At 68.1% G+C, this 112,326-nt stretch carries 122 protein-coding genes and 1 tRNA gene (2 of these 123 only partly in view); 58 read left to right on the top strand and 65 right to left on the bottom strand.

Features of this window, described 5'->3' with window-relative positions:
* From SK854_RS27610 to SK854_RS27640, 7 genes are all read right to left on the bottom strand, one after another.
* A protein-coding gene (locus SK854_RS27610) for an alpha/beta fold hydrolase (protein WP_319978025.1) crosses the window boundary here: on the bottom strand, positions 1–597 show its 5' portion. It extends 228 nt beyond the left edge of the window; 597 of the gene's 825 nt are visible here — the first part of the coding sequence; the start codon lies at positions 595–597; the stop codon falls past the left edge of the window.
* Positions 598–606: 9 nt separating this feature from the next.
* A complete protein-coding gene (locus SK854_RS27615) occupies positions 607–1,938 on the bottom strand; it encodes an FAD-binding oxidoreductase (protein ID WP_319978026.1) in 1,332 nt (443 codons plus the stop codon).
* The gene (locus SK854_RS27620; protein WP_319978027.1) at positions 1,935–2,513 is read right to left on the bottom strand and encodes a TetR/AcrR family transcriptional regulator; all 579 of its coding nucleotides are present in this window, start codon (positions 2,511–2,513) and stop codon (positions 1,935–1,937) included. Before SK854_RS27620 ends, SK854_RS27615 begins: the two co-directional genes overlap by 4 nt.
* A gap of 70 nt (positions 2,514–2,583) precedes the next feature.
* Complete coding sequence (locus SK854_RS27625) at positions 2,584–3,660, bottom strand: aminotransferase-like domain-containing protein (protein ID WP_319978028.1); 1,077 nt, start codon at positions 3,658–3,660, stop codon at positions 2,584–2,586.
* A gap of 30 nt (positions 3,661–3,690) precedes the next feature.
* The gene (locus tag SK854_RS27630; protein WP_319978029.1) at positions 3,691–4,887 is read right to left on the bottom strand and encodes a PI-PLC domain-containing protein; all 1,197 of its coding nucleotides are present in this window, start codon (positions 4,885–4,887) and stop codon (positions 3,691–3,693) included.
* Between the two features lie 317 nt (positions 4,888–5,204).
* Entirely contained in the window at positions 5,205–5,447 is a 243-nt protein-coding gene (locus SK854_RS27635) for a hypothetical protein (protein WP_319978030.1), read from the bottom strand.
* 511 nt (positions 5,448–5,958) lie between these two features.
* Complete coding sequence (locus SK854_RS27640) at positions 5,959–6,162, bottom strand: cold-shock protein (RefSeq protein WP_030479286.1); 204 nt, start codon at positions 6,160–6,162, stop codon at positions 5,959–5,961.
* A gap of 139 nt (positions 6,163–6,301) precedes the next feature.
* Here SK854_RS27640 and SK854_RS27645 point away from each other — a divergent pair, with 139 nt between their 5' ends.
* From SK854_RS27645 to SK854_RS27675, 7 genes are all read left to right on the top strand, one after another.
* Entirely contained in the window at positions 6,302–7,402 is a 1,101-nt protein-coding gene (locus SK854_RS27645; RefSeq protein ID WP_319978031.1) for an acyl-CoA dehydrogenase family protein, read from the top strand.
* Entirely contained in the window at positions 7,402–8,403 is a 1,002-nt protein-coding gene (locus SK854_RS27650) for a s-methyl-5-thioribose-1-phosphate isomerase (RefSeq protein ID WP_319978032.1), read from the top strand. Before SK854_RS27645 ends, SK854_RS27650 begins: the two co-directional genes overlap by 1 nt.
* Positions 8,400–9,056, top strand: coding sequence for an acireductone synthase (mtnC, locus tag SK854_RS27655; RefSeq protein ID WP_319978033.1), 657 nt, complete (start codon positions 8,400–8,402; stop codon positions 9,054–9,056). The genes SK854_RS27650 and mtnC overlap by 4 nt, the downstream gene beginning before the upstream one ends.
* On the top strand, positions 9,053–9,649 hold the full coding sequence (gene mtnB, locus SK854_RS27660; RefSeq protein ID WP_319978034.1) for a methylthioribulose 1-phosphate dehydratase: 597 nt from the start codon (positions 9,053–9,055) through the stop codon (positions 9,647–9,649). The genes mtnC and mtnB overlap by 4 nt, the downstream gene beginning before the upstream one ends.
* Positions 9,646–10,209, top strand: coding sequence for a 1,2-dihydroxy-3-keto-5-methylthiopentene dioxygenase (locus tag SK854_RS27665; RefSeq protein ID WP_319978035.1), 564 nt, complete (start codon positions 9,646–9,648; stop codon positions 10,207–10,209). The genes mtnB and SK854_RS27665 overlap by 4 nt, the downstream gene beginning before the upstream one ends.
* A gap of 111 nt (positions 10,210–10,320) precedes the next feature.
* Positions 10,321–10,998 carry a polysaccharide lyase family 7 protein gene (locus tag SK854_RS27670; protein WP_319978036.1) on the top strand — a complete coding sequence of 226 codons (678 nt, stop codon included), beginning with the start codon at positions 10,321–10,323 and terminating at the stop codon, positions 10,996–10,998.
* A 30-nt stretch (positions 10,999–11,028) separates the two neighbouring features.
* Positions 11,029–11,964, top strand: a complete 936-nt coding sequence (locus tag SK854_RS27675) for an asparaginase (protein ID WP_319978037.1) — start codon at positions 11,029–11,031, stop codon at positions 11,962–11,964.
* 124 nt (positions 11,965–12,088) lie between these two features.
* Here SK854_RS27675 and SK854_RS27680 read toward each other — a convergent pair whose 3' ends face one another.
* Complete coding sequence (locus tag SK854_RS27680; protein WP_319978038.1) at positions 12,089–13,267, bottom strand: HNH endonuclease signature motif containing protein; 1,179 nt, start codon at positions 13,265–13,267, stop codon at positions 12,089–12,091.
* A gap of 167 nt (positions 13,268–13,434) precedes the next feature.
* On the opposite strand from SK854_RS27680, the gene SK854_RS27685 reads away from it, so the two are divergent.
* Positions 13,435–14,280 (top strand): helix-turn-helix domain-containing protein, encoded by an 846-nt coding sequence (locus tag SK854_RS27685; protein ID WP_406601838.1) that lies wholly within the window; start codon positions 13,435–13,437, stop codon positions 14,278–14,280.
* Positions 14,255–14,428, top strand: coding sequence for a DUF397 domain-containing protein (locus SK854_RS27690; protein WP_319978040.1), 174 nt, complete (start codon positions 14,255–14,257; stop codon positions 14,426–14,428). Before SK854_RS27685 ends, SK854_RS27690 begins: the two co-directional genes overlap by 26 nt.
* On the opposite strand, the gene SK854_RS27695 is transcribed toward SK854_RS27690, so the two are convergent.
* From SK854_RS27695 to SK854_RS27760, 14 genes are all read right to left on the bottom strand, one after another.
* Positions 14,415–14,960 carry a radical SAM protein gene (locus SK854_RS27695; protein ID WP_319978041.1) on the bottom strand — a complete coding sequence of 182 codons (546 nt, stop codon included), beginning with the start codon at positions 14,958–14,960 and terminating at the stop codon, positions 14,415–14,417. The genes SK854_RS27690 and SK854_RS27695 overlap by 14 nt on opposite strands.
* Before the next feature lie 77 nt (positions 14,961–15,037).
* A complete protein-coding gene (locus tag SK854_RS27700) occupies positions 15,038–15,682 on the bottom strand; it encodes a response regulator transcription factor (RefSeq protein WP_319978042.1) in 645 nt (214 codons plus the stop codon).
* Positions 15,679–17,553 carry a sensor histidine kinase gene (locus tag SK854_RS27705; RefSeq protein ID WP_319978043.1) on the bottom strand — a complete coding sequence of 625 codons (1,875 nt, stop codon included), beginning with the start codon at positions 17,551–17,553 and terminating at the stop codon, positions 15,679–15,681. The genes SK854_RS27700 and SK854_RS27705 overlap by 4 nt, the downstream gene beginning before the upstream one ends.
* Complete coding sequence (locus SK854_RS27710) at positions 17,532–17,804, bottom strand: hypothetical protein (protein WP_319978044.1); 273 nt, start codon at positions 17,802–17,804, stop codon at positions 17,532–17,534. The genes SK854_RS27705 and SK854_RS27710 overlap by 22 nt, the downstream gene beginning before the upstream one ends.
* A 74-nt stretch (positions 17,805–17,878) precedes the next feature.
* On the bottom strand, positions 17,879–18,868 hold the full coding sequence (locus SK854_RS27715) for a zinc-dependent alcohol dehydrogenase family protein (protein ID WP_319978045.1): 990 nt from the start codon (positions 18,866–18,868) through the stop codon (positions 17,879–17,881).
* On the bottom strand, positions 18,865–19,665 hold the full coding sequence (locus SK854_RS27720; RefSeq protein WP_319978046.1) for a carbohydrate ABC transporter permease: 801 nt from the start codon (positions 19,663–19,665) through the stop codon (positions 18,865–18,867). Before SK854_RS27720 ends, SK854_RS27715 begins: the two co-directional genes overlap by 4 nt.
* Positions 19,662–20,591, bottom strand: coding sequence for a carbohydrate ABC transporter permease (locus SK854_RS27725; RefSeq protein ID WP_319978047.1), 930 nt, complete (start codon positions 20,589–20,591; stop codon positions 19,662–19,664). The genes SK854_RS27720 and SK854_RS27725 overlap by 4 nt, the downstream gene beginning before the upstream one ends.
* Position 20,592: 1 nt before the next feature.
* Positions 20,593–21,939, bottom strand: coding sequence for an ABC transporter substrate-binding protein (locus SK854_RS27730; protein ID WP_319978048.1), 1,347 nt, complete (start codon positions 21,937–21,939; stop codon positions 20,593–20,595).
* Between the two features lie 69 nt (positions 21,940–22,008).
* Positions 22,009–22,770, bottom strand: coding sequence for a DeoR/GlpR family DNA-binding transcription regulator (locus SK854_RS27735; protein ID WP_093598618.1), 762 nt, complete (start codon positions 22,768–22,770; stop codon positions 22,009–22,011).
* Between the two features lie 272 nt (positions 22,771–23,042).
* Complete coding sequence (locus SK854_RS27740) at positions 23,043–24,524, bottom strand: glycoside hydrolase family 13 protein (protein WP_319978049.1); 1,482 nt, start codon at positions 24,522–24,524, stop codon at positions 23,043–23,045.
* 11 nt (positions 24,525–24,535) lie between these two features.
* Positions 24,536–25,369 carry a carbohydrate ABC transporter permease gene (locus SK854_RS27745; protein WP_319978050.1) on the bottom strand — a complete coding sequence of 278 codons (834 nt, stop codon included), beginning with the start codon at positions 25,367–25,369 and terminating at the stop codon, positions 24,536–24,538.
* A complete protein-coding gene (locus SK854_RS27750) occupies positions 25,366–26,223 on the bottom strand; it encodes a carbohydrate ABC transporter permease (protein WP_319978051.1) in 858 nt (285 codons plus the stop codon). The genes SK854_RS27745 and SK854_RS27750 overlap by 4 nt, the downstream gene beginning before the upstream one ends.
* Positions 26,224–27,561 carry an ABC transporter substrate-binding protein gene (locus tag SK854_RS27755; protein WP_319978052.1) on the bottom strand — a complete coding sequence of 446 codons (1,338 nt, stop codon included), beginning with the start codon at positions 27,559–27,561 and terminating at the stop codon, positions 26,224–26,226.
* A 109-nt stretch (positions 27,562–27,670) separates the two neighbouring features.
* On the bottom strand, positions 27,671–28,654 hold the full coding sequence (locus tag SK854_RS27760) for a LacI family DNA-binding transcriptional regulator (protein WP_319978053.1): 984 nt from the start codon (positions 28,652–28,654) through the stop codon (positions 27,671–27,673).
* A gap of 121 nt (positions 28,655–28,775) precedes the next feature.
* Between SK854_RS27760 and SK854_RS27765 the strand changes: the two genes are divergently transcribed.
* Entirely contained in the window at positions 28,776–28,934 is a 159-nt protein-coding gene (locus SK854_RS27765; protein WP_319978054.1) for a hypothetical protein, read from the top strand.
* 26 nt (positions 28,935–28,960) lie between these two features.
* Here SK854_RS27765 and SK854_RS27770 read toward each other — a convergent pair whose 3' ends face one another.
* A complete protein-coding gene (locus SK854_RS27770; protein WP_319978055.1) occupies positions 28,961–30,067 on the bottom strand; it encodes a hypothetical protein in 1,107 nt (368 codons plus the stop codon).
* Between the two features lie 130 nt (positions 30,068–30,197).
* The gene (locus SK854_RS27775; RefSeq protein ID WP_319978056.1) at positions 30,198–30,995 is read right to left on the bottom strand and encodes a FadR/GntR family transcriptional regulator; all 798 of its coding nucleotides are present in this window, start codon (positions 30,993–30,995) and stop codon (positions 30,198–30,200) included.
* Between the two features lie 157 nt (positions 30,996–31,152).
* Between SK854_RS27775 and SK854_RS27780 the strand changes: the two genes are divergently transcribed.
* From SK854_RS27780 to SK854_RS27810, 7 genes are all read left to right on the top strand, one after another.
* On the top strand, positions 31,153–31,305 hold the full coding sequence (locus SK854_RS27780) for a hypothetical protein (RefSeq protein WP_189158876.1): 153 nt from the start codon (positions 31,153–31,155) through the stop codon (positions 31,303–31,305).
* A 175-nt stretch (positions 31,306–31,480) separates the two neighbouring features.
* The gene (locus tag SK854_RS27785; protein WP_319978057.1) at positions 31,481–32,710 is read left to right on the top strand and encodes an aKG-HExxH-type peptide beta-hydroxylase; all 1,230 of its coding nucleotides are present in this window, start codon (positions 31,481–31,483) and stop codon (positions 32,708–32,710) included.
* Between the two features lie 23 nt (positions 32,711–32,733).
* Positions 32,734–32,907 carry a hypothetical protein gene (locus tag SK854_RS27790; RefSeq protein ID WP_319978058.1) on the top strand — a complete coding sequence of 58 codons (174 nt, stop codon included), beginning with the start codon at positions 32,734–32,736 and terminating at the stop codon, positions 32,905–32,907.
* 451 nt (positions 32,908–33,358) lie between these two features.
* Positions 33,359–33,532 (top strand): hypothetical protein, encoded by a 174-nt coding sequence (locus tag SK854_RS27795; protein WP_319978059.1) that lies wholly within the window; start codon positions 33,359–33,361, stop codon positions 33,530–33,532.
* Positions 33,533–34,039: 507 nt separating this feature from the next.
* Positions 34,040–34,228 (top strand): hypothetical protein, encoded by a 189-nt coding sequence (locus SK854_RS27800; RefSeq protein ID WP_319978060.1) that lies wholly within the window; start codon positions 34,040–34,042, stop codon positions 34,226–34,228.
* Between the two features lie 198 nt (positions 34,229–34,426).
* A complete protein-coding gene (locus SK854_RS27805) occupies positions 34,427–35,146 on the top strand; it encodes an LPXTG cell wall anchor domain-containing protein (RefSeq protein WP_319978061.1) in 720 nt (239 codons plus the stop codon).
* Positions 35,147–35,333: 187 nt separating this feature from the next.
* Positions 35,334–36,041: an LPXTG cell wall anchor domain-containing protein gene (locus tag SK854_RS27810; RefSeq protein WP_319978062.1), complete on the top strand. Its 708-nt coding sequence runs from the start codon at positions 35,334–35,336 to the stop codon at positions 36,039–36,041.
* Here SK854_RS27810 and SK854_RS27815 read toward each other — a convergent pair.
* Together SK854_RS27815 and SK854_RS27820 are read right to left on the bottom strand one after the other, a co-directional pair.
* Positions 36,038–36,832 (bottom strand): phosphotransferase, encoded by a 795-nt coding sequence (locus SK854_RS27815; protein WP_319978063.1) that lies wholly within the window; start codon positions 36,830–36,832, stop codon positions 36,038–36,040. The genes SK854_RS27810 and SK854_RS27815 overlap by 4 nt on opposite strands.
* A gap of 15 nt (positions 36,833–36,847) precedes the next feature.
* Positions 36,848–37,363 carry a DUF305 domain-containing protein gene (locus SK854_RS27820; protein ID WP_319978064.1) on the bottom strand — a complete coding sequence of 172 codons (516 nt, stop codon included), beginning with the start codon at positions 37,361–37,363 and terminating at the stop codon, positions 36,848–36,850.
* A gap of 135 nt (positions 37,364–37,498) precedes the next feature.
* Here SK854_RS27820 and ctaD point away from each other — a divergent pair, with 135 nt between their 5' ends.
* The 8 genes from ctaD (at position 37,499) to SK854_RS27860 (ending at position 44,522) form a co-directional block, all read left to right on the top strand.
* Positions 37,499–39,289 (top strand): aa3-type cytochrome oxidase subunit I, encoded by a 1,791-nt coding sequence (gene ctaD, locus SK854_RS27825; protein WP_319978065.1) that lies wholly within the window; start codon positions 37,499–37,501, stop codon positions 39,287–39,289.
* 81 nt (positions 39,290–39,370) lie between these two features.
* Entirely contained in the window at positions 39,371–40,585 is a 1,215-nt protein-coding gene (gene serB, locus SK854_RS27830) for a phosphoserine phosphatase SerB (RefSeq protein ID WP_319978066.1), read from the top strand.
* Complete coding sequence (locus SK854_RS27835) at positions 40,585–41,262, top strand: peptidyl-tRNA hydrolase (protein WP_319978067.1); 678 nt, start codon at positions 40,585–40,587, stop codon at positions 41,260–41,262. The genes serB and SK854_RS27835 overlap by 1 nt, the downstream gene beginning before the upstream one ends.
* 28 nt (positions 41,263–41,290) lie before the next feature.
* Entirely contained in the window at positions 41,291–42,670 is a 1,380-nt protein-coding gene (locus SK854_RS27840; protein ID WP_319978068.1) for a phospholipase D-like domain-containing protein, read from the top strand.
* A gap of 22 nt (positions 42,671–42,692) precedes the next feature.
* A complete protein-coding gene (locus SK854_RS27845; protein ID WP_319978069.1) occupies positions 42,693–43,265 on the top strand; it encodes a bleomycin resistance protein in 573 nt (190 codons plus the stop codon).
* A 10-nt stretch (positions 43,266–43,275) separates the two neighbouring features.
* Positions 43,276–43,581, top strand: coding sequence for a helix-turn-helix transcriptional regulator (locus tag SK854_RS27850; protein WP_319978070.1), 306 nt, complete (start codon positions 43,276–43,278; stop codon positions 43,579–43,581).
* Positions 43,578–43,877: a hypothetical protein gene (locus tag SK854_RS27855; RefSeq protein WP_319978071.1), complete on the top strand. Its 300-nt coding sequence runs from the start codon at positions 43,578–43,580 to the stop codon at positions 43,875–43,877. Before SK854_RS27850 ends, SK854_RS27855 begins: the two co-directional genes overlap by 4 nt.
* Before the next feature lie 48 nt (positions 43,878–43,925).
* The gene (locus SK854_RS27860) at positions 43,926–44,522 is read left to right on the top strand and encodes a VOC family protein (RefSeq protein WP_319978072.1); all 597 of its coding nucleotides are present in this window, start codon (positions 43,926–43,928) and stop codon (positions 44,520–44,522) included.
* Here SK854_RS27860 and SK854_RS27865 read toward each other — a convergent pair.
* From SK854_RS27865 to xrtP, 7 genes are all read right to left on the bottom strand, one after another.
* Positions 44,491–46,410, bottom strand: a complete 1,920-nt coding sequence (locus SK854_RS27865) for an ATP-dependent DNA helicase (protein WP_319978199.1) — start codon at positions 46,408–46,410, stop codon at positions 44,491–44,493. The genes SK854_RS27860 and SK854_RS27865 overlap by 32 nt on opposite strands.
* Positions 46,411–46,530: 120 nt before the next feature.
* On the bottom strand, positions 46,531–46,902 hold the full coding sequence (locus tag SK854_RS27870; protein WP_319978073.1) for a hypothetical protein: 372 nt from the start codon (positions 46,900–46,902) through the stop codon (positions 46,531–46,533).
* 39 nt (positions 46,903–46,941) lie between these two features.
* Positions 46,942–47,727, bottom strand: a complete 786-nt coding sequence (locus SK854_RS27875; RefSeq protein ID WP_319978074.1) for a TIGR04222 domain-containing membrane protein — start codon at positions 47,725–47,727, stop codon at positions 46,942–46,944.
* A 22-nt stretch (positions 47,728–47,749) separates the two neighbouring features.
* Complete coding sequence (locus tag SK854_RS27880; protein WP_319978075.1) at positions 47,750–48,391, bottom strand: hypothetical protein; 642 nt, start codon at positions 48,389–48,391, stop codon at positions 47,750–47,752.
* Between the two features lie 10 nt (positions 48,392–48,401).
* Positions 48,402–48,902 carry a biotin transporter BioY gene (locus tag SK854_RS27885; protein ID WP_319978200.1) on the bottom strand — a complete coding sequence of 167 codons (501 nt, stop codon included), beginning with the start codon at positions 48,900–48,902 and terminating at the stop codon, positions 48,402–48,404.
* A gap of 157 nt (positions 48,903–49,059) precedes the next feature.
* The gene (locus SK854_RS27890; RefSeq protein WP_319978201.1) at positions 49,060–50,382 is read right to left on the bottom strand and encodes a glycosyltransferase; all 1,323 of its coding nucleotides are present in this window, start codon (positions 50,380–50,382) and stop codon (positions 49,060–49,062) included.
* Positions 50,383–50,426: 44 nt separating this feature from the next.
* Positions 50,427–50,945: an exosortase P gene (xrtP, locus tag SK854_RS27895; RefSeq protein WP_406601839.1), complete on the bottom strand. Its 519-nt coding sequence runs from the start codon at positions 50,943–50,945 to the stop codon at positions 50,427–50,429.
* Positions 50,946–51,240: 295 nt separating this feature from the next.
* Between xrtP and SK854_RS27900 the strand changes: the two genes are divergently transcribed.
* From SK854_RS27900 to SK854_RS27915, 4 genes are all read left to right on the top strand, one after another.
* Positions 51,241–52,005, top strand: a complete 765-nt coding sequence (locus SK854_RS27900) for a choice-of-anchor P family protein (RefSeq protein WP_319978076.1) — start codon at positions 51,241–51,243, stop codon at positions 52,003–52,005.
* A 16-nt stretch (positions 52,006–52,021) separates the two neighbouring features.
* Positions 52,022–52,213 carry an LPXTG cell wall anchor domain-containing protein gene (locus tag SK854_RS27905; protein ID WP_319978077.1) on the top strand — a complete coding sequence of 64 codons (192 nt, stop codon included), beginning with the start codon at positions 52,022–52,024 and terminating at the stop codon, positions 52,211–52,213.
* A gap of 68 nt (positions 52,214–52,281) precedes the next feature.
* On the top strand, positions 52,282–53,454 hold the full coding sequence (gene wecB / locus SK854_RS27910) for a non-hydrolyzing UDP-N-acetylglucosamine 2-epimerase (RefSeq protein ID WP_319978078.1): 1,173 nt from the start codon (positions 52,282–52,284) through the stop codon (positions 53,452–53,454).
* Between the two features lie 124 nt (positions 53,455–53,578).
* Entirely contained in the window at positions 53,579–54,247 is a 669-nt protein-coding gene (locus tag SK854_RS27915; RefSeq protein WP_319978079.1) for a hypothetical protein, read from the top strand.
* Between the two features lie 5 nt (positions 54,248–54,252).
* On the opposite strand, the gene SK854_RS27920 is transcribed toward SK854_RS27915, so the two are convergent.
* Positions 54,253–54,792, bottom strand: coding sequence for an isochorismatase family protein (locus SK854_RS27920; RefSeq protein ID WP_319978080.1), 540 nt, complete (start codon positions 54,790–54,792; stop codon positions 54,253–54,255).
* A gap of 1 nt (position 54,793) precedes the next feature.
* Complete coding sequence (locus SK854_RS27925; RefSeq protein WP_319978203.1) at positions 54,794–56,077, bottom strand: nicotinate phosphoribosyltransferase; 1,284 nt, start codon at positions 56,075–56,077, stop codon at positions 54,794–54,796.
* 79 nt (positions 56,078–56,156) lie between these two features.
* On the opposite strand from SK854_RS27925, the gene clpS reads away from it, so the two are divergent.
* From clpS to SK854_RS27960, 7 genes are read left to right on the top strand one after another with little or no spacing between them, the layout of a single operon-like run.
* Entirely contained in the window at positions 56,157–56,456 is a 300-nt protein-coding gene (gene clpS / locus SK854_RS27930) for an ATP-dependent Clp protease adapter ClpS (RefSeq protein WP_093598701.1), read from the top strand.
* A complete protein-coding gene (locus SK854_RS27935; protein ID WP_319978081.1) occupies positions 56,453–57,010 on the top strand; it encodes a DUF2017 domain-containing protein in 558 nt (185 codons plus the stop codon). Before clpS ends, SK854_RS27935 begins: the two co-directional genes overlap by 4 nt.
* Positions 57,007–57,918, top strand: coding sequence for a P1 family peptidase (locus SK854_RS27940; RefSeq protein ID WP_319978082.1), 912 nt, complete (start codon positions 57,007–57,009; stop codon positions 57,916–57,918). The genes SK854_RS27935 and SK854_RS27940 overlap by 4 nt, the downstream gene beginning before the upstream one ends.
* A gap of 38 nt (positions 57,919–57,956) precedes the next feature.
* Entirely contained in the window at positions 57,957–58,238 is a 282-nt protein-coding gene (locus tag SK854_RS27945) for a hypothetical protein (RefSeq protein ID WP_319978083.1), read from the top strand.
* Between the two features lie 53 nt (positions 58,239–58,291).
* A complete protein-coding gene (locus SK854_RS27950; RefSeq protein WP_030479226.1) occupies positions 58,292–58,702 on the top strand; it encodes a Mov34/MPN/PAD-1 family protein in 411 nt (136 codons plus the stop codon).
* 31 nt (positions 58,703–58,733) lie between these two features.
* On the top strand, positions 58,734–59,006 hold the full coding sequence (locus tag SK854_RS27955) for a MoaD/ThiS family protein (RefSeq protein ID WP_030479225.1): 273 nt from the start codon (positions 58,734–58,736) through the stop codon (positions 59,004–59,006).
* Positions 59,007–59,014: 8 nt separating this feature from the next.
* A complete protein-coding gene (locus SK854_RS27960) occupies positions 59,015–59,965 on the top strand; it encodes a PLP-dependent cysteine synthase family protein (protein ID WP_093598711.1) in 951 nt (316 codons plus the stop codon).
* A 159-nt stretch (positions 59,966–60,124) separates the two neighbouring features.
* Here SK854_RS27960 and SK854_RS27965 read toward each other — a convergent pair whose 3' ends face one another.
* Together SK854_RS27965 and SK854_RS27970 are read right to left on the bottom strand one after the other, a co-directional pair.
* On the bottom strand, positions 60,125–62,218 hold the full coding sequence (locus tag SK854_RS27965) for a helix-turn-helix transcriptional regulator (protein WP_319978084.1): 2,094 nt from the start codon (positions 62,216–62,218) through the stop codon (positions 60,125–60,127).
* The gene (locus SK854_RS27970) at positions 62,219–63,079 is read right to left on the bottom strand and encodes an SMP-30/gluconolactonase/LRE family protein (RefSeq protein WP_319978085.1); all 861 of its coding nucleotides are present in this window, start codon (positions 63,077–63,079) and stop codon (positions 62,219–62,221) included.
* 33 nt (positions 63,080–63,112) lie between these two features.
* On the opposite strand from SK854_RS27970, the gene SK854_RS27975 reads away from it, so the two are divergent.
* The 4 genes from SK854_RS27975 to SK854_RS27990 are packed head-to-tail and all read left to right on the top strand — an operon-like array spanning position 63,113 to position 65,667.
* Positions 63,113–63,724 carry a rhomboid family intramembrane serine protease gene (locus tag SK854_RS27975; protein WP_319978086.1) on the top strand — a complete coding sequence of 204 codons (612 nt, stop codon included), beginning with the start codon at positions 63,113–63,115 and terminating at the stop codon, positions 63,722–63,724.
* Positions 63,725–63,735: 11 nt separating this feature from the next.
* Positions 63,736–64,485 (top strand): glutamate racemase, encoded by a 750-nt coding sequence (gene murI, locus SK854_RS27980; RefSeq protein ID WP_319978204.1) that lies wholly within the window; start codon positions 63,736–63,738, stop codon positions 64,483–64,485.
* Position 64,486: 1 nt separating this feature from the next.
* Complete coding sequence (locus SK854_RS27985; RefSeq protein ID WP_319978087.1) at positions 64,487–65,254, top strand: MBL fold metallo-hydrolase; 768 nt, start codon at positions 64,487–64,489, stop codon at positions 65,252–65,254.
* On the top strand, positions 65,251–65,667 hold the full coding sequence (locus tag SK854_RS27990; RefSeq protein ID WP_319978088.1) for an OsmC family protein: 417 nt from the start codon (positions 65,251–65,253) through the stop codon (positions 65,665–65,667). The genes SK854_RS27985 and SK854_RS27990 overlap by 4 nt, the downstream gene beginning before the upstream one ends.
* Here SK854_RS27990 and SK854_RS27995 read toward each other — a convergent pair.
* Positions 65,625–66,119: a DUF2231 domain-containing protein gene (locus tag SK854_RS27995; protein ID WP_319978089.1), complete on the bottom strand. Its 495-nt coding sequence runs from the start codon at positions 66,117–66,119 to the stop codon at positions 65,625–65,627. The two genes, SK854_RS27990 and SK854_RS27995, sit on opposite strands and share 43 nt — an antisense overlap.
* 49 nt (positions 66,120–66,168) lie before the next feature.
* Here SK854_RS27995 and rph point away from each other — a divergent pair, with 49 nt between their 5' ends.
* Positions 66,169–66,933: a ribonuclease PH gene (gene rph, locus SK854_RS28000; protein WP_319978090.1), complete on the top strand. Its 765-nt coding sequence runs from the start codon at positions 66,169–66,171 to the stop codon at positions 66,931–66,933.
* Positions 66,930–67,529 carry an RdgB/HAM1 family non-canonical purine NTP pyrophosphatase gene (rdgB, locus tag SK854_RS28005; protein WP_319978091.1) on the top strand — a complete coding sequence of 200 codons (600 nt, stop codon included), beginning with the start codon at positions 66,930–66,932 and terminating at the stop codon, positions 67,527–67,529. Before rph ends, rdgB begins: the two co-directional genes overlap by 4 nt.
* Here rdgB and SK854_RS28010 read toward each other — a convergent pair.
* From SK854_RS28010 to SK854_RS28035, 6 genes are all read right to left on the bottom strand, one after another.
* Entirely contained in the window at positions 67,526–70,390 is a 2,865-nt protein-coding gene (locus SK854_RS28010) for an NACHT domain-containing protein (RefSeq protein ID WP_319978092.1), read from the bottom strand. The genes rdgB and SK854_RS28010 overlap by 4 nt on opposite strands.
* A 10-nt stretch (positions 70,391–70,400) precedes the next feature.
* A complete protein-coding gene (locus SK854_RS28015; protein WP_319978093.1) occupies positions 70,401–70,739 on the bottom strand; it encodes a DMT family transporter in 339 nt (112 codons plus the stop codon).
* 282 nt (positions 70,740–71,021) lie between these two features.
* Positions 71,022–71,489, bottom strand: a complete 468-nt coding sequence (gene bcp / locus SK854_RS28020; protein ID WP_319978094.1) for a thioredoxin-dependent thiol peroxidase — start codon at positions 71,487–71,489, stop codon at positions 71,022–71,024.
* Positions 71,490–71,510: 21 nt separating this feature from the next.
* Positions 71,511–72,038: a hypothetical protein gene (locus tag SK854_RS28025; protein ID WP_319978095.1), complete on the bottom strand. Its 528-nt coding sequence runs from the start codon at positions 72,036–72,038 to the stop codon at positions 71,511–71,513.
* Between the two features lie 338 nt (positions 72,039–72,376).
* A complete protein-coding gene (locus SK854_RS28030) occupies positions 72,377–73,405 on the bottom strand; it encodes an LLM class flavin-dependent oxidoreductase (protein ID WP_319978096.1) in 1,029 nt (342 codons plus the stop codon).
* A gap of 7 nt (positions 73,406–73,412) precedes the next feature.
* Complete coding sequence (locus SK854_RS28035) at positions 73,413–74,147, bottom strand: hypothetical protein (RefSeq protein WP_319978097.1); 735 nt, start codon at positions 74,145–74,147, stop codon at positions 73,413–73,415.
* 94 nt (positions 74,148–74,241) lie between these two features.
* Between SK854_RS28035 and SK854_RS28040 the strand changes: the two genes are divergently transcribed.
* Entirely contained in the window at positions 74,242–75,288 is a 1,047-nt protein-coding gene (locus tag SK854_RS28040; protein ID WP_319978098.1) for an FAD-dependent oxidoreductase, read from the top strand.
* Positions 75,289–75,470: 182 nt separating this feature from the next.
* On the opposite strand, the gene SK854_RS28045 is transcribed toward SK854_RS28040, so the two are convergent.
* A complete protein-coding gene (locus tag SK854_RS28045; RefSeq protein WP_319978099.1) occupies positions 75,471–76,085 on the bottom strand; it encodes a DedA family protein in 615 nt (204 codons plus the stop codon).
* Between the two features lie 95 nt (positions 76,086–76,180).
* Positions 76,181–78,793, bottom strand: a complete 2,613-nt coding sequence (locus SK854_RS28050; RefSeq protein WP_319978100.1) for a glycoside hydrolase family 97 catalytic domain-containing protein — start codon at positions 78,791–78,793, stop codon at positions 76,181–76,183.
* A 127-nt stretch (positions 78,794–78,920) separates the two neighbouring features.
* Here SK854_RS28050 and SK854_RS28055 point away from each other — a divergent pair, with 127 nt between their 5' ends.
* Positions 78,921–80,039, top strand: coding sequence for an ATP-binding protein (locus SK854_RS28055; protein ID WP_319978101.1), 1,119 nt, complete (start codon positions 78,921–78,923; stop codon positions 80,037–80,039).
* A 14-nt stretch (positions 80,040–80,053) separates the two neighbouring features.
* Here SK854_RS28055 and SK854_RS28060 read toward each other — a convergent pair.
* Positions 80,054–80,127, bottom strand: a tRNA-Leu gene (locus tag SK854_RS28060).
* A 109-nt stretch (positions 80,128–80,236) separates the two neighbouring features.
* On the opposite strand from SK854_RS28060, the gene SK854_RS28065 reads away from it, so the two are divergent.
* Complete coding sequence (locus tag SK854_RS28065; RefSeq protein ID WP_093598761.1) at positions 80,237–80,458, top strand: DUF3618 domain-containing protein; 222 nt, start codon at positions 80,237–80,239, stop codon at positions 80,456–80,458.
* On the opposite strand, the gene SK854_RS28070 is transcribed toward SK854_RS28065, so the two are convergent.
* Positions 80,455–81,099, bottom strand: a complete 645-nt coding sequence (locus SK854_RS28070; RefSeq protein WP_245822135.1) for a TetR/AcrR family transcriptional regulator — start codon at positions 81,097–81,099, stop codon at positions 80,455–80,457. The genes SK854_RS28065 and SK854_RS28070 overlap by 4 nt on opposite strands.
* Before the next feature lie 208 nt (positions 81,100–81,307).
* Between SK854_RS28070 and SK854_RS28075 the strand changes: the two genes are divergently transcribed.
* Together SK854_RS28075 and SK854_RS28080 are read left to right on the top strand one after the other, a co-directional pair.
* On the top strand, positions 81,308–83,584 hold the full coding sequence (locus tag SK854_RS28075) for a glycosyl hydrolase family 95 catalytic domain-containing protein (RefSeq protein ID WP_319978102.1): 2,277 nt from the start codon (positions 81,308–81,310) through the stop codon (positions 83,582–83,584).
* A gap of 20 nt (positions 83,585–83,604) precedes the next feature.
* Positions 83,605–85,239 (top strand): NPCBM/NEW2 domain-containing protein, encoded by a 1,635-nt coding sequence (locus tag SK854_RS28080; protein WP_319978103.1) that lies wholly within the window; start codon positions 83,605–83,607, stop codon positions 85,237–85,239.
* Here SK854_RS28080 and SK854_RS28085 read toward each other — a convergent pair.
* Both SK854_RS28085 and SK854_RS28090 read right to left on the bottom strand, forming a co-directional pair.
* The gene (locus tag SK854_RS28085) at positions 85,226–85,966 is read right to left on the bottom strand and encodes a class I SAM-dependent methyltransferase (RefSeq protein ID WP_319978104.1); all 741 of its coding nucleotides are present in this window, start codon (positions 85,964–85,966) and stop codon (positions 85,226–85,228) included. The genes SK854_RS28080 and SK854_RS28085 overlap by 14 nt on opposite strands.
* A complete protein-coding gene (locus SK854_RS28090) occupies positions 85,963–87,102 on the bottom strand; it encodes a carboxylesterase family protein (RefSeq protein WP_319978105.1) in 1,140 nt (379 codons plus the stop codon). Before SK854_RS28090 ends, SK854_RS28085 begins: the two co-directional genes overlap by 4 nt.
* Before the next feature lie 112 nt (positions 87,103–87,214).
* On the opposite strand from SK854_RS28090, the gene SK854_RS28095 reads away from it, so the two are divergent.
* Positions 87,215–88,252, top strand: a complete 1,038-nt coding sequence (locus SK854_RS28095; protein ID WP_319978205.1) for a zinc-dependent alcohol dehydrogenase family protein — start codon at positions 87,215–87,217, stop codon at positions 88,250–88,252.
* Here SK854_RS28095 and SK854_RS28100 read toward each other — a convergent pair.
* Positions 88,233–89,705 (bottom strand): flavin-containing monooxygenase, encoded by a 1,473-nt coding sequence (locus SK854_RS28100; RefSeq protein ID WP_319978106.1) that lies wholly within the window; start codon positions 89,703–89,705, stop codon positions 88,233–88,235. The two genes, SK854_RS28095 and SK854_RS28100, sit on opposite strands and share 20 nt — an antisense overlap.
* Positions 89,706–89,822: 117 nt before the next feature.
* Here SK854_RS28100 and SK854_RS28105 point away from each other — a divergent pair, with 117 nt between their 5' ends.
* Positions 89,823–90,407: a TetR/AcrR family transcriptional regulator gene (locus SK854_RS28105; RefSeq protein ID WP_319978206.1), complete on the top strand. Its 585-nt coding sequence runs from the start codon at positions 89,823–89,825 to the stop codon at positions 90,405–90,407.
* Here the strand turns inward: SK854_RS28105 and SK854_RS28110 are convergent.
* From SK854_RS28110 to SK854_RS28125, 4 genes are all read right to left on the bottom strand, one after another.
* Complete coding sequence (locus SK854_RS28110; RefSeq protein WP_319978107.1) at positions 90,373–91,080, bottom strand: type 1 glutamine amidotransferase; 708 nt, start codon at positions 91,078–91,080, stop codon at positions 90,373–90,375. The two genes, SK854_RS28105 and SK854_RS28110, sit on opposite strands and share 35 nt — an antisense overlap.
* A complete protein-coding gene (locus SK854_RS28115; protein WP_319978108.1) occupies positions 91,073–92,320 on the bottom strand; it encodes a MurT ligase domain-containing protein in 1,248 nt (415 codons plus the stop codon). Before SK854_RS28115 ends, SK854_RS28110 begins: the two co-directional genes overlap by 8 nt.
* A gap of 76 nt (positions 92,321–92,396) precedes the next feature.
* Complete coding sequence (locus tag SK854_RS28120) at positions 92,397–92,882, bottom strand: helix-turn-helix domain-containing protein (RefSeq protein ID WP_319978109.1); 486 nt, start codon at positions 92,880–92,882, stop codon at positions 92,397–92,399.
* 116 nt (positions 92,883–92,998) lie between these two features.
* Positions 92,999–94,420, bottom strand: a complete 1,422-nt coding sequence (locus SK854_RS28125) for an LCP family protein (protein WP_319978110.1) — start codon at positions 94,418–94,420, stop codon at positions 92,999–93,001.
* Here SK854_RS28125 and SK854_RS28130 point away from each other — a divergent pair.
* Together SK854_RS28130 and SK854_RS28135 are read left to right on the top strand one after the other, a co-directional pair.
* On the top strand, positions 94,419–94,826 hold the full coding sequence (locus SK854_RS28130) for a hypothetical protein (RefSeq protein ID WP_319978111.1): 408 nt from the start codon (positions 94,419–94,421) through the stop codon (positions 94,824–94,826). The two genes, SK854_RS28125 and SK854_RS28130, sit on opposite strands and share 2 nt — an antisense overlap.
* Positions 94,827–95,058: 232 nt before the next feature.
* Complete coding sequence (locus SK854_RS28135; RefSeq protein ID WP_319978207.1) at positions 95,059–97,989, top strand: glycine--tRNA ligase; 2,931 nt, start codon at positions 95,059–95,061, stop codon at positions 97,987–97,989.
* Positions 97,990–98,045: 56 nt separating this feature from the next.
* Here SK854_RS28135 and SK854_RS28140 read toward each other — a convergent pair whose 3' ends face one another.
* The 6 genes from SK854_RS28140 to SK854_RS28165 all read right to left on the bottom strand — a co-directional run bounded on the left by SK854_RS28140 (position 98,046) and on the right by SK854_RS28165 (position 104,946).
* Complete coding sequence (locus SK854_RS28140) at positions 98,046–98,834, bottom strand: chitosanase (protein ID WP_319978112.1); 789 nt, start codon at positions 98,832–98,834, stop codon at positions 98,046–98,048.
* A 146-nt stretch (positions 98,835–98,980) separates the two neighbouring features.
* On the bottom strand, positions 98,981–99,769 hold the full coding sequence (locus tag SK854_RS28145; RefSeq protein ID WP_319978113.1) for a chitosanase: 789 nt from the start codon (positions 99,767–99,769) through the stop codon (positions 98,981–98,983).
* Between the two features lie 175 nt (positions 99,770–99,944).
* Entirely contained in the window at positions 99,945–100,730 is a 786-nt protein-coding gene (locus SK854_RS28150; RefSeq protein ID WP_319978114.1) for a chitosanase, read from the bottom strand.
* 110 nt (positions 100,731–100,840) lie between these two features.
* Positions 100,841–102,301 carry an alpha/beta hydrolase gene (locus SK854_RS28155; RefSeq protein WP_319978115.1) on the bottom strand — a complete coding sequence of 487 codons (1,461 nt, stop codon included), beginning with the start codon at positions 102,299–102,301 and terminating at the stop codon, positions 100,841–100,843.
* Positions 102,302–102,356: 55 nt separating this feature from the next.
* Positions 102,357–103,073: a MerR family transcriptional regulator gene (locus SK854_RS28160; protein WP_319978116.1), complete on the bottom strand. Its 717-nt coding sequence runs from the start codon at positions 103,071–103,073 to the stop codon at positions 102,357–102,359.
* A gap of 172 nt (positions 103,074–103,245) precedes the next feature.
* On the bottom strand, positions 103,246–104,946 hold the full coding sequence (locus tag SK854_RS28165) for a S8 family serine peptidase (protein WP_319978208.1): 1,701 nt from the start codon (positions 104,944–104,946) through the stop codon (positions 103,246–103,248).
* Between the two features lie 244 nt (positions 104,947–105,190).
* Between SK854_RS28165 and SK854_RS28170 the strand changes: the two genes are divergently transcribed.
* Positions 105,191–106,279 (top strand): sugar ABC transporter substrate-binding protein, encoded by a 1,089-nt coding sequence (locus tag SK854_RS28170; protein ID WP_319978117.1) that lies wholly within the window; start codon positions 105,191–105,193, stop codon positions 106,277–106,279.
* Positions 106,280–106,289: 10 nt separating this feature from the next.
* Here SK854_RS28170 and SK854_RS28175 read toward each other — a convergent pair whose 3' ends face one another.
* Both SK854_RS28175 and SK854_RS28180 read right to left on the bottom strand, forming a co-directional pair.
* On the bottom strand, positions 106,290–106,994 hold the full coding sequence (locus SK854_RS28175) for a hypothetical protein (protein WP_319978118.1): 705 nt from the start codon (positions 106,992–106,994) through the stop codon (positions 106,290–106,292).
* 74 nt (positions 106,995–107,068) lie between these two features.
* Positions 107,069–107,296 (bottom strand): hypothetical protein, encoded by a 228-nt coding sequence (locus tag SK854_RS28180; RefSeq protein ID WP_319978119.1) that lies wholly within the window; start codon positions 107,294–107,296, stop codon positions 107,069–107,071.
* A 238-nt stretch (positions 107,297–107,534) separates the two neighbouring features.
* Between SK854_RS28180 and SK854_RS28185 the strand changes: the two genes are divergently transcribed.
* The 5 genes from SK854_RS28185 to SK854_RS28205 all read left to right on the top strand — a co-directional run bounded on the left by SK854_RS28185 (position 107,535) and on the right by SK854_RS28205 (position 110,992).
* Positions 107,535–107,741 carry a cold-shock protein gene (locus SK854_RS28185; protein ID WP_030468404.1) on the top strand — a complete coding sequence of 69 codons (207 nt, stop codon included), beginning with the start codon at positions 107,535–107,537 and terminating at the stop codon, positions 107,739–107,741.
* Positions 107,742–107,855: 114 nt separating this feature from the next.
* Complete coding sequence (locus SK854_RS28190) at positions 107,856–108,734, top strand: glutamate ABC transporter substrate-binding protein (protein WP_319978120.1); 879 nt, start codon at positions 107,856–107,858, stop codon at positions 108,732–108,734.
* Positions 108,731–109,345: an amino acid ABC transporter permease gene (locus SK854_RS28195; protein WP_319978121.1), complete on the top strand. Its 615-nt coding sequence runs from the start codon at positions 108,731–108,733 to the stop codon at positions 109,343–109,345. The genes SK854_RS28190 and SK854_RS28195 overlap by 4 nt, the downstream gene beginning before the upstream one ends.
* Positions 109,345–110,112 carry an amino acid ABC transporter permease gene (locus SK854_RS28200; RefSeq protein WP_319978122.1) on the top strand — a complete coding sequence of 256 codons (768 nt, stop codon included), beginning with the start codon at positions 109,345–109,347 and terminating at the stop codon, positions 110,110–110,112. Before SK854_RS28195 ends, SK854_RS28200 begins: the two co-directional genes overlap by 1 nt.
* Entirely contained in the window at positions 110,093–110,992 is a 900-nt protein-coding gene (locus tag SK854_RS28205; RefSeq protein ID WP_319978123.1) for an asparaginase, read from the top strand. The genes SK854_RS28200 and SK854_RS28205 overlap by 20 nt, the downstream gene beginning before the upstream one ends.
* On the opposite strand, the gene SK854_RS28210 is transcribed toward SK854_RS28205, so the two are convergent.
* Positions 110,989–111,429, bottom strand: coding sequence for an ester cyclase (locus SK854_RS28210; protein ID WP_319978124.1), 441 nt, complete (start codon positions 111,427–111,429; stop codon positions 110,989–110,991). The genes SK854_RS28205 and SK854_RS28210 overlap by 4 nt on opposite strands.
* A 68-nt stretch (positions 111,430–111,497) precedes the next feature.
* Here SK854_RS28210 and SK854_RS28215 point away from each other — a divergent pair, with 68 nt between their 5' ends.
* Positions 111,498–112,130 (top strand): TetR/AcrR family transcriptional regulator C-terminal domain-containing protein, encoded by a 633-nt coding sequence (locus SK854_RS28215; RefSeq protein WP_319978125.1) that lies wholly within the window; start codon positions 111,498–111,500, stop codon positions 112,128–112,130.
* Here the strand turns inward: SK854_RS28215 and SK854_RS28220 are convergent.
* Positions 112,127–112,326 carry the final stretch of an NPCBM/NEW2 domain-containing protein gene (locus tag SK854_RS28220; RefSeq protein WP_319978126.1) on the bottom strand. 1,810 nt of this gene lie beyond the right edge of the window, so only the last 200 of its 2,010 coding nucleotides appear in the window; its start codon lies beyond the right edge, outside the window; its stop codon occupies positions 112,127–112,129. The two genes, SK854_RS28215 and SK854_RS28220, sit on opposite strands and share 4 nt — an antisense overlap.

Below are 112,326 nucleotides of genomic sequence, written 5' to 3' on the forward strand. Positions count from 1 at the left end.
CTTGCCGAAGATGACGTCGGTGGCGTCGGCGACCAGGGTGTCGGCCGGGAGCCTCAGGTGGCCGTCGGAGGTCAGGTCGTGGGCGAAGTAGTCGCGGATCAGTGGGTCGGTGGCGTCGATCAGCGGGTTCACCATGGCCTGGACGGCGAGGTACTCGTCGACGGTCCAGGTGCGTTCGCGCGCGGCCAACTGCGGGGCGAACGCGGCTGAGAGCAGTTCCTCGGTCATCTGGGCGTGGGCGGGCATCGGGAAGCCGCCGTCCACGAGCACGAGCGTGCGCACGCGGTCCGGATGACGCACGGCCAGATCGGCGGCCACGTACGCGCCCATGGACATGCCGCAGACCGTCACGGTCTGGAGGTCGAGGGCGTCGAGCACGCGGACCATGTCGTCGGCGTGCTGACCGATGCCCGCGCCGGGGACCTCGGAGCTGTCGCCGCGGCCGCGCAGGTCCGGTGCGATGAGGGAGAAGTGGTGGGCGGCCACCCAGTTCCAGAGCTTGCGGCTGCCGCTGACGCCGTGGATCGCCAGCACGGGCGGAGTGTCGCCGTCGTGGATCTCGACGGCCAGGTCGCCACCGTCTACCGGAACGAACATGCGGACTCCTTAGGCCTTGCCGGGATTGAAGAGGTTCAGCGGGTCGAGCGTGTGCTTGATGGCCTGCTGCACGGCGTGCGCGCCGGGGCCGAGTTCGCGGATCATGCCGTCGCGCTTCAGAAGGCCGACGCCGTGCTCGCCGGTGACGGTGCCGCCCAGCGCCAGGGCCTGGTCGATGATGTCCTCGAACGCCGCCTGCGCCGCGATCCTGGCGTTGTCGTCGCCCGGCGGGGTGATCAGCAACGGGTGCAGGTTGCCGTCGCCGGCGTGGGCGATGGTCGCGATCCGGACCTGGTGGCGCGCACCGATCTCCTCGATGTGCGCGAGCATCGCGGGGACCGCGGACCGGGGCACGCAGACGTCCTCGGTGAGCAGCGGGCCCAGGCGTTCGAGCGCCGGGTAGGTGAGGCGGCGGGCGGCGAAGAGGGCCTCGGCCTCGGTCGAGTCGGTGGACCGCTCCGTCCAGACGGCGCCCGCGTCGGTGAAGGCCGCGACCAGCCCGTCGGCGTCGTCGGGCGTCTCGGCGCGGGCCAGCAGCATCGCCTCGGTGTCCGGTTCGATGCCGAGATGCTTCCAGTCCTCGACGGCCTGCAGGCACGCGCGGTCGATCAGTTCGAGCGCGGCGGGTTGCAGGCCTCGGCTGGTGCTCAGCGCAACGGCCTGACCTGCGGCGACGAGGCTGTCGAACGCGCCGACGACGGTGCCGGCGGGCCGTGGGGCCGGGCGGAGGCGGACGGTGATCTCGGTGACGACGCCGAGCGTGCCCTCGGATCCGACGAGCAGGCTGGTCAGGTCGTAGCCGGCGACGCCCTTGGTGGTGCGCCTGCCCAGGCGCACCGCGGTGCCGTAGGGGACAGGGCCGCCCAGCACGGCTTCCAGGCCGAGCACGTAGTCGCGCGTCACGCCGTACTTCAGGCAGCACAGGCCGCCCGCGTTCGTGGCGACGTTGCCGCTGATCGTCGACCACGGTGAGCTGGCCGGATCCGGCGGGTACCAGAGTCCTTGCGCGGCAACGGCTTTCTTGAGGTCGTCGTTGACGACGCCCGGTTGCACGACGGCGAGCAGGTTGTCCCGGTCGATCTCGAGGATCCGGTTCATCCGGCTCAGATCGAGGACCAGGCAGCCGTCCGTCGCGTTGGCGCCGCCGGACAGGCCCGTGCCCGCACCTCGCGGCACGATCGGGACGTTGTGCTCGGCGCAGGCTTTCACGGCCTGCTGGACGTCCTCTGTGGACTGCGGTCGGAGCGCCGCGTACGGCGTGCCCGCCGGTGCCCACTCGGCCTCGTCGTGACTGAGGCCGGCCAGCGTGTTCGGGTCGGTGATGAGGTTCGGCAGCTTCATGATCGCTCCAACGCGCCGTGCGCGGCCTTGTGCGTGACACGTTCCAGTGCCGCGCCCCATTCGGCGGGCGTGGTGTCGGCGTGGATGGGGACCGCGCCCATGCCCGCCACCGCGAACCGGGCGAAGAGCACCAGGTCGAAGGCCTGGTCGGGGGAGGCGAGCGGTGGGGTCAGGATCGTCGCGATCCGCGCGGCGCCCGTGTTGAGCTCCTGCGTGCCGGTCGCGATGAGGTCCGGTTCCTTGACGATCACCGCGCGGCGGCCGAGTTCCAGCGCCCACTGTTCGGGGGTGATCGTGTCGATGGCCGTGCGCACGGCCGTCGTGAGCGCCGCGACGGGATCCGGGTCCGGGGCGAGGGCACGGACGACGCGGCTGAGGAACGCGTCGTACCAGAAGATCGCGGCCTTGGTGCCGAACGTGCGGAACAGCGTGCGTTCGGAGACGCCCGCGCGATCGGCGATGGCCTTGGTCGACGTGGCGGCGAAGCCCTGGTCGAGGCACAGGGCGATGGCCGCCTCCTGGATCGCGAGGCGGGTGCGCAGGTCCTTCGCGGCGCGCGTGGTCAAGGTGTCCACGTCGCCACGGTAGCGCGAAGCGTCAGTTACTGCCAGAAGTTCTGGCAGTAACTGACGCTTTTTGGTGCTCTTAGAGCGCGCGAACGGCCGCGCCGAGGCGCGTGATGCCCTCGTCGATCTGCTCCGGCGTCACGCCCGAGAACGCGAGACGGAGGGCGTTGTCGCCGCCCTCCAGCAGGAAGTCGGAGCCCTTCACGAACTCGACGCCGTGCTCCTTGGCGACCGGCACCAGCTTGTCGATCGACACGCCCGGCAGCTCGACCCACATGAAGTAGCCGCCCTGCGGCGCGGTGAAGACGGCCTCCGGCAGCTCACGCTGAAGCGCCGCCACGAGAGCGTCCCTGCGCGCACGCAGCGCCGTGCGGACGTTCACGACCGACTCGTCGAGACGGCCGGAGCGGCAGTACGAGTTCACGATCGACTGCGCCACCATGTTCGGCGAGATGTACGTGGTGGTGGCGATGTCCTGGACGCTCTTGATGACGGCCTTCGGGCCCACCAGGTAACCGCAGCGGATGCCGGGCGCCATGGTCTTCGAGAACGACGACGCGTAGACGACCTTCTCGTTCTTGTCCTGCGAGAGCATCGTCGGCAGCGGCTCGCCCTCGAAGCGCACCTTGACGTACGGGTCGTCCTCGAACAGCACGAAGTCGTACTTGGCCGCGAGGTCGAGCAGACGCGCGCGCTTCGCCTCGGACAGCGTGTAGCCGGCCGGGTTGTGGAAGTTCGGGATGATGTGCGCGAGCTTCGGGCGCACACCGCTCTCCAGCAGCTTCTCGAGCGCGTCGACGTTGATGCCGTCGGTCTCCAGCTCGATCGCGTGGATCTTGGCGCCGCGGTGGCGCAGGTTCAGCAGCGTGCGGTCGTAGGTCGGAGCCTCGACCACCACGTCGTCGCCCTGCTGGACGAGCAGTTCGAACAGGAACGCGTCGGCCTGCATCGAGCCGTTGGTGACGAGCACCTGCTCCGGCGCGACGCCGTGCTGCTCCGCGAGCCAGGTGCGCAGCGGGACGTAGCCGACGCTCGTGCCGTACGCGAAGGTGCCGCCGGGGTCGTCCGTGAAGGCTTTCTGCGCTGCTTCGCGCAGGCCTTCCTGGTCGATGATGTCGAGAGAGGGCGCTCCGCGCGTGAACAGGATCGAGGCCATGCGCGGAGCGTACAACTCCCACAATCTGGGCTACGGCCTATATGCGTATGAGTTGAGCAGGCTCACCGCCGCCTGGGCATTGCCCAGGTGATAAAGATCGACTGCCAGGAAGTTCGGCTTCTTCCGCGCCGCTGGCTGGCAGAACTGCTGCGCCCGGTTCGCGAGCTTGCCGTTGTCCGTCGTGGCCGTGCTCGTGAACGGAACGTCCCGGAAGTGGTTCATCACGAACAAAGGCTGGAAGCTGCCCGTCGCCGTGAGCGGTTTTTCATCCCATCGGCTGTAACAGGACCAGTCGGAACTGCCCAGACCCGAACCCATCGACCAGTAGTTCTCGACCGTCCAGTCCTTCTGGTAGAGCACGCCGCTGTCCTCGCGCCCGTCCTTGCCGTGGTCGGTGAAGATGATCAGCCGCTTGTTGCTGCCCTGCAGCTGGCTGCGCGTGGGCCACCCGTTCTGCTGCACGCCTTCCGCCCGGTACAGGACGTCGTTCAGCCCCTGCACCTTGCGAAGCTCGGCGCGCAGCGTGTTCGCGTCGACGTAGTCCTCCAGGAAGACCGTGATGATCTCGCTGCGGTTGTTCTTGAGGAAGTCCACGATCCGCTGGACGTCCACGTTGAGCGCCACCGGCTTGCTGACGAGCGTGCAACTGTTGTGGCACAGGATCGCGCCGTCCGGGGTCTGGTGAATGTCGAGCATGAAGCCCCGCACGCCGTCGTTCAGCTGCTGCACGATGCCGCGCGTCTGGTTCTTGGCGAGGTTGACGAACGGCGGCGCGAACCCGCCGTCCACCCCGTTCGCATAGGCGTTGTGGGCGGTCAGGAACGTCATCTGGTCGAGCCGCGGATCCGCCGGCATCGGCTCGGTCTGACCGCTGACCGGCGTCAGGTACCAGCGCGACTCGCCATTCAGGCTGAAGAATTCCCATTGATCACCGAACTGACGGGGCTCGTGAACCGTATCCCCTTGTGAACACGAACCCATGGTGAGCTGACGGGTGATGCACTGACCCGGCGAGTCGGTGTTCTCGAACCTCCCGTCGCTCAGCCGCCACTGCTGGCGGTCCTCGTTGCCCTTGGGGCGGTGCAGCGCCAGTCCACTGCCGCTCTGGGCGACGTTGAGTCCGGTCCTGACACTGGTGACGTAGAACGTGCCCGCGGGAGCCGCGTCGGCGGTGGCGGGTACCAGGGGAAGTAGCAGCAGGGCTGCGATGGCAGGGAGGTATCGCATGGTGACCAGAGTCATGCACCGGGGTGAAACATGAAACGCTTTCAAGGGTGTGAACCTTTAACACTCTGGGTATCCCCAGCATCGTGAATCGCTCTTGACGAGCAGGGGAACCAGTACGTCGCAGGACAACTCCACGGCAGCCGTCGCCCAACCGAAGGGTTAGGGCCGGTACTCGGGCGCCGCCTTCACAAGCCGCGCAGGGTTCGACTCCCTCGGTTGCCACTTGCTCCGGGCACGTCCCGAGAGCGCACGTCGTCGACATCCCGCGGCGGCAAGTACAGGCGTCGTGGTCGACGGACCGCGGCGCCTGTGTCGTCTCAGAACGGCGGATCGCCGCTGAACGTCGTGCCGGCATCGTGGTCACGCGGCCTGGTGCTGGATCTGCCCAGGGCTCGCAGCTGATCGCCGACGTATCTCAGGCCCTCACGCAGCTGTTCCTTGCTCGCCTCGGCGCGGCGGTCGACCCCCATGACGCCGTTCAGCTCGCTGTTGACCGCGCCGGGATGGCGGCCGGAGTCGGTCGCCAGCAGGAAAGCGGCCTTGTTGAGGGACTTCCGCATGCTGTGCGAGATGGTGATCCCAGGCGCGTAACGGCGGGGTGGCCACGCTAGCGGCGCGGCCTGGCGCTGGGGGAGTGGAGCCGGAGCGGCGTGGTCCTGAGGCCGCGGGGCTCGGCGGTCGCGGTTCGCACGGCAGGTCGTGCGTTCGGCCGGTGTCAGGTGAGCCCAGCACGCCACGGGGTTCGCGGCGGGGTCGGCAGCATCGGGTGCGCCCCAGTCCGCCGCCCGGGCCTCGCAGCGACGGCCGTCCTCGCGCTGCCGGACGCACTGCGGCGCCGTCACCGCGCTGCCGGACCCGGCAGGCGACCGTGGAGTCCGGAGTGGAGTGAGGGGGCGGAATGCATGGCGGTACCAGGCCTTTCGATCATCGTGGCTCTCCGAACGAGCTGATGTGACCACGATGACAGACGGGTCTGACACTCCCGGGAAGTCCAGCTCAGCGCCCGTTTTGGAGGTATGGGCACAAAAGAAGCCCGCCCGGTGCGAAACCGAGCGGGCCCCAAGAGCTGAATCAGATGGCGCGGACGTCCTGCGCCTGCGGCCCCTTCTGACCCTGGCCGATCTCGAACTCCACGCGCTGCTGCTCTTCCAGCGACTTGAAGCCCGAGCCGGAGATCTGCGAGTAGTGCACGAACACGTCCGGACCGCCGCCGTCCTGCGCGATGAATCCGAAGCCCTTCTCGCCGTTGAACCACTTCACGGTGCCCTGCGCCATACCGAATGCTCCCTAGATGTTGGTCCCTCGCCAAAGCGAGGTGCGCGGGCAGTCTGCCAGTCGACGGTCTCTCTCACATCGTGGTTAGCCCGGTGGTGTGACGAAGTAAGTTGAACGTGGTACCCCGAGAGGAGCAGGAATGACGAACTGGCTGGACGTCGCGCACGAGGTGGCGGCGACGCTCAGGTCCGACGCGGCGGACAGGGACCGGGCGAACCAGCCACCCGCCAAAGAGGTGGAACTGCTCAGGCAGAGCGGCTTGCTGAACGTCGGCGACTGGACGCAGCAGCAGCGGATCGGCCGGATCATCGGGGCCGCCGACGCCAACATCGGGCACCTCCTCGGGTACCACTACCTGCAGATCTGGCGCAGCGGCCTGTTCGACGCGCCGTTCAGCGTCCGGCCCGACCAGTTCTGGGCAGGCGTCAGCAACCCGCTCGACGCGGCGCTCGAACTCAGCCCCGCCGAAGATGGTTTCGTCCTCAACGGTCGCAAGACGTTCGCCACCGGAGCCGCCGTCGCCGACCGTCTTGTGGTCAGTGCGACGCGCACGGACAACGGCGAGAAACTCACCTTCCTGCTCGACGGAAAAGCCGGCGGAATCACCTACTTGGACGATTGGGACAACATCGGCCAGCGCCTCACCGCGTCCGGTGGCGTGAACTTCGAGAACGTCGCGGTCACCGAGATCCTCGGCGTCCAGCCCGCGAACGAGGACCCGCGCATCAGCCTCGCCGCGATCGGCTTCCAGCTCGTGCTCGCCCAGCTCTACGTGGCCATCGCGGAAGGCGCGCTCGCCGAGGCCGCCGACTACACCCGGACGAAGACCCGCCCGTGGTTCGTCAGCGGCGTCGAAACGGCCACCGAGGATCCGTACATCGTCGCGGCCTACGGCGAGATGGTGTCCCAGACCAGGGCCGCCGGGCTGCTCGCGGACGAAGCCGCGCGGCAGCTCTGGGAGGCGACCGAGCTCGGCAGGCACCTGACCCCCGCCAGGCGCGGCGAGGTCGCGGTCACGATCTCCGAGGCCAAGGTCGTCAGCACCAAGCTCGTCAACGAGGTCACCAGCCGCATCTTCGAGCAGGTCGGCGCGCGCGGCACGGCGGCCAAGTACGGCGTGGACCGCTTCTGGCGCAACGCCCGCACGCTCACGCTGCACGATCCGGTCGTCTACAAGGCACGCGAGGTCGGCGAGCACTTCCTCACCGGCGCGCGCCCCGCGCACACCGGGTACAGCTGATGCAGCCGGTCCTCGCCGACTCGGTGAAGCTCACCGAGAACGGCGTCCTGATCCTCGACCGGCGGCAGTTCCCGTTCGAACGGAACTGGGTGCTCTGCCGCACGGCCGAGGAGGTCGCGCGGGCCATCGAGGACATGGTCACCCAGTCCTCCGGCCCGTACTTCGCGGTGCTGTTCGCCATGGTGCTCAAGGCGCGCACCCTCGAAGGCCTGCCGTTCGAGAACGCCCGCGCACAGCTCGCCGAAACCGCCCGGATGCTTGAGAACACCAGACGCACCAACAACGCCCTGCGCAAGGCGACCAAGATCGTCCTCGAACACGTGGACGCCGCGCAGGACATCACGCACGCGTTGTACGGCGCCGAGGAAGGCGATCGCAGGTACCGGGCCAAGAGCCAGGCACTGGGGGAGCACACGGCGAACCTGCTGCCCGCCGACGCCACGGTCATGACCCACTGCTGGGCGGATCTGTACCTCACCGAAACGGTCAAAGCCGCGCAGGCACAAGGCAAACAGCTCAAGTTCTTCTGCACCGAGACCAGGCCCTACCTGCAGGGAGCCCGGCTCACCGCGGAGACGTTGATCGAGATGGGCGTCGACACCACGCTCATCACGGACGGCATGGGCGCCGCGGTCCTGCAGAGCGGACAGGTCGACGCGTTGGTCACGGCGGCCGATCGCGTCACCATGGACGGGCACGTCGTCAACAAGGTCGGCACACTGGGGCTGGCCGTGGCGGCGCACGCGTTCGGAGTACCGTTCCACGCCCAAGTGCAGGCACCCGATCTGCAGGCGCCGACGACGGACCACGTCGAGATCGAGTACCGCGACGGCTCGGAAGTGTTGCAGGTCCTCGGCAGGCCCAGTGCCACGCCGAGGGTGAAAGGGCACTACCCGGCGTTCGACGTGACACCGCCGCGCTTCGTCACGACCGTGGTGACGGACCGGGGTGTCTACGCCGCCGGCGCGCTGGACGAGTACTACGAGGGAGAACAGCGGTGAGCAAGTGGGTCGTGCTCGACATCGAGGGCACGCTGAGCGCGACGGACCAGGTGCTGGTCGTCCTCTACGACTACGCCCGCCCCCGGCTCGGGCCGTGGATCGAGCAGCACGGTGACGACCCGGTGGTCGCCGGCGCCGTCAAGCAGATCAAGGAACTGAGCGGGCACGACGACGTTGTCAAAGCGCTGCACGACTGGATGGACGCAGACCAGAAGGTCACGCCTCTCAAGACGTTGCAGGGCCTCATCTGGCAGCAGGGCTACGCGCAGGGCGACCTGGTGGCGGAGTTCTTCCCGGACGTCGTCCCCGCGATCCGCAAGTGGCACGGCGACGGCGTGAAGCTCGCGATCTTCAGCTCCGGCTCGGTCGCGGGCCAGGTCGCGTTCTTCCAGCACACCACCGACGGCGACCTGACCCCGTTGCTGGAGCAACACTTCGACACGGTCAACGCCGGCCCGAAGCGCGAAGCCGCGTCGTACCACAAGATCGCGGAGACGCTCCAGAGCGACGACATCACCTTCTACAGCGACGTTCCGGCCGAGCTGCACGCCGCGCAGGAGGCGGGCTGGAAGACGGTCGGCGTCGCGCGTGCCGGTGAGCCGTACGGCAACGCCGACTTCACGCCGCACCCCACGGTCTGGGAGCTGTCGTGACGGCAGAGCTCGCCCGCGAGTGCGTCCGCTACGCCCAGATGGGCTGGATGCGCGGCACGAGCGGCAACCTCTCCGTTGTCCTGCAACGTGATCCGCTCCGGCTCGCGGTCACGGTCAGCGGCGTCGACAAGGGCGAGATCACCGCGGACGACAGCGTGATCATCGACGTCGACGGCAACGCGGTCGACTCACCGAAGGTCCCGTCCGCCGAAGCGGGCCTGCACGCCAGGATCGCCCACGTCTCGGGCGCCGGAGCCGTCGTGCACGTCCACGCGCTGGCCACCGTCGTCGCGGCGGAACACTGGCCCGACGGCGTGGTCCTCAAGGACCTGGAGATGCTCAAGGGTTTCGGCCGGTACGACCACGAAGAGGTCGTGATCCCGGTCGTGCGCAACTCGCAGGACATGCTGGAACTGGGCGACGCCTTCGAGAAGGGCTTCGACCCGAAGGTCCCGGCGCTGCTCGTCGCACGGCACGGCGTGTACGTGTGGGGCGAGGACCTGATGCAGGCACGGCACCGCCTGGAATGCCTGGAGTGGTTGCTGCGCTTCAAGGTGGAGACGCGAGACATCTTTACGGGGAGGCACTCATGACGCTGTTGACCGTGTGGCCGGAATCCGGCCCCGAGGAGACCGTCCTGCGCACCGCGGACGCCGAGGAGATCGCCACCGCGCTCAAGGAGCACGGCGTGCGCTTCAGCCGTTGGTCCGTTGTGGACGGTGTCACCGCCGAGAACGCCCTGGAGATCTTCAAGGACGACATCGCCCGCGTCAGTGAGACGGAGGGCTACGGCTACGTCGACGCGATGGAGATGACGCCGGCCGACACCGACGAGTACCGCACGAAGGCCGTCGAGTTCCGGAACAAGTTCCTCGCCGAGCACACCCACGACGACGACGAGGACCGCTACTTCGCCCGTGGTGCAGGGGTTTTCTACCTGCACATCGGCGACAAGGTCTACGCGGTGTTCTGCACGGCGGGCGACCTGCTGAGCGTTCCGGCGAACACCACGCACTGGTTCGACATGGGCACGACGCCGGACTACGTGTCGGTCAGGTTCTTCCACGACGACGACGGCTGGATCGGAAACTTCACCGGCAGCGACATCGCGAAGAAGTTCCCGACCTTCGACGAGCTCAGTTCAGGAACGTGAAAAGTTCGCCTATCTGAACATTGTTCCGGAATTTGAACGAACTATTGATTCCCTCCGCCCTCTGACCTCACAGTGGTACAGACCACTTATCGAAGGTCGGAGGGATTCAACGTGGAAACCCCTGCTCTCCACACACGACGATCCGTGCTCGCCCTCGCGTTGACCGCGCCCCTGCTCGTGGCCCCGGCGGCTCAGGCCCTCGCTCAGCCGCCGTCCGCGCAGTGGGTCTCGGCGCCGTACACCTACACCGTCCAGAAGCCGTACAACCTGGCGCTGAGCAGCCGTTACAAGCTCGAAGGCGGCGTCCACACGATGTGGGTGTACGACTACGACCAGCCGCACACCCAGGGCAGCCCGACGGATCCGCGCACCGAGATGCGCTTCAACCAGGAGTACTCCAGCGGGTCGCGCGCCTGGGAGGGCGAGATCTACATCCCGGCCGGCGTCAGCGGCCCGACCGTCGTGCAGATCCTGCGCGGCAGCCGCCCGGACGGCACCCGCGCCACCGACGTGATGCTCAACGTCGCCAACATCAACGGCGGCACCCTGCGCAAGGACAGCAACCAGGTCATCGCGACCGGCATTTACAACAAATGGTTCAAGATCCGCGTCGAACACACCGCCGTCGCGGGTGGCCGGGGCACCGTGAAGACCTACTACAACGGCGCTCTCAAACTCACCCACCAGGACGAGGGCCCGGCGACGCGCTATTTCAAGAACGGCGTCTACCACCACGGCAGCGGCCGCGCGGAGGCCCGTTTCCGCAACATCACCTACTGGCGCCAGTAATCCCTTCTTCCGGGACCCTAGAGTGAGGGCATGAGCTCACAGGTGGCGGTGGCATCGCTCGGCGGCACGATCACGATGACGGGCTCCGGTGCGGTGTCACCGACCCTGGGCGCCAAAGACCTGGTCCAGGGGCTGGAAGTGGGCGAGATCGCCACCCTCGCCACGATCCCAGGCGCCTCGCTGACGTTCACCACGCTGCTGGACGCCTTCGACTGGGCCGACAAGCAGGTTTCCCAAGGCGCACAAGGCGTCGTCGTCATCCAGGGCACCGACACCCTCGAAGAGACCGCGTACTTCTTCGACTGCCTGTGGCCGCACGACGAACCGATCGTCGTCACCGGCGCGATGCGGCACCCCGGACTCCCCGGCGCGGACGGCCCCGCCAACCTCGCCGCAGCAGTTTCCGTTGCGGCCGCCCAGAACTCACGCGGACGCGGCGCACTGCTCGTGCTGAACGACGAGATCCACGCCGCCCGCTGGGTCCGCAAGACGCACAGCAGCCTGCTGAACGCCTTCACATCGTTCCCCGGCCCGCTCGGACTCGTCGTCGAAGGCGCACCTCAGTACTTCCACCCCGCGCACCGGCTTCCGGCGTTGCCGCGACCTCTCGACGCACCGGCGGTTCCGCTGATCGAGGCCACTTTGGACGATGACGGTTCCGTCCTCGACTGGCTCAACGTCAAGGGCGCCGTCGTCGCGGCCGCGGGCGTCGGGCACGTGTCGACTGGTATGGCCGAGGCGATCTCGCGGGCCCAGTTCCCGGTCGTGGTCGCGACGCGGACGGGTGCTGGGACGACGTTCCGCGACACCTACGGCTTCACCGGATCCGAGTCGGACCTGATCCAGCGCGGGGTCGTGATGGCCGGGTGGTTGTGCCCGCGCAAGGCACGCGTGCTCCTCCGCCTCGCGCTCGGCTCGGAGAGTCCGATCGAGGACGTGTTCACGGCCCGCGGGGGCGTTTTCTGAGCTGCTGCTCGCCTGCGGGTTCTTCGACAGGCGGGCGCTGCTCGCTGAGGTCCTGATCTCGTTGTCCGGCAACGAGATCAGGACCACCGATCGCATCCTCTTCGACAGCGGCGACCGCGAGACGCTAGGCGACGTGGATCGCATTGGTCCTCGGTCTTCGGAGTGGGTCGATGTACGCGGGTGGGCGGAACGCGGGGAGGCCACCGAGCATCTGGATCTGCCACTCCGAGTGGTGGGCCAGGTCGTGGTGGCGGCGGCAGAGCAGGACGAGGTTGGCCGCGTTGGTCTCGCCGCCGTCGGACCAGAACCTGATGTGGTGCGCTTCGCAGTGCTTGGGCGGTCTGGTGCAGCCGGGGAAGGCGCAGCCCTTGTCACGGGCCACGAGGACACGGCGCAGCCCGGCGTTGATAGTCCGGGTCTTGCGGCCCACGTCGTAGATCTGGGAACGGCTGCCCAGCAGGGCGGGGATGATGCCCGCGTCGCAGGCGATCTTGCGGACCTGGCTCATCGGGAGGTGATCGCCGTTGTCCAGGAGAGCGCTGCCGATGCCCTTGCGGAGCCGGTCGTAATCGACCGTGACCGTCAGTTGGACGCGTTCGCCGCTGTAGATCCTGTCGCCGCTGGAGCGCAGGGCCAGGTCGACCACCTCGCACAGGGCGTCGCCCTCGCGTTCTGGTGCGAACCTCATGTCGTGGGGCTCGGGCTTGGCCAGTGGGGCGATCAGCGCGTCCAGCTTCGCGCCCGTCTCGGCGTCCAGGTCGGCGGACAGCAAGTACCGGCCCGCCCTCCACTGGCGCCGCAGGGAGTTCTTCGGCTGGACGGGCTCCGGCTCCTTGGGCTCCGGACCGTCCTGGTCGAGCCGGTAGGCCAGCTCCTTGCAGAACGCCTTTGCCGAGCGGGGTTCGTGCTGGAGCGCGTAACCGACGACGTGCTCCTCCGCCACGGAGGGCAGGCCGGCCATCGCCTCGGCCAGAACCTCCACGTGGTCCTCGGACAGCTCGCCCTCGGCCATCGCGGCTGCGACACCGGGCAGGGCTGGGCCGATTCTGGAACCCGTGGGCGTGATCGTGGGGCACAAGGCCTGCGCCTGCTTGATCTTGCGGCGCGAGACCTTGGGGTCCCACCGCAGTGTGTGCTTGAAGACCTCGATCAGATCCTTGTACCCCAGCGTTTCCGCCGCACCCTGCTGGTCCAGCGCGCCGATGATCTCGAGGACCTGGAACTGAAGCTGGTGCAGCGCACGGACTTTCCGCTTGAGCTCGTCGAGGAGCTCAAGCGGAGAGGCGAGTCCGAGTGCTGTCATGCGTTCATCGTGGCATGAACAGGTGTTCGAATTCCATTCCACGATCCGGTGAACGTGCAGGTCAGGCCCTATGACGCCGTGCGTGCTGCACGGCGCCATAGGTCATCACGTTTTCACCCGAACGAGCCCGTGGCATGGTTCAAATCCAAGCCATACCGTCACTGAGCATGACTGCGATCATTTCCACCCCGTACAGCCGGGATCTCGGCGACGAGCTGCGCCGTCTGAGGGAGACCTGCACCCAGTTCCACGGCCGTGCAATGGCCGTCCAGCTCGGCTGGGACCCGAGCAAGGTGTCCGACATCGAACTCGGCAAGGTGCGAGCGAGCGAGATCGACCTCGTCCAGTACCTGACGAGTTGTGGCAAGGACATCGACTTCATCGATGCGTTCCGCGGCCGCTACTACAACGCGTTCGACCTGTTCTTCGCACAGCTGCCGGACGACCTGCGCACACTCGCCATGGCCGAAGCGATCGCTACGAAGATCATCAGTCTCGACATCATGACGGTGCCCGGTCTCGTGCAGGTGGAGGACTACGCGCGGGAGCTGTTCGTCGATTCCCACATCGAGGCGCCGGAGGACATCGAGAAGTTCGTCCAAGCGCGCATGGAGCGGCAGGCGATCATGAGGCGACCGAGTCGCCCGGAGTGCTTGTTCTACGTACACGAGTTGGCACTTCGGATGCAGCTGGGCAGTGCTGCGGTCCGGGAAGATCAGTACCTGCGTCTCCTCTTCAACACCCACATCCTTCGGGTGGTGCCGGCGCACATCACGGCTTTCCGCTCGCCATGCGTGCTGTACGAGTTCGAGAAGGCATCACCGGTCGTGTACTGCGAAACCGACATGGCAAAGGTGTTCGCGCAGGACAAGACCGCCGTCGCGCGGGCGAGGAGGCTCTTTCAGCGGCTGGATGCCGTTGCCCTGGATGAGGAACAATCGCGGAGCAAGCTGATGGAGTACGTCAGCGGCCTGCGAGAGGACTCGGATGTTCCAGGAACGGACTTGGCGTAAGAGCAGCCACAGCGGTGGCAGCGGCTCGGGCAACTGCGTGGAGGTCTCTCTCGCCCAAGACGCGCTGGTGCGGGACACGAAGAACGCGAGCGGTCCGGTACTCGCGTTCTCCACCCCTGCCTGGCGCGCCCTGATCAACTCGCTCTGACCACCGACGTGTTCGCGGTCTCGACCGTCACCCGGACGGTCTGAGGCGCGAGCGACTGCAGGTACTGCGCGTGGTCCGAGCCGATCGTGTCGCTGAACGCGATGAACGCCAGGCGCGGCAGTTCGAACGCGGTCGTGGCGCAGAACTCCTCCAGGCGGTCGAACCCGCGCCGGATCCCGGTGGCGTCGAGGCCGAACACGGCGTGCCGGTCGAGCTTGGCGGCACCGACGTCGAGCAGGTGCAACGCGTGCATGGCGTGCGTGAACGCCATCGCGCACACCTCGACGCGCGAGCACGACATCAGCAGCGTCCGCACCATCGACGGGTGCAGCGACTTGCCGGACGTGCGCAGGACGACGTCGATTCCGGCGGCGCGGAACAGTTCGACGATCTCGAACAGGCCGGGGACTCCCAGCGGTTCCCCGCCTCCCAGCGTGACGGTCTCGGGGCGCATCGAGATGAGCGCCTGTGCGATGTGCAGCATTCGGTCGTGGCTGAGCCGCGCGTGTGCGACGTCCCAGGTGATGTCCATGCGATCGGGCCCCCTTCGGCGGATACGCCGATCCAAACGAGGGCGAAGTCCCTTCGTCAGGTGACCGGTGTCCCTACTTAGGAGGGACTTCCCAGCCCGGCCTCTCGGGCCCGCACGATGGCCTGTGCGCGATCGGCCACCTGGAGCTTGGTGAAGATCGCGGAGACCCGGTTGCGCACGGTCTTGCCCGACAGGCTCAGCTTGTACGCGATCGACGGGTTGTCGAGCCCGGACGCCATCAGCTCCAGCACGTCCCGTTCGCGGTCGGTGAGCTGCGGGAACAGCACGGCCTTGGACGACGAGATCGCGGTGAAGTAGCCCATCATGCGCTGGGCGATGGTGGCGCTGAAGATCGCCTCTCCGGCTCCTATCGCCTGCACCGCGCGCACGATCTCGTCGTCGTCGGTCGTCTTGACCAGGTAGCCGCGGGCTCCGGCCTTCATCGCCGCGAACACGAGTTCGTCGTCCTCGTGCATGGTCAGCACGAGGACACCGATGTCCGGCAACACCTCACGGATCTGCTTCGCGGCCTCGACCCCGCCCAGCACGGGCATGTGCAGGTCCATCACGACGACGTCCGGTTCCAGGTCGAGGACGACCTTGACGGCCTCCTGCCCGTCGGCGGCGTCACCGACGACTTCGAGGCCGTCCTCCCCGTCCAGCAACGCTTTCAGCCCGCGCCGGAACACCGGGTGGTCGTCCGCGATCACCACGCGCGTCACTGGGCCTCCAACGGGATCCGCGCCACCACCCGAGTGCCGTGTGGTTCCGCGGGTCCTACTGTGCACGATCCACCCAGCTCCGCGCACCGTTCCCGCATCGAGTCGAGGCCCACTCCCGGCTTGGAATCGGCCGCGACGCCGCGCCCGTCGTCCACGATCTCGACGATCAGGTCGCCGTCGGCCCGCACCGTGATCACGCACGTCGACGCGCCCGAGTGGCGGGCGGTGTTGGTCAGGGCCTCCGCGACGATCCGATAGGCCGCGACTTCCACGGCCGCGGACAGCCCCTCGATCTCCTCGGCCTCCACCTGAACCCGCAGGTCGCCGTTGAAGCGTGCGGCCTCATCGCGCACGGCCAATGCCAGGCCCTGGTCGAGGATCGGCGGCCGCAGCCCGTCCACGAGGCTGCGCACCTCGCCGGCCGTCGAGTCGACGTCGCCCAGCACCGGGTCCAGCACGTCGCCCAGCGAGCGGCGCAACGCCTTGAGCTGCAACCGGATCCCGACCAGCGCCGGTCCGACGCCGTCGTGCAGGTCGCGCCGCAACCGCAACCGTTCCTCTTCGCGGGCGCGCACGAGCCGTTCGCGGGCGAGTTGGAGGTCGGCGGTCAGCTTGATCGACTGCGCGGCCGGGGCGGTGGAGCGGGCGAGGTCGACGAGCAGACTCAGTTCCTGGTCGCTCAGCCGTTCGTCCGGCGCCCGCGGCTCGACGACGAGATCGCCGACGGAAGAACCCCGGTACGTCATGGGAAAGCGCAGCTGCGGCCATCCGCGACTGCGTCCGTGCTCGGCCAGCACCGACCCACCGCGAATCGCCACGTACGGCAATTTCAACGACTCCGCGACGGTCTGCGCGACCGTCGGCAGCACGTCCTGCGAGCGTTCGAGCTTCTCGCTCAACGTGGACAGGGTCGCGTAAGGATCGGAGCGCTGGCCGTACAGCCACTGGTCGAGCTTGCGCTGCACCCAGCTGCGAATCGGCGCGAACGCGAGCCCCGCCGCGACCACGCCGATCACCTCGGCGTCGTTCGTGAACAGCTGGCCCGCGCCGACCATCACACCGAGGTAGACGAGCAGCAGCACCACGGTCAACGTGCCGTAGAGCAACGACCGGTGGATCAGCAGGCTGATGTCGTACAGGCCGTACCGCACGATCGCGATGACCGCGGCGGCCGGAAACGCAAGTACACCAACGATCCACGCGATGTGCCCGTCCGTCGTCTCGACCACGGTCGCCACTCCGGCCAGCGTCAGCAGCGCGAACGCCCACACGAGCAACCGGCGTTCGTCCCCTTCGGCCCTCCGCCACCGCAGTGCCAGGGAGACCACGGCCGCCAGCACGGAGACCCCGGCCGCGAGCACGGCGACGAGCGTGATCGTCTTCGCGAGCCCACCGCCGCTGCTCTGCCAGAACGAGGCGGGATCGCCCCACGACGCCCAGGCGATCCCGATCGTGCCGGCGACAGCGCTGAACAGCGACGCGCCGATGGCGATCCACCAGCGGTTGCTCAACGGCCTGCCGTTGGGGAAGACCAGTGCCACAGCGGGCAACAACGCGTACGTGGGCCACCAGACCCACGCCTCGACCCATCGGGCGGGATGGTCTTCGGGCTGACCCGCGACCGCGATGGCGACGGCGCCGAACACGCCCATGGCCAGCAGCAACCACCCGACGGACGACCTGCGGACGTGGCCGATCACCCGCACCCCGAGCAGGGTGCAGGCGAAGGCGACCAGCCAGTTCCGCGGATGCGAGACCGCGCCGGTGACCGCTGTGTGCACGACGGCGAAGAGCACACAGGCGGCCACCAACGCGCCAACGACTCGGGCGAGGGTGACCTCGCGCCGAGTCAGTCGCTGAGCCAGTGCCACAGGTTGTGGAACGGAGAACCGGCGTCGAGGGTGGAGAGCCCACCCGGCCAGCCCTGGAACGTCATGATCCGGTGGCGGAGCTCTTCGACGGTCACCGGCTTGGCCGGCTGGTGAGAGTGATCGAAATCGACGTCCCCAGGCGGCGCGTTCATCGCGCGCGCCTGAAGCTCCGCGTACCAGGCGAGGAGCTCTTCGTCGGACATGTGCGAGAAGTACGGCGGTACTTCCACGTTCTGCCGGGGTTTCGACATGCCTGGAAGGAGTCATGGGCACTCGTCTGGATACACGAGTGCCCACGAACTTCTGAGAACTTTCTCGGATCAGCTCACGGCAGGACCTGGATCTTGCGGCCCTTACCGGCCTTGAACTGGTCCAACGCCCCGGCGTAGTCGGCCAGCGGCACCCTGTCACTGATGAAGATCTCGGGGTCCAGTACTCCGGTCGCGAAGAGGTCTGCCGCCCGTTCGAACGAGTGCAGCACCGCCATCGAGCCGGTGATGGTGATCTCCTGGTTGTAGATCTTGTACGGCTCGATGGTCACGCGGGCCGAGTAGTCCGAGACTCCGAACTGGAGGAACGTGCCGCCCTTGGCGACCCGCCCGATCCCGTCCTGGATGGCCTTCTCGTTGCCGGTGGCGTCGATGACGACGTCCCAGCCCTGCGGCCGGTCCAGCTCGTCCGCGTTCGCCGCGACAGCCGTGACGCCGAGCTGACGGGCCGTTTCGAGGCGTTCCGCGTTCAGGTCCACGACCTCGATCGACGACGCGCCGGTCAGCTTGCCGAGCTGCAGCATCATCAGGCCCATCGTGCCCGAGCCGTAGATCAGCACCCGCGACGCCATCTGCGACCGCAGCACGTCGTAGCCGCGCACCGCGCACGACAGCGGCTCGATCAGCGCCGCGTCCTCGGTTCGCACGTGGTCCGGCAGCTTCACGCAGTTGGCCACGGGCGCCTTCGCGAACTCCGCCGCGCCACCGGACGTCGTGACGCCGATGGCCGCCCAGCGCTCGCACAGGTTGTTCTTGCCGGAACGGCACATCCGGCACTCGTGGCAGTAGAGCGACGGGTCGACGGCCACGCGGTCGCCGACCTTCAGCTCGTTGACCTGCGAACCGATCTCGACGATCGTGCCGGCGAACTCGTGGCCCGGCACGACCGGCAGGGTGGGAGCGAACTCGCCCTGCAGGATGTGCAGGTCCGTGCCGCACAACCCGCAGGCCGCCACGTCGACGACCACTTCGCGGGGACCGCAGGTGGGATCGTCCACAGTGGTCACTTCGACGGACCCGACGCCGGTGATCACTGCTGCTTTCACTTGACTGCTCCCAACGAGAGGCCCTGGACGAGCTTGTCCTGAGCGGCGAACCCGGCGATGAGCACCGGTAGGGAGACCACGACCGCCGCGGCGCAGACCTTGGCCAGGAAGAGGCCCTGCGACGTGACGAACCCGGTCAGGTACACAGGCGCGGTACCGGCGACGACACCGGTGAGCACCCGTGCGAAGAGCAGCTCGTTCCAGCTGAAGATGAAGCAGATCAACGCCGTCGCGGCGATGCCGGGCATCGCGATCGGTGCCACCACCCGGCGCAGGGTCGTGATCAGCCCGGCGCCGTCGATCGAGGCCGCTTCGAGGATCTCCTTGGGGACCTCGGCGAGGAACGACCGCATGAGCCACACCGCGATCGGCAGGTTCATCGAGCAGTACAGCAGCGTGAGGAACGAGATGTTGTCGAGCATCCCGGAGAACTGCGCGATCAGGTAGATCGGCAGCAGCGCCGCGACGACCGGCATCATCTTGGTGGACAGGAAGAAGAACAGGACGTCCGTCCACTTCTCCACCGGCTTGATCGACAACGCGTACGCGGCCGGGATCGCCAGCAACAGCACGATGATCGTCGATCCGATCGAGGCGCTGAACGAGTTGATCAGCGGCGGCCACGCACCGGCGTCGAAGAACTCCGCGTACCCGTCCAGCGTCAGCGGCGCCGCGATGGACGGCGGGTTCGTCGCCGCGTCCGACTCGCTGTGCAGCGAGGTCAGGAACATCCAGGCCACCGGAGCGAAGAACACGATGCCGGCGAACCAGGCGAGCACACCCCAGATCCTGCTCATCGCTTCTCCTCCTTGAACAGCGAGGACACCGTGCGCAGCGCGAACGTCGCGATCAGGATCGACCCCGCCACCACGATGACGCCGGCCGCGGAGGCCTCGCCGTACTCGTGGGCCTGGTAGAAGGTCTGGTAGATCATGTACGGCAGGTTCGCCGTGCCCAGACCACCGGACGTGATCGTGAAGACCGCGTCGAAGTTCTGCACGATGTAGATCGACCCGAGCAGCCCGCCGAGCTCCAGGTACTGGCGCAGGTGCGGGAACGTCAGGTACCGGAAGATCTGGAACGACGACGCGCCGTCGATCGTGGCCGCCTCGACGGGTTCGATGGGCTTGCTCTGCAGGCCCGCCAGCAGGATCAGCATCATGAACGGCGTCCACTGCCACACCAGCGACAGCACGACGGCGCTCATCGGCATGGTGCTGATCCAGTCCGGCTGGGCGTCGAAGCCCAGCCAGTTCAGGATTCCGTTGAACAGGCCGTACTCCGGGTTGTAGAGCACGTGCTTCCAGATCAGCGCCGCCGCCACCGGGACCACGAGGAACGGCGCGATGAGCATGGTGCGCACGAACCCGCGGCCCTTGAACTTCTTGTCCAGCAACAACGCCAGCCCGAGTCCGAGGACCAGGCTGATCAGCACCACCGACGCGGTGAGCACGATCGTGTTGACGACCGAGGACCGCAGATCGGGGTCGGTGAAGACGTTGACGTAGTTGTCGAAACCGGCGAACCCGCGGCTGCTCGGGTCGAGCGAGTTCCACTTCATGAACGAGATGACCAGCGTCGCCACGAACGGCAGCTGCGTCACGATGATCAGGAAGATGAGCGCGGGCAGCAACGGCGCCCGCCGCGCCCACTTCGGATAGCTCCTGCGGGGGGCGGGAGGCGGCCGGTCCACCACCGGCCGCTCCCGCTCTATGACCGCCATGTCACTGTCCCTTGTACTTCGCGGCGACCTTCTCGGCGAGTCCTTGCCCGTTGTTCAGCGCGTCGTCCACCGTCACCGCGCCCGCGATCGCCGAGCTGATCTGCTGCGACACCTGGGTTCCCAGGTCAGTGAACTCGGGGATGCCGACGAACTGGATGCCGGGCGCGGGGCGTTCCTGCACACCGGGGTTGAGCGGCTTCGCACCCTTGATCGCGGTCTCGGCGGCTGCGGCGAACGAACCGGAGGACTGCTTGTACTCGGGACGCTGGTAGGTCGACGAACGCTTGCCGTCCGGCACCTTCGCCCAGCCGACGTTCTTGCCGACCAGTTCCTCGTAGCCCTTGCCGGACGCCCAGGAGATGAACTTCCAGGCAGCGTCCTGCTTCTTCGAGGCCTTCTGGATGCCGAACGCCCAGGTGTAGAGCCAGCCGGAGGTGTCGGTCTTCACGACCGGCGCCTGGGCGAAGCCGAGCTTGCCCTTGATCGGCGAGTCGTCGGCTTCGAGCAGACCGGCGGCGACCGTGGCGTCGTACCACATCGCGACCTTGCCCTGCGTCATGTTGTTGAGGCACTCGGCGAACCCGGCCTGCGGAGCGCCCGACTCACCGTAGTTGCGGACGAGGTCCACGTAGAACTTGGTGGCCTCCTTGAACTCCGGCGCGTTGACCTGCGCCTGCCAGTCCTTGGTGAACCACGTGCCGCCGTAGGTGTTCACGACCGTCGTGAGCGGGGCCATGACCTGGCCCCAGCCCGGCTGGCCGCGCAGGCAGATGCCGCGAACCTCCGGAGTGGAGACCTTCTGGGCGGCCTCGGCGACCTGCGCCCAGGTCGGCTTCTCCGGCATCGTGATGCCCTTGGCCTCGAAGAGGTCCTTGCGGTACATGAGGAACGACGACTCGCCGTAGAACGGCTGCGCGTACACCTTGCCGTCGGCCGCGGTGAGCGACTGCTTGATCGGCTCCAGGATGTCGGCCTGGTCGAAGCCGCTGTCCTTGGACACGAAGTCGTCCATCGGCGCGAGCCAGCCGTTCTTGGCGTACATCGGCGTCTCGTAGTTGGAGATCGTCGCGACGTCGTACTGGCCCGCCTGGCTGGAGAAGTCCTGGCTGATCTTGTCGCGGACGTCGTTCTCCGGCAGCACGGTGAAGTTCACCTTGATGCCCGTGTCCTTGGTGAAGTTGTCCGCGGTGAGCTTCTGCAGGTCCTGCATCTGCGGGTTGTTCACCATCAGGACGTTCACCGAGTTCTCACCACCAGCCCCGCCACCGGCACCCGAACAGGCGGACGCGAGCAGCAACACGGCGGTGGCGGCCCCGAATGTGCGAAGTGGTGTGCGAATCGACGGCATCGTCGGTTCCTTTCAAGGGTTTTTGGGCGCGCTGAAGAAGGGGGATGTCGCGCCCAAATTCGAGGGCGTTCAGGCTCTGATGACCTTGGGGCCTAGCAACGTGTAGCGGTGGGCCTCGTGCGCGCTGAGGCCGCTGTCCGTGACGACCGCCTCCAGATCGGAGACCTCGGCGAACCGGTGGAAGCTGGAGACGCCGAACTTCGTGTGCGTCCCGACGAAGATCTTGCGCCGGGAAGCGTTGAGCGCCTTGGCCTTCACCGCGCCGACCGCCGGGTCGGGCGTGGTCAGGCCGTGCTCGCGGGAGATGCCGTTCGCGCCGATGTACGCGAGGTCGATGACCATCTCGCCGAGCATCCTGGTGGTCCAGTGGTCCACAGTGGCCAGTGTGTGGCCCCTGACGCGGCCGCCCAGCAGCAGGACGGTGCACGACGGGTGCTCGGACATCGCCGCCGCGGTCGGCAGCGACGCGGTGATGATCGTGAGCGGGTTGGTCGTGGGCAACGCCTCCGCGACGAGTTGCGGCGTGTAGCCCTCGTCGATGAAGACCGTTTCGGCGTCGTCGAGCCGTTCGGCGGCGGCCTTCGCGATCCGCCGCTTCTCCGGGACGTGCGACCCGGCGCGGAACCGGAGTCCTGTCTCGAAGCCGGCGCTCTCGACGGGGACACCGCCACCGTGCGTGCGGCGCACGAGGCCGTGTTCGTCCAGTACGCGCAGGTCACGCCGGACCGTCTCGGGTGCGACGCGCAGTTCCTGCGCCATCTCCACCACGTCGACGCGGCCGTCGGCGCGGGCCCTGGCCAGGATGCGCCGCTTGCGTTCCTCGGCTCGCATGTCACCTGCCCACTCGGCTCTTGGGTTGCCCGTTCGGGCCGTGCATAGATGAAACACCCTCGAAACATTGTGGTGAGTGCCACAACTGGGTGAGATCCTGCCCGATTTATGCCCGGTTCGCAGTGCGTGACGGTGTGTTCACGCAGGTCGATCAGAGCGGGCATGCCCGAGTCCCGGTGCCGTTCTGCCCGCAATGCCCCCATGTGGGCAAAACGAGTGAGCGGTCGTGGTCACAGTTCGACCACAACCGCTCACTGTCTCTCAGTTCGTTCCTAGCTCAGCCAGGCGGCCGCGTCCCTCGGGAGCCTGCCGTCCTCCAGCGGGACGCTTGACAACGTTGGCACGCCCGGCAGATCGATCGGCGCGTCCGACAGGTTGACGACGCACGTGTGGTCGCCGCGCTTGAACGCCAGCACGTTCTCGCCGAGGTCGAGCCACTCCAGGTCGCCGTCGATGCCGCGACGCTGCGCGAACACCTGGCGGTACAGGGCGAGCATCGAGTCGGGGTCGTCCGTCTGGACGGCGACCGAGAAGTCCTGCCAGTTCTCCGGCTGGGGCAACCAGCTCGGACCGTCCTCAGCGGACCAGGGGAGCGGCACGCGGCAGCCGTCGCGGCCCCGGTCGGTGAAGCCGGAGCGGTGCCACACCGGGTCCTCGCGCAGCTCGTCCGGCAGGTCCTCGACCTCCCAGAGTCCGAGTTCCTCGCCCTGGTAGACGTACACACCGCCGGGCAGCGCGGCCGTGAGCATGATCGCCGCACGGGCGCGACGGGTGCCGAGCTCGAAGTCGGTCGGGGCGCCGTGCTGCCTGTCCGCGAAGGAGAACCCCGTCTTCTCGCGGCCGTAGCGGGTCACGTGCCTCGTGACGTCGTGATTGGACAGCACCCAGGTCGGTGGTGCGCCAACGGGTTCATGCGCGGCGAGCGTGCTGTCGACGACGCTGCGCAGTTCGTCCGCGTTCCACGGGCAGCAGAGGAAGTCGAAGTTGAACGCGCTGTGCATCTCGTCCTGCCGGAGGTACCGGGCGAACCGGACCGGGTCCGGCAGCCACATCTCGCCGACGAGGATGCGGTCGCCGTCGTACTCGTCGACGATCTGCCGCCACCTGCGGTAGATCTCGTGCACGCCGTCCTGGTCGGAGTAGGGGAGATCCACGTCGGGCTTGCTGAAGTCCTTGACCAGGCCGTCCGCCACGTCGATGCGGAAGCCGTCGACACCGCGGTCGAGCCAGAACCGCAGGATGTCCTCGAACTCGTCGTGGACGACCGGGTTCTCCCAGTTGAAGTCCGGCTGCTCGGCGGCGTAGAGGTGCAGGTACCAGCGGCCGTCCGGAAGCTTGCTCCACGCGGGGCCGCCGAAGCGCGACTGCCAGTCGTTCGGGATCTCCTCGGTGTCGCGGACGTGGAAGCGATCCCACAGTCCGTCCTTGAACCACGGGTGCTGGTCGCTGCTGTGGTTCGGGACGAGGTCGATGATGATCCGGATGCCGAGCCCGTGCGCGTCCGCGATGAGCTTCTCGGCGTCGGTGAGTGATCCGAACACCGGCTCGATGTCGCGGTAGTCCGCTACGTCGTAGCCGCCGTCGGCCAGCGGGCTCGGGTACCACGGGTTGAGCCAGATCGCGTCGAAGCCGAGGCTCGCGATGTGCTGGAGCTTGGCGCGGAGGCCGGCCAGGTCGCCGATGCCGTCTCCGTTGCCGTCCGCGAAGCTGCGCAGGTAGACCTGGTAGATGGATGCGTTGCGCCACCAACTCATCTGGTGTCCTTTCAGCCTTTTACGCCGCCCGCGGTGAGCCCCGCGAGGATGTGCCGCTGGAACGCCAGGAACAGCGCCACCATCGGCAGGCTCGCCAGCACGAGGCCCGCGAGCAGGAGGTTGATCGGGGTGTCCGGAGCGAAGCGTTGAAGCGCGACACTGAGCGTCTGCTTCGCCGGATCGGGGAACACGAGCAGCGGCCAGATGAAGTCCTTCCACGCCGCCACGACCGCGAAGATCGAGACGACGGCGAGGATGGGGCGAGAGATCGGCAGCACGATGCGGACGAGGGTCGTCCACGTTCCCGCGCCGTCGATCCTGGCCGCTTCGAGGAGCTCTTCCGGGATCTGGTCGAAGAAGCGCTTGAGCAGGTACACGTTCAGCGCGTTCGCCGCGGCCGGCAACCAGATGCCCGCCGGGTTGTTCAGCAGATCGAGGTCGGTCAGCGTGAGGTACACGGGGACCAGCACGGCCGTCGACGGCAGCATCAGCGTCGCCAGCATCAGGCCCATGATCGCGTTGCCGAAGATCGGGCGGAGTTTGCTGAGCGCGTAGGCCGCGGGCACGATCACGGCCATCTGCACGGCCCACGCGCCGATCGCGACGACGAACGTGTTGAGGAAGAACCGGCCGAGGTCCATGTAGTTCCAGGCGTCGACGTACGCGCCAGGCTCCCAGGTCTCCGGCAGGATCGTCGGCGGTTGCTGCGCCAGTTCCGCCGGCGGTTTGAACGCGCCGATCAGCACCCAGACCAGCGGGAGCAGGAACGCCGCGGTGAACAGGACCAGCGTGCCGGCGAGGACGATCCAGTACGCCGGGCCCGTTCCCCTCGTGAGAGTCCTCATGCGTCGGCCTTCTTCGTGATCTTGAGGTAGAGGAAGGAGAAGACGCCCAGCACCGCGAAGAGGATGAGGCTCAGCGCGCTCGCGGTGCCGAAGTCGTTGTAGTAGAAGGCGTAGCGGTACAGCAGCAGGAGCACGGTGACCGTGGACTCCTCCGGGCCGCCGCCGGTCATGATGAACGGCTCGGTGAAGATCTGCATCGTCGCCACGACCTGGAGCAGCAACAGCATCAGGATCACGAACTTGGTCTGCGGGATCGTGACGTGCCAGACCTTCCTGACGATCCCCGCGCCGTCCAGGTCGGCGGCCTCGTACAGCTCACCGGGGATGGTCTGCAGCGCGGCCAGGTAGATCAGCGTGGCCGAGCCCATGTTCGCCCACGTGATCACCAGGACGAGGCTGATCATGCTGGTGTCGGCGGAGTCGAGCCACTGGGACGTCGGCAGCCCGAGTCCTCGGAGGACGGAGTTGAACAGGCCGGGTCCCGGGTCGTAGAACCACTTCCACAGCAGGGCCGTGACGACCGGCGGCAACATCACCGGCAGGTAGACCAGCAACCGGAAGTAGCCCTTGGCGTGCCGCAGCTCGTTGAGCACCACGGCCGTCAGGAACGGGACGCCGAAACCGAGAACCAGCGCCAGAAGCGTGAAGTACAGCGTGTTGCGCCACGCCACCCCGAACAGCGGGTCCGCGAAGAGTCGCTCGAAGTTCTCCCAGCCCACCCAGTCGGGACTCGTGACGAAGTTGACCTGCTGGAAGCTCAGGACCACCCCGCGCACGATGGGGTACCAGGAGAACACCGCGAAGACGACCAGCGCGGCACTCAGGAAGCCGTACGCGGTGACGTGGCGCCGCACTTACTTCACCTGCGCCAGAACGGCGTTGACCTTGGTCTCGGCGTCTTTCAGCAGAGCCGCGTGGTCAGCGTCCTTGTTCGTCAGCACGGCCTGCACGACGGAGTCGAGAATCGCGTAGACCTGCTGCGCCTGCGGCGGTTCGAGCGAGCCCTTCGTGGACTCCGAACCGTCCACATAGGCCTGGAAGTTCTTCACCGGCATGGTGGCGTACTTGGCCTTCAGGTCTTCCTGCTGCTTGCGCGGCTCACCGGTCCAGATGTCCGCGATCGGCGGGATCGGCAGGCCCACGGGCTGACCGCGGTCCTTGTACTTCTGCAGGTTGCCCTCGAGGCGGTCCGGGTTCAGGTACTTCCACTGGATCCACTTCAGGCCCGCCTTGATCTTCTCCGGCGTGGCCTTCGGGTTGATCATGTAACCCTCGCCGCCGAGCAGGGTTCCCTTCTGCTCCGGGATCGCGGCCAGGCCGTAGTCGTCGTACTTGCCCTTGAACTGGTTGACGATCGCGGCGACGTTGTCCGGCGCGGCCAGGTACATGCCGAGCTGCCCGGCGCCCATCATGTTCTGCACGTCGCCGATCTCCAGGAGCTGCTTCTCGCCCATGGAGTTGTCGTCCCAGCGCATCTCCTTGAGCCTGCGCAGGACTTCCTTGCCCTTGTCGTTGTTGAAGTCGGCCTTGTAGGTGTCGCCGTCCTTGCGGGCGATGTCACCGCCGACGGACTTCATCCAGGTGGTGAAGTGCCAGCCGCCCTGGTTGCTCTTGCTGTACTCGGCGAACCCGGTGACACCGGCGTCCTTGAGCTTCTTGGCGGCGGCGCGAACCTCGTCCCACGTCTTCGGTGGCTGATCGGGGTTCAGGCCGGCCTTGGTGAAGTTGGTGCGGCTGTAGAGCAGGCCCATCGTGTAGTTCGCGGTGGGCAGCCCGTAGACCTTGCCGTCGACCGTGAATACGTCCTTCAGCTCCTGCTTGAGGTCGCCGTAGTGCGGGACGTCCTTGACGTAGTCGGTGAGGTCGGCGGCCTGTTTTCTGGCGATGAGCGCGGCGGGATCGGTGAAGTAGACGTAGAAGACGTCTTCGAGCTGACCGCCGGCGAGCTTGGCGGAGAACGTCTTCGGGTCCATGAACCCCTCGTGCGGCACGAGGTCGATGTCCTGGTTCTGCTTCTCGAACTCCGCGACGTCCTCGTCGAAGACCTTGCGGTCGAACGCCTGAGTCTGCGGCGGCTGACCATTGATGTTGATCGTGACCTTGCCGCCGGGCTCAGTCGTGGAACCGCTCCCACAGGCGGCGGTGCTCAGAACGAGGACACCGCCTAGCAGCACGGCAGCGGACTTCTTCATGGTGGGGCCGCCCTTCTCGCGAGCGCGTCGATGTGACGGCGACCATAAGTCCCCGTTACATCTGAACGCAATATCCAGACGAAAACTCGCAAGAAGACGACTGTGCTCGTTACCTCACCGGCGCACTGGACGCCCGCACCACCAACTCCGGCTCGAACAGCAACTCGTCCGGCGCCACCGCGTTGCCGGAGATCTGGTTGGCCAGCAGCTCGACGGCCGCCCGCCCCATCGCCTCAATGGGCTGCCGCACCGTCGTAAGAGGCGGATCAGTGCAGGTCATGAACGCCGAATCGTCGTACCCGATGATCGACACGTCCTTGGGCACGTCCAATCCGGCCCGCCGCACGGCCCTGATGGCGCCGAGCGCGAGCGGGTCGCTGGCGCAGATGATCGCCGTGACCCCGCGCTGCACGAGCTTCATCGCCGCAGCCTGCCCACCTTCAAGGCTGAACATGGCGTGCTCGACGTCCGCGCCACCGCACTTGTCGATGGCCTGCATCTTCCGCTGGCTGGGCACGTGATCCGGCGGCCCGAGCACCGCCCCGATCCGCTTGTGCCCGAGCGACGTGAGGTGCCCGTACGCCTGCTCGACGGCCACCGCGTCATCACACGACACCCGCGGAAACGCCAGGTCGTCTATAGCGGCGTTGACCAGCACCGCAGGCAACTTCCGCGACATCATCTGCTGGTAGTGCCCATGGCTCGCGTCCTTCTGCGCGTACAGCCCGCCGGCGAACACGATCCCGCTGACGTGCTGCTCCAGCAGCAGCTCCAGGTACTCCGCCTCCGTCACCCCGCCGGCCGTCCGCGTGCACAACACGGGCGTGAACCCCCGTTGCGCCAGCGCGTTCCCGACCACGTCCGCGAACGCGGGGAAGATCGGGTTCTGCAGCTCGGGCAACACCAGCCCGACGAGCCGCGCCCGTTCGCCTCGCAGCTGCGTCGGCCTCTCGTAACCCAGCACGTCAAGTGCCGTGAGCACGGCACTCCGCGTGGCGTCCGAGACACCCGGCTTGCCGTTCAGCACCCGGCTGACGGTGGCCTCGCTGACCCCGACCTTGGCCGCGACCTCGGCCAGCCTCCGTTGCGTCATGGCGCAAGTGTACGCAATTTCTTGCGCTCGCTTGCAGCACCACGCTCACCCTCCGGGCAGGCGCCCGCAGGGGCACGTCGTGGCTAGGCTCCAAGGCCATCCGCAGGTGAGGGAGACCGAGATGGCCACCGACCCGCTCAAACCCGTTCCCGCCCCGGTTCCGCAGGATCCCGAACGCTCCTGCTGGCCGCTGAAGCCGGTGAAGCCGGTCCGCGGAGTCGACTGGTTCCTGCGCATGCCCAACGGCGGCGGCACGGTGTACGCGAGGCCGATTGACTGAGCTTCACGTGGTCGCGATCTGGTGACTCAGCCCATCGCCTCGCGCCACAGCAACGCCACCCCGTGCCCCGGCAGCAACCACGACCGCACGTCCAGGTCGACCAGGTCGGTCGCCTCCAGCCATTGGGCGGCAGCGGTCGCCGACTTGAACGTGAACGGCATGACCCGGAACTCGTGCCTGGGGGACTGGTCGACCGCCAGTTGCGTCGCGTCGAAGCTGATGGTGTCCACAAAGGACGGATAGGGTGACTGCCAGTAGCAGAATCCGTCGTTGGTGCGTTGCAGGGTGCGCGACGAGATGGTGAGTCTGCGGATCGCGCGGACCACGTGGTCGTCGGCGATGCCGTTGAGATCGCACTCGAAGATCCGCAGATCACCCAGGTGGTCGTGCGGGCTGAGCTTTCCCAGCGGGGCCATGGGCTGCCGGAAGAACCTCAGGTAGTTGGCCCACTGGTCGAATCTCACCTCGACCGGCGGGATCTGGCTGGGTTGCACCGAACGGGGCTGGTCCTCGTGGTCGAGGTAGTCGATGTCGATCTTGGTGGAGTCGAGCAGGTCGTCGACGGATTCGAGGAACAGCGACGGGTCCGGGATGAAGTACAGCTCGAACAACGGGTAGCGGCAGGCGGCGCTGATCGTGTCGCGCAGGGTGGCGTTCGACGTCGCGAAGATGACGAAGCGATCAGTGGGGACGTCCCTGCGGAACTGGTACCGCTGGGTCGTCATCAGGTGGTAGGTCTTGGTGTCGATGCCCTGCAGTCGCAGCTTCACCGTGGTGCCGGTGCTGATCGTCAGGTCGCCGCCGTGCGGACGTACGCCCTCGCCGCCGAGAACACCCGCCACCACGTCGTCGTTGGCCTGATCCGCTCCGTACACGGTCGACAGGAACGTGCGGAGGACTTCGGACGGCAGCAGGTGCCGGACGATGCCGGGCCCGGAGATCCGGCCGATCTCCGCGACGAGGCGCTTGTGCAGGAACAGTTCGTAGGCGGCGAGAAGGAAGCCCGCCAAGGCCGGCAACGGCCAGAGCACGACCAGTGTGTCGTGCAGCAGGCTTCGTGAAGTGGGTTGCCACAGCAGGACCGCGGTCAGGTCGGCGGCTGCGACGACGATCAGCAGGATCGCGACGGCCAACGCTTGTTTGTGCCTGCGCGCCGCCACCACCTGGTCGCCGCCCCCTCACTCCACCCGGTCGTCCATACATGGTGGGAGTGATGACGGATCAGCGCCAGACCCTTTCGGTCCTTGTCGTATCAGCAACGCGTCAGCGCGACTTGCCCCAGATCGGGTTGTCCGACACCCCGACGTAGGTGCTGAGCGTCGCCTTCGGCTGCGTGTCGTCGGCGGCCACGTCGTTGTACAGGCCGAGAAGGTGAGTGGTCATCGCGCTCTTCGCGCCCACCTCGTCGTGCCGGCGGAGGAACCAGATCACCTGCTCGTGCTCGTTCGCCGAACGGTTGTGCACCTCGCGGGACGGATGCGCGTGCCGCTTGCAGTCCTGCAGACCGGGCACGAGCACCTGGTACATCTGCTCCAGAAGTTCGTTGTGCGACGCGCGGATCAGCGCCGAGTGGAACTCCTCGTCCGACTCGATCACCTCCTGCGTGTCGTCGACAGGTGCCCGCTGATAGCGGTGGTTCAGCTTCGCCAGCTCGTCCAGTTCGCCGTCACCCGCGCGCACGGCCGCGAGACTCGCGGCGGTGGTCTCCAGGGCGATCCGCACTTCCAGCAGGTCCGTCTGGGAGAACTGCCGGGCGGCGAGCCTGCCTTCCAGGTGCTCTTCGACGGCGGCGAGGTCGGTGCGACGCACGTACCAGCCCAGGCCGCGGCGGACCTCGACGATGCCCTGCAACTGCAGCCGTTGCAGCGCTGTACGCAGCGACGACCGGGCGACATCCAGTTTGCGTGCCAGTTCCGGCTCGGTGGGGAGGCGGTCACCGGCTTTGAGGGTGCCGCCGATGATCTGCTCCCGGAGCTTCTGCTCGATGAGTTCCGGGAGGGGCCGTCGCGAATCCGGCGAGAGCGACCAGCTCTCGCCGAAATGGACGTCGTCGGCGGGCATTGGTCCAGGGTAGGCCTGTTGCCTGTCGGTTGCAACTTGTCTGGCAACCTGGCGACCGTTGACAGACAACCTACAACACGAGACGCTTGTAGCAGGCGAGACGCCCAGGACCGCCCACACCTGGGAGCACGTGCTCGCTCAGTCGGGAGGAAACGAGATGTCCACAGGGAGTGCACTCGGAATCGCCGGAGCCGTCGCAGTCGCCGTCACCGCCATCGGATGGCGCACCGTGCTCACGATGGTCGCCGTCTCGATCATCGCGCTTGCCGTCGTCGGCTTCGTGAACGTCACCAGCATCATGTTCGGCTGATGAGACCCAGCAACCCGGTGCCCGGTCAGCGTCCCCCAGGCGCAGGCCGGGCACCGGTCTTCTAGGGGGATCCCGCTATCGCGGCAGTGACGCAGGTCGCTATCTTCCCGCGACAGGGAGCTTTCGGTGGTCACGCCGGCTCCACGCCGCCGGGTACGTGAACACGGGGTCTTCGATGTTGGTTTCTCCATCAGCACCTGCACTGCATGCGCGGCTCGCACCCGCGGACGTGCTGGTCGACGAGCGCCGCGCGCTCTACCGCGTTGCCGTCGAACTGTTCGTGCCCGGAACGGAGATGTCAGACAACCTCCTCGACCATCCGATCGTGCGCTATGAGATCGGGCGCGCCCTCGCGGGGCATGGCGACGTGGACCTGGAGGCGCTGCACGAGGCCGCCGCGATGGACGTGCGGGACGCCGGCATCGCGGTGGCGTCCGACCCGGCGGCAGCCGAGCGGCTCGAAGCGCCGTTGCGCATCATCGCCCCACCCGGTCAGGCGCCGCAGCCGCTCACCGAGGCGGACGGAGAGCGGTTCGAGACGGCGATCAAGATCGTGGCCGAGGGCGTCGACCTGTTCAGGCGACTCTCACCCGCGATGGCCGGCGACCTGCTGGCCCACGTGTCGATGCTCGCGGTGCTCAAGGCGGAGACGTCCGGGGGAGTGGTCTCCGCGTCGTCGCGATACGTGCCCGGAATCGTGCTGATCGACGAGCCCGTGAGCCCGATGGAGGTGGCTGAGGCCCTCGTGCACGAGGGCGCGCACGAGAAGTTCTTCGACTTCGCCATCACACGAGAGTTCCTCGACGCGCACGCCGAAGACGCGGAGTACTTCGAGAACTCCTGGTCTCACGCCCGATGGCCCCTGGAACAGACCTTCGCGGCCTGGCACGCCTACACCTGTCTCAGCCAGTTCTTCCTGGTGTCCGACTCGGAACAGCTCGGCCCGCACTCCTTGCTGCCCAAGGCGCGGGAGCGGGCCGCGGAGATCGGCGACTGGTTGCTGGCACACGAGCACGACCTCTTGCCGGACGCACGGTGGTTGCTGCACGCGCTCGCGGGCCAAGTGGCCGGTGCTGCGGAAGAGGTGTCCACTGCGGATGTGTCCCTCCTCGCCACCGGCATCCGCGAGGACGGGAAGTTCCAGGTGCTGCCGGACGTGGCGTACCGGCTCACGAAGAGCGGTCGCGCCGTGGCGGGCCGCATGGAGGAACGGCCGGAGATCTTCTGGCTCGACCCCGACGCCGGCTGGGTGCTGAACGAGTGCCGCCACGCGCCGGTGCCGTTCGAGCTGCTGCTCGCGAACGCCGCCGAGCAGTGGCAGATCGACGTGCCCGAGACGCGGCGGCGCCTGGCAGCCGCTCTGGGGTCGTTGCACGTGTTCTCGATCATCGAAGCGAGTGAGTGACTCAGATCTTTCGAGAAGGAACCATGACCACCTCGAACCGGTTTGCCCGTCAGCAGCAGTTCCCTCAGGTCGCGGGGGTACGGCTCCCGCGACTGCCCCCTTTGGCGGGCGTGCCGGAGAGGCGGTCCGTGGTGCCGATCGAGTGGTTCCGGCGCATGCCGAACGGCGGTACGGTCTACCTGCGCCCGCCACGTTGATCTTGTTGGTGGCACCGCCCACCGCTGCAGGTATTTCCGTATCGAATGAGTAATGCGTTCATTTCCATTGGCTGAGTGAGTAGCGCTTCGGGCGGCCGCCGGGAGCAGTTGTTCCGCCGCACGGCCCATCGCGGTCCTGTCTGTTGACCTGCATGTGCGGGCCTCACGCTTTCGTGTTCCAAGCGGCGAACGTGCAGGTGAGGCCCCCTGCAAGGCGTTGTAGACTTCCGCATCCGGTCCACCCGGTGTGCCACAAACCCCTAGGTGTTCGACGCCGCTACCACTCGTTTTCGGCGCGCGTCGGGACGCTGGGCGATGAATTTCGTTCGAGGTAACGATTCACGCTCGCCGGGAACATCAATTCGACGCCCTCTTGGGGTCGTGTTTGGCGACTCTCGGTGACTTGAGCGTTCTTCGGACTACGCCCCGAACCATTCGTCGAGAAGGAACCATGACCACCCCGAACCAGCCTGACGGTCGGCCTCAGCCCTCCAGCGGTGATGGAGATCCAGACCCGCACGTCTCCGTCGCGAAGGTGCGGATCCGCGTAGTGGTTCCGCAGACTCAGCTGCACGACATCCTCGCTGCCCTTCTTGATCGCAAAAAGGACGAGGACGGCAGCTAGCGCCGGCAGCCGTGTGGCGTGCCGGATGATCTTGCGGGAGAGCGGCCCGAGTTGTGCGAGTTTCCGGCCGATTGCAGAGGCGAGCGCAATTCTTCTATTCCTGGCTGAGTGAGTCGTGCTTAGGATGACCGTCGGGAGCAGTTGTTCCGCCGCACGGCCCATCGCGGTCCCGCCTGATGTCCTGCATGTGCGGGCTGAACGGCGGGCCTCACACTTTCGTGTTCCAAGCAGCGAACATGCAGGTGAGGCCCCTTGCGCGGCGTTGTAGACTTCCGCATCCGGTCCACCCGGTGTGCCACAAACCCCTACGTGTTCGACGCAGCCACCACTCGTTTTCCGGCGCGCGTCGAGACGCTGGGCGATGAATATCGTTCGAGGTCACACTCAGGCGAACCGGGTATCACCAGCTCGACACCGTCTTGTGAACGAGTCGTGGCTGAGGGCTTCCCCGGGTATCCGGTCGGTGTTCCTCGGGCGAGGCCCCGAACCATTCGTCGAGAAGGAACCATGACCACCCCGAACCAGCCTCTCGGTCGGCCCCAGATCCCCCTTGGTGCCGGCGTTCCTGTTCCCCACCTCCCCACTGGTGTGGGTCCGGTGCTCGGCCAGCCCGTCACCCCCGTTGACTGGTTCCGGCGCATGCCGAACGGTGGCACGGTGTTCCTCAAGCCCGCCGAGGTGGCGCAGAACGACTGAGAGTCGTTCGGCGCCTGTGTGCTTGCGAAGGGGTCTGCCCGTCGGGCAGGCCCCTTCGGCGTTTGGTCGTTTGGGGATGCGACCTCACGGAGGGGTAACAACTCGGCCACAAGGGTGAAGTCGTTCGTCATCTAGACCGTTCGGGGGACGTCGATCGTCTTAGATCGCCGCATCCATCAACCCCCACGGAGTAACCCGATGCGTCTGACGCCTCTGAGAAGATCCGGCCTGCTCGGCGCCACCGCCGTGGCTGCCGTGGCCACCCTCACCCTGGTGACCACCGCGTTCGCCCAGCCCGACAAGCCGGCTCCGACGTCTGGTGACAGCCGCGCGGTCGCGTACGCGGGCAACGTCGACATCAGCCACAAGGACGCCTGCACCGTCGGTGGGCTTACCGGCACCCCGATCGCGCCTGGCGAGTTCACCTTCACCGGCGGCGTCGACCAGCTGGACGTGGACATCACCGCCGCCCCCGCGGGCGTGACGGTCACCGGTGTCGTGGTCAAGGGCGCGGACGCCTACAACGTCTACCTCGCCGACAAGCTCGGCGCGCTGCCGTGGAACGACCTGCGGTCGCCGGACAAGAACGGCAAGGCCCCGGCCATCAGCCACTGGTACGGCTGCGGCATCAAGGACACCACGACCACCACCACGACCACGACGACCTCCACGACGACCTCCACGTCGACGGTCACGCACTCGTCGTCCCCCAGCTCGACCACGAGCACCACCACGACGACCACCACCTCTGGTGAGGTCGCGCCGACCACGACCACGACGGTCGCGCCCGTGCCTGTCGCCGACGAGGACGACCTGGCCTCCACCGGCTTCGGGTCCGCCTGGCTGCTCGGCCTCGGTGCCGCGCTCGTCGCCGCTGGTGCCGCTGTGCTGCTCGTGATGCGCAGGCGTCGCGCCTAGTACCACCCACGTCTGAAAAAGCCGCCCCGCCGCAGATCTCCACGGTGGGGCGGCTTTCGTTTGGGATTGCACCTCACGGAGCAGTAACAACTCGGCCACAGGGATCACAGTTGATCGTCATGTAACCCGATTGGGGGACGTCGATCGTCTTAGATCGCGGCATCCGCCGACCCCACGGAGTGACCCGATGCGTTTGACGTTCCCGCGAAGATCCGGCCTGCTCGCTTCCGCCGCTCTGGCCGGTGTGGCCTCGCTGGTGCTGGCGACCAGTGCGTTCGCCGACGGGGTGAGCACTGACGACGCGCGTGCGCAGCCCTTTCTTCAGTTCGTCGACTTCAACCATCCCGAGGCCTGCACCGTGGGCGGGCTGACCGGGACGCCGATCCACCCCACCAAGTTCACCTACGCCGGTGGCGACAACCAGCGGAACCTGGACATCACCGCGTTGCCGGCGGACTTCAAGGTCACGGGCATGGTGGTGCGTGCCGGGGACGTGTTCAACGTCTACCTCGCCGGCAAGCTCGGTGAGGCGTTGCCGTGGGAGGGGTTGCGGGCTCCGGTCGTCGGGGACTCGGAACTGCCGGAGATCGGCGAGTGGTTCGGGTGTGGTGTGGCCGTTGAGAAGCCTCCGGTCACGACGACGACCACCACCACGACTACGACGACTACGACGAAGACCTCGACTCAGTCTCCGACGTCGAGCACCGCCGCGACGTCGTCTGCGGAAGTGGTCGTGCCGACGACCACGACCACCGAAGTGCCGGTTGCCCAGGTCGCTCAGACGGGCGGGCTGGCGGCGACCGGGTTCGGTTCCGCGTGGATGCTCGGGCTGGGTGCCGCGCTCGTGGCCGTTGGTGCCGCGCTGGTGCTCGTGATGCGCAGGCGTCGCGTCTAACTGTTCTCCATCAGCAAGCCCCAGAGCGTGCCGAAGAGAATTCGCATCTCCAGGTGAAACTCCACGTCCGAAGAAGCCGCCCCGCCGCCGTAGACGTCCACGGCGCGTTGGGCGGCTTCTTTGCCGCGTGCGCCGGCCAGGCAGGCCAGGTCCCAGGCGATCGGGCCGCGCCAGGTGTCCTCGAAGTCGTTCCAGACCGGCCCGGACGGGGTCATCAGCAGGTTGCCGTAGTGCGAGTCGCCGTGCAGCGGCTGGACGTCGTTGAAGTGCTCGTTCCAGGAGTCCAGCAGCTCGTCCCGCCGCGCGTGGAACGACCGCAGCTCGGGCACGCCGATGCGTTCCAGGTACGCCAGGGTGTTGTCGACGTCGTCCACGGGGCCGCGTGAGGGCAGTGAGCCCTCGTAGAGCCGCAGTTCGGCGTGCAGGTCGGGCAGGAGCTTGAGCACCTCGGGCCGGGTGAGCTCCGCGTCGGGGTCGTGCGGGACGTGTGTGCTGAACGAGAACACGAAGCCGTCACGCGTGTGAGGTCCGGCAGGAAGTTCCTCGGAAGGTGTCACGACCGGCACGCCGCGTGAGGCCAGGAAGGCCGAGATCGACAGGTCGCGCGCGAAGTGATCGGCGACGGCAGGACGAACCAGGGCCGTGCGCGCGGCGATCCGGGCCACGACCGGGGCCGGGCGCAGATGCACGATGACGTTGCTGCCGTCCTTGAGCACGACAGGATCGGTGCACGTCACACCGTGCAAGGCTGCCAACGACACCGCGGCGCGCACGCCCGCAAGAGCACTCACGCTTGAAGGCTGGCATCAGCCCTGAGGGAGAAGCGACTCCATTTCCGCGATCTCCTTCTCCTGGTGGCTGACGACGTCCTGGGCGAGCTTGCGGGTCTCGGGGTCGGTGCCGGCCGAGAGGTGCTTCTGCGCCATGTCCACGGCGCCGCGGTGGTGCTGGATCATCAGCGACAGCCACTGGCGGTCGAAGTCGGTGCCGTCCAGTTCGGCGAGGTTGCCCAGTTCGACCATGCCGTGCGACTCCGTGTGGCCGTGCGTGGAGTGCGACGACGCCTGCACCGGCGCGTTCCACGTCCGCAGCCAGCCGTTCATGCGGTCGATCTCGGGCTTCTGCGCGCCCTCGATGCGCTTGGCCAGATCGATCACGTGCGGGTTCTCCGTGCGGGACGCGACGAGGCCGGACATCTCCAGCGCCTGTTCGTGGTGCGGGACCATTCCCCGCGCGAACTCGACGTCCGCGGAGTTGTGCGTGGCGGGAGAGCCGCAGGCGGCCAGCAACAGGACAGAAGCGACAGCGAGCAATCGGAGCACGGCGGCAGGATACGTGTGACGTGCGCTACGCCGCTGGCCACCGGCCATGGCCCACCCGAATGGAGCTGATCGGCTCCGTCTAATATCCCGGGGAGTTTCCCGAACGAACTGGTCCCACCAAGGCCTGGAGGCACCGTGACGGCCGTAGCCCCGCAGCCGATCGCAACGCGTCCTTATCCGACGCGCACTGCGGTCAAGGGGTCCTTCCTGCTGCGGATGTTCCGCACCACGGACCACAAGCAAATCGGCATCATGTACCTGGTCACCTCGTTCGCCTTCTTCATGGTCGGCGGCGCGATGGCCATGCTGATGCGGACCGAGCTGGCCCGGCCCGGCATGCAGTTCCTCTCGCAGGAACAGTTCAACCAGCTCTTCACGATGCACGGCACCGTGATGCTGCTGCTGTACGCGACGCCGATCGTCTTCGGTTTCGCGAACTTCGTTCTGCCGCTGCAGATCGGCTCGCCCGACGTGGCGTTCCCGCGGCTCAACGCCTTCTCGTACTGGCTCTACCTCTTCGGTGGCCTGATCGTGATGGCGGGCTTCATCACCCCCGGTGGTGCTGCTGACTTCGGCTGGTTCGCGTACACGCCGCTGAGCAACGCCATCCACTCGCCCGGCGTCGGCGCCGACCTGTGGATCTCCGGCCTGGTGGTCGGTGGTCTCGGCACCATCCTCGGCGCGGTGAACATGATCACCACCGTGGTCTGCCTGCGCGCGCCCGGCATGACGATGTTCCGGATGCCGATCTTCACCTGGAACATCCTGGTGACGTCGGTGCTGGTGCTGCTCGCGTTCCCGATCCTGACCGCGGCCCTGCTGGGCCTGCTGGCGGACCGGCATCTCGGCGCCCACGTGTTCGATCCCGCCAACGGCGGCGTGATCCTGTGGCAGCACCTCTTCTGGTTCTTCGGGCATCCGGAGGTCTACATCGTCGCCTTGCCGTTCTTCGGCATCGTGTCGGAGATCTTCCCGGTGTTCAGCCGCAAGCCGATCTTCGGTTACAACGGCCTGGTCTACGCGACGCTCGGCATCGCGGCCCTGTCCGTCGCCGTGTGGGCGCACCACATGTACGCGACCGGCGCCGTGCTGCTGCCGTTCTTCGCCTTCATGACGTTCCTCATCGCGGTCCCGACCGGTGTGAAGTTCTTCAACTGGATCGGCACGATGTGGAAGGGGCAGCTGACGTTCGAGACGCCCATGCTGTTCAGCATCGGCTTCATCGTCACGTTCCTCTTCGGTGGTCTGTCCGGCATCCTGCTGGCCGCGCCCGCGATCGACTTCCACGTGTCGGACACGTACTTCGTCGTCGCGCACTTCCACTACGTGCTCTACGGCACGATCGTGTTCGCGACCTTCGCGGGCATCTACTTCTGGTTCCCGAAGATCACCGGCCGCTTCATGGACGAGCCGCTCGGCAAGCTGCACTTCTGGACGACGTTCCTCGGCTTCCACGCGACGTTCCTCGTCCAGCACTGGCTGGGCAACGAGGGCATGCCGCGCCGGTACGCCGACTACCTCGCGTCCGACGGCTTCACGACGCTGAACATGATCTCGACGATCGGCGCCTACATCCTGGGCGCGTCGACGCTGCCGTTCATCTGGAACGTCTTCCGGAGCTACCGCTTCGGTGAGGTCGTGAAGGTGGACGACCCGTGGGGCTACGGCAACTCGCTCGAGTGGGCCACCTCGTCCCCGCCGCCGCGGCACAACTTCACCGAGCTGCCCCGGATCCGTTCGGAGCGCCCGGCGTTCGAGCTGCACTACCCGCACATGATCGAGCGGATCCGGAACGAGGGCCACGTGTCCTTCACCGGCAAGACGATCGCGCACAAGGACGCGAAGCCTGCTCCGTCCGAGCTCGCTGCAGCGGCCATCAAGTCTGGTACGGCCTCCGAGAAGGAAGATCCGAACCACGACAAGTAACCTGCCAGTAACAGGTTCAACGACGAGCCCCGGCTGCTTCTCGCGGTCGGGGCTCTTCGCGTCTGACGAGGAGACGACGACGTGAAAACGCCCGTGCTCATCACCGTGACCGGCCCCGACAAGCCTGGTGTCTCCTCCGTGCTGTTCGCCGTGCTGACACGGCACGGCGTCGAGGTGCTCGACGTGGAGCAGGTCGTGATCCGGGGCCGGCTGGTGCTCGGTGCGCTGGTCTCGACCGACCACGACCCCGAGGGTCTGCAGGAGTCGGTCGAGCAGGCGATGGCCACCGTCTCGATGCACGTGGAGATCGAGATCGGTGCGGACTCGAAGCGCACCGCGCGCCTGGAGTCGTCGCACGTGCTGATCGTGCTCGGCCGCCCGGTGACCGCGAAGGCGTTCACCGAGGTCGCGCGCCGGCTGGCGTCGCTGGGCGTGAACATCGACGCTATCCGCGGCGTCGCCGACTACCCCGTCACGGGCCTTGAACTGCGTGTTTCGGTCGCGGACGACACGATGGAGAACGACACGCAGCTGCGGTCCGCGCTCGCCGAGGTGTCGGTGCGGGTGGGCCTCGACATCGCGGTCGAGCGGGCCGGCCTGACGCGGCGGGCGAAGCGCCTGGTGGTGTTCGACGTCGACTCCACGCTGATCCAGGGCGAGGTGATCGAGATGCTGGCCGCGCACGTCGGGTGCGAGGAGCAGGTGCGCGAGATCACCGAGGCCGCGATGCGCGGTGAGCTCGACTTCGCCGAGTCGCTGCGGCGCCGGGTGGCGTTGCTGGAGGGCCTCGACGAGAAGGTGCTGGCGGAGGTCGGGGCCTCGTTGGAGCTCACGGCCGGTGCGCGCACGACGATCCGCACGTTGAAGCGCCTCGGTTTCTACTGCGGTGTGGTGTCCGGCGGCTTCACGTCGGTGATCACGGGCCTCGCGGACGAGCTGCAGCTGGACTTCTGCGCGGCGAACACGCTGGAGGTCGTGGACGGCAAGCTGACCGGTCAGGTGATCGGCGAGATCGTCGACCGGCCGGGCAAGGCCGTGGCGCTGCGCCGGTTCGCCGAGGAGGTCGGCGTGTCGCTCGCGCAGTGCGTGGCGGTCGGTGACGGCGCGAACGACATCGACATGCTGAGTGCGGCCGGGCTGGGCATCGCGTTCAACGCCAAGCCGGCGCTGCGCGAGGTGGCCGACACGGCGCTGTCGCACCCGTTCCTGGACGCGGTGCTGTTCATCCTCGGCGTGACGAGGGCCGAGGTGGAGGCCGCGGACGCCGCGGACGGCTTGGAGCTGACCCGGCTGTGATGATTCTCGACCTCATCGCCTCCCGGAACTACGCGGAGGAATCCGAAGTCCGCGCGATGCCCATGGTGTTGCGCATCGAACGCGTTGATCCGCCGTCCCGGACGGCGTTGCTGGAAGCCGCGGCTGCTTCGGCGGTCGCGGTGTGCCTCGACCCGCGGGCTGACGTCGGTGGCGAGTGGCACGAGGCCGTGCGGGCGTGGGTGGCCGGGCGGATCCGCAAGGTGTCCCGGCGGGCCCGTGGCGTGCAGTGGGAGGCCGTGCAGGAACTGCCGGGGGTGACGATCACCGTGGACGGTGCGTCGGTCCGGTCGCTGCTGCCGGTGCTGGTGACCGAGACGCCCCGGGAGGTCGCCAAGCTGCAGATCTCCGGGTCCGACCTGCCTCCTGACGAGCCAGGAGCGGTGCCTGAGGGTGCACGGCTGCTGTACGTGAACCCGCGCGTCGAGATGTCCGCCGGGAAGCTCGCGGCTCAGGTCGGGCACGCGTCGATGCTGCTGGCGCCGCGCCTGTCCGAGGCCGACCTCAAGGCGTGGGCGCTGCTGGACTACCGGTGCGCCGTGCGGACGCCGTCGGCCGAGGAGTGGGACGCGCTGCTCGGTCGCGACGACGTCGTCGCGGTGCGGGACGCGGGTTTCACGGAGGTCGAGCCGGGAACGACGACGGTGCTCGCTGTTTAGAAGCGCGCGAAACGGGTAAATCCGCCTCGTGGGCTTACTCGATGTTCTCGACGCCCGGCTCGGTGACGGGCTGGAGAACCTGCTGTGCTCGCACCACACGCGCAGACTGCGACGGCTGGGGTGGGGCGAGGTGCTCGACGGCGACGGCGCGGGGCCGTTCACCCCGCGCCGGCCGGTGCAGCACGGCAACAAGATCGAGGTTCTGATCGACGGCGCCGCCGCGTTTCCCGCTGTGGCGGAAGCGATCGAGAACGCGCAGAAGTACGTGCACATCGCGAACTGGCACGCGTCGCCGGACTTCCGGCTGACCCGCGAGCCGGGCGCGCCGCAGCTGCGTGAGCTCCTTTCGGCTGCCGCGGAACGGGTTCCGGTGCGCGTGCTGCTCTGGGCCGGTCCGCCCTTCCCCATGTTCGAGCCGACGCGCAAGCGCGCTTTGGCTGCCCAGAAGGCTTTCTGGGAGTGCGGCGCCGTCCGGTGCGAGCTGGACGCTCGCGAGCGGACCCTGCACTGCCACCACGAGAAGATCGTGATCGTCGACGACGTGGCGTTCGTCGGCGGCCTCGACATGACCGCGGTGGAGGGTGACAGGCACGACTCGCCGGAGCATCCGCCCCGTGACCTCGGCTGGCACGACCACGTGGCCAAGATGGAAGGCCCTGTCGTGGCGGAGGTCGCGTCGCACTTCGCGGCGCGCTGGCTGGAGATCGCGGGGGAGACCCTGCCCGCACCCGTCGTGCCGCCGGAGGCCGGGTCGTCGTCGGTGCAGCTGGTGCGGACGATCCCGGAGAAGACCTACTCGTTCGCGCCGCACGGCGACTTCAGCCTGCTCGACTCGTACCTGAGGGCGCTGCGGTCGGCGGAGTCGTTGATCTACGTGGAGAACCAGTTCCTGTGGTCGCCGGAGATCACCGAGGTGCTGCTGGAGAAGCTGAGCAACCCGCCGACGCCCGAGTTCCGGATGGTGTTGCTGCTGCCGCAGAAGCCCAGCAACGGCGCCGACACCACCCGCGGTCAGCTGGGCCGGTTGCTCGACGCGGACACCGACAAGCGACTCGTCGCCGCAACCCTTGTCTCCCATGGCGATGCCCCGGTCTACATCCACGCCAAACTGGCCATTGTGGACGATCGGTGGCTCACCGTCGGCTCGGCGAACCTGAACGAGCACTCGCTGTTCAACGACACCGAGGTCAACGTGGTGACCGACGACCCCGAGGTGGCCCGCTCGACCCGCCTGCGGCTGTGGACCGAGCATCTGGAGGCGGACGTCTCCGGGCCCGCGCATCACGTCGTCGACGAGATCTGGCGGCCCGCGCTGGAGCGTCCGGCCCGCGTGACGCCGTTGCCCGGTGTGTCCCGCCGTGCCGGAAGATTGCAAGGACCGTTACGTGGATTGCTGGTCGACGGCTGACCTGCGCCGCTAGCGTGGCGGCGTGGCCAACGAGGTGACGATCCCGCTGCTGCCGTGTGCCTCCATCGACGAGGTGGCCGAGTTCTACGTGATGCTCGGGTTCACGGTCACGTACCGGCAGTACCGGCCGAACGCGTACCTGTCGGTGCGCCGCTCGGAGATCAACCTGCACTTCTTCGGCATCCCGGGCTACGAGCCCGCCGAGTCGTACAGCTCGTGCCTGATCCAGGTCGAGGACCCGCGGGAGCTGTACGAGGCGTTCGCCCACGGCATGCGCGCGGTCTACGGGCAGGTGCTGCTCACGGGCATTCCGCGGATGACGCGGCCGCGCCGGGACGGGTTCCTGGTGGTCGACCCCGGCGGCAACTGGATCCGGGTGGTGCCGGCTGTGCGGGAGCGGGAGTCGACGCGCAACGGGCTGACCAGGGCGTTGACCAACGCGGTGACGCTGGCCGGGTCGCACGGGGCGGAGCGGCAGGCGTTGCGGATCCTCGAAGGGGCGCTGGCGCGGGAGGTGCACGCTTCGGAGGAGGAGCGGGCGTCGGCGCTGGAGTTCCGCGAAGAGCTGCTTGAACGGCTTAATCTACATAGGTAGTATTGGTGGCGTGGAGCCACTGCAGCGCATCGGCAAGGCCACCGTCGACGTGCTCGAAGTGCTGCTCGGCGCCGACGAGCCGCGCTGGGGCCTGGAGATCATCAAGCTCACCGGCAGGCCGTCCGGCAGCGTCTACCCGTTGCTGGACCGGCTGGAACGGGCCGGGTGGGTCACCTCGGCCTGGGACGACGACGCGGAACGGCGTGGGCCGCGCCGGCGGATGTACCGGCTGACCGGCGAGGGTGCCGCGGAAGCACGTCGAGTCGTCGCTCGGGCGGCTCCGGCGCCTCGGTTCGTGCCCAGGGCGGCGCAATGAGAGTCGCGTTGTTGTTGGTGTGGTTCGCGGCGGCTGTTGTGGGCGATGAGCGCTATCGCGAGCAGTGGGAAGCCGATGTCGTTGGTGCGCGCGAACTGGGCATGTCGCCGCTCAAGGTCGCACTCGGCGCACTTGTAGCTGTAGTCGCCATTCCGTCGAAGGGAACCGTCGTGGTGCCTGTTGGACCGCTCGCCATCGCGCTCAAGCACGCGAGGACGCCACGCGGGCGTGTGCTCGTCATCGCCCTCGTGTCCGCGTTGTTGTTGCTGGGCGGAGTCGCGCTGCTATTCGCTTGAGCAAATAGCTCCGTGTCGTTTTGGCTCGTCCGGGCTTAGCTTCGGGCGGTGGCAAACGAACTGACGATTCCACTCCTTCCCTGTCGGGACATCGACGAAATCGCGTCCTTCTACGAGATGCTCGGCTTCTCGGTCACCTATCGGCAGACGCGGCCGAACCCGTACGTCTGCATGCGGCGTGAAGACATCAACCTGCACTTCTACGGGATGGACGGCCACGTTCCGGAGCAGTCGCACAGCACGTGCGTGGTCATCGTTGAGGACACCGGGCCGCTTTTCGAGGACTTCGCGGCTCGAATGCGCGCCGTGCACGGGAAGTTGCTCATCTCCGGCATTCCGCGCATGACCAGGCCTCGGCTGCGCAACGACCGGTACACCGGCTTCGCCGTCATCGATCCGGGTGGCAACTGGATCCGGATCAGCAAGGCCACCCAGGAACCCGAGGCGCGCACCAAGCTCGCGAAAGCCATGGAGGACGCGGCACGGCTGGGCGACGCGAAGGGGGACGAGAGGCAGGCGTTGAAGATCCTCGAGGGCGCGCTGAAGCGGACCGACGGTTCCGAACCGGAACTGGCGGACGCCCAGGCCTACCGCGACGAACTGGTCGAGCGGATCAAGGGGTCTGAGCCTCGTCCAACCGCTTGAGGGCGCCGCGGACCACCTCGGGGTCGTAGGTCGTCCAGAACGGGGGGAGTGAGGCCCTGAGGAAGCCGCCGTAGCGGGCCGTGGCCAGTCTCGGGTCGAGGATGGCCACCACGCCCTTGTCCGACATCGACCGCAGCAACCGGCCCGCGCCCTGGGCCAGCAGCAGGGCGGCGTGCGTGGCGGCGACGGTCAGGAAGCCGTTGCCGCCGCGCGAGCTCACCGCCTTCTGGCGGGCGGAGGCCAGCGGGTCGTCCGGGCGCGGGAACGGGATCCGGTCCATGATCACGAGCTGCAGGCTCGGCCCCGGCACGTCGACGCCCTGCCAGAGCGACAGCGTGCCGAACAGGCACGTGCGCTCGTCCTCGGCGAACTTCTTGACCAGCAGGCCCGTCGCGTCGTCGCCCTGGCACAGGATCGGGTACTCGAGCTTGTCCCGCAGCGCCTCCGTGGCCGCCTTCGCCGCGCGCGTCGAGGAGAACAGGCCGAGCGCGCGGCCGCCCGCCGCGTTCACCAGGCCCTCGATCTCGTCGAGGTACTCCGGCGGCAGGCCGTCCCGCCCCGGCTGAGGCAGATGCCTTGCCACGTAGAGGATTCCGCTCGTGCCGTGCTGGAACGGCGAGCCCACGTCGAGGCCGGACCACTTCGGACCGTCGATGTCCTTGTCGGTCGCCGCGCCCTCGATCTTGCGGACCTTCTCCGCCGGCGGCAGGCCCCACTGGCGCGCCATCGTGTCGAAGGCGCCGCCGAGCGTCAGCGTCGCGGACGTCAGAACGGTGGTGCGCTTGGCGAACAGCCGCTCCCTGAGGAGCCCGCCCACGCCGAGCGGGGCGACCCGGAGAGACGGCGCCTTCTGGTTGAAGTCGCCCGACACCCACACGACGTCGTGTTCCTCGTCGAACGCCTCCAGCACCCGCACCGCGCAGTCGTGGACCTCCTCCAGCAACGCCAGCGCGAGCTTGCGCGCCGTCGCCCCGTCCGGGTCCTCCTTGCGTTCCGAACCCATGGCCGACATGCAGGCGTGCGCCGCGTCGCGCGTGGCCGCCAGCGCGCCCGCGAGAGCCCTGGGCAATGCGTCCAGCCGGCCTGACGGCATGTCTTCGAGGATCATCGCCAGCCCGTCACTGGCCTCGGCCAGCCGGTCCGCGATGTCCTGGTCGATGAGGCGCCCGCACCGCCGCGCCGCCATCGAGACGCTCGCGCCGCTCAGTTCCTCCGTGGCCACCGACGTGATGCGGTCGACCAGGTCGTGCGCCTCGTCGATCACCACCACGTCGTGGTCGGGCAGAACCTGGTAGCCCTCCAACGCGTCGATGGCGAGCATCGCGTGGTTCGTGACCACCACGTCCGCCTTGCCCGCCTCGGCCCGCGCCCGTTCCGCGAAGCAGTCGGCCCCGATCGGGCACTTCGACACCCCGAGACACTCCCGGGCCGTGACGCTGACCTGCCGCCACGCCTGCTCGCTGACGCCGGGCACCAGCTCGTCGCGATCCCCGGTCTCGGTGTCCGACGACCACTGGTGCAGCCGCTTCACCTCGCGCCCGAGCTTCGACACCGCGAACGGGTCGAACAGCGCGTCCTCCTCCGGCTCGTCCGGAGCCCCGTTGTGCACGCGGTGCATGCACAGGTAGTTCCTGCGGCCCTTGAGGATCGCGAACGTGGGCTCGCGCCCCAGGTCCTTCTTGAGCGCTTTGGACAGCCTCGGCAGATCCCGGTCGACCAGCTGCCGCTGCAACGCGATCGTGGCCGTCGAGACCACCACGGTCTCGGCCTCGGCCACCGCGTGCCGGATCGACGGCACCAGGTACGCCAGCGACTTGCCGGTACCCGTGCCCGCCTGCACCGCGAGATGCTCGCCCGTGCGGATCGAGTGGTCGACGGCCTCGGCCATCTCCACCTGACCAGGACGCTCCGCGCCACCCACGGCGTGGACGGCGGTTTCGAGCAGGCTCAGGGTGGGGGGAACTTCAGGCACGGGACAGACCGTACCCGGCAGGTCCGACAGTCTCGGTCAGGAGTCGCTGACCGGTCCGCGCCACCGGAAGATCGAGTGGTCGTATCCGCTGTCGGTGACGCTGCTGACGACTCCGGTGCCGAAGCTGATCTCCCGCAGTTCGTACCTGGAGAAGTAGGCGTGTTCGACGGGGAAGGACTCGCCCAGGCGCTTGGAACGGCGGGCCAACTCGCTCCCCAGGTACTGAGCAAGGCTGTTGCGACTGCCGATTCCGGCGCCTCCCAGCGGCATCCCGAGATTCTCGGCGAGGCCGGGGTGAGCGCGTTCCAGCTTGATCGCCAGCTGGTAGGCGGTCATGTAGGGGCGGCCGTCCTGCCGCAGCGCGGCCGTCACCTTGGGCAGAAGGTCGTGCTCGTCCCACTTGCTCATGCCGCGCCTGTCGGGTTCGGCACTCAGGCCGTTACGACGTCAGTCGCCGCCGCCTCCACCGCATCCGCCGCCACAGCCACCACCGCCGCTGTCACCCGACGAACAGCCGCTGTCGGACGAGCAACCGCCCCCGCAGCTGCTGCTGGTGGTCGTGTCACGGCCGGGCAGGGTCGCGATCATGACCGCGCTGAGCCCGAACATGCCGGCGACCGCGACCCCGCCGATCCTCCCGCGCAGCCCGCGCACGGCGACCGCGCCGACCGGGTCCTGCGGACCCACCCGGCGCTTGGCCCGTTTCAGCAGGACGTAGCCGGCCCTGGTGCGCAGGCGGCCCGGATCGCGGGCGCGCAGCACCGAGGCCCAGACGAACACGGCTGCCGCGGCCGCGAAGAAGTACCAGAACGGGAACTCGGGCAGCTGCGGCACGAACTCCCGCTGGAGTTCCGGAGCCACGGCGTTGAGCACTCCCGCGACCATGAGCAGAGGTGCCAGCAGGAACAGCCACGGGTAGAGGCGGGGACGCAGGGAGCGGCGGCGCCGGAGCAGTCCGCGGTTGATCAGGTGGCCGCGCAGGCCCTCCGCCTCCGACGAGCTGAAGGCGCCGAAGACGACGTCGTTCAGGTGCCGGCCCGAGCGCAGGCCGTGCAGGATCTGCGCCTCCAGCGGGGTCGCCGGGCGGGCGCCGGGCACGTGGACGGCGCTCAGCACGCCCTCGCGCGAGACCCGGACCAGGCCGGCCTGGATCAGGCGGGCCAGGGCCACCTCGGCCGCGCGGGCCGGGCCGCCGGCCAGGCAGCCCAGCTCTTCGGGGGTATGCGTGGTCACGCGGATTTCTCGGCCGCGGAGGTCAGGTCGTTACGTCGGCCAGGATCCGGTCGAACAACTCGACGGTCGCCCGCGCGTGAACCGCGGTCAGTTCCACGGACGAGTCGTGCCGCGCGGACACGACGTCCAGGATCGGCAGGTCGGGCCAGCGGGCCGCGGCCAGTTCACCAGCGCGCGACTTGCTGACGATCTCGCCGGTCCGGATCGTGTGCCACAAACGCGCGGGGCCCAGTCCTACCCAGAGAACGCCGTCACGCGGCAGCTCCGGTGTGGCTCGAACCTGGTCGGACAGAGGCTTCCAGTAACTGAGGAGGTTCGAGCGGCAGTAGGCCTCGACGTCAGCGGCCGTGCCGGGACAGGTGGGGCGTGCGCCGCGCACGGTCCGACCGACGGTGCGCAACTGTTGCCACAGCACGGGAGTGATCTCACCGGCCAGCGGCGTCACGTCGAAAACGGGCTTCTCCAACGAGCCCGCCAGAACCACGGCGACGTCGGCGCCGTCGAAAGCAGGCACCTCAGCGGCCGCGGCAAGCTCGATCACGACGTCCAGGTCCGAGTCGGCGACGACGTCGTCCAGCACGGTCGACCCGTGAAGATGCGCGCCTGCCACGAGACCGGGCAGACGCGCGTCCAAGAACGTCAGGTACTCGCCAGGTGTCACCACCCGGTCCAAACTACCGGCGGCGCACGAGGGCCCAGGCTCCCGGCAGCACGCCCGCGGCCAGCGCGATCTTCAGCGCGTCACCGATCAGGAACGGCAGCACGCCGACGGCCAGCGCCTTGCCCAGCGACATCCCGGTCATCGCCATCAGCCACGGCACGCCGACTGAGTAGATCGCCAGGTTGCCCAGCGCCATCGTCCCCAGGGTGCGCAACGGCGTGCGGTCGCCGCCGCGGCCGGCCAGGTACCCCACGAGAGCACCGGCGAACACGAAGCCGACGACGTAACCGAGCGAGACCGGAACGCCGGACGAGCCGCCCTGGAACCACGGCACGCCCGCGACGCCCGCGATCAGGTACAGCAGCATCGAGGTCGCTCCGCGTTGCCAGCCGAGGGAAGCGCCGACGAGCAGAGCGGCGAACGTCTGGCCCGTCAGCGGAACCGGGCTGCCGGGAATCGGCAGCGCCACCTGCGCGGCGAGACCGGTGAGGGCGGCACCGGCGACGACCAGCATCAGGTCGCGGGCCAGTGCGCCCGGCACGAAGTCGGCGAGCACGGTGCGACGGGGCGCGAGTGCGAGAGCCACGTTCCCTCCCAGACGGAATCGAGTGAACCGAGGTTAACCACGGAAGCTCGAGAACGTCTTTGTTCGATCTCCACAAAGTGACCGGTCACACATCCAGGGCGACTTTGCCCGCCACGCGGTCCTCGTTGCGGCGCGTTTTGGTCCAACCGTTGTTGCCGCGCACCAAACGGATCAGCGCGCGCCACGACGTGATGTAGAAGGTGTAGATGTACAGCGCGTAGCCGAACCCGTACGCGATGGATTTCCAGAACCCAACGGGCTCACAGCGTGCGCGGTACACCGGTCCCCACAGGACGAACGGCATCAGCCCGAACGCGCCGTACACGGTGAAGAGGATCCACGCGCCGTCGAAGAACCACGCCACGACTTCGGAAGGCGACACGGCGAATCGGTAAGCCATGAGAGCCATCGGAATCGGGTAGATGAGCGTGCCGAGCAACTGCATCCACGGTTGTGCGAGGTAGTACATCATCTCCGCCGCGCCCAGCGTGGTCAGGTGGTCGGAGTCCCAGATGCGCCGCAGATACCGCATGCACTGCATGGTTCCCTGACCCCACCGCGTGCGTTGTGCCAAGAAGCGCCGCAACGAGTACAGCGCCTCCTGGTTCACGTGCGTGTCCAACGAGAAACCCGTGTGCCAGCCAGCCGTCAGCAGGTGCACGCCGAGTTCGAAGTCCTCCAGCAACGAGCCGCGCCACGGACTTCCGGTCGGCCCCGCGATCGAGTCCAAAGCGGACAGCCGGGTGAACTGACCGTTGCCGCCCATGGAGATCGTGCCGGTGGCCCCGCGCGACATCTGGATCGCCGCGATGGCCGTGCGGAACTCGAGGTCCTGCATCCGCACGAGCCCGGCACCGAACGCGCGCCGCCACCACGTCACGCCGGGTTGCCGCTGACCCGCGTTGATCATCCGCACGTCCACCTGCACGGCGCCGATCCGCGGGTTGCCGAAGAGGTGTTGTGCCGCACAGACTTCCAGGCAGTTCGGTGCGGGACGGCCGTCCGCGTCCACCACGACGATGATCGCGCGGTCGGCGTCCGCACGCCGGCCCATCCACATCTTCAGCGTGCGGTACGCGTCGTTCAACGCGTTTCCCTTGCCGGTGCGGGCATATGGGCGTTGGCGCTGCACGAGGTGGATCTGCGGATCCCGGATACCGCCGTTGCGCTTCAACGTCCGCACGACTCCGGCCGTGCTGTCGTCGGAGTCGTCGTCGATGACCCACACGTGCGCGATGGGGAACGTCGTGCGCAGGTACCGGATCGTGTCGCCGATGACGGCCTCCTCGTCGCGGCACGGCACGAAGAAGTGCCACTCCAGCGAAGAAGGTTCGCCGACGGGCGCGGGTTTGCGCCGCAGGTACGGGATCACGATCACGAACACGTACGTCACGAAGGCGACGCTCATCGTCAGGGCGAGCGCCTGCGTGAACCCGAGAACGAGGTCGAGGCTCACTTCCGCGTGGCCAGCCAGACGAACGCGACCAACGCCGCCGCGCCACCGAACACGCTCACCATCGAACCGAGCAGGGTGTGACCCCAGTAGTAGCCGGTGTCGACGCCCAGCCACTGCACCAGTCCCACCAGCGTCAGCACGCGGAACTGGTTGACGATGACGACCGCCAGCGCGGCGATCCCGAGCGCGAACAGCACGCGGTTCCGGATGCGCGGGCGCAACGCGATCATCACCGCGCCCACCACGATCAGCGGCAGCACCAGGAACGCGGACGTGCACTCCGGTGTCATGCGCAGGCCCAGCGGGGTGTCCGAGCCCAGTCCGAAGTAGACGGTCTGGCGTTCCGGGATCACGTCCACGCCGTAGGAGCTGATGACGCTCAGGATCGCGCCGGACAGGGAGATCTCGGCCGTGCGGTACAGGCGGTGTGCGAACACGAGTCCCGCGGCTACGGCGAGCAGGACGACCACGGTCACCCGGCTCGGGAATGTGGCGCGGCGCAGGGCAAGCGTCACCCGAGGATCCTTTCCACCGATGAGGGAGCGCCCAGACGGGCTACTTGACGTTCCATCGGTAGACGCAACGTCATCCTCCACCCCCGGATCGGGTGACGCCGTAACCGGAAATTGATCGAAATAGCCACGATGGGTGGCGCCGATTGGGCGAGTCGAGTGGTCCCGTCGCCCGATACGGGGAGTAACCCTCAGTTCCCTCGAAAGAACGCCGATGCCGGTAATTGCCCCCGGAAAGCGTGAAACCACAGTGGTATCGGCGCGCCCTGGGGCCGGAGGAACCAAGGGAAGGAGTTTCATGCGTGTCCGAATGACGGGACTGGCCGGAGTCATCGCGATTGCCGCACTCCTGGTCGGTGCCGCACCTGCTTCGGCCGCACCGGGGGACGCCTCGGCTTATGGTGCGAAGCTCAACGTGACGCTGCTCGGCAGCCCCGCGGTCAACGCGGAGCCTTTCGCCGCAGCCAATGCGAACGGTCCGACGAAGAACTCGTTCGCAGGCGTCGACCTCACCGGAATCCTGAAGACCGGTGTCATCAACGCTTCCGCGTCGCGGGACGAGAATTCCGGCGGCGTGTACTCGCGGGCGAGCACCGCGGACGTCCGGGTCGACCTGCTCTCCAAGGTCACCGGAAAGATCTCCGCCGAACTGGTGGAGGCGGAGTGCACGGCCACCCAGAAGGGGCTGGCCGGCAAGTCCAAGCTCGTGGGCCTGAACCTCGGCAAGCTCGGCCAGGTCAACGCCGACCCGGCGGCCAACACCAAGCTCGACGTGCAACTGGCCGGCGTCAAGATCGCTGAAGTGATCTTCAACGAGCAGATCAAGAACGACGACGGCAGCCTCACCGTGAACGCGATTCACATCAAGCTGCTGCAGGGCGTGCTCGGCGGCATCGGCACGGGCGACGTGATCCTCTCGTCCGCCACGTGCGGCCCCGCGGGTCTGCCCATTCCGATGGCGTCGGGGGCGGGCCTGTGGATCGGCCTCGGCCTGCTCGGTGTCGTCGCCGCTCCGGTCGCCTTCACAGCGCTGCGCCGTCGCGCGTCGCTCAACGCGGCCTGATCGAGGAGAGCGGCGAATGTACAAGGTCCCCGGTACGGGCGTCGGTGTCGGCACGAGCGTGGGCGCCCTCGCGGTCACCGGTGCGGACGTGACGTGGTGGATCGCCGCGGGAATCGTGCTCTTGCTCGCTGGTGCGTTCCTCATGCACAGCACGCGCAAGAAGCGCCGAGCGGTTCCGGCCCAGGTCAGACCTGACCGAGCTGGCTGACATGGTCCGCCTGGGGTGTACCCCCGGCCCCAGGCGGACCTCCCGGTCTCCCCGAGAAGAGGACAACGGTGAGGAAAGAAGTTCTGCTCGTGGCCGGCACCCGGCCGGAAGCACTGAAGATCGCCCCTGTCGCCATCGCCCTGAAGGGACACCCCGGCCTCCGTCCCACGATCGTCCACAGCGGACAGCACGCCGGCATGGTCGAGCAGGCGCTGCGCGCGTTCGACCTGGAGCCGGACGTGCGGCTGAACGTTCCCCGCGTCACCGGGACGCAGGCCGAGCTGGTCTCCCGGTTGCTGCCCGAGTTCGACGCCCTGCTGGAGGAGTGCGACCCCGCGGTCACCCTCGTGCAGGGCGACACCACGACCACCCTGGCCGCGGCGCTGGCCTCGTTCTGGCGCGGAATCCCCGTGGCGCACCTCGAAGCCGGTCTGCGCACCGGCGACCTGTACGGCCCGTTCCCCGAGGAGGGGAACCGGCAGATGATCTCCCGCATCACGTCGCTGCACCTCGCGCCGACCGACGACGCCGCCAACGCGCTGAACGCCGAGTCCTTGCCGGACAGCCACATCGTCGTCACCGGCAACACCGTCGTGGACGCCGTGCAGCGCGTTGCGGCACTCGACCTTCCAGCGTCCAGCCCGGACGTCGTCGCCCTGGAACGCTCCCTGGACGCCACCGGCGGCCGCCTCATGCTCGTCACCGTGCACCGCCGTGAGTCGTGGGGCCGCCCGCTCATGCGCGTGCTCAACGCCGTGCGCGCCATCGCCGACCGCCACCCCGACCTGCACGTGCTGATCCCCGCGCACCCGAACCCCGGTGTGCGCGAACAGGTCGTGTCGCTGCTGGGCGGTCACGAGCGCGTCGTCATCACCGACCCGCTCGACTACCCGGACCTGGTGCGCGTGCTGCGCCGCTCGGCCCTCGTGCTGACCGACTCCGGCGGCATCCAGGAGGAGGCGCCGTCGTTCGGCGTGCCGGTGCTGGTGCTGCGCGAGACCACCGAACGCATGCTCGCCGTCGACGCCGGGTGCGCCTGGCTCGTCGGCACCGACACCACCCGCATCCTCGCCGAGGCGGGCTGGGTGCTCGGCTCCCGGCTGCGGCTTCCCCTGGGGCGCAACCCGTTCGGCGACGGGCGTGCCGCCGTGAGGGTGTGCTCCGCGCTGGAGAGGCTGGCCGGTCTCCCCACCGCCCTGCCGCGCCGGGAGCCGTTCGCCACGCTCGCGGGCGTCCGCTGACGAAAACGCCTGTCACTCAATCAGGTAATTGCCTACACGAACGGGTGACATGGGGTGCTGGGTCGTCATCAGTGCCACCCATCACCACCATTATCGGGCCGTGGGAACAGAGGCAATGCGAAAGATGAGCAAAATTTCGATCGCGGGCGCTGTGCTCGCGTTGACGTTCGCGACCGCGGGTACCGCTCTTGCGGCGAATCCGCCCGGCACCGCGTCGTCAGGTTCCGCCGACTTCGCCAAGGCGGGCCAGACGTTCAAGGTCGCCCCGCTCGCGGTGTGCGACGTGAATCCGGACGCGGCGGGCACCGTCACCGGCGCCAGCCCCGCCGTGAGCAGGACCGGGCTCAAGATCGGTGAGACCAGTTCGGCGTGCACGACCGAGGTCGTGAACCCGGACGAGTTCCTCACGAAGACGAAGTCCGTCGCGAAGGGCGCCGGTTTCGACCTGTCCGCCCTCGCCGGGCTGTCCGGTGGGAACAAGGGCCCGCGGCTCAAGATCGCCGAGTGGACGATCACCTGTGACGCCAACGAGAAGGGCACCAGCGCCGGCTGGGAGCTCAAGGGCATGTCCGGGTGGACCGGGCTGCCGCAGAACATCACGCCCGGCTACGTGCACGACGTCAAGGCCGCCAACGGAACCGTGCTGGCCAAGGCCAAGTTCACCGACACGGTGTTCCCGGTGCCGAACGACGGCAGCATCTCGATGACGCTGTTGAAGATCACCTTCGAACCGTCGTCCGGCTACACCGGCAGCATCACCGTCGGCACGGTGGCCTGCTCGCCGACTCCGTAAAGGACTCAGGCGATACCGACACCCGCGGCGCGCAGCTCGTCAACGGCCGCGTCGCGGGTCGTCGGTGAGACCGCCGCGGTCAGGTCGACGAGGACCGTCGTGCGGAAGCCGTTGCGCTGCGCGTCCAGTGCCGTGGCGCGGACGCAGTGGTCGGTCGCGATGCCGACGACGTCCACATCGGTCACGCCGTTGTCCGTCAGCCAGCCCGCGAGGTCGTTCTCCGCCTCGAAACCCGAGTAGGCGGCGGCGAAACGGCCCTTCGAGAAGACCTGTTCCACCCGTGCGACGTCGAGCTCCGGGTGGAACGACGCGCCGGGCGTGCCCGCCACGCAGTGCACCGGCCACGAGTCGATGAAGTCCGGGGTCAGGGAGAAGTGCGAGCCCGGATCCACGTGGTAGTCCCGCGTCGCCACGACGTGGTCGTACGCCGAGGTGGCGATGTGCTGCGAGATGGCCGCGGCCACGGCCGCACCACCGTTGACGGCCAGCGAACCTCCCTCGCAGAAGTCGTTCTGGACGTCGACGACGATCAGTGCCTTGGTCATGTCAGCCTTCCAGGTAGATCGTCGGGATCGCGGGCTCGCCGCGCGAGAGCTTGAGGCCCTCCCACGGCACGCTCACCAGCGCCGCGCGCAGGCGTTCGCGGTTCTGCTCCAGCGTGGGGACCTCGTCGGTGACCTGTCCGTCACGCATCAACGGGATCTGCACGAGCCTGTCGTACGGGCCGAGCTCGGGTTCGTTCGAGGCCTGGAACACGACCTCCTCCAGCGCCGTGCCGGTGTCCTTGTGGCGGCGCAGCGCCTTCTTCCAGCCGCCGCGCGACTGCTTCGACGTGCTGCGCTTCTCGACGTGCCTGCCGTCGACCTCGACCAGCTTGTAGACCATGCCCGCGGTCGGCGCGCCCGACCCGGTCACGACCGACGTGCCGACGCCGTACGCGTCCACGGGCTCGGCGCGCAGGGCGGCGATCGCGTACTCGTCGAGGTCGCTGGACACGACGATCCGGGTGTTGCGGGCGCCCAGCGAGTCGAGCTGGTCGCGGGCCTGCCTGGCCATCACGCCCAGGTCGCCCGAGTCGATCCGGATCGCGCCGAGGTCGGGACCGGCCACCGCGACGGCCGTCTTGATGCCCTCGCTGATGTCGTAGGTGTCGACCAGCAGCGTCGTGCCGACACCCAGCGCCTCGACCTGGCTGCGGAAGGCCTCTTCCTCGGAGTCGTGCAGCAACGTGAACGCGTGCGCGCACGTGCCGGCCGTCGGGATGCCGTGGCGGCGGCTCGCCTCCAGGTTGGAGGTCGCGTGGAAGCCCGCCAGGTACGCCGCGCGGGCGGACGCCACGGCGGCTTCCTCGTGCGTGCGGCGCGAACCCATCTCGATCATGTGGCGGCCGTTGGCGGCGGTCACCATGCGGGCGGCGGCCGACGCGATCGCGCTGTCGTGGTTGAGGATCGAGAGCGCGAGCGTCTCCAGCACGACACCCTCGGCGAACGACGCGCGGACCGTCAGCACCGGCGAACCGGGGAAGTACAGCTCGCCCTCGGGGTAGCCGTCGACCTCGCCGGAGAACCGGTAGTTCGCGAGCCATTCCAACGTGGAATCGTCGACCACGGCGTTGCGGCGCAGCTGGTCGATCTCCTCCTCGCCGAAGCGGAAGTCCTTGATCGCGTCGAGCAGCCTGTTCGTCCCGGCGACGACGCCGTAGCGCCGTCCGTCCGGGAGCCTGCGGGCGAAGACCTCGAACACGCACGGACGGTCACCGGTGCCGTCACGCAGCGCGGCCGCGAGCATGGTGAGCTCGTAGTGGTCTGTCAGCAACGCCGTCGAGTTCATGGTCACCAACCCTAAGGTCGCATCCGGTTTACCCGCACGCGGTCTCCGTCACTGCGGCGAACATGACACCATTGGCGGTATGACCACGCCCGTCGAACAGGAACGGACGCAGCCGGAGGCCGTCGGCGAGGAGATCGCAGCCGAGGACCGGCCGTGGCAGACCGTGGTCTGGAACGACCCGGTAAATCTGATGTCCTACGTGACGTACGTGTTCCAGAAGCTGTTCGGCTTCAGCAGGGACCATGCGACCAAGCTGATGCTCGACGTGCACCACAAAGGCAAGGCGATCGTGACATCGGGCACCAAGGACAAGGTGGAGGCCGACGTGGCGAAACTCCACGCGGCAGGACTCTGGGCGACCATGCAGCGGGCCTCGTGAAGAGGTGGATCCGCGACGGCGACGTCGTCGTCGGCAGGCTGGATCGGCAGGAGGCCGCGGTCGTGCGCGGTCTGGTCAGCCAGATCCAGGACATGCTGCTGGCCCGCGCCGAGGACGCGCCGCAGGACGAGCTCGCGGAGCTGACCGGCATCAGGACAGGCCCGTCGGAGGCACCCGACGATCCGATCCTGGGCAGGCTGTTGCCCGACTTCCACCGTCTCGACGACGACGCGCCCGACCCGGACGAGGTCAACTCGGCGTCGGCGCTGCGCTCGTTGCACGAGCCGGAGCTTCTGGACCACAAGACGGCCGCGGCCGAGACCGTGCTGAAGACGTGCTCGCCCGACGGTGGTGAGCTACGGCTGACCATCGCCGAGGCCGAGGCCTGGATGTCGTCGCTCAACGACGTGCGCCTGGCCCTGGGCACCGCGCTGGACGTCACCGAGGACATGCCGGACGAACTGCCGCCGGAGGACCCGCGCTCGCCGCACCTCGGCGTCTACCACTGGCTGACCTGGGTGCAGGACACGCTCGTCGAAGCGATGATGCCGTGATTCCCGGCGTCCTCGTCGGGCATCACCACCGCGTCGAACCGGGCTGGGCGACGGGCACGACCGTCGTGCTGGTGCCGGCGGGAGCCGTCGGCGCCGTCGACGGCCGCGGTGGCGCGCCCGGCACCCGCGAGACCGACCTGCTGGACCCGTCGAACCTGGTCCAGCAGGTGCACGCGATCTGCCTCTCCGGTGGCTCCGCCTACGGGCTCGCGGCCGCGGACGGCGTCATGCGCTGGCTCTCCGAACGCTCGATCGGCTTCCAGGTGGGCGCCCAGCCGCACCACGTCGTGCCGATCGTGCCGGGAGCGGTGATCTTCGACCTGCCGATGTCGGAGTGGGGCAACCGGCCGGACTCCTCGTTCGGCTACGCGGCCTGCGAGGCGGCCTCGGAGTCCTTCGAGCTCGGTTGCGTCGGCGCGGGTGCCGGTGCGCGGGTCGGGTCGCTGAAGGGCGGCGTCGGCGTCGCCTCGACGACGGTCGGCGCGCACCGGATCGGCGCGCTGGCCGTGGTGAACGCGGCCGGCGAGGTCGTCGACCGCGCGTCGGGCCTGCCGTGGCTGCCCTCGCTCGGCACGTCCGCGGTGGCGTTGCCCGAACGCAAGCCCGACGGCCTGAACACCACGATCGGCGTCGTCGCGGTGGACGCGGACCTGTCCAAAGCGGAGTGCCGGCGGATCGCGATGGCCGCGCAGGACGGCCTCGCCCGCGCCGTGCGCCCGGCGCACTCGATGTTCGACGGTGACACGGTGTTCGCGCTGGCCACCGGTGCCGTGCCGCTGGCAGAGCCGCGCGTGTTCGCGCTGGACGCGCTGTGTGCCGCCGCCGCCGAGATGTTCGCGGACGCCGTGGTGTCCGGTACGCGCGAGGCGACGTCACTGAACGGCGTGACGGCGTTCCGCGACCTCTGAGTGGTGCCGGTGTTCGTCTTGAGGATGAGGATCGTGCCGTGACCCAGCAACCCCCGGGTGAACTCGACGGCGCCCGAGTGCTCCAGTTCGCTCTCATCGGCCCCGCGCAGACGGCCACCGGCAACACGTTCCACTTCGGGGACTTCCCGGACGTCGTCCGCGGCCTCGCGCTGGCCGGCTACGAAGGGGAGAAGAGCGTCTACCTCTTCTACTGCGACGCCGAGTGGAACGTTCTGACCGACACGTGCCATTCGTCGTCGCAGGACGCGATCGACCAGGCGCGCTTCGAGTTCGGCGGACTCGAGTTCCAGGGCCTCTGACGTGGTTATCTCGCATACCGAGACAACTCCGGCCAGCCCGTAGGATTGAGCGCGTGCTGGTGATTCGCCGTGACCTGGTGGACGCGATGGTGGCCCACGCGCGCCGCGACCATCCCGACGAGGCGTGCGGGGTGATCGCCGGGCCGTACGGGTCCGACAGTCCTGAGCGCTTCATCGAGATGGAGAACGCGGAGCGGTCGCCCACGTTCTACCGGTTCGACGCGGCCGAGCAGCTCAAGGTGTGGCGCGGGATGGACGCGAACGACGAGGTGCCGGTGGTCATCTACCACTCGCACACCGCCACGGAGGCGTACCCGTCCCGCACCGACATCTCGTTCGCGGGCGAGCCGGAGGCGCACTACGTGCTGGTCTCCACGCGTGACCCGATCGAGCACGAGCTGCGGTCGTACCGCATCGTCGACGGTGTCGTGACCGAGGAACCGGTCAAGATCGTCGAATCCTGAGTTGCACCCGTTTCCCGGAGGTAGAACCACCATGGCAGTCACCGTGTCGATCCCGACCATCCTGCGCACCCACACCGGGGGCGAGAAGTCGGTGTCCGCTGCCGGTACGACGCTCGCCGAGGTCATCGACGACCTGGAGAACAACCACGGCGGCCTCAAGGCCCGCCTGGTCAAGGAGGGGACGCTGCACCGCTTCGTCAACGTCTACGTCAACGACGAGGACGTGCGCTTCTCCGGTGGCCTCGCGGCCGAGGTGAAGGACGGCGACAACGTCACCATCCTCCCGGCCGTCGCGGGCGGCTGATCTTCCCCATGGCCCGCTACGACTCGCTCCTGGACGCGCTCGGCGGCACACCTCTGGTGGGCCTGCCGCGCCTGTCGCCGTCCGAGAACGTGCGCATCTGGGCGAAGCTCGAGGACCGCAACCCGACCGGCTCGATCAAGGACCGGCCGGCGCTGGCCATGATCGAGGCGGCGGAGCGGGACGGCGTGCTGCGTCCCGGCGCGACGATCCTGGAGCCGACGTCCGGCAACACCGGCATCTCGCTCGCCATGGCCGCGAAGCTCAAGGGCTACGGCCTGGTGTGCGTGATGCCGGAGAACACCTCGACCGAGCGCAAGCAGCTGCTGCAGGCGTACGGCGCGCGCATCGTGTTCTCGCCCGCCGCCGGAGGGTCGAACCAGGCCGTCGCCACGGCGAAGGAGATCGCGAAGCAGAACCCGGACTGGGTGATGCTCTACCAGTACGGCAACCCGGCGAACGCGGAGGCGCACTTCCGCGGCACGGGTCCGGAGATCCTCAAGGACCTGCCGGAGATCACCCACTTCGTCGCCGGACTCGGCACGACGGGCACGCTCGTCGGCGTCGGGCGGTACCTGCGCGAGGCCAAGCCGGACGTGCAGATCATCGCCGCCGAGCCCCGTTACGGCGAACTGGTCTACGGGCTGCGCAACCTCGACGAGGGCTTCGTGCCGGAGCTGTACGACGAGTCGGTGCTGACCGGGCGGTACTCGGTCGGCTCCTACGACGCGTTGCGCCGCACCCGGCAGCTGCTGGAGACCGAGGGCATCTTCGCCGGCATCTCGACGGGCGCGATCCTGCACGCCGCGCTGGCCGTGGCGCAGAAGGCCGAGGTGGCGGGGAAGGCCGCGGAGATCGTGTTCGTGGTGGCCGACGCGGGGTGGAAGTACCTGTCCACCGGCGCCTACGCCGGAACGCTGGACGAGGCGGCCGCCAAACTCGACGGCCACCTCTGGGCGTGACGAAACAAGCCCCTTAAAGGGCACCCTTCCAGGCCAGATCTTCACTCATGTGCATCCCCCCAGATGCTCGTGCGGGCCGGTGAACTGCTCTTTTGTAGTTCACCGGCGTACGAGTGCACATCCGTACAAGCCGCAGTGTCACCTACGTACGGGCACTCATCACCTGACGTTGATCCGCTGGGCGATCATAACGCGCCTGTGCACGCCCAGAGCAGCGAATATCTGCTGCACCTGGGTCTCGACAGTGCGCTGCGACTTGTGCAGCCGGGCGGCGATCTCGCGGTTGGTGAGGCCCGCCGCGACGAGCTTCGCGACCTCCAGCTGCGCCGGCGTGAGCGGTCCGGCGTGCTCGTCGAACACGTCCGCGTAGACCTCGTCGAACGACTTCAGCGCCGCGCCCGCCGCGTGCTCCCGGCCGTACTCGGGGCACCGGGCCCGTGCCACCGCCTGCGTGCGCATCTGCCTGAACGTCTCGTGCGCCGCGATGGAACGTCCGGTCAGTCGTTGGACCGCCTCGGACGCACCGAGCAGTCGTGCCGCACGACGGGCGTTGCCGGTCGCGGCCGTCGCCCAGGCGAGCGCCTCGACCGCCCAGACCGGTCCCCACTGGTCGCCGCTCGCGCGCTGCCGTTCGAGCGCCTGCCGCAGCAGGTCGCAGGCCTGGTCGGGAGAGCCGAACCGCAGCTCCGCGACGCCGCGGGCCACCAGCAGCCCGGCGGTCGTGATCTGATTCCCGTCCAGCATCTTCTCGAGGTCGGCGAGGTCGGCACCGGCCTCGGATTCGCCGGCGAGCAAGGCCGACGCCATCGCGACCTGCACGGAGAAGATCGCGCGCCGGTCCGGTTCGGCGCGGTCTCGTGCGGCGCGCATGGTGACGAGAGCGCCGTGGTCGCCGTGCAGCAGCCATTGCTGTTCGCCGCGCAGGTACAGGACACCGCTGAACGTGCTGTCACGGCGTTTGGCCTCGCTGAGCAGTTCCGCGGACTCCTCGGTGCGGCCCAGCGCCAGCGCGAGAGACCCGGCGAACGCGAGCGCGTCCAGGTGCCAGTGGTCGTCGGCGCCTGTCTCCAGCGCGCGGCGCAGCCTGCGGTACTGCTCAGGCCAGCCGCTCGCGAAGAACGCGCTGTGCATCCGGGCGAGCTGGAACTCGAGCTCCAGTGCCCTGCCCGGCTCGCACAGGCTCGTCTCCAGGGCCACCTCGACGTTCGCCATCTCCACCCGCAGGGCGCCGATCAGCTCGTCGTCGGTGAACCAGCCCTCGCCGACGCGGCGGACCAGGTCGGCGAAGTGTTCCAGGTGCCGCCGCAGCACGGCGTCGCGGTCGGCGCCCAGGCGTTCGGCGCCGTACTGCCGCAACGGTTCCAGCAGGTGGTAGCGGTCGTCCTCGAAGGTCACGATCGACTTGGCGACGAGCCCGGCCAGGTCGTCGAGCACGTCCTCCGAGTCGCCGACCGCCTCGGCGGCGGCGAGGTCCCAGCCGCCCGCGAACACCGAGACCTGAGCCCAGAGCCGTTGCTCGGACGGCGTGCACAGGTCGTGGCTCCAGTCGATCACCGCGCGCAGGGTCCGGTGGTGTGGCAACGCCACCCGGTCGTTGCGGGTGAGCAGCTTCATCTCGTCGTCGAGCCGCTTCACGACCTCGTGCAGCGGCATCGCCCGCAGGCGCACGGCCGCGAGTTCGATGGCCAGCGGCAGCCCGGCGACGCGGTGCAGCAGCCGCACGACGTCCGGCCAGTTCCGCTCGGTGAGCAGCGAGTCCGGCGCCCGGTCGGCGAGCAGCGCTACCGACTCGTAGTCCGTGCTCATGCGCGCGTTCGGCGGCGGCACGTCGAGCGGGGGCACGACGAGGACGCGTTCGCCGGGCACGCCCAGCCTCTCGCGGCTGGTGGCGAGGATCTTCAGGCCCGGCGCGCCGTCGAGCAGACAGGCGGCCAGCTCCGCCACCGCGTCCCTGAGGTGCTCGCAGTTGTCGAGCACCAGCACCGTCTTCCGCCCGGCCAGGTGGTCGCGCAGCACCTCGGCGATGTCACGCGCCGACCTGTCCTCGACCTCCAGCACCTCGGCGATCCGGCGCGCCAGCATCTCCGGCCGTCCGATCGTCGCCAGTTCGACGAACGTCGTGCCGGTGATCTCGGCCGCGAGCCGGGTCTTGCCCGAGCCTCCGGTGCCGGTCAGCGTCACGAGCCGGTGCTCGGCGATCAACTCGTGCAGGTCGGCGAGCAGCTTCGTGCGGCCGATGAAACGGGAGAGCATCTATCCGTTGAACGCGACGCTCGGCACGCCCTGGCCGACACCGGGAAGGACGAGCACGGAGCCGTTGAGCTGGCGGTCCATCAGTGCCTGGTCGGACAGGCCCGAGCGCGCGGACGTGACGTAGAGGTCGGTGAAGTCGGGGCCGCCGAAGCAGCACGCCGTCGGGTTGTCGACCGGCAGTTCGATCTCGCGATCCAGCTCACCCCGAGGCGTGTAGCGGCGCACGGCGCGGCCGCCCCACAGCGCGACCCACACGCACCCGTCGGCGTCCACGGTGAGCCCGTCCGGCCAGCCGTCGGTGTTGCCGACGTGGGTGAGCGGGCGGCGGTTCGCGACGGTGCCGGTGGCGTTGTCGAAGTCGAGGACGTCGATGCGGCGGGTCGGCGTGTCGATGTAGTACATGAGCGTGGCGTCCGGGCTCCAGCCGACGCCGTTGCTCGTGTTCACCTTGTCCACCATGACCTTCGCGGCGCCGTCGCCGGTGATCCTGGCGAGCCAGCCCTCGTCGGCGGCCTGGTCGTAGCGCATCGTGCCCGCCCACAGCCGGCCCGACGGGTCGATGCCCGCGTCGTTGCCGCGCACGCCCTCGCGCGCCCAGTAGACGAGCCAGCTCTTGGCGCCGTCGCGGTCGATCAGCGCGATGCCGTCCCGCAGGTTGCAGACGATCCCGCCCTGCGCGCGGGGCTTGGCGGCGCCCACGTGCTGCGGCACCGCGAGCACCGCGTCGTCGTCCCGCGCGGGTGCGTACCGGTGCACCTCGGAGGCGAGGATGTCCACCCACAGCAACGTGGAACTGCTGTGGTCCCACGTCGGGCCCTCGCCGAGCTGGGCGGACGCGCGTACGGCTACTTCGATCGACACCCAACCACCCTAATCGGCACGTACCCTGGACGAGTGGACCGCACCGCGCTCGCGAAACGGGTAATACCGCCGCATCCAGTGCTGTCGTTGTTCGTCGTGGCGGGCTTCGTCGGGTTCCTCTACCTGGTCGAGGCCTTCGACGTGGCGACCGGCGGCTCGCTGGAGGACGACGGCGTGCGGCCGCGCGACTTCAGCCAGTGGGACAACCTGCTGTGGATGCCGTTGATCCACGGCGACTGGAGTCACCTCACCGGCAACGCCGTTCCGTTGCTGCTGCTCGGGTTCCTCGCGACCTCGGGCGGCCTCAAGCAGTTCTTCCAGGTCACCGCGATCATCTGGCTGGCCTCGACGCTCGGCGTGTGGGTGTTCGGCAGCCCAGGCAGCCACATCGGCGCGTCCGGACTGGTGTTCGGGTTCCTGGCGTTCCTGCTCGTGCGCGGGATCTTCGCGCGCTCGTGGCTGCAACTGGTGATCGCGGTCGGCGTGTTCGCGCTGTACGGCGCCGCGCTGTGGGGCGTGCTGCCCGGCCAGCCGGGAGTGTCCTGGGAAGGCCACCTGTTCGGCGCAATCGGCGGCGTTCTGGCGGCGTGGGGTGTTTCCCGTGACAACCGCCGCACCAGCTCACCGGCTACATTCACGGCGTGACGATCGGGATCATGGACTCGGGCGTCGGCGGCCTGACGGTCGCCCGCGCGATCATGGATCAGTTGCCGGGCGAGTCGATCCACTACATCGGCGACACGGCCAACGGTCCCTACGGGCCGCTCCCCATCGCACAGGCGCGCAAGCACGCGTTGGAGATCTGCGACCGGCTCGTGGACGAAGGCGCGAAGATGCTGGTGATCGCGTGCAACACCGCGTCCGCAGCCTGCTTCCGCGACGCTCGTGAGCGCTACGACGTGCCGGTGGTCGAGGTGATCCTCCCCGCCGTGCGCCGCGCTGTCCGGACGACCCACAGCGGCCGCGTCGGCGTGATCGCCACAGTCGGCACGATCAACTCGCACGCCTATCAGGACGCGTTCCAGGCGGCGCGCGACGTGACCGTGACGGCGGCGGCGTGCCCGCGGTTCGTCGACTTCGTGGAGCGCGGCGTCACCTCGGGGCGGCAGGTTCTCGGGCTCGCGCAGGCCTACCTGGAACCGTTGCAGCGCGCCGAGGTCGACACGGTCGTGCTCGGCTGCACGCACTACCCGTTGCTGACCGGCGTGATCCAGATCGTCATGGGCGAGCACGTGACGCTGGTGTCGAGCGCCGAGGAGACGGTGAAGGACGTCGTGCGGCTGCTGACCGAACGCGACGAGTTCGCCGCTGAGCCTGCTCTGCACCGGGTGACGTGCACCGGTCCGCCCGAGCGGTTCGCGAAGCTCGCCGCCCGGTTCCTGCCGACCTTCGAACAGTGGGGCTGATGTGCTGCTGACCGTGCTCGGCTGCTCCGGCAGCATCCCCGGACCCGGCGCTGCGGCGTCGGGTTATCTGCTGGAGGCCGACGGGTTCACGCTGGCGCTGGAGTTCGGCAACGGCGTGCTGTCGCGGTTCCAGGAGGAGCGGCCGCTGTTCTCGATGGACGCGCTGGTGCTCTCGCACCTGCATCCCGACCACTGCGTCGACGTGTCTTCTCTTTACGTGGCACGGAAGTACCACCCGGAGCCGCCTGCTTCGGTTCTGCCGGTCCACGCGCCCGCCGAGGCGCACTCGCGGTTCATCGCGGCCTACGCGCCGAACGAGGCCGAGCGGTCGTCGCTGGACTTCAGCGACGTGTTCTCGTTCCACGGCCTGGGCGCTCCGGTCCAAATCGGACCGTTCAGCGTGGACTCCGCTGTCGTGGCGCATCCTTGCGAGGCCTACGGGTTCCGGATCTCCTGCGGCGGGGTCACGCTGGCCTACACCGGGGACAGCGGGCCGTGCGCCGCGCTGGACGCGCTGGCTTCCGGCGCCGACGTGTTGCTGAGCGAGGCGAGCTGGACGCACTCCCCGGACCGGCAGGCCGGCCTGCACCTGTCCGGGCGCGAGGCGGGGGAGCTGGCCGAGCGAGCGGGCGCCGGGCGGCTGCTGATCACGCACGTGCCGCCGTGGACGTCGCGTGAGGACGTGCTGCGGGAGGCGCGGTCCGCGTTCGGCGGGCCGAGTGAGCTGGTCGTGCAGGGCGGCCGGTACGAGGTGGGGGAGCGGACATGATCAATCTGGAGCGCGTGGGCGAGCACGAGTTCGTCGCTTCCAACGGGCGCGGCGCGTCGGTGCGAATCGGCCGCAAGGGCCAGGAGGGCTCGTTCAGCCCGGTCGAGCTGCTGGTCGCGGCCGCCGCGGGCTGCGCGATGGTGACCTCGGAGACGTTGATCCTGCGGCGAACAGGCGGCGATCAGCTGACAGCGGAAGCGGACGCGGTCCAGTCCGAGAGCGGCAACGAGGTGATCTCCATCCCGGTGACGCTCTCGTACGACCTGTCCGCCGTGGACGACCCGGAGGCGCTCGAAACCGTCGTCCGGCGCGCCGTGGAGCAGTTCTGCACGGTCACGCGGACGTTGAAGCAGTCGGCGACGTCGCCGCTTCAGCTCCCGACACCGCTCCAGACGGCTTCCGACCCGCTGTGACCTGCGCGCACGGTCTGCACCGTCGTCCCGACCGCGAGCAGCACGACCAGCACGGACACCACGACTGAGATCACCCGCCACGTCTTCGTGGTGGGTGCCTCCGCCTGGCGTTCGCGATCCGCCAGCCTGCCCGCGACCAGCAGCGCGATCACCGCGACCCCGAACCCGAGCGCGATGGGCAGCAGCATGTCGCCGAGGTCCGCGTGCGTCTGGATGGCCGGGTTCTGCACGCCGTTCTTCGCGAGCGCGGCCTGGAAGTCCTCGCCGGCCTGCTTGGCCACCGGGACCGCCGCCACACCGGCCAGCGTGACCCCGAGAACAGGCCACGCGTACCGGCGCCGCCAGGCCGGGACCAGCGCGATCGCGACCGAACTGAGCGCCGCGAGAGGCAACAGCACGACCACCGCGTGCACCAGCAACGGGTGAAGCGGAATACCGTCGATCGTCAGCATGTCTCTCCCTACGCCATGGCGCTCCGCAGGGTTCATTAGGGTAGGCGCCGTGGTGCGAAGCGACGGCCGAAACGACGACGTGTTGCGTGACATCCGGATCACGCGTGGATATCAGACCTGGCCCGCGGGCTCGGTCCTGATCGAGTTCGGGAACACCCGCGTGCTGTGCGCCGCGAGTGTCACCGAAGGCGTCCCCCGGTGGCGCCAGGGCTCCGGCCTCGGCTGGGTGACCGCCGAGTACGCGATGCTCCCCTCGGCCACGCACAGCCGCAGCGACCGCGAGTCCGTGAAGGGCCGCATCGGCGGCCGCACGCACGAGATCTCGCGCCTGATCGGCCGTTCTCTCAGGGCGTGCATCGATCTCGCCGCCCTGGGCGAGAACACCATCGTCATCGACTGCGACGTCATCCAGGCAGACGGCGGCACCCGTACCGCCGCGATCACCGGCGCCTACGTGGCACTGGCCGACGCGGTCACGTACCTGGGCGCAGCCGGCCGCCTGGCCGACCCGTCACCTCTGTCGTGCGCGGTCTCCGCCATCTCGGTGGGCGTGGTCGACGGCCGAGTCCGCCTCGACCTGCCGTACGAGGAGGACTCGCGCGCGGAGGTCGACATGAACGTCGTCGCCACCGACGCGGGCACGCTGATCGAGGTCCAGGGCACCGGCGAGGGCGCGACGTTCGCCCGCTCCACTTTGGACCGCATGCTCGACATCGCCCTCCAGGGCTGCGCCGAACTCAACCGCCTGCAGGCCGCGGCCCTGGCTCAGCCTTACCCCGGCATCCTGCCGGAGCCCAAGGCGAGCAAGCGATGAAGCTCCTGCTGGCTTCCCGCAACGCGAAGAAGCTCCGCGAACTGCAGCGCATCGTCGTGTCGGAGTCGCTCGACGGCATCGAGGTGCTGTCGCTCTCGGACGTGCCCGAGTTCCCGGAGGCTCCGGAGACCGCGCCGGACTTCGAGGGCAACGCGCTGGCCAAGGCCCGCGACGCTGCTACCGCCACCGGGCTGGTTTCGGTGGCGGACGACTCCGGGCTTGCCGTTGATGAGCTGAACGGCATGCCTGGTGTGCTGTCCGCTCGGTGGTCCGGTCGTCATGGGGACGACGACGCCAACCTTGACCTGTTGCTGGGTCAGCTCGGCGACGTTCCCGATGAGCGTCGTGGCGCGGCCTTCGTGTCCGTGGTCGCCCTAGTTGTGCCGGGTGGCGAAGAGGTCGTTGTTCGCGGTGAGTGGCGTGGCACGTTGCTGCGGGCTCGTCGCGGCACCAACGGGTTCGGCTACGACCCGATCTTCGTGCCCGAGGGTTACGAGGTCACCTCAGCCGAGATGACGGCGGAGGAGAAGGACGCGGAGTCCCACCGGGGCCGCGCCCTGAAGCTCCTGGTCCCGTACCTGCGCAAGCTGGTTTAGGCCTTCCAAGTCACCTTCACGTCGGGGCCGAGAGCTTCGACCCCGACGTAGGAGCACCTGCGCTGCAGCAGCAGGTTCAGCGAAAGATCGCGCAGTGGCCGGACGTCGATCGGCTCATCACCGATGAGCCGGAGAGTCTTCAGCTCCGGCATCTCTTTGAAGATCTCCAACTCCCGCCAGTTGTGCGCGTAGACGGCCTCCAGTCCGACGACTTCGGAGAGCGGGCTCAGGTCACAACCGGGAGCCGCCTCGCTGAGGTAGAGGTGGCCCACCGACCGGCCTCGTAGGAAGCCGAGGTCGTCCCACGGTTCCCGCTGGTTCAGCCCAAAGGTGTGCACCTCGGACGCAATCGTGATGTTCGTGTAACGCTGGGCACCCGACAGGTAGATCATCTGCGGTGTGGTCTCCGCCGGTTCGCTGAGATCGATCCTCCCGTGCATCCACAAGAACAGGTGGCGCAGCGGAGGTAGTTCCGCGACGCCGCGTAGGTCTGGCTGGGACTCGTGCCGCGGTAGCCAGACGTCCACGCCCGTCAGGTTCCGAAGCCGGAACAGGTGGGGGTAGAGCCGGACCGACTGGATCCTGGCGATCCCGTCGTCGAGCGGCGCGTCCGCGAGGACCTCTTCCGCATAGCGTTGGAGGTCGAAGCTGAGCCAAGCCTCCATCAGCGCTTCCTGCACGGCCTCCCGCGGATCGTGTGCGTATCCGGCGAGCTTGGCCATCGCCTCCGGTGAACCGACCAGTGCGGCACTGTGCACCGTCGCGGCGGCAACGGCTTCGGAGAGTTCGTCGAGCGAAGCCGGCAGGTAGCGCAGCACGCGGTGACCGATGGTGGCCAGCGACATGGTCTCCTTCGCGCTGCGCGGCGGTACCAGCCGATCGCGGATGATCGCGTCGACCTGGTCGCACACGTCGGCGTCGACGTCGCGCACGGTCTCCAGACACGCTGCCGCGAGCAGCCGGAGCCTGCGGACGTTGCGCGGTTCGCGGTCGGCCCTGGCGAGCACACCGGTTAGCAGTTCGGTCACCTGTGTTCGCTGGCCGTGTCCGCAGGCGAGCACGATTGTCTGCGTCCACGAGTCCTGATGGGCGTGGGCGACCAGGGTCTCGACCTGGCCGTCCTGCATTGCCTCTTCTCCGGCCAGGTACTCCTGGAAGGTCCGGTGCACGAAGTCGACCCGACCGGGGACGGGTTCACGGATGACGCCACTGCGTTCAAGCAGGTGCGCGACGATGACGTCGGGATCCTCGTCGACGTTGGGCATCGAGCAGACCTTGCGTGTCACGTGTTCGCGCATCTTGGCCGTCGGCAACTGCGACAGACCGCCTAGCGTCAGCCGCCAGGCCAGGTCCCGCAGCAGCACGGTTTGGTCCGAGGTGGTGAGGATGCGGGCGATCCCGCGCTCCGCATCGCGCAGGTCCAGCAGCATCGTGAGAGCCGCGTTGTACAGCTCCATGCGGCTGTGCGGGAGTTCCGAGACCCTGCCGAGATTGAGCGCGCACAACATCGCGCACAGCAACGGCGAGGAAGCCAGGCCCTGCAGGTGTTGCCGGCTTTCGAGTTGGACGACGAGCCTGCGATGCGCCTCCTCGGGAGCCCCGGCCGCCTCGTGCCAGCGCTGGAGGAACACCTTCACGTCTCCAGGACTCATCTGCTCCAACTCAACGGAGGAGAAGTTCAGCTCCGCCAACCACTTGTCGTCCGTGGCAGCCGGACGGGCCGTCACCACGACCCGAGCGGAAGGGAAGGCCTGCAGCAGTTCGCGCAACCACTGCCGGACTTTCTGCCGCCTGTCCGGCCGGACCTCGTCAACGCCGTCCACCAGTAGAAGTCCCTTGCCCGACTGCAGGATGCGGTGGACCCAGCCGGGCGGCATGATTCCAGCGAGCCACCCCGTGACGAACTCCTCCGGCCTGGTTGGCAGGGGATCATCCGCATATGCGCGCAGGCGGATCGGGAACGGCACCAGATCGTTCCAGCTCTGGAGGTTGCCGACGAACCCGCCGCGGGCCGCCGTGACGGCGATCCAGTCCAGCAGCGTCGTCTTGCCTGATCCAGCTTCTCCGCGCACATATGTCCGGTCGACGAGTGCCGACTCGACGCGCACTCCCGAGTGCGCGCGGTGATCGGGTTCGCTGAACCAGTTGCCCTGCCGCCGTTTCCTGCCCGACACCGTGAGGCCCAGGTAGGCGACGCTCAACGGGAGGCTGGGGCGGTCCCGCATGGACAGACCGAGGAGTTCCAGGCGATCCAGGTTCGCGCCGATGTAGCGCAGGTATTCGTCGCGGAAGTCGCCGTCGTTATCCGTGCCCTGGGGTGCGTAGAGCGAGGTGCGGGGGAGCCGGGACAGGACGTCGTCGAGCATCGCGGCACTGGCCGTGGCACGGGACAGAACCTCGGCCAAGGCTCGGGGTTGGAACGGCGGAAGGTTCCTGATGATCTGTACGAGGTAGCGGCACGACTGGTCGAGTGTGATTTCGTAGCAGCGGCCCCGGTCCTGGCGTGGCAACGAGCGGCGGATGCGTTGGGCCAGCAGTTCGGGGTCGGCGTCGTCGGCCAGCAGGGCAGCGTCGGACAGGTCTATTGATGACAGCGCCTCCTCCACTGCGGTGAGGGAGGAGGCGACGTCGTCGTCGGTGAAGCGTTCTAGAGCCGATTCGAGCTGCTCGGTCACCTGGTGGCCGATGTGCTGGATCAGGGTGTCGAGCTTGGCTCGATGGGTGGGCTTGGAGAGTTCTGCCGCGGCTAGTTCGGTCAGCGACATCGTTCGCTCGTCGGTGTGGCTCGCCAGCCACTCGGTGGCGGCTCGGAGCGCTACTGACTGGCCGAGTTTGGAGACGGCCTCGATTTCTAAGCCCACCCAAACGAGATTAGACGGCTGCCTGGGCGTGGGAGGCCACCGACACGACGCAGACGCCGGCGGCGATGAGGGCCATGCCGGCGAGCATTGCCAGGTTCAAAGGGTCGGCGAACAGGACTCGGCTGGTGATGGCCACCAGGGCTATGCCGGCGCCTGCCCAGATGGCGTAGGTGATGGCCACCGGGACGCCCATTCTGATCACTAGCGATTCCAGGTAGAGGGCCGTTAGGAAGCCGGTCGCGAGGCCGGCTGTCGGCCAGGGTTTGGTGAAGCCGTCCGAGTATTTGAGGCAGAGGGTTGCGAAGACTTCCGCGCCTACGGCGAGGGCTAGCAGGATCCACTTGAGCATTGAATTTTCCCAGCACGAAATGCACGCAGCGCTAGGCGTGCGTGTTGAAGAGAACGGGTGACGGTAGGCGAAAAAGCCTGGTCAGCCGCCGCGCGTGGGGAAGTGGACTCGCAAGATGAAATCAGACGGGATGTCGGGGCCGTTAGGTGCCGTCAAACGACACACGGTGTATCACCCTCACCGGAACAGGGGCGGCATTGTTGCGCGCCCTCGGGTCCAATGTACCTGAAAAAGGGCCGCCGTCGCAGCCAAAGCGACGGCGGCCTCATGTGCGGTGAAAGGTCAGGCGGGGAGTTCGCGCAGGAGTTTGGCCACGTGGCCGGTGGCGCGGACGTTGTACATGGCCTTGACGATCTTGCCGTCCGGGCCGACCAGGAACGTCGAGCGGATCACGCCCTGGACGGTGCGGCCGTAGTTCTGCTTTTCGCCGAAGGCGCCCCACTCGGTGAGGACCTTCTTGTCCGGGTCGCCCAGCAGCGGGAAGGTCAGGCCTTCGGCGTCGCGGAACTTCGCGAGCTTCTCCTGCTTGTCCGGTGAGATGCCGACCACCTCGTAGCCGGAGTCGGCGAGGGCTCCGAGGTTGTCGCGGAAGTCGCAGGCCTGCTTGGTGCAGCCCGGCGTGCTCGCGGCCGGGTAGAAGTACACGACCACGGACTTGCCGAGGTAGTCGGACAGGGACACCGGCTTGCCCTCGCTGTCGGGCAGCGTGAACGAGGGCGCCGTGTCACCAGGTTCGAGACGACTGGTCATGCCGTGAGCCTATTCGGGGGACTACGCCTGGCCCTCGAAGACGGTGGGCGCGTCCTGGCCCTGTCCACCCGGCTGGATCGTCAGTTCCATCCGCACGGCCGACTCCGGTACCGCGAACGCCAGCTGGAGCTGGGTGTCACGGCCTGGCGGGAGTTCGGCGACGGCGGCGGCGAGGCCGTTGAGGCCCTGCACGGAGTCGACCAGCTCGGCTGCCGGCTGGCCGTCCGCGAGTGCGCGTACGGCCAGCTGGGAGGAGCGGTAGGGCGACTTGGAGCCGTTGTAGACGGTGATCGTGAAGACCGCCGTGCGCTTGGCCGGAGGGATCGCCGTCGCGGACGGCGCGAGGGAGCGGGGAGCGGACACCACGACGGACAGGCCCGAGGCCCACACGCGTTGGGTGCCGAAAGCGGCGGCACCGGAGGCGCTGGGCGTCTCGGCTCGCTGCTCGACTGTCAGGTTCTCGTTGGGAGTGACGGCGACACTGGGGCCCGCACATCCCGCCACGGCCAGCAACAGGCACAGGCCCGCGGCCGATTTGGCGAACTTCACGAACTCCCCTTTCCCACCCCGGCGGTGGGTGTGAGCGACTCACGTCAACTGTGACGGTGCTGAAGGGGCTGTGCGAACGAAAGAGGCCTGAAGAAGCGGACCTGGTGCCGGGCCGTGGCCGACTCGTGATGGGCGGCGTGGGCGGCGCCACACAGTGCGCCGGCCCCACGCCGTCCGATGCGACCGAGGCCGCAGGTGATGCTAGGGAGCGCGTCGGGGGGCGTGCGCGCTCATACCGATCATCGCCCACTGTGTGCCGCGCGCTACAAGCGGAGCCGTTTATCACCCGTTCAGAGCAGTGTCAGTCGTACAAAACGTGAAGGTCACGCCTGACCGACTCACGTATGTGCGGCTGAACGGCCCATCGACGGCGTCCGTTCGGCCACCTCGCCGAGCAGTTCGAACGAACGAAGGCGGTCTTCGTGCCCGTGCACGATCGTCGTCACCATGAGCTCGTCGGCCGCCGTCGACTCCATCAGCTCGTCGAGCCCCGAACGGACCGTTGAGGGGGACCCGATGATCTGGCTCGACATGCGGTCCTCGATCACCAGCTCGTCGATCTCGGTGTACGGGTAGTCCGCCGCCTCCTGCGGCGTGGCCAGCGGCGCCGGGCTGCCCTGGCGCAGCCGCACGAACGAGAGCGCTCCCGGGCCCGCGATGTACCGGGCGTGCTCGTCGGTGTCGGCGACGATCACCGAGGCGCACACCATCGCGTAGGGCTCCTGCAGGACCTCGGACGGCCGGAAGTGCCGCCGGTACAGCTCCAACGCAGGCAGCGTGTTCTGGGCGCTGAAGTGGTGGGCGAACGCGAACGGCAGGCCCAGCAGACCCGCGGCCTGCGCGCTGTAACCCGACGAGCCGAGCAGCCAGATCGGCGGCTTGTTGCCCGCGGCGGGCACGGCGTTGAGGTCCGCGGTGCCCTCGAAGTACTTGATCAGCTCGGTCAGCTCCTGCGGGAAGTTCTCCGCGGAGAGACCGGCCTCGGTGCGCCGCAGCGCCCGCGCCGTCTTCTGGTCGGTGCCGGGTGCGCGGCCGATGCCGAGGTCGATGCGGCCGGGGTGCAGCGCTTCGAGCATGCCGAACTGCTCGGCCACCACGAGCGGCGCGTGGTTGGGCAGCATGACGCCGCCGGAGCCCACGCGGATCGTCGACGTGGCGTCCGCGATGTGCCCGATCAGCACGGCCGGCGCGGACGAGGCGATGCCGGGCATGTTGTGGTGCTCGGCGAACCAGTAGCGGTGGTAGCCGAGGCCTTCGGCCTGCTGAGCGAGTTCCCGTGAGTTCCGCAGCGCGGTCGTCGCGTCCGACCCCGACGTGATGGGCGCGAGGTCGAGTACGGACAGCGGGATCTCACTCAGACGGCTCATGCATCGATCAACACCGATGCTTGGTCACTTCTTCCGTGAGCTGGGTAACTCGTTTCGCCGCTTTCTCGTAGGTGGTGCCCTCGGGGTGCAGCGTCAGCACCACGACGATGCTGAACAGGCACGTTCCGGACGTGTGCAGGGCGGGCGACTTCGTGTCCAGTTCCCACTGGATGCGCGGGCGCGGCCTGTCGACGCACGGCTTCGTCGGGTCGCCGAACCCCGACCAGCCCTGCTTGAACGCGGGCCTCCACGTGGCGGACGGCAGCCCGAACGACTGGTCGAACCCGTCCGACGCGCACTTCTCGGCGCGCTGCAGGTGTCCCATGATCGTGCGCCGCACCTTCGGCTTCGCGTCCTCCAGCAGGTATCGGTAGATCTTCACGACGTCATAGGCGCTCACGGCCGTGTAACCCCACATGCCGCGCTTCTCCGGCGGCCTCGTGTCCTTGAGCTTCAACCGCTCGGCCGTGCGCACGACCAGCTGGTCCCAGCCGTTCTCCACCCACAGCTCGCTGGCCGCGTTGTCGTCGCTGACGCGCAACATGGGTTCGATGCGCGGGTCGTCGCCGCGCGACTCCAGTTGTTCGATCGCGATCAGGATCTTCACCAGCGAGGCGGACCTGATCGGCTTGTGCACGTCCCGGCCGGTCAACGTGTGCGTGATTCGGTCGTAGACCGCGTAGGAGGCTGTCGTGGTGGGAACGGGTGCCGCGAGCAACGCCAGCGTCAGAAGTAGGTGCACGCTGCCGGAAGCTAGCGGTCGCCAGAACCTTTTGCCTGATGTTTTGTAGCTCACAGGTGAGAAGAACCGGCGGCCTCCTTCCGTTGACCGTGATGTGACGGATGTGGTGGTGATCGGCGCGGGACAGGCGGGCCTGTCCGCCTCGTACTTCTTGCAGCGGCGCGGCGTCGAGCACGTGGTGCTGGACGCGAACGACTCGCCCGGCGGCGCCTGGCTGCACCGGTGGCCGAGCCTGCGCATGCGGACCGTGCACGGTATCCACGAACTGCCCGGCATGCCGTTCGAGCAGCCCGCACCCGACGAACGCGCGAACGAGGCCATACCGTCCTACTTCGCCCGCTACGAACAGCTCTTCGACCTCCCCGTCGTCCGTCCGGTGAACGTCACCCAGGTGGTGAACGACGGCTCGCTGCTCAAGGTCGAGACCTCCGACGGCGTCTGGACCACGCGCGGCCTGATCAACGCGACCGGCACGTGGCGCCGCCCGTTCTGGCCGCACTACCCGGGCCAGGAGACGTTCCGGGGCCGCCAGCTCCACACCGCCGACTACCAGGACCCCACCGAGTTCACGGGTAAGCGCGTCGTGGTCGTGGGTGGCGGCGCGTCGGCCACGCAGTTGCTCATGGAACTCGCTCCTTTCGCAGCGGAGACCCGCTGGGTCACGCGGCACGAACCGGTGTGGCGGGAGGGCCCGTTCACCGAGGACTACGGCCGCTGGGTGGTCGGCATGGTCGAGGAACGCGTCCGGGCCGGCCTGATCCCGCGCAGCGTCGTCAGCGTCACCGGGCTGGCACTGACCGACCAGACCCGCGCCGCCATCGCGTCCGGGGTGCTGGACCGCAAACCGATGTTCGAGCGGGTCACGCCGTCCGGCGTCGAGTGGGCTTCCGGGGAGCGCTTCGACGCCGACGTCATTCTGTGGGCCACCGGGTTCCGACACGACCTGGACCACCTCGCGCCGTTGCGGTTGAGGGCTTCCGGCGGCGGGATCCAGGTGGACGGCACCCGTGTGGTGTCCGATCCGCGGATTCACCTCGTGGGGTACGGGCCTTCGGCCAGCACGATCGGGGCGAACCGGGCCGGGCGCAGTGCTGTCCGTGAGCTGATGGGCCATCTGGACGGGCTGAAGGTCGCGAACTGAGCGACCACCGGATCACGGAGGTGTTCGGCTTGGGCATGAACTGGACGAGGTGTCGCGGCAGGGCTCGACCTCAAGGTTGGGCTGCGGGTGCCGTGACAGGGCTGCCGGCGGCCCGGCAGTGCGGCGAGGACACGGCGCGGCCGCAAGTCGTCGCGGACGTGGCGCGCCCGGCGCTGCTGCTCCTAGACGCGGGAGTCGGCCCGCTTCTTCGACAGCCGGGTGACCACGAAGATCACCACGGCCACCACGGCGAGGCCCAGGACGACCTTCGAGCCGATGCCCACGTACTGCTCGACCAGGTGCCAGTTGTCGCCCAGCAGGTAGCCCGCGAGGATCAGCGCCGTGTTCCACAGCAGGCTGCCCGCGGCGGTGTAGGCGAGGAACGGCGCTAATCGCATGCGTTCCACGCCGGCCGGGATCGAGATCAGGCTGCGGAAGACCGGGATCATGCGGCCGAAGAAGACCGCGCGGTAGCCGTTGCGCAGGAACCAGGCCTCTGTCCTGTCCACATCGGACACCCGGACCAGCGGCATGCGGGAGGCGATGCGCCGAACCCGCTCGCGGCCGAGCGCGGCGCCGATCCAGTACAGCAGGAGCGCGCCCACGACGGATCCGAGCGTGGTCCAGAGGATGGCGTCGAGCAGCGACATCTTGCCCTGGGCCGCGGTGAAGCCGGCCAGGGGCAGGAAGACCTCGCTGGGCAGCGGCGGGAACAGGTTCTCCAGCGCGATCGCCAAAGCCGCTCCGGGTGCGCCGGCCACGTGCATCAGGTCGGTGACCCAGTCGACCAAGTTCATGCAGTCCAAGTTACGGACGCGGGGAGGCGGGGACATTGGGGTAAACCGCAAGGTTGGGGTGGGGGAAACCCCACCCCGACCTCAGGGGTGAACCCTTAGGCGCAGCGAATCCTTGCGTCCGCCCAAGAAGCGTGGTCGTTCTGCGTGCCGTCACCACCGTCCAGAACCCGCAGGGTGAGAGTCCTCACGCCGGTCACGTCCACGGCCAGGTCGCGGGCCGGGGAACGCACGCCGAGCACGTCCGTGCCGGCCAGCACCGCGCCGTCGCCGACCACCTGGAACGCGACGGTGCCGCCGGCGCGCTGGCGGGCCACGTCCAAACCGGCCTCGTCGTCGACGCCGACCGAAGCGGCGAACGCGGTACAGCGTGCGTCCAGCGCGTAGGTGATCTCGGACGACGCGTGCGTGCCGAGGCCCTTGCCGTAGGTCACGCGGCGCAGAGCGATGCCACGTCCGTCGCCCGCAGCAACGCCTCCGTTCGTCAGGTCCTTCTCCACCGGGCCGTCACCGCCGACGGCCGACGTCCACGGCCGGTCCGACACGTACGACCAGCCCTCCGGAAGTGGCCGGACCAGGTGCACCCGCGCGGTCTTCTCCGACTCCACCCCCGAGTTGAACGACGCCACGACGGGGATGTCGAAGTAGCCGTAGGACGAGGGCGAAGCAGGCGGCACGACGGTCCAGGTGCCGGACAAGGCCTGCCCGGGACGTACAACCCTTGCCGTGACAGGGTTTCCGAGCACCGACCATCCCGCGGGCACGCGCGGCGCCAGCGTCACCCCGCGCACGTCCGAGCGAGTGGTGAACAGCCCGGTCACCGTGAACCCGCGGGCAGAAGCCGACACCGAAGTCGAAGGCACCGCGGAAACCGGCCGCTCACATGTGGAAGACCCGGCCCGGCAAGCGATGGCCGCGAAACCTCCGTTGGCAGCGACGTCCAACGTCAGCGTGTCACCCGCGCGCACGGTCCGTGACTCGCGCACGAGCCCCGCAGGACCGTCTCGGGTGATCTCCACCAGCCAGCGACCGGACGGCAGTGAGAAAGGCACTGACACGGTCCGTGCGGCACCGGAGTACCCACCGCCGATGAACCACCTGTCGCCCGACCGCCGCGCGAACACCGAGTGGTCCGCGGGACGCCCGGACAGCAGCCGCGTCTCGTCCCACGCGGTCGGCACCTGGTCGACGAAACGTTCGGCGACGGGCCGCGCGGCGTAGTCCTCCGGCCGTCCGGCCAGGTTCGCCAGACCCGACTCGTAGATCACGGTCAACGCCAGCTCGTGCGCGTCGGACGTGGTGCGGGAAGGACGGTGCCAAGCCAACGGCGTGTAGTCCATGCCGCCGACGACACCGCGCGTGAACGGCAACGCGGTCAGATGCTGGCCTGTCAGGCCCGACGACTTCTCACCGCCGTGCACGGCTTCCATCGTCATTACGTGCGGCCACGTGCGGTGAATGCCGTGCGGGATCGTCGAACCGTGGAAGTTCACGAGTAGACGGTGAGCGGCGGTCTCGGCGAGAATCCGGTCGTACCAGCGGTAGCGGTCCTGGCCGTCGGAGTCCATGAAGTCGATCTTCACGCCCGCGATGCCCCACCGTTCGAACAACGCCAGCCGGGCCGCGCTCTCCGCAGGTGTGTCCAGCTCGTCGTAGTGCACCCAGAGATGGATCTTCACGCCCCGCGCGGCGGCATAGGAGACCAGCGAGGGAATCCACGAGGTCTGCTCCCACGAGGGGTCGTGGTCCCAGTTCGGGTCGAAGTACCAGCCCGCGTCGACCAGCGCGTACGGCCAGCCGTGCGCCGCCGCGTAGTCCACGTACTGCTTCTGCATGGCGAGGCTCTGGCCGGCCTCGCGGCCACCGGCGAGCCAGCTCCAGAACACCTTGCCCGGCTTGATCCACGACGTGTCGCGCACCTTCGACCGGGGCGCCAGGTCGTCCACGAGAGTCGACGCCGACACGTCCGCCAGCGAACCGATGACAGCGGTGCGCCACGGCGACTGCCACGGTCCGTTCACCGCCACCTGTTCGTCCCAGTACTTGACCGAGTACACACCGGAACCGGCCGTGTGCGCGAGGTGCGCGCCGGAATGCCGTCCGTCCACAGAGGACTCGGTGAGCAGCGAGTGCACACCGTTCGTCTCGAACAGCGCCGGGTGCAGGTAGTCCGCGGTCTCCGCGGCGGCTGCGTTCGTCTGCACGAACGGGTTTTCGTAGTCACGCCGGTACTTCGCGACCCAGGCGGTGGCGGCGGCCGGAATGTGGAACGCCGAAGTCTCGCGCAGCACGTTGCCCAGCCCGGCCGGCAGTTCGTACCGATAGGCCACACCGTCGGCGGCGGTCCGCACGACAAGATCCAAACGGGCCGCTCCGGTGAACGAGTACCGCTCTTCTTTGTGGACGACTGCGCGCTGTCGTTGCTTCCCGGACGACGCCGTGTAGTGCTCGACCACGCGTCGTTCGGTCCGGTCCGTCAGTCGCAGGCCGGTCGAAAGATCCGCTCTTTCCGTTACCACGCCTAGTGGGCCCGGCTCCAGCACCGTGGTGCCGCCACGGCTCACCGCCAAGGTCGGAACGCCGTTCGACAGCGTTACGACAGCCTTCGGCCACGGATCGGTTTGTGCTGCTGCTGTTGGAGTTGTGACGCTCGCTGTCAGCGCGATGACGAGCGCTCCCGCCGCGTGCCATCGCACGGTGGACAACCGCATGCCCAGTCCCCTCAGACGTCGGTCGCGGCGGCGACAGCTCCGATGTATACGCCGTCGAGGGCCATTGGTCCACAACCCGTCGGTAAGGCCTTTCCGGCGGTTAATCGTTTGACTACGATGGACTTCGATGGCTGACCAGGTGGGGACGTGTGCGATCTGCGGCACCGCGACCGCCACCTCCCGGCGCAGACACGCTCGGTACTGCTCGAACGCCTGTCGGCAACGGGCCTACCGGCAGCGCGTCAACGAACCCGTGATGGCACTGGACAGTTTCATCGGCCGCGACGCCGAACTGCTCCGTCTCACCGGGCTCACCGACACGCGCATGCTCACGCTCGTCGGAGCGGCCGGGGTCGGGAAGACCAGGCTGATCAAGGAGTTCGTCGGAAGCCGGGCGACGCTGGTCGAGCTCGCCTCGGCGACGGACGTGGCACGGGCGTGCGCGGCGGCGCTGGGCGAGCCGATCGGAGAGCCCGTCCTGAGCACGCTGGTGCGCGCGCTGGCTGACCGCAAGACGCTGCTGGTGTTGGACAACTGCGAGCACGTCGCGGCGGAGTGCGCGGCTCTGCTGGAGCCGTTGCTGCTGGGCTGCCCCGGTCTCACGGTCATCGCGACCAGCCGGGAACCGCTGCGGGTGCCGGGCGAGGTGCTGGTCGCGGTGCCGCCGTTGTCGATCACGAACGCGGTGGAGCTGTTCATCGACCGCGCCAGCGCGAACCAGGTGGGTCTGAGACTCGGTGACAGGGACGTGCTGGCCGCTCTGTGCGCGCGCCTGGACCGCCTCCCGCTGGCGATCGAACTCGCGGCACGCCTGGTGACCGTGTTGCCCGTCAAGGAGCTTCTGGCGCGGCTGGACGACCGCCTGGAACTGCTCAACCGGGGCAACCGCACCGCCGCCGAACGTCACCAGAGCCTGCGCGCCGCGATCGGATGGAGCTACGACCACCTGAGCGCCGACGAGCAGCACGTGTTCCGGTGCATCTCGCAGGGCCCTCGCGGGTTCGGGCTCGACGTCGCGGTGCAGGCCTGCGACCTGCCCTCGGACCGGGTGCTGGTGGTGCTGTCGGCGCTCGTGGCCAAGTCGCTGCTCACGTTCACCGCGGCCGGCCGGTTCGAGCAGCTGGAGTCGGTCCGGCTCTACGGCAGGGAACGGCTCGCGGAGCAGTTCGCTGGTGATGTACCCGGTGCTTCAGCGGCTAGTTTGAAGGTGGTTCGCCGCGGGCCAGCCCCTGCGGCGAACCACTAGAAAGCACTGATCAGTGAGGTCGGGGGGACTCGAACCCCCACTGGCTGGGACCTAAACCCAGTGCCTCTGCCAATTGGGCTACGACCCCTCGGTTGGAAGCCTATCCGCCTTGCATGGACTCGCTCTCGCGGGTCGCGCGAAGCCGCGCCACCGACCGTCCACTACGGTTGCGGGCAGAACCGCTGCTAGGAGGACATGTGGCTCGCGATCCCGAGACCATTCAGCGCGAGATCGAGCAGGCTCGCACCGCGCTGGCCGCCACCCTGGACGAGCTCAGCGAGCGCGCCAACCCGCAGAAGCTCGTCGAGCAGGGCAAGTCGTCCGTGCTCGACGTGCTGAGCCAGCCCAAGGTCAAGTACACGTTGATCGCGGTCGGCGTCGTGGTCGGCTTCGCGCTGGTCCGCAAGCTCTTCCGCTAGGAAACCCGCACCAACGGCAGGAGCACCTGCTCGACGACCTTCTCCACGAACGGCTCGTCGAGCGGGTCCCCGGTCAGCATCAGCCGGTAGATCAGGGCGGCGCCCGCGATCTCGACCGCCATGCCGCGCGGGGCGTCGGCCTTGAGCTCGCCCCGTTCGGCGGCCCGGTCCAGGATTCCGCGCAGCACGTCGCGCTGGGAGATCAGGAACGTCTCCCGGAACGCCGCCGCCAGCTCCGGCTCGTGCGGAAGTTCGCCCACGAGCGCCTGAGCGGCCTTGCCGATCGGTCCCGAGAGGAACGCGGCGAACGACGAGAGGAACTCGCGGAGGTCTCCGGCCAAGGAGCCGGTGTCCGGTGCCGCGAGGTTCTGCGTGGCGAGCTGGGTGCACGTGTCGATCACGAGATCGAGCTTCGACTCCCACCGCCGGTAGATCGTTGCCTTGCCCGCTCTCGCACGGGCCGCCACGGCGTCCATGGTGAGGGCCCGGTACCCGACCTCGGCCATCACCTCGAGCGCTGCCTGACGTAAAGCGTCGTCCCTGCTGGCATCGCGAGGACGCCCCCGCTGGGGGACCCTGCCCTCGTTGAACGCCGTTGTCGACACGGCCATGGCCACCTCCTCGTACAGGGCACGGCTCATGCGTGTCCTCCCCGCCCCTTTGGCGGCACATCCTAGGCGTCTTACCCATGTAGCAGGGTGAGCAGCACCCGGTTGTTGCATCGTGTTGCGGTTGGTTGGGTCTTGCGCGATGTGCCCCAGAACTCCTACCTTTCGAGTTGTCTGAACCACGCTGCCTCGCCGCGCAGCTGAACGTGAGCAGTCGTCATGCGCGGGCGAGGAGTGGGCAATGGTCTTGGGAAGACGGGGTTTCCTCGGGGGAACCACGGCGGCGGTGTTGCTCGGTCAGTCGGGGGTGGCGACCGGGAAAGAGACCGGGCCATCGGATGTTTCCGGCTGCGACGGCATGTCGAAACGCGACTGGGAAACTTTCGTCGGGGCGCAGGATCTCGTGTGGAAAAAACCTCCGACCCGGTACGGGCAGGCTCCGTTCCTCGGTGACGGGCGCCTCGGCAGCGTCGTCTACGCCGAAGAGAACGTCGTCAGGTTCACCGTGCAGCACGCCGACGTGCAGGATCACCGCACGAGCGGCGGCAGCCAGTTCGGGGTCTGCCGGCTTCCTGTCGGAAACCTGAAGATGACGGCGGCCGGGACCGTCACGGCCGTCGACTGGCGCCTGGACCTGTGGAACGCGGAGCTGCGTGGAACCGTGACCACGTCGCTCGGCGTGCTCACGTTCGCCGCCTACGTCCACTCCGAACGCTCGGTGTTCTCGCTGAACGTCACCGCGACCGGCGCCGAGAAGCCGGTGCTGGAGTTCGTTCCCGCCCAGGCGATTCCGCCTCGCGCGGACTTCGACCCGCTGCCCGAGGGGTACGTCCGCAACCCCGGCCCCGTGACGGCGGCGGACGGCCGCGAGACGCTGGTGACGCAGGCGCTGAACGCGGGCGGGCAGACGGCAACCGCTTTCCGGTTGATCACCCACGGCCGCACGCAACGGTTGCTGCTGTCGGTCGCGCACACCTACCCCGAAGCCGCCGCCGACAAGATCGTTTTGAAGGCCGTGCGCGAGGCCGCGGTGCCCGGCGGGCGGCTGACGACGTCGCACCGCAAGTGGTGGAGCGACTTCTACCGCAAGAGCTTCCTGTCGTTCGGCGATCAGCGGCTGCAGTCGTTCTACTGGATCCAGCTCTACAAGGTCGCGTCCGGTTCGCGCGCCGGGAGCCCGGTGATGGCGACGACCGGCCCGTGGCTGGAGAAGACGCCGTGGGCGGCGGCCTGGTGGAACCTCAACGTGCAGCTGGAGTACTGGCTGATCCACGGCTCGAACCACCTGGAACTGGACTCGATCGCCAGCACGTTGAAGGACAGCCAGGAGCAGCTCGTCCGCAACGTCAAGGAGCCGTACCGGCACGACTCGGCGGCCGTCGGCCGCAGCACGGACCGCACGACGTCGAACGCCGGCACGCTGTACGAACCGGGCGCGGGCGGCACCGGTGTGAAGGAGCTCGGCAACCTGACGTGGGCGTTGCACAACGTCTGGCTGTCGTACCGACATAGCATGGACGCCCGGATCCTGTCCGACGTCGTGTTCCCGCTGCTGCGCCGGTCGATCAACTACTACCTCCACTTCCTGAAGAAGGGGAGCGACGGCAGGCTCCACCTCGACGTCACCACCTCGCCCGAATACGGCGACGCGCCCGACTGCAACTACGACCTGCAGCTGATCCGCTGGGGTTGCCAGACGTTGATCGACTCGGCGGCCAAGCTCAAGATCGACGACCCGCTGGAGCCGAGGTGGCGTGAGGTCCTGCGCGACCTGACCCCGTACCCGGTCGACGCCAACGGGTTCATGATCGGAGCCGGGGTGCCGTTCGCCGTGTCGCACCGGCACTTCTCGCACCTGCTCGCGACGTTCCCGCTGATGACGGTGAACTGGGAGCAGCAGGAGAACCGTGAGCTGATCGAGAAGTCGTTGCGCCATTGGATGTCGCTGGAACCGGCGCACCGCGGCTACAGCTACTCCGGGTCCGGCTCGATCGCCGCGCGCATGTTCCGCGGCGACGAGGCCTATGCGTACTTCGTGAAGATGTTCGACACCACCAAGCGCTACCCGGTGCTCGAGAACACCATGTACACCGAGGCCGGCCCGGTCGTGGAGACACCGCTGTCCGGCGCGCAGACGATCCACGACTTCGTGTGCCAGAGCTGGGGCGGGATCGTCCGGGTGTTCCCCGCCGTGCCGTCCGCGTGGCCCGACGTCATGATCGCCGATCACTCGGCGGAGGGCGGGTTCTCGGTGACGGCCCGGCGCTCCGGAGGCAGGACCGAGTTCGTGCTGGTCCGCAGCCGCGCGGGCGAACCGCTGGTGCTGCGGCACGGCATCGACGGCCCGGTGTCCGTGGTGGCGCCGGTCGGTCATCGCGACCGCGGCGACGGGACGCTGGAGATCCCGTTGCGCCGCGGACAGGAAGTCCTGGTGCACCCCAGGGGCCGCCGCCCCGACCTGGCCGTCCGGCCGGTCGCCATCACGACCCCCGGCAAGCCCTGGGGTCTTCCCGCGTGATGCTCGGAGAGGAAAGCCCCATGCGCACCATCGCCTTGGCCGTGCTGTCCACAATGGTCAGTGCGGTCCTCGTCGTCCCCGCCGCGCAGGCGTTGCCGGACGGCCTCGCCCTGACCCCGCCGATGGGCTTCAACAACTGGAACACCACCGCCTGCCGCACCGAGTTCAACGAGGCGATGGTCAAGGGCATCGCCGACATCTTCGTGAGCAAAGGCCTGAAGGACGCGGGCTACGAGTACGTCAACATCGACGACTGCTGGGCCGAGAAGACCCGCGACTCCGCCGGCAAGCTCGTGCCGAACAGGACGCGGTTCCCCAACGGCATCAAGGCCGTCGCAGACTACGTGCACTCCAAGGGGCTGAAGTTCGGCATCTACACGAGCGCGGGCACCAAGACCTGCAACAAGGACAACGGCTTCCCCGGCGGCCTCGACCACGAGGAGTCCGACGCGCAGCAGTTCGCGAGCTGGGGTGTCGACTACCTGAAGTACGACAACTGCAACAACCAGGGCGTCGACGCGAAGCAGCGCTACCGCAAGATGCGGGACGCGCTGAAGAAGACCGGCCGTCCGATCGTGTTCAGCCTCTGTGAGTGGGGCCAGAACAAGCCGTGGGAGTGGGCCTCCGACACCGGACACCTCTGGCGCACCACCGGCGACATCAACGACACCTGGCCGCGCACGATGGACATCTACGAGAAGAACGTCGTGCTGGACTCCTACGCCGGCCCTGGGCACTGGAACGACCCGGACATGCTCGAAGTCGGCAACGGCAAGATGAGCGCCGTGCAGTACCGCAGCCACTTCTCGCTGTGGGCGATCATGGCCGCACCGCTGCTGATCGGCTCGGACCTGCGCAAGGTCTCCGCCGACACGTTCACGATCCTGGAGAACAAGGACGTCATCGCGGTCGACCAGGACAAGCTCGGCGTGCAGGGCAAGCGGATCCGCACCACCGGCAAGTCCGGTGTCGACGTGATCGTGAAGCCGCTCGCGAACGGCGACAAGGCCGTGGCGTTGTTCAACAAGTCCGGCTCCACGCAGACGATCTCGACCTCGCTGTCGGAGATCGGCATGTCCGGACCGGCGGTGCTCAAGGACCTCTGGACGAAGTCGACGCGCACCACGACAGGCACGATCTCGGCCTCGGTTCCCTCGCTCGCCACGGTGATCTACCGCGTCTCGAAGAGCGGCCCGCGGCCGACCCCGCCGGCCGGCACCACCGACCTGTCCGCGTTCGAGGCGTCGTCCTCGGCCAACGGCTGGGGTCCCGTCGAGATCGACAGGTCCGTCGGCAACCAGGCCGCCGGTGACGGCAGGACGATCACGATCAACGGAGTCGTGCATCAGAAGGGCTTCGGTGCGCACGCGGCCGGGACGATCGACTTCTACCTGGGCCGCAAGTGTTCCGCGCTGTCCGTGGACGTCGGGGTCGACGACGAGGTGGCCGCGGGCAAGGGATCGGTGATCTTCCAGGTCTTCGCGGACGAGGTGAAGGTCGCCGACTCCGGCAAGCTCACGGGCACCGACGCGGCGAAGAGGCTCACCGCGTCGCTCACCGATGCCGAGAACCTGCGGCTGGTGCTGACCGACGCCGGTGACGGCATCAACTCCGACCACGGCGACTGGGCCTCGCCGCGCATCACCTGCGCGTAGCCGTGGCCAGCTGGGTCATGTACCGCTTCACGACCCGGCCGCCGTACCGAGTGTCGATCAACGACGTGATGTCCGCGATCAACTGATCGCGTGAAGGCAGCGCGATGTGGTTCGAATACGTGAGGAGCAGGTCCACGTACGCCTCGGTGTCGTAGGCCTGCTCCCACTCGTACCGGTGGAACTCGGGCTCGTCGAAGAGCGCGCTCTCGTCGAACTCGCAAGGGACGGCCGAGGCCGGGGCGAGCCGCAGGTTCGGTGGCGTCGAGGGATCCCAGCGTTCGTAGCACCCCTGGACGTCCACGAAGAACTGCTCGGTCCCTCCCGCGATGTGGTGCGTGGAGATCACGGCCAGCACGCCGCCGGGACGCAACGCGTCGGCACACCGGCCCATGCGGGTGTGCGGATCGAGCCAGTGGAACGCCGTCGCGCACACCACGAGGTCGAAGGGCGTGGCGGGCAACGGCCAGTCGTCGAAGTCCGCCACGACCACGTGGGCGTCGGGCGCGTGGGAACGGGCGACGGCGGCCAGGTCAGCGCTCAGCTCGACCGCCGTCACGTCACCCAGCGCGGTCAGCGGCAGCGTGGCCTGGCCCGTGCCGGGGGCGATCTCCAGGATTCGCGGGCCGTTCAGGCGTTCGAACAGCTGCGGGGGATAGGTGGGACGTGCTCGGTGGTAGCGAGCCGCGTCCTCTCCGAACGTGGTGCGCAAACGCTCGCGGTCGGTCATCCGCCGAATTCAAGCGAGCGGGACGGCAGCGCGTCCATCCCGTTTCGCGCGAATCCCGCCCACGTGCTCCGGATGGTCTTCGCCAGCTCGGCGTCCGGCTCCTGCCCGGCCAGCATGCCCGCGCCGATCCAGCCGTCCGGGTCGAACAGGAACGGCAGTTCCATGCAGTGACACGAGCCCATGGGGGCATCGGCGGGCGCCCACCTGAAGTTGTAGGTCGCGGCCTGCCCACCCGCGGCCGTCCAGTCCTGCGCCAGTTCACGGGCCGGCAGAGCGAAGATCAGTTCGGTCACCGCTTCCCAGTGCTCACGGGTCGGCACGTACGGGCTGCCGTCGTCGGCCGTGTGCCCGACGAGCAGTTCCACGCGGGACGCCGCCGCGGCGAGGTCGATCTCGTCGAGAACCGGAGCGAACGGCATCCCGCCGGACGGGGCGAACCGCGGTCCCATCTCGGCGACGGCGGCGATCTGGGCCACCAGCACGTCGTCCGCGGAGGTCGTGGTGTCGACGGAGATCGACGCACGCAGCGCGGCCGTCATCTCGGCGCGTTCGGGGCTGCGGGTGCCCAGCGGCGCGCTCTGCAGGATCGCCCGGTGGAACAGGTTCTCCGTGTCGGTGAGCATCAGCGCGTACACCGAGTCGGCGCCCGCGGACTGCCCGAAGGCCGTCACGTTCGCCGGATCCCCACCGAACGCGGCGATGTTGTCCCGCACCCAGCGCAACGCGGTGAGCTGGTCGAGCAGGCCCAGGTTGTCCTGGAGATAACCGAAAACGCCGAGGCGATAGCTGACGCTGACCACCACAACGCCTTCGGAGGCCAGCAGACCGGCGTCGTACTTCGTCGACTCGCCACTGCCCGTCACGTAGGCGCCGCCGTGGAACCAGACCATCACGGGCAGACCGGACGCGTCGGCGGGCGCGGTGACGGACAGCACCTGGCAGTGCTCGTCGAACGTCAGGCCGTCGACGGAGCTGCCGACCAGCGCGGCCAGTGCGGACGGAGGCTGTGGGCAGGCAGGTCCGCGCTCGCCGGCGTCGATCACACCGTCCCACTTGTACGGCTCGGGCGCGGCGAACCGGGAAGCGGTCGCATATCGGACACCACGAGCTCGCACGAGACGTTCGTTGATCGGCACGGCACCGATCCTAAGCATGCGTAACCAATTCCACAGCGTCTCGATTCGGCGGGAACGGCCGGTTAGGAGGACCATGTAACGGTTGAGCAACGAGACAAGAGGAGGGCTCCAGGTGCGGGCTACGACGATCTACGGCACTCGTGACATCCGCGTCGAGGAGGTGCCGGACGCGGCGATCAAGGAGGCCACCGACGTCGTCGTCCGGGTCGAGCTCGCGTGCATCTGCGGCAGCGACCTGTGGGCGTACCGCGGCGTGGCCAAGCGCGAGGACGGGCAGCGGATCGGGCACGAGTTCCTCGGCATCGTCGAGGAGGTCGGCGCGGACGTGAAGAGCGTCCAGGTCGGCGACCGCGTCATCGCGCCGTTCGTGTGGAGCGACGGCACGTGCGCGTACTGCCAGGCCGGACTGCAGACGTCGTGCCGCGCCGGCGGGTTCTGGGGCAGCAAGGGCAGCGACGGCGGCCAGGGCGAGGCCGTGCGCGTGCCGCAGGCCGACGGCACGCTGGTCAGGGTCCCCGCGGACGCGCCGGCGTCGCTGCTGCCCGCGTTCCTGAGCCTGTCCGACGTCATGGGCACCGGTCACCACGCGGCCATCGGCGCGGGCGTCGCCCCCGGCAGCACGGTCGCGGTCGTCGGTGACGGCGCGGTGGGCCTGTGCGGCGTGCTCGCGGCCAAGCGGCTCGGCGCCGAGCGGATCATCGCGATGGGCCGCCACGAGGACCGGGCGAAGATCGCGTCGCTCTTCGGCGCCACGGACCAGGTCGCCGAACGCGGTGACGCCGCGATCGAGCGCATCAAGGAGATGACCGGCGGCCTCGGCGCGTCGGCCGTGCTGGAGTGCGTCGGCACCGAGCAGTCGTGGGAGACCGCGATGGGCATCGTGCGCGACGGCGGCCGGATCGGGTACGTCGGCGTGCCGCACGAGATGAAGGGCCTGCCGCTGGGCAAGTTGTTCGGGCGCAACATCGCCATCGGCGGCGGCGTCGCGCCCGTGCGGGCCTACCTGCCGGAGCTGCTGGCCGACGTGCTCGCCGGCCGCATCGACCCCGGCCCCGTGTTCGACCGGACGGTCTCGCTCGACGACGTCGCCCTGGGCTACCAGGCGATGGACGAGCGGACCGCCCTGAAGGTCATCGTGCAGCCGTCGTGAGGACGTAGTCCTCGGCGCGCACGCGCTTGGTCCGCATCCAGTACCGCCAGGTGAATCCCGGCCACACGGTGCGGTTCACGCCCTGCGCGTCGAGGTACCAGCTCTTGCACCCGCCCTGGGTCCACACGCCCTTGGCGAGCTTCTGCTGGATCTCCGTGTTGAACTCCTGCTGGGCCTCCAGTCGCACGTCCAGCTCCGCTGCGCGGTGTTTTTCGAGGAGCTGGAGGCACTGCGAGATGTACCGGATCTGGGACTCGATCATGAACACGACCGAGTTGTGCCCGAGTCCGGTGTTGGGGCCCAGCAGGAAGAACAGGTTCGGGAAGCCCGAGACCGTGATGCCGAAGTAGGTCTCGATCCCCTTCTCGCGCCACTGCTTCGCGAGATCGACGCCGCCCTTGCCCTGGATGTCCAGGTAGTCGAACGAGTCGACGACGTGGAACCCGGTGCCGTAGATGATGACGTCGACCTCGTGCTCGACGCCCGCACTGTCCACGATGGAGTTCTCGCGCACCTCGGAGACCTTGTCCGTCACCAGGTCGACGTTCGGGTTGCCCAGTGCCGGGTAGAAGTCGTTGGAGATCAGGACGCGCTTGCAGCCCATGGTGTAGTCGGGCTTCAGCTTCCGCCGCAGCTTGGGGTCCGGCACCTGCTTCTTCATGTGCCGCAACGCGATTCCCTGCGCGAACTGCATGATCTTCGGGTTGACCGCGAAGCCCAGTGCTGAAGACTCACGGGTCCAGTACACGAAGTCGCGGTAGAGCCGTTGTGTGAAGGGCAAGGCGCGGAACAGCTTCTGCTCCCAGCCGTTGATCTCGCGGTCGGCCTTGGGCATGATCCACGGCGGCGTGCGCTGGAAGATCTTCATCGAACCGACCTGCTTGGCGATCTTCGGCACGAACTGGATCGCGGACGCGCCCGTGCCGATGACGGCGACGCGTTTTCCGGTCAGGTCGTAGTCGTGGTCCCACTGCGCGCTGTGGAACGTCTTGCCGCTGAAGTTCTCGATGCCGGGCAGCTCGGGGACGTTCGGGATGTGCAACGCGCCGACGCCCGCGACCAGGGCCTGGGCGGTGTAGGTGTCACCCTGTTCGGTCGTGACGTTCCAGCGCTTGGCCTCGTCGTCCCACTGCGCGCCGGAGACCTTGGTGTTGAAGCGGATGTGCGGCCGCAACCGGTACTTGTCGGCGACGCGCTGCAGGTAGCCGAAGATCTCGCCCTGCTGGGCGAACATCCGCGACCACCTGGGGTTCATCTCGAACGAGAACGAGTACATGTGCGACGGCACGTCACACGCGCAGCCGGGGTAGGAGTTGTCGCGCCAGGTACCACCGAGGTCGGCGGCCTTCTCCAGCACCACGAAGTCGTGCTCGCCGCGGCGCTTCAGCTCGATGGCCATGCCGAGGCCGGAGAAGCCGGTGCCGATGACGAGCACTTTCGTCTCTCGGTGCATGGGGAAGTCCCTCCGCTCGCGGTAGCTACTTCGCAGTAGGTTACCCCGAGTAAGTTACGAGCGGTAGACTCCATTCTTGTGACAGCCCCTCGGCGCCGAATGCCCAAGGCCCAGCGCATGGCCCAGATGCTCACCGTCGCTGAGGAGATCTTCGCCGAGCAGGGATATCTCGCCACCTCGATGGACGAGATCGCCGAACGCGTGGGCGTCTCGAAGCCGATGCTCTACGAGTACTTCGGCTCGAAGGAAGGCCTGCTCATCGGCTGCATCCACCGGGCGCGCACGGAGCTGCGGGAGAAGACGGCGGCCGCGATCGCGGGCGCTGAAAGCCCGGAGGAGTTCCTCCGGCTGGGGCTGCTCGCGTTCTTCGAGTTCATCGACGAGCACCGCAGGTCGTGGGCTTTGCTGCGGCAGGAGGCGGCCGTGGCGGTGCCGTCGGCGCAGGAAGAGGTGGAAGGCATCCGTCAGCAGCAGACGGACATGATCGGAGCCGTGCTGGCGTCGTTCACGCCGGAGATCGACCCGCTGGAGGCGGAGGCGTTCGCCGAGATCGTCGTCGGCGCGACGGAACGCCTCGCGGTGTGGATGGAGCGCAGGCCCACGGTGGGACCTGCGCTCGCAACCGACTACGTGATGGCCGTGATCTGGCCAGGCGTCTCAGACCGCCTTAAGAAGCAGCCTTCACCCGCTCGGCCCGCATAGCGGACACGGCCGGGAGGTCCAGTGGCGCGGGCTTCGTGCCCGTCGCCCACTCGATCAGCAGGTCGGCGAGCTGCGGGTTGCGCGGCAGCACCGGGCCGTGCAGGTAGGTGCACAGGATCCGGCCCTGAACGGCGCCCTCGACGCTGCCGTCGTTGCCGGTGCCGACCTTGACGTGCGCGAGCGGCCGGGCGGCCGGGCCGAGCACGGTGCGGCCCTGGTGGTTCTCGAACCCGGTCAGCACGCCCTCGAACAGGCCGTTCGCCGGCTCGGCGAGGACTTCGCCGATGGCGCGGCTGCCGCCGGCGTGCGAGGTCGAGTCGATCAGGCCCATGCCGGGGTGGGTGATGTTGTCGGCACGCGTGAAGCTCTCGCCGAAGATCTGGATGCCGGCGCAGACGCCCAGCACCACGGCGTTCTTCGTGACGGCGCGCTGCAGGCCGGGGTGCTCGCGCAGGTGCTTCACCGCCAGCGTCTGCGCGGTGTCCTCACCTCCGCCGACGACGTAGATGTCGCACGAGTCCGGCACCGGCTGGCCGTAGTTGATCGGCACGATCTCGGCTTTGATGCCGCGCCACGTCATGCGCTTTTCGAGGACCACGGCGTTGCCGAAGTCGCCGTACGTGCCGAGGAGATCCGGCAGCACGAGCGCGATCTGGATTGTCGACTCACTCATCAGCGGCAGCCCTGGCATTCAAGTCGCGGAACGCGGTGTAGTTGGCGATGACCTCGACCGCCCCCTGTGGCATCTGGTCGATGGCCTTCAGCGGGTCGGGCACGATCGTGTGCTGGACCTCGGCGTAGGTCAGGCGGACGGCGAGATCGGTCGCGCGCTCGCCGGACGCGATGACCGTGCGGCCCTGCAGGCGCTCGAACGGGACGTCCCAGAGCCACGAAAGATCGCGGCCGTCGGCCTCGTTGGCGTTGATCACCAGGACGGCCGGGTGGTTGGCCTCCTTGACGACCGTGAGGGTCTCGCTCCAGCCCGCCGGGTTCTTGCTGAGCAACAGGCGCGCGCTGCGGCCGTTGCGGTGGATCGTGCGGTAGCGGCCGCTCACGTTCGAGACGCCGCGCAACCGGCGGACCGCCTCGTCCGCGGGCACGCCCATCGCGTGGGCCGCCGCGGCCGCCATGACGGCGTTGGCCTGGTTGAACTTGCCCGGCAGCGTGAGGCGCAGTTCGAGCTTCTGGTGCTCCGGCGTGATCATCGCCTCGTCGGCGGTGATCCAGTTCGGGTGCGGGCGGGCGAGGTCGCAGCCCGTGCAGTGCCAGTGCTCGCCCTGCCAGCGGATCGGGTTGCCGCAGCGCGGGCAGCTCGCCGAGTCGTGGTGCCAGCCGGTGCCGGTGGCGACCCAGATGACCTTGGAGGCGTTCCAGGCCGCGCTCGTCACCATCACGTCGTCGCAGTTCGCGACGATCGTGCAGTTCTGGAGCTTGGCGACGGTGTCGCGCAGCGAGCGTTCGATCGTGCGGACCTCGCCGACGCGGTCGAGCTGGTCGCGCGAGAGGTTCAGGATCACCGCGACGGACGGGTTGCTGGCGCCCGCGACGGCGGGGAAGTAGCCCTCGTCGCACTCCAGCACCGCGTACGGCGCGTCCGGCTGCTTCGAGAGCGCCGTGACGTGACCGTCGGGCATGTTGGCGCCGCTGTGGTTCGTGGCGACCTCGCCCAGCGCGCCCACGGCCCTCGCCAGCATCATCGTGCTGGTCGTCTTGCCGTTGGTGCCCGTCACGACGGCGACGTTGCGGCCCTGGGTGAGGCGGTTGAGGGCCTGCGGGTCGAGCTTCAGCGCAACCCGGCCGCCGATCATGCCGCCGGCGCCGAGGCCCATCTTCTGCGACAGCGTGGAGCTCAGGTTGCCCAGCTTCACGGCGGCTGCGGTGCGCAGAGGGAGGCGGGCGGGGGAATCGTTCACCCCGGCGATGTTACCGGCGTTGCGGTTTGCCCCTTTCGGACGGTCGTTGCGTTGGTGTGAACGGGGTTCGGTACAACTACCGGCTCAGTCCGCGCAGGATCCGGATGAGTTCCACCGTCGGAAGCTGACACAGCTGCGCCATGTTCTCCAGCGCGGGCAGGTCGAGGTGCACCTCCGGTGAGGCACTCGGCGGCAACGCGTGCAGCCGTCCGGCCGCCCACCGCTTGAGCGGCAGGACGCGCGGGTTGTCGGTCGCGGCGATCGAGGTGAGGCTCAGCGTCAGGTGGCCGGCGGGGGTGTCGCCGAAGAAGCGTTCGTGCACGCGGGCGAGGACCTCGTGCGCCGGCACGTCGAGCGCGTGACAGATCTCCACGAGACGCACGACGGAACACTGCCGCGTACCGAGCTCGTAGGTCGCCAGCGTCTGCAACGAGATCTCCGTCTGAAGCCGCTTGTTCAGCTCCTTGCGGGTCCATCCGCGCTGCTTGCGAAGGCTGCGGATCTCATCACCGAGCACGCGCTGGTACGCCACTGTGTCGATTTGGCCGTTCGCAGTCTGCACCCTGGTCCTCCACCCCGTGAGCGGGTCTCACGGTGATGGAAGGCGCCAGTGCTTCGCCGCTTACGCAACTTGCCGGGATTATCCCCCGAACGGGCTATAGTTCTCTACTCTGCGTATCAGTTCACGCAGCGCACGCCGTCTGCGGAGATGGGCGGAGGGGCCGCGGGGTCAGCCGGTTGCTGACGCGCACCGTCCAGGGCGAGTACTCCGGATCCGGTGAAACCCTGCGCGCCGGGACCCGAGTAGTCCGAGCCGAGGAAGACGCGGGCGGCCCCGGCGGGCACGTTCACGTCCTCTTCGATCTTCAGTCCGCCGAGGGCCTCCTGGACCGCGTTCGCGCCCGCCTCGCCGCCCTTGCCGTAGCGGACGACGGACTTCGCCAGGGCCTCGGCGTTGCCCGTCTGGCCCTCCTTGAAGCCCTTCGCGACGAGCGACTGGAGCACCTTGCCCGCGAGGCCGGGCTGGCCGGAGGCGTTGCGGACGTCGACGGTCACGGTGGACTTGTCGAACTTCGGGTCGGCCGGGTTCGACGTCGCCGGGGCCTTGCCGAGGTTCTTGACGAACGTGCGCACCTCGGACTCGGTCACCTCGACCGCGGAACCGTCCTCCGGCGTCTGCAGGTCGGGGTTGCCGGTCGGGATCGTCTGGAACGTCATGTTGCCGCCCGTCATGTCCTTCATCTGCAGGGCGAACTTGGTGATGTCCCAGCCTTCGTCGAGCACGATCGCGCTGCTGACGGCCTTGATCATCTCGCTGCGCTTGGTGCTGTCGGTGAGCACGCCCGCGGACAGCATCTTCTTCGCGAGACCGGCCATGAAGACCTGCTGGCGCACGACGCGGTCGAGGTCGCCCATCGGCAGGCCGTGCCGCTGGCGGACGAACGCGAGCGCGTTCTTGCCCTCGATGGTCTGCGGGCCGGCCTTGAAGTTCGCGCCGGAGAAGCTGTCGCGGACGTTGTTGGTGAGGCAGACGTCGATGCCGCCGACGGCCTTGGTGATGTCGTAGAAGCCGACGAGGTTGACCTCGGCGTAGTGGTCGATCGTGGAGCCGGTCAGGGTCTGGATGGTCTCGATGAGGTTCTTCGCGCCGGCCTTGCGCGACTCCATCTCGATCTCGGGCGCGGGCTTGCCGCTGCCCTGCAGCTTCTCGGCGGCTTGACCCTTGGCGTACCCGTAGGCAGAGTTGATCTTGTGCCGCCCGAACCCGCCCGCGATCTTCACGTAGGAGTCGCGCGGGAACGACACGGCGTAGGCCTTGCCGCTGTCGTTCGGGATGTGCAGCAGGATCAGCGTGTCGGTGTTGAATCCGCCGTCGTCGCTGCCGCCCGCCTGCAGTTCGTTCAGGATGTTCTGCGGCAGCGGGTTGCCCTTGGAGTCGGTGCGGCTGTCCATGCCGACCAGCAGGATGTCGATCGCGCCGTCGGCGGGCTTCTCGCCCGCGTCGGCCAGGTTCAGGTCCTGCTTGGTCAGGCCGTCGGTCAGCGCGGTCAGGTTCTGCCACGCGACGCCGGTGACCAGCAGGATCGTGGCGGACAGCATGCTGAGGAAGATCTTGGCGCCGGTGGACGCGCCGCGCTCGGCCTTGCTCGGCCTGCGGGCCGCGGCGGGCCTGGGCCTCGGCCGGGCCGCGGGTGCGGCGGCCTTCGCCTTCGCCGGGGTGGTGCGGACCGTCGGGCGGTCGGCGACCGGACGCGGACGCGGGGCGGACGACGAGGCCCTGCCCGATTCACGGGAGCGCTGGGGCTCGCGGCGCGGAGGTTCGGAACGACTGGCCGTCTCCCGGCGCGGAGGTTCGCGGCGGGGCGGTTCGGAACGGCTCACCGGCTCGCGGCGCGGCGGCTCGGAGCGTTTGGGCGGCTCGGAGCGCTTCGGGGGCTCAGCCCGGCCCGGCTGCCTGCGCGGGGGCTCTGAGCTGCGCGGCGGAACCTGGGGACGGCGGGGCTGACCCGCCTGGGGACGCGGGGTGGCAGAGGGTCGCCTGGGATTCCCTGTCGGGTCTCCCGGCCGCGGCGGCCGGTTGTCCACACCCACTCCTCTCAGCACATTCGGGTACACCAAGTAGACGTGCGGGGCCGCCACTCGGTTGTGCACAGGGTGGCACAGTGGCGCAGCCCACCCGATCAAGGCCCCCTGACCAGCGGTTTTGTCCGTTTCGTAGACTCGTCGCCGTGTTGACGATGCAGGACGCGCTGCTCGCGCTGACCAAGTACTGGACCGACCGAGGTTGCATCGTGGTGCAGCCGTTCAACACCGAGGTCGGGGCGGGAACGCTGAACCCGGCCACCGTGCTGCGCGTGCTCGGTCCCGAGCCGTGGCGCGTCGCCTACGTGGAGCCGTCCGTGCGGCCCGACGACGCCCGCTACGGCGAGAACCCGAACCGGCTGCAGACGCACACCCAGTTCCAGGTGATCCTCAAGCCCGACCCGGGCGACCCGCAGGAGCTCTACCTCGGTTCGCTGGAGGCGCTCGGCATCGACGTGCGCGGGCACGACGTCCGGTTCGTCGAGGACAACTGGGCCTCGCCCGCCCTCGGCGCCTGGGGCCTGGGCTGGGAGGTGTGGCTCGACGGCCTGGAGATCACCCAGTTCACCTACTTCCAGCAGGCCGGCGGCATGACGCTCGACCCGGTGTCGGTGGAGATCACCTACGGCATCGAGCGGATCATGATGGCGCTGCAGGGCGTCGACCACTTCAAGAAGATCGCCTACGCGCCCGGCATCTCCTACGGCGAGGCGTTCGGCCAGGCCGAGTACGAGATGTCGCGGTACTACCTCGACGACGCGGACGTGGAGGCGAACAAGCGCCTCTTCGAGGAGTTCGCGGCCGAGGCCCGGCGCATGCTCGACGCCCGCCTGCCCGTTCCGGCGCACAGCTTCGTGCTGAAGTGCTCGCACATCTTCAACGTGCTGGACGCGCGCGGTTCGATCTCCACGACCGAGCGCGCGCGTGCGTTCGGCCGGATGCGCGGGCTGGCACGGGAAGTCGCCTCGCTGTGGGCCGAGCGTCGTGCCGAACTCGGGCATCCGCTTGGCGTGGCGGAACTTCCCGTCGCGGTCGAGAAGCCTTCGTCCTTCGCGGACGTGGTGGCGCCGGCGACGCTGCTGTTCGAGGTCGGCACCGAGGAACTGCCGCCGCACGAGGTGCTGCGGACCGTGGACGCGGTGCGTTCCGCAGTCTCGTCGAAACTGGAAGCGACTCGGCTGACGCACGGCTCGGTGACCGTGCACGGCACGCCGCGCCGGATCGTCGTGCTGGTGCCCGCTGTTTCGCCGCGTGAGCCGGACGCCGAGCGCACTGTTCGCGGTCCGCGCGTGTCCGCCGCGTTCGACGCGGATGGGAACCCGACCAAGGCCGTGCAGGGCTTCGCTCGTGGCCAGGGCGTTGAGGTCTCCTCGCTGGGGCGCGTGGTCGAGAACGGCGTCGAGTTCGTGGCGCTGACCAAGTCCGACGCGGGTCGTGGCGCCGTCGAGGTGCTGAGCGGGCTGCTGGCCGAGGTCGTGTCGGACCTGCGGTCCGAGAAGAACATGAAGTGGAACGACCCGAAGCTGTCGTTCACGCGGCCGATCCGCTGGCTGCTCGCGTTGCTGGGGGAGACGCCGGTGCCGGTCGCGGTGTCGTCGCTCGCGTCGGGTACCTCGACGCGCGTGCACCGCACTGCCGACGTTCCGGTCGTCGAGGTGTCCGAAGCGGACGGTTACCTGGAGTTCCTTTCCGCACACGGCATCCAGGTGGACGCGGCCGCTCGTTCGGCCGCGATCGTGTCCGCCTCGCAGGAGCTGGCGGCGTCGGTCGGCGGTGTCGTCGAGGTCGACGGCCTGCTGGACGAGGTGACGAACCTGGTCGAGTGGCCCACGCCGATCCTCGGCTCGTTCGAGGAGCGGTACCTGGAGCTGCCGGCCCAGATCCTCACCACCGTGATGCGCAAGCACCAGCGGTACCTGCCGGTGCGGTCGTCCGACGGTGCTTTGCTGCCGCACTTCGTGGCCGTGGCGAACGGTTCCGTGGACGCCGACCTGGTGCGCGCGGGCAACGAGGCCGTGCTGCGCGCTCGGTACGAGGACGCGGCGTTCTTCTGGCGGGCGGACCTCAAGACGCCGCTGGAGGAGATGAAGGCCGGTCTCGCGAAGCTGACGTTCGCGGACAAGCTCGGCTCGATGGCGGACCGGGCTGGGCGCATCGCTTCGCTCGCGGGGCGGTTCGCCTCGGTGGTCGACGTCGACCGCGAGACGTTGGATCGTGCGGGTGCGCTGGCCAAGTTCGACCTCGGCTCGCAGATGGTGATCGAGCTGTCGTCGCTGGCCGGCGTGATGGCTCGGGAGTACACGGCACGGGCGGGAGAGACGTCCGAGGTCGCGCTGGCGTTGTGGGAGATGGAACTCCCGCGTTCGGCCGGTGACGCGCTGCCGTCGTCGGTGCCCGGGGCGTTGCTGTCGCTGGCAGACCGCTTCGACCTGTTGGCCGGACTGTTCGGGATCGGTGCGCAGCCGACCGGGTCGTCCGACCCGTTCGGCCTGCGCCGTGCTGCTCTCGGTGCGGTCACCGTGTTGCGGGCGTTCCCGGACCTGCGCGCGATCACCTTGCCAGTAGCGCTTTCCCTTGCTGCTGAAGGGCTTGAGGTGTCCGCCGAGGCTCTGGAGACGGCTCGGGAGTTCGCGGTCCGGCGCTACGAGCAGGCGTTGCTCGACGCTGGGCATGAGCACCGGTTCGTGCAGGCGGTGCTGCCGCTGGCCGACTCGCCGGTGCTGGCCGACGAGACGCTGGCGCAGCTGGAGTCGTTGGCGGGCAACGAGTCCTTCGACGCGTTGGCTGCCGCTTTGCAGCGGGTGCGGCGGATCGTGCCTGCGGCTGTCGAGGGTTCTTACGACGCTTCGGTGTTGTCGGAGCCGGCGGAAGTGGCGCTGCACAAGGCGTTCGACGGTGTCTCGCGGGATGTTGTCGGGCTGGCGGCGTTCTTCGGTGCTGCCGAAGGGCTCACCGGGCCGATCAACACCTTCTTCGACGAGGTGCTGGTGATGGCCGAGGAAGAGAAGGTCAAGGCTGCTCGACTTGGGCTACTGGCGTCGATCCGCGACTTCGCGGCACCGGTGCTGGACTGGACCCAGCTGTAGGACGGGAAGAAGGAAGGGCGTCCCTGTTGCCGGGGACGTCCCCTTCTTCGTTTCCGCTACTTGATCTCGAAGCTCTGGCCGTAGACCTTCCACTTCAGCGGTGTGTTGAGGTCGAGGTTGCCTGCCTTGAGCCACACGCGTTGTGCCGTGTCGACGCGGCTGGTGTTCTCGTGCGCGGGCTCCTGCTTCATCGTCCACACGCGGGCGTCCATGAAGGCGTTGAGCCACGTGGTCTCGTTGCCGCCCTGTGACGGGGGCTTCGCCTTGCCCAGTGCGCGTTTGCGGATGCCGGAGAAGTCCAGATTGCCCCAGCCGTCGCCGTGCATGACGATCGCGTCGTAGTAGGCGAACTGGCCCAGGGCGCGCACGCCGTCGGCCTTGGCCTGCCGCACTGCGGGGTTGAAGTAGACGCGGTCGCGTTCGGACTCCTGTGCTGCCTTGAAGACGGAGTCCTTGGCCGCGGTCTTCCAGTCCTTGGTGTAGTTGGGATCGAGGCCCGAGTGCGAGTCGGTGCCGTTCACCCTGCGCAGCGCGGGCAGGTACTTCTCCAGTACGTTGCCGGGCTTGCGCTGCTTGTAGAGCTCGACCAGGTCGAGCATGTCACCGGTGCCGCTGCAGAAGCCGATGATGCCGGCGGTGTAGCCGCGGCCGTCGTCGATGTCCTCGATGTAGCCGAACTGCGCTTTCCAGTTCGTGGACGAGTTCTCCGCGCTGGACACGATCTGCATCGCGATGTCCTTCATGCGCGGGTCGTTCAGGTCGGCCGCGTGAGCGGTACCTGTTGTCGCGGTGGCGATCGCGACGCATGTCAGAACTGCGGCCACCACTCGGCCTGAGATCCTCATGCATTCCTCCCGGGGTGTCCCGGGCGGCGGTGTGGCAACGGTAAGGGGTCCGGACCTTCATCGGCAAGAATGTTTACAAATTTACGAAAGTGGAGGACACCCCTGGTCAGGGGAGTCCTCCACTTCTCATGTGTGAAACGGCGGAGCTAGTTGATCGTGAAGCTGTCGCCGTAGACCTTCCACTTGAGCGGCGTCTTCAGGTCGAAGTTGCCGGCCTTCAGCCACACGCGCTGCGCGGTCTCGATGCGCGAGACGTCCTCGTGGGCCGCTTCCTGCTTCATGGCCCACACGCGGGCGTCCATGAAGGCGTTGAGCCACGTCGTCTCGTTGCCGCCCTGTGACGGGGGCTTTGCCTTGCCGAGTGCGCGCTTGCGGATGTTGCTGAAGCTCGTCTTGTCGCCACCGTCGCCGTGCACGACGATCGCGTCGTAGTAGGCGAACTGACCCAGGGCGCGCACGCCGTCGGCCTTGCCCTGCTTCACCGCGGGGTTGAAGTAGACGCGGTCGCGTTCGGACTCCTGTGCTGCCTTGAAGACGGAGTCCTTGGCCGCGGTCTTCCAGTCCTTGGTGTAGTTGGGATCCAGGCCCGAGTGCGACTCGGTGCCGTTCACCTTGCGCAGTGCGGGAAGGTACTTCTCCAGCACGTTGCCGGGCTTCTTCGTCTTGTACAGCTCGACCAGGTCGAGCATGTCACCGGTACCGCTGCAGAAGCCGATGATGCCCGCGGTGTAACCGCGGCCGTCGTCGATGTCCTCGATGTAGCCGAACTGCGCTTTCCAGTCCGTGGAGGAGTTCTCCGCGCTGGACACGATTTGCATCGCGATGTCCTTGAGGCGCGGTTCGTCGAGGTTGGCCGCCGAGGCGGTACCGACGGTGGTGGTGAAAAGAGCGGCGCACGTCAGCAGTGCGGCCGCGATGCGACCAGTGATCTTCACGAAGTTCCCTCCGGGGCAGGGATGTTGGGGGCCCGGGCGGCGTGGGAGCAACGGTAAGGGGTCCATACCTTTATTGGCAAGAGTCTTTACTAATTCGCGAAACGGACAATTGCCGTCAGCGGGTGCATTCCGGCGGAAACGCTTGCCTCGCATACGTTTCCGCCGGAATGTCAGGTCAGCGGATGTCGAACTGCTCGCCGTAGACGTGCCACTGCAGGGGGCGTTCGAGGTTGAGCTTGCCCTCGTTGAGGAACCGGCGCTGCGCCGTGTCGACCCGGCTGGTGTCCTCGTGGGCGGGCTCCTGCTTCATCGTCCACGCGCGTGCGTCGAGGAACGCGTGCAGCCACTGCGCTTCGTCGCCGCCCTGGGCCGGCGGCCGCGCGCCGGTGTTGAGCGCGCGCTGGCGGATGCTGGAGAAGTCCAGGTCACCCCAGCCGTCGCCGTGCATCACGATCGCGTCGTAGTACGCGAACTGACCGAGTGCCTGCACGCCGTCCTGCTTCGCGCGGTTGACGGCGGGGTCGAAGTAGACGCGGTCGCGTTCGTGCTCCTGCGCGCCCTGGAACGTGCCGTCCTGGGCCGCTGCCCGCCAGTCGCCCTGGAAGTCCGGGTCCAGGCCGTCGTGCGACGGCGTGCCGTTCACCCGTTCCAACGCCGGCAGGTACTTCTCCAGGACGTTGCCGGGCTTCCAGTCGCGGTAGAGGCGGACGAGGTCGAGCATGTCGCCCGTGCCGCTGCAGAAGCCGATGATGCCGGCGGTGTAGCCGCGGCCGTCGTCGATGTCCTCGATGTAGCCGAACTGCGCGCGCCAGTCCAAAGAGGAGTTCTCCGCACTGGACACCAGCTGCATCGCGATGTCCTTGAGCTGCGGGTCGTTCAGGTCCGCCGCCTGGGCGGTGCCGGGCGTGACGAGGGCCGCCGCGCACAGAACCGTTGCCGCAAGCCTTGAAAACGTCTTCATGCCGCTCCGTTCCACAGTGGAATCGGCGGCGACGATGGGGTGACCGTAGCGTGGGAGCGCGCGCACGACAAGGGCCGGCTCACCCCGGTGGGCGAGCCGGCCTTCAGGAATCAGCCAGTTTCAGCTGCGCACTTGACGTCGTTCGGACGCTGTCCGCCGAGCAGGTACGCGGTCACCTTGTCGTTGGCGCACTTGTTCTTGCCGAAGATGTAGGCGCCGTGCCCGCCCTGGTCGATCGTGATCATCGCGGCCCTGTCGCCGAACGCGCGGCGCGTCGACTGGGCGCCGATCAGCGGCGTCGCGGGGTCGCGCTCGTTCTGCACCAGCAGCACGTTGCGCGGGCCCCTGTCGGACGGCAGGACCTGCTTCTCCACCGGCTTCGGGAAGAAGGCGCACGGCTGGATGTTCGCGGCGGCCGCGCCGAACATCGGGTTGCGGACGCGGTCGATCGCCACGTTGCGCTCGTACGCGCCGACCGACGACGGCCAGGTGGAGTCACCGCAGATCACGTTCAGGCGACCTGCCAGCAGGGCCTGGACGCGCGGGACCTCCGGGTACTCCTGCGGCGGCTGCGGCTGGCCGGTGTCGAAGGCCTTCCAGGAGGCGGCGAGCTTCGAGAACGCCTCGTCACCGGTGGCGTAGAGGGCCGTGAAGGTGAGGAAGCGGAACAGCCTGCCGTCGAAGCCCTCCACCGAAGGCTTCTTGTCGAGCCGTGCGGCCAGGTCGAAGAACTTGGCGCGCACCTGCTGCGGCGTGGTGCCCAGGTTGTACTCGGGGTGCGCAGCGGCCCACTTCGCGAAGTCGGGGAACGTGTCCTCGACGCCGCGGCCCATCAGCCGGCCGCCCTCGACGTCCCAGCCGCCCTTCGGCAGGTTGCTGTCGATCACGACGCGCTCGGAGGTCTTCGGGAACAGCGTGGCGTACACCGAACCCAGGTACGAACCGTACGAGTACCCGAGGAACGACGCCTTCTTCTCGCCCAGCGCCGCACGGACCGAGTCCAGGTCCCGCGCGATGTTCGCGGTCGTGTTGTACGGCAGTTCACCGGCGGAGGCCGACTTGAGGCACTGTTCGGCGATCTTCTTGACCTCGTCGGCGCGCTGGCGCACCTCGGCGGAGTTGTTGGCGTACGGAGGCACGCTGCCGTCCGCCATCTGCTCCTCGGTCATGTCGCATGTGGACGGTGAGCTGTAACCGATGCCACGCGGGTCCATGCCGATGATGTCGTACGCGTCCTGCACGTCCTGCGGCAGTCCGACCGCCTTCAGCACGAACGGGAACGTCAGTCCCTCGCTCGGCCCGCCGGGGTTGGTCAGCAGGATCCCCTTGCGCTTCGCGGGGTTCTTGCTGGCCAGCCGGGTGATCATCACCTCGGTCTTGCGGCCCTCGGGCTTGCGGTAGTCGAGCGGCAGCTGGAGCTTTCCGCATTCCAGACCGGGAAGCGCCACGTCAGCGGGACACGCGACCCACTGCACCTCGGGCTTCGGCGTGGCGGCGGCCGACACCCCCGGCACCGCCACCAGCCCTGCGGCGGCGGTCACGACCGCGGCCAGAGACAACGTTTTTCGCATTAGCAAATACCTCCCCGACGACGCGCCTGTCCGGCGCGCCGAAACCAATGGAAACTCAGCCGTTCATGCGGACGAGAACGTCCAGCTGGGCCTTGTTGTAGAGCTCGACCAGCACCTTGATGACCGTGCGCTTCGCGTGCTCCACACCGCGCGGTGCGTCGCTGTACAGGCCTGCCGCGTCCGGGAACGCGGCGCGTATCTCGGCCATGTACGGCATGGCGCGCATGCGTTCGGCCAGGTTCTGCCGGGTCTGCTCGTCCGCGTCCTCAGGCAGCGTGTCGAACTCCACCACCGCGGGATCTTTCGAGTAGTCCTTCAGCGTCCCGGCGTACCTGGCCAGCGTTGCCGGCGAGAGCAGCTGTGCCAGCACGACGGTGAACGAGCGGTCCTGCGGTGACAGGTTCGCCTCCGCGATCAGCGCCGCCACGTCGGGCGGCAGATCGGTCGGCGCCTCCTGGCGCAGGATCAACGCCAGGTCGACGCGGATCCGTTGCAGCCGTTCGATCGTCGCGGCCAGTTCCGCGTCGAGCTCGCGCAACGCCTGACCGGGATGTTCGTCCTCGTCACCGAGGTTCGCGATCTGTGTGAGCGACAGGCCGAGATCGGTGAGGCGCTTGATCCTCATCACCCGCACGAGATGGGGCACGCCGTAGCTCTTGTAGCCGTTGGCACGGCGTTCGGGCTCGGCGAGCAGGCCCACCTCGTGGTAGTGCCGGATCGTGCGCACCGTCGTGCCGGCGAGATCGGCCAGCTGGCTGGTGCTCCACCCCACGACGTCTCCCTCTTCGTTCAGCCCTGACACGACTCAGTTGAAACTATGCCGCTACGGCACGGTCAAGGCAGACCGGATCTTTCAGACGAAGGTGGCGGGGGAGAGTCCACTTTCGTCGCACGCGAAAGGCCCCCGTCAAGAACCCGGGGGCCTTTCGTTGTCCTACAAGGACTTACAGGAACTGGCCACCGCGGGTGACAGCACCGTAGGCGTCCACGATGCCGTGACCGTAGAAGCCGTTGAACTTCGAGTCACCTTCACAGGTGGCGTCGAACTCCGGCGTGCGGCCCACGTTGACGTACGAGACAGTGCGCGGGTTCGGGCATGCGCGCTGGGTCGCGGTCTTCAGCAGGACCTTCTTGACCTTGTCGGGGTCGAGGGTCAGGCCGGGGTTCTTCTTGTCCTTCTTGCCGTACTGGCTGACGATCAGCGCGGCGACACCAGCGGCGTGCGGGGCGGCCATCGAGGTGCCCTGCAGGAACTGGTAGTAGCCGACCTTGTCGCCCTGCACGGCCTTCTTCACACCGGCGGCCACGCCGTCGGGGGTGACGTTGCCGGCCTCGTCGATCGCGCCCTCGGCGAGAGCGACGTTGCGCGGGTAGGTCGACAGGATCAGGTTCTCGTTGGTGCGGTACCACGGCGTGCCGAGGCCGTCGCGGAAGTAACCACCGGGAGCCGAGACCTCGGTCTGCTCAAGGCCGTAGTTCGAGTAGTCGGCCTTGAGGGTCGACGGGCCGAGAGCCGACACCGAGATGACGTGGTTGCCCTCGGTCGGGAGGTTGAGGCACGTCGCGTTGTCGACCGGACGCGGGCGGTTGTGGCCCGGCGGGTAGTTCGGGCTCACGGTGTCCTGGCGTGGCTTGCCCAGGTCCTCGTGGTTGTTGCCACCGGCACCGATCAGCGTGACGCCCTTGCGGTGCGCGTAGTTCAGCGCGCGCTGGACGGTCGCGATGATCGTGCGCTGCTCCAGCTGCTCCTCGGCCGAGGCCGTGGGGTCGTTGGCGCAGTTCATGTACCAGGGGTCGACGTAGAACGACATGTTGATGACGTCCAGGCCGATGTCGGCGCCGTAGGTGAGCGCGTCGACGACGGGCGTCAGGAAGAACGACCCCGCGTCCTGGCCGCCGCGGATGTTGACCAGCGACACGTTCGGCGCGACACCGGAGATGCCGAAACCGTTGGCAGCGGCGCCGATGGTGCCGGCGACGTGCGTGCCGTGGCCGCCGTCGTCCCAGTTGGCCGGGTCGACGCAACCGCGGAACTCACACGGGCCGTCGAACACGCCACCGTCGGAGTCGTTCGGGATGTCGACGGTGAAGTTGCGCGAGAGCTCGTTGTTGAAGTTCGGCGCGATGTCCGGGTGGGAACCGTCCACACCGGTGTCGAGAATGCCGACGTACACGCGCTTGTCGCCGGCCTGCTTGGCCCGCGCGATGTTGGAGCGAACGAGGTTCAGGCCCCACAGGTCCCCGTCGAGCGGGTCCATGCCGGCCGTCGATCCCTGCTGGGCGGGAGCCTTGTTCGGCTTCTCGCCCTTGTTCTCCTTCTCGACGTTGTCGCGCTTGGTCTTCTCGGCCTTCGCCGCGGGCGCGTGCCCGATCGGCTTGGACCGAGCGGCACCGACGATCGCGCTCGAAGCGGAAACCTTCTCCGCGAAGCCGTTCGCGGGCGCCTTGACCGTCAGCAGGCCGACGGCGTCGTTGCTCCGCACGACCTCGCCGCCCGCCGCTTCCACGGCGTCGATCGCGAAGTCGCGGTTTCCGGGTTCTTCCAGAAGGACGGTGTACTCCGTGGTCGGCCCTGTGGTGGCCGGCGCGGCCCCCGCCGCCGAAGTGCCCGCTGCGATCAGCGACACCGTTGCCGCCACCGCCATCACGGTTCTGCGCGTTCTCACCTAGCTGTCTCCTCACACCCGGTCAGGGCTGGATCCAACAACACGGTGCGGCCCCCGATTGCCGCCCAAGTTGGACACACTGACACGAAAATTCGCCACGCATCAGCGCCTTTCGTACGGAATCGAACTGTAGCCGATCGGAAGCGGAGCGTGATGTTATGAGAAGAAATCTTGACTTAACAAGATTCAAGGACTGAACTCCGCGTTTATGCGAAGACGGGTAATGGCATCGTCGGCGTGCCTGCTCTTTCTCCTGTCTGCCTGTGGTGAAGCAGGTCAGGGGTCTCCGACGCTGCCTACGCGTGGTCCCAAACCAATCGTCGGGGTAATCCTTCCCGACCGAACGACATCCACGCGTTGGGAAGAGCAGGATCGTCCCCTGCTCACACAGGCGTTCAACTACGCGGACATCGAACCGTTCATGGAGAACGCCGAGGGAGACGAGGCGAAGTTCGCGCAGATCGCCGACGAGATGATCCGCCGCAAGGTGAAGGTCCTGATGATCACGCCGTTGTCGGCGGCGGGCGGCCTCGCGGTGCAGAAGAAGGCGAAAGCCGCGAACATCCCGGTCATCGACTACGACCGGGTCACCCTCGGCGGCCAGGCGGAGTACCACGTCGGTTTCGACAGCGTGAACGTCGGCCAGCTGCAGGCGGACGGCCTGCTGACCTGCCTCGGCGACAAGCCGGGCGCCAACATCATCGAGATCGAGGGCGCTCCGACGGACCACAACGCCACGCTCTTCACCCAGGGTCAGAAGTCGCGGCTGTCCTCGAAGTACGACAGCGGCGCGCTCAAGCTCGTGAAGTCGCAGCCGGTCGCCGACTGGAACAACGACCTCGGCGGGCAGCTGTTCGAGCAGATCCTGAACGAGAACCAGGGCAGGGTCGACGGAGTGGTCGCGGCCAACGACGGCCTGGCGGGCGCGGTGATCGCCGTGCTCAAGAAGAAGAACCTCGCGGGCAAGGTCCCGGTCACCGGCCAGGACGCCACTGTGGACGGCCTGCGGGCCGTGCTGCGCGGCGACCAGTGCATCACCGTCTACAAGCCGGTGCGCGACGAGGCCGAGGCCGCGTCCAGGCTGGCGATCGCCATCGCCCGCGGCGACCTGGACGGTGCCGACGACCTCGCCACCGGCAACCTGCGGGATCCCGTCGCGCGGCGTGACATCAAGTCGGTGCTGCTCGGGGCGACGCTGATCAAGAAGGAGACCGTCCGGACGCTGGTCACCGAGGGCATCGTCAAGCCGGCGGAGCTGTGCGCCGGCGACCTCGCCGCGGCCTGCGCCCAGCAGGACATCGTCGGAAGTTAGTTCCGGGAGATCACGGCCTGTCCTGATCAGGCAGGTCGTGACGTCCCGAGATGAACTCCTGCACGGCGATCTTCGCGCGGATGATCGGCTGCCTGATCCGCGCCTCCCGCCGGTAGGCGCGGGACAGCTTGCGCGAGCCTTCGGGGTAGCGCCAGCGCGCCCACGGTGAGCCCGGCCTGGCCAGTCGCACGGCGCCCACGGCGGGCACCACCGGCACGAGCAGGCCGAGCAGTCCTGTCCAGATCTTGCCCTTGAGCAGGGCCACGATCGCGAAGCACAGGTTCACCGAGATGATGATCAGCCGGAGCGTGAACGTGGACGCCGGCGTCGTCTCCGGGTTGAGCTGCAGCACCTCGTCGTAGCCGAACGGGCGTGCGCCGAGCAGGAACGTGCCGGTGAGACCGACGGCGAGGAACACGGCGTCCACGGACAACCGGCCCGCCTTCGTCCAGTACACGTCCCTCAGGTGCAGGATCAGCGCGAACTCGTCCAGCACCAGCGCCGCGCCCACGCCGAGAACGGCCGCGGCGGCCAGCCTGGCGCCGTGCATGTCGTCCGGGATGACGAGGCTCGTGACGCTCGACAACAGCAACAGCACGGTGCCGAACACGACGTGATGCACGTGCGTGTCGCCGTGCACGAAGTTGCCCGGCCACCAGCGAACCTTCGCCCTGATCAAGCGCACGCTGATTCGGATGAACACGAATGTGGTCACCAAGCCGATGAAGAAGAAGAGCAGTCTGTCGCTGCCGGTCAAGCCACGGCCCCCTGGGTCAACGACCCTCCAGGTTACCGGTCCCGTGGGTGGACGTTTCCTTCTACGTTTCCGATCTGGAGCAGGGTGCCGTGCACGATGCCGCTGTGCTTGTTGACGGTGGGCGCGCGGCTCTCGTCGCGTTCTTTCCGCTTGGCCTCTCGCAGAGCGCTGGCCAGCAGCTTCTCGACCACCGCGGACAACCCGCCGACGACCTGCGGCGCGACCTCGACCTTGATCGACAGGGTGGTCTGCTCGGGCACGAGTACCTCCGCGGGGTCATTTGGGATCTCACGGTATCAGTGAGATCGATGGCTCGACTGAGAGCGGTGGTGCGTGGTTGACTGTCGATGGTCGTACGTTGCGTGTTCGTGGATTTCCCCGCTCGCGGAACGAGGTCGCGAGTGTGTGGTTTCTCCAGGTTCCGGAGAAGGCACCGTCGTGTCCTGACCCCGGTGGTCGCGAGCGCGATCCGGCACCTGTTAGAGGAGAAGTAGCAAGATGGCAGTACAGGGCACCGTCAAGTGGTTCAACGCGGAGAAGGGCTTCGGCTTCATCTCCCCTGACAACGGTGGCGCCGACGTGTTCGTCCACTACTCCGAGATCCAGATGAACGGCTACAAGGCTCTCGAAGAGAACCAGCGGGTCGAGTTCGAGATCGGTCAGGGCCAGAAGGGCCCGCAGGCCCAGGGCGTTCGCGCCGTCTGAGTCTGTGACTGGTCAGCACATCTGATCTGAATCTGACAAGCCGCCTGTCCACTATCGGACAAGCGGCTTTGTCGTATCTTGTGCCTGATTGATCGCGATCAGTAGCGTCGCGGCATGGGGAGACTGTTCGTAGCCGCTCTGTTGCTCTTCGTGGCCGGGTGTTCCGGCGGTGAAGGTGCTGTGCCTGGTGGGAGCAAGATCGACGCCCTGCTGGCCAAGGCACCCGTCTACACAGGTCAGGTGACCCCCGGCTCGGCCGTCGACCGCATCAGGAAACGTGGCGAGCTGGTCATCGGCGGCTCCCAGGACGCCCCCTTGCTCTCGCAGCTCGACCCGATCAGCGGCGAGCTCACCGGCTTCGACGCCTACCTGGGCAAGCTGCTCGCGCAGTACGTCGTCGGGAAGCCCCCCACGGAGCTGCTCTCCGCGACCTCCGAGACCCGCGAACCGTTGCTGGCCAACGGCACCGTCGACGTGATCATCCAGACCTACACGATCACCCCGCAACGGGCCGAGCGCGTGTCGTTCGCCGGCCCGTACTACCAGTCGGGGCAGTCCATCGCGGTCCGCAAGGGCACCTCCGGCATCGCCGAACCCGCCGATCTCGCTGGTAAGACGGTCATCGTCGGCGCGAACACCCCTGGGGTGAAGGCGGTGCAGGACGCGGCGCCCACCGCGAAGATCCTGGAGTTCGGGTCCGATCCCGAGTGCTTGACGGCGTTGAAGCAGGGCCGCGGCGAGGCCTACGTGCAGGACCAGGCGATTCTGGTGGCCGACGCGTCGAAGGACAGCGAGCTGCAGCTCGTCGGCGAGCCGTTCACCGAGGACCCGTACGGCATCGGCATCAAGCACGGCGACGCGGAGTTCACGAAGTTCGTGAACGACTGGCTGCGCGAGATCGGCAAGTCGGGGCTGTGGCAGGAGGTCTGGAAGCAGACGATCGGCACCGTGGTCACCGGCGACGCGCCGGCGCCACCCGCGATCGCCTCATGAGCCTGGTCCTCGAAGGCTTTCTGAACACCGTCGCCCTGACCCTGCTGTCGTTCGCCGGCGCCTTGCTCGTCGGGCTGCTCGTGGCCGTCCTGAGGATCGTGCCCGTGCCGTTGCTGCGAGGTGTCGGCACGGTCTACGTCGAGGTGTGGCGGAACGTCCCGCTGCTCGCGTGGCTGGTGCTGTTCGTGTTCGGGCTGCCGGAGGTGGGCGTGAAGATGCCGTTGTTCTGGACGGCCTTCACGGCGATCGCGCTGTACGAGGCGGCTTTCGTGGCGGAGGCGCTGCGGTCGGGCGTGAACTCGGTGGCGTCCGGGCAGGGTGAGGCGGCGCGGGCGCTGGGGCTCTCGTTCCGGCAGTCGTTGCGGCACGTGATCCTGCCGCAGGCGTCGAGACGCGTCGTGCAGCCGCTGGCGAACATCGCGATCGCGTTGACGATGGCCACGGCGCTGGCCGGGGTCGTCGGCGTGGTGGACATGACCCGTGCGGCGCAACGGATCAACCTGGAGCTCGCCCAGCCGTTGCTGGTCTTCACCGGCGTCGGGCTCTGTTATCTGGTGATGGCCGCCGGCATCGGGTTCGGCGCGCGGGTGCTGGAACGGCGGCCGGCCTGATGTTCGACGCTCCCGGACCACGTGCGCGCCGCCGGATCTTCTGGATCTCGGTGGTGTCCGCTCTCGTGCTGGCCGGACTGGTGGCGCTGGGGTTGCGGCAGTTCGCGGCCGGTGGCCAGCTGGACCCCGTCCGGTGGAGGCCGTACCTGACCTGGCCCGTCTGGCGGTATCTGCTCGGTGGCCTGTGGTCGACGGTGGTGGCGGCGTGCGCGACCGGTGTGCTGGCGATGGCGGGCGGGTTGCTGCTCGCGTTGCGGCCCAACCGGTTCACTCGCGCCTACGCCGAGGTCATGCGCACGGTTCCGGTGCTGCTGCTCGTGTACGTGATGCTGTTCGTGTTGCCGTCGTTCGGCGTGAACCTGCCGCTGTTCTGGAAGCTCGTGGTGCCGCTGGCGTTGTCGCACGCGGCCTCCTACACGGTGATCTTCCGGGCGGGCGTCTCGTCGGTCGATCCCGGCCAGCGCGAGGCGGGGTTGTCCCTCGGCATGCCGGACGGCGTGGTGACGCGGTTCGTGGTGCTGCCACAGGCTGTGCGGCACATGACGCCGTTGCTCGTGACGCAGGCTGTCAGTCTGTTGAAGGACACCTCGCTGGGATATGTCGTGTCCTACACGGAGTTGTTGTTCAACGGCCGGGTGCTCGCGAACTACAACGGTCTGCTGATCCAGACGTTCATCGTCGTCGCGTTCGTCTACCTCGTGGTCAACCTGACGCTGTCCAGGCTGGCCCACCGGCTGGAGGCTTCTCGTGCCCGCACTGCTCGCTGAGGTCACCCGGTCCGGGTTCGTGGAGAGCCTGCACCACGGCAGCGTCGTCGGCCTGCTGCCGTCCGGTGACGTGGGCGTGTCCGTCGGCGCGGTGCAGGACCCAGTGCTGCCGCGGTCGTGCATGAAGCCGTTCCAGGCGCTGGCGTGCCTGTCCGCCGGAGCACCGCTCGCGGGGCCCGCGCTGGCGATCGCGGCCGGGTCGCACACGGGAGAGGACCGGCACGTCGAACTGGTGACGCGGCTGCTCGGCGAGTTGCCGGTGGAGCTGCTGCAATGCCCGCCGTCGTGGCCGGAGGACGAGGAGACGCGTCAACGCGTGCCGGAGCCTTCGCGCGTGCGGATGAACTGCTCCGGCAAGCACGCGGCGATGCTGGCGGCGTGCGTGGCATCGGGGTGGCCGACGCAGACCTACCTGGAGCCTTCGCATCCGTTGCAGCAGCGGGTGATGCGGACAGTCGAGGAGCTTTCGGGCGAGTCCGTCGCGCACACGGCGATCGACGGCTGCGGTGCGCCGGTGTACGGACTGTCGTTGCACGGCTTGGCGCGCGCGATGCAGGGGCTGGTGCGCACCCCCGTCGCCGATGCCATGCGCGGGTTTCCCGAGTACGTCGGCGGAACCGGGCACGTGAACACCGTGGTCATGCAGCGGTTGCCGGGCGTCGTGGCCAAGGGTGGTGCGGAGGGTGTGCTGGTGCTGGCGACCGCCGCCGGGCACGCGGTCGCGGTGAAGGTGCTCGACGGCAATCCCCGTGCCACGACGGCGATCGGGCTCACGGCGCTGGCGGCCCTGGGGTTCGACGTGGCGGCCGCCGGGGAATCCCTGTCCGTGCCGGTGCTCGGGGGCGGGCGGGTCGTCGGCGAAGTGCGCGTGGTCCTCTAGAACTTCTCGGGGACGTCGAGCATGCCGAGCTGGCTCATGACCGTCGCCGTGTCGCCGTAGACCCGTTCGCAGACAAGAACGTCCTTGTCGAACAGGAAGAAACCGACCATCCTGACCTTGAACGACCGTCCGGTGACTTCTTCGCCGATGAGGCTGCCGAGGTGCGTGCCCTGCAGCTCGAACTCGAGGATCACGGCGTCGTCCGCGTGATGGACGTCGATGACCTTGTTGCGCTGGTCGGGAAACGCCGCTCGGGTGCGCTGCCAGTAGTCGCGGACCGCGTCCACGCCCTCGAAGACCTGGCCGGACGCCATGATCTCGTAGCGGGGGTGCGGAAACGTGTTCAGGGAGGTGTCGAAGTCGTGGTCGTTCTGCGACTCCATGTGCTCCAAGACGATCGCTTCGCGCAGCGCTCTGAGCGCCTTGGACTCGGTCATGCCGGCCGACCCTCCTACGTACGCCGTACGTCGCAGGGAAGTTACTCCACGTCGTATGGTCTCCGCCAGTGTCCTCATCACGTGAACCGCTGACCCGTGCCCGCATCGTGGATGCGGCAGTGCGGTTGATCGAACGTGAGGGCGTCGAGGCCGTCTCGATGCGTCGTCTCGCCGCCGAGCTGGGCGCGGGCACGATGTCGTTGTACAACCACGTGCCGAACAAGGCGCTGCTGGTGGATCTCGCGGCCGAGCGGATCATGGCCGAGGCGCAGCCGTACGAGGTCGACAGCGACGACTGGCGTGATCACATCCGGGCGCACGCCCGTGCGGTGCGGGAGCTGGCGCACCGGCACCCCCGCGCGTTCGTGATGCTGGCGACGCGGCGGCTGAGCACCGAGGCGGGGTTCCGGACGATCGAGGCGGCGCTGGTGAACTTCGACCGCGCCGGGTTCCGGGGCAAGGTCGCCGTCGGGATGATGCGGGCGATGGTGTCGTACCTGCTGGGCACGTTGATGAGGGAGGTCGCGACCTCGCCAGAGCTCGGCGGGATCGCGCTGTCTCCCTACGTCGACGTCGACATGGCGGCGTTTCCGCTGTCCGCGGGCGTTCTGGACGAGCTGGGGACCTACGACCACGATCACGAGTTCGAGTTCGGGCTCGAACTCATGATCGCGGCTTTGGAGCGCTACCAGTCCGGCTAGCAGGTGATCTTCAGGTCACCCCAGTCGGCGTGGTCGTAGGACTTGCCGTTGCCGCCGTCCTTGACGATCAGCCGGGTGACCGTGGCGCCGGAGACGTCGGTCTCCAGCGACTTCGCGGCGTCGCTGCCGGTGACCGGGCCGCTGTCGTGGACCATTCGGTTGTCGGCCCAGACCTCGTAGCTGACCAGACTGAGCG

This window comes from Lentzea sokolovensis (assembly GCF_033949975.1).
GTDB classification, from domain to species: Bacteria; Actinomycetota; Actinomycetes; order Mycobacteriales; family Pseudonocardiaceae; genus Lentzea; species Lentzea sokolovensis.

Coding starts and splice junctions, on each gene's coding strand:
- SK854_RS27960 (WP_093598711.1), top strand. CDS start 59,015: ATGGCCCGCTACGACTCGCTCCTGGACGCGCTCGGCGGCACACCTCTG.
- SK854_RS27870 (WP_319978073.1), bottom strand. CDS start 46,902: ATGAGCAAGTGGGACGAGCACGACCTTCTGCCCAAGGTGACGGCCGCG.
- SK854_RS28195 (WP_319978121.1), top strand. CDS start 108,731: ATGAGCCTGGTCCTCGAAGGCTTTCTGAACACCGTCGCCCTGACCCTG.
- SK854_RS27755 (WP_319978052.1), bottom strand. CDS start 27,561: ATGAAGAAGTCCGCTGCCGTGCTGCTAGGCGGTGTCCTCGTTCTGAGC.
- SK854_RS27695 (WP_319978041.1), bottom strand. CDS start 14,960: ATGGACATCACCTGGGACGTCGCACACGCGCGGCTCAGCCACGACCGA.
- SK854_RS27800 (WP_319978060.1), top strand. CDS start 34,040: ATGACCACCCCGAACCAGCCTCTCGGTCGGCCCCAGATCCCCCTTGGT.
- SK854_RS27795 (WP_319978059.1), top strand. CDS start 33,359: ATGACCACCCCGAACCAGCCTGACGGTCGGCCTCAGCCCTCCAGCGGT.
- SK854_RS27890 (WP_319978201.1), bottom strand. CDS start 50,382: ATGAGCGTCGCCTTCGTGACGTACGTGTTCGTGATCGTGATCCCGTAC.
- SK854_RS27790 (WP_319978058.1), top strand. CDS start 32,734: ATGACCACCTCGAACCGGTTTGCCCGTCAGCAGCAGTTCCCTCAGGTC.
- SK854_RS27735 (WP_093598618.1), bottom strand. CDS start 22,770: ATGCGAGCCGAGGAACGCAAGCGGCGCATCCTGGCCAGGGCCCGCGCC.
- SK854_RS28015 (WP_319978093.1), bottom strand. CDS start 70,739: ATGCTCAAGTGGATCCTGCTAGCCCTCGCCGTAGGCGCGGAAGTCTTC.
- SK854_RS27665 (WP_319978035.1), top strand. CDS start 9,646: ATGACGCTGTTGACCGTGTGGCCGGAATCCGGCCCCGAGGAGACCGTC.
- SK854_RS27645 (WP_319978031.1), top strand. CDS start 6,302: ATGACGAACTGGCTGGACGTCGCGCACGAGGTGGCGGCGACGCTCAGG.
- clpS (WP_093598701.1), top strand. CDS start 56,157: ATGACCACGCCCGTCGAACAGGAACGGACGCAGCCGGAGGCCGTCGGC.
- SK854_RS27955 (WP_030479225.1), top strand. CDS start 58,734: ATGGCAGTCACCGTGTCGATCCCGACCATCCTGCGCACCCACACCGGG.
- SK854_RS27720 (WP_319978046.1), bottom strand. CDS start 19,665: ATGAGCAGGATCTGGGGTGTGCTCGCCTGGTTCGCCGGCATCGTGTTC.
- SK854_RS27810 (WP_319978062.1), top strand. CDS start 35,334: ATGCGTTTGACGTTCCCGCGAAGATCCGGCCTGCTCGCTTCCGCCGCT.
- SK854_RS27775 (WP_319978056.1), bottom strand. CDS start 30,995: ATGCCCGCCGACGACGTCCATTTCGGCGAGAGCTGGTCGCTCTCGCCG.
- SK854_RS27900 (WP_319978076.1), top strand. CDS start 51,241: ATGCGTGTCCGAATGACGGGACTGGCCGGAGTCATCGCGATTGCCGCA.
- SK854_RS27710 (WP_319978044.1), bottom strand. CDS start 17,804: ATGTCGAAACCCCGGCAGAACGTGGAAGTACCGCCGTACTTCTCGCAC.
- SK854_RS27640 (WP_030479286.1), bottom strand. CDS start 6,162: ATGGCGCAGGGCACCGTGAAGTGGTTCAACGGCGAGAAGGGCTTCGGA.
- SK854_RS27745 (WP_319978050.1), bottom strand. CDS start 25,369: ATGAGGACTCTCACGAGGGGAACGGGCCCGGCGTACTGGATCGTCCTC.
- SK854_RS28100 (WP_319978106.1), bottom strand. CDS start 89,705: ATGCACCGAGAGACGAAAGTGCTCGTCATCGGCACCGGCTTCTCCGGC.
- SK854_RS27915 (WP_319978079.1), top strand. CDS start 53,579: ATGAGCAAAATTTCGATCGCGGGCGCTGTGCTCGCGTTGACGTTCGCG.
- SK854_RS27630 (WP_319978029.1), bottom strand. CDS start 4,887: ATGCGATACCTCCCTGCCATCGCAGCCCTGCTGCTACTTCCCCTGGTA.
- SK854_RS28170 (WP_319978117.1), top strand. CDS start 105,191: ATGGCATCGTCGGCGTGCCTGCTCTTTCTCCTGTCTGCCTGTGGTGAA.
- SK854_RS27780 (WP_189158876.1), top strand. CDS start 31,153: ATGTCCACAGGGAGTGCACTCGGAATCGCCGGAGCCGTCGCAGTCGCC.
- SK854_RS28135 (WP_319978207.1), top strand. CDS start 95,059: ATGCAGGACGCGCTGCTCGCGCTGACCAAGTACTGGACCGACCGAGGT.
- SK854_RS27995 (WP_319978089.1), bottom strand. CDS start 66,119: ATGCTGACGATCGACGGTATTCCGCTTCACCCGTTGCTGGTGCACGCG.
- SK854_RS27965 (WP_319978084.1), bottom strand. CDS start 62,218: ATGCTCTCCCGTTTCATCGGCCGCACGAAGCTGCTCGCCGACCTGCAC.
- SK854_RS28165 (WP_319978208.1), bottom strand. CDS start 104,946: ATGGCGGTGGCGGCAACGGTGTCGCTGATCGCAGCGGGCACTTCGGCG.
- SK854_RS28155 (WP_319978115.1), bottom strand. CDS start 102,301: ATGCGAAAAACGTTGTCTCTGGCCGCGGTCGTGACCGCCGCCGCAGGG.
- SK854_RS27805 (WP_319978061.1), top strand. CDS start 34,427: ATGCGTCTGACGCCTCTGAGAAGATCCGGCCTGCTCGGCGCCACCGCC.
- SK854_RS28185 (WP_030468404.1), top strand. CDS start 107,535: ATGGCAGTACAGGGCACCGTCAAGTGGTTCAACGCGGAGAAGGGCTTC.
- SK854_RS27865 (WP_319978199.1), bottom strand. CDS start 46,410: ATGGCCGAGGCCGTCGACCACTCGATCCGCACGGGCGAGCATCTCGCG.
- SK854_RS28085 (WP_319978104.1), bottom strand. CDS start 85,966: ATGACCGACCGCGAGCGTTTGCGCACCACGTTCGGAGAGGACGCGGCT.
- SK854_RS27740 (WP_319978049.1), bottom strand. CDS start 24,524: ATGAGTTGGTGGCGCAACGCATCCATCTACCAGGTCTACCTGCGCAGC.
- SK854_RS27920 (WP_319978080.1), bottom strand. CDS start 54,792: ATGACCAAGGCACTGATCGTCGTCGACGTCCAGAACGACTTCTGCGAG.
- SK854_RS27905 (WP_319978077.1), top strand. CDS start 52,022: ATGTACAAGGTCCCCGGTACGGGCGTCGGTGTCGGCACGAGCGTGGGC.
- SK854_RS27635 (WP_319978030.1), bottom strand. CDS start 5,447: ATGCGGAAGTCCCTCAACAAGGCCGCTTTCCTGCTGGCGACCGACTCC.
- SK854_RS28140 (WP_319978112.1), bottom strand. CDS start 98,834: ATGAGGATCTCAGGCCGAGTGGTGGCCGCAGTTCTGACATGCGTCGCG.
- SK854_RS28075 (WP_319978102.1), top strand. CDS start 81,308: ATGGTCTTGGGAAGACGGGGTTTCCTCGGGGGAACCACGGCGGCGGTG.
- SK854_RS27625 (WP_319978028.1), bottom strand. CDS start 3,660: ATGGCCTCGATCCTGTTCACGCGCGGAGCGCCCTCTCTCGACATCATC.
- SK854_RS27785 (WP_319978057.1), top strand. CDS start 31,481: ATGTTGGTTTCTCCATCAGCACCTGCACTGCATGCGCGGCTCGCACCC.
- SK854_RS27730 (WP_319978048.1), bottom strand. CDS start 21,939: ATGCCGTCGATTCGCACACCACTTCGCACATTCGGGGCCGCCACCGCC.
- SK854_RS28190 (WP_319978120.1), top strand. CDS start 107,856: ATGGGGAGACTGTTCGTAGCCGCTCTGTTGCTCTTCGTGGCCGGGTGT.
- SK854_RS27615 (WP_319978026.1), bottom strand. CDS start 1,938: ATGAAGCTGCCGAACCTCATCACCGACCCGAACACGCTGGCCGGCCTC.
- bcp (WP_319978094.1), bottom strand. CDS start 71,489: ATGACCAGTCGTCTCGAACCTGGTGACACGGCGCCCTCGTTCACGCTG.
- SK854_RS27760 (WP_319978053.1), bottom strand. CDS start 28,654: ATGACGCAACGGAGGCTGGCCGAGGTCGCGGCCAAGGTCGGGGTCAGC.
- rdgB (WP_319978091.1), top strand. CDS start 66,930: ATGAAGCTCCTGCTGGCTTCCCGCAACGCGAAGAAGCTCCGCGAACTG.
- SK854_RS28150 (WP_319978114.1), bottom strand. CDS start 100,730: ATGAAGACGTTTTCAAGGCTTGCGGCAACGGTTCTGTGCGCGGCGGCC.
- SK854_RS27675 (WP_319978037.1), top strand. CDS start 11,029: ATGAGCTCACAGGTGGCGGTGGCATCGCTCGGCGGCACGATCACGATG.
- SK854_RS27765 (WP_319978054.1), top strand. CDS start 28,776: ATGGCCACCGACCCGCTCAAACCCGTTCCCGCCCCGGTTCCGCAGGAT.
- SK854_RS28045 (WP_319978099.1), bottom strand. CDS start 76,085: ATGAACTTGGTCGACTGGGTCACCGACCTGATGCACGTGGCCGGCGCA.
- SK854_RS28130 (WP_319978111.1), top strand. CDS start 94,419: ATGCTGAGGAAGATCTTGGCGCCGGTGGACGCGCCGCGCTCGGCCTTG.
- SK854_RS27990 (WP_319978088.1), top strand. CDS start 65,251: ATGATCAATCTGGAGCGCGTGGGCGAGCACGAGTTCGTCGCTTCCAAC.
- SK854_RS28210 (WP_319978124.1), bottom strand. CDS start 111,429: ATGACCGAGTCCAAGGCGCTCAGAGCGCTGCGCGAAGCGATCGTCTTG.
- SK854_RS27680 (WP_319978038.1), bottom strand. CDS start 13,267: ATGACAGCACTCGGACTCGCCTCTCCGCTTGAGCTCCTCGACGAGCTC.
- SK854_RS27925 (WP_319978203.1), bottom strand. CDS start 56,077: ATGAACTCGACGGCGTTGCTGACAGACCACTACGAGCTCACCATGCTC.
- SK854_RS28110 (WP_319978107.1), bottom strand. CDS start 91,080: ATGAGTGAGTCGACAATCCAGATCGCGCTCGTGCTGCCGGATCTCCTC.
- murI (WP_319978204.1), top strand. CDS start 63,736: ATGGACTCGGGCGTCGGCGGCCTGACGGTCGCCCGCGCGATCATGGAT.
- SK854_RS27885 (WP_319978200.1), bottom strand. CDS start 48,902: ATGCTGGTCGTCGCCGGTGCCGCCCTCACCGGTCTCGCCGCGCAGGTG.
- SK854_RS27835 (WP_319978067.1), top strand. CDS start 40,585: ATGATTCTCGACCTCATCGCCTCCCGGAACTACGCGGAGGAATCCGAA.
- SK854_RS28050 (WP_319978100.1), bottom strand. CDS start 78,793: ATGCGGTTGTCCACCGTGCGATGGCACGCGGCGGGAGCGCTCGTCATC.
- SK854_RS28105 (WP_319978206.1), top strand. CDS start 89,823: ATGGCCCAGATGCTCACCGTCGCTGAGGAGATCTTCGCCGAGCAGGGA.
- SK854_RS28030 (WP_319978096.1), bottom strand. CDS start 73,405: ATGAGCCGTCTGAGTGAGATCCCGCTGTCCGTACTCGACCTCGCGCCC.
- SK854_RS27650 (WP_319978032.1), top strand. CDS start 7,402: ATGCAGCCGGTCCTCGCCGACTCGGTGAAGCTCACCGAGAACGGCGTC.
- SK854_RS28070 (WP_245822135.1), bottom strand. CDS start 81,099: ATGAGCCGTGCCCTGTACGAGGAGGTGGCCATGGCCGTGTCGACAACG.
- SK854_RS27685 (WP_406601838.1), top strand. CDS start 13,435: ATGACTGCGATCATTTCCACCCCGTACAGCCGGGATCTCGGCGACGAG.
- SK854_RS28125 (WP_319978110.1), bottom strand. CDS start 94,420: ATGCTGTCCGCCACGATCCTGCTGGTCACCGGCGTCGCGTGGCAGAAC.
- SK854_RS28200 (WP_319978122.1), top strand. CDS start 109,345: ATGTTCGACGCTCCCGGACCACGTGCGCGCCGCCGGATCTTCTGGATC.
- SK854_RS27725 (WP_319978047.1), bottom strand. CDS start 20,591: ATGGCGGTCATAGAGCGGGAGCGGCCGGTGGTGGACCGGCCGCCTCCC.
- SK854_RS27855 (WP_319978071.1), top strand. CDS start 43,578: ATGAGAGTCGCGTTGTTGTTGGTGTGGTTCGCGGCGGCTGTTGTGGGC.
- SK854_RS27690 (WP_319978040.1), top strand. CDS start 14,255: ATGTTCCAGGAACGGACTTGGCGTAAGAGCAGCCACAGCGGTGGCAGC.
- SK854_RS28055 (WP_319978101.1), top strand. CDS start 78,921: ATGGCTGACCAGGTGGGGACGTGTGCGATCTGCGGCACCGCGACCGCC.
- SK854_RS28080 (WP_319978103.1), top strand. CDS start 83,605: ATGCGCACCATCGCCTTGGCCGTGCTGTCCACAATGGTCAGTGCGGTC.